The 115,343-nt window shown below is 34.5% G+C and carries 121 protein-coding genes and 1 pseudogene (2 of these 122 running past the window's edge); 83 read left to right on the top strand and 39 right to left on the bottom strand.

What is annotated here, in order from left to right; all coding sequences use genetic code 11:
- Positions 1-1,344, bottom strand: partial view of an ATP-binding protein gene (locus AC07XU_RS01910; RefSeq protein ID WP_494941926.1) — the 5' portion only. The gene continues 864 nt to the left of window position 1, outside the view; 1,344 of the gene's 2,208 nt are visible here — the first part of the coding sequence; it begins with the start codon at positions 1,342-1,344; the stop codon falls past the left edge of the window.
- Between the two features lie 129 nt (positions 1,345-1,473).
- A complete protein-coding gene (locus tag AC07XU_RS01905) occupies positions 1,474-3,504 on the bottom strand; it encodes a PAS domain-containing sensor histidine kinase (protein ID WP_494941925.1) in 2,031 nt (676 codons plus the stop codon).
- Positions 3,505-3,802: 298 nt separating this feature from the next.
- On the opposite strand from AC07XU_RS01905, the gene AC07XU_RS01900 reads away from it, so the two are divergent.
- The 4 genes from AC07XU_RS01900 (at position 3,803) to AC07XU_RS01885 (ending at position 6,660) form a co-directional block, all read left to right on the top strand.
- A complete protein-coding gene (locus AC07XU_RS01900) occupies positions 3,803-4,882 on the top strand; it encodes a PAS domain-containing sensor histidine kinase (protein WP_494941924.1) in 1,080 nt (359 codons plus the stop codon).
- A 5-nt stretch (positions 4,883-4,887) separates the two neighbouring features.
- Positions 4,888-5,538 (top strand): response regulator, encoded by a 651-nt coding sequence (locus AC07XU_RS01895; protein WP_494941923.1) that lies wholly within the window; start codon positions 4,888-4,890, stop codon positions 5,536-5,538.
- A gap of 91 nt (positions 5,539-5,629) precedes the next feature.
- Positions 5,630-6,067, top strand: a complete 438-nt coding sequence (locus AC07XU_RS01890; RefSeq protein ID WP_494941922.1) for a hypothetical protein — start codon at positions 5,630-5,632, stop codon at positions 6,065-6,067.
- Positions 6,064-6,660, top strand: coding sequence for a cupin domain-containing protein (locus AC07XU_RS01885; protein ID WP_494941921.1), 597 nt, complete (start codon positions 6,064-6,066; stop codon positions 6,658-6,660). The genes AC07XU_RS01890 and AC07XU_RS01885 overlap by 4 nt, the downstream gene beginning before the upstream one ends.
- A 65-nt stretch (positions 6,661-6,725) precedes the next feature.
- Here the strand turns inward: AC07XU_RS01885 and AC07XU_RS01880 are convergent, their stop codons facing one another.
- Both AC07XU_RS01880 and AC07XU_RS01875 read right to left on the bottom strand, forming a co-directional pair.
- Positions 6,726-6,914 (bottom strand): hypothetical protein, encoded by a 189-nt coding sequence (locus AC07XU_RS01880; protein ID WP_494941920.1) that lies wholly within the window; start codon positions 6,912-6,914, stop codon positions 6,726-6,728.
- Positions 6,915-7,305: 391 nt separating this feature from the next.
- Positions 7,306-7,893: an RNA polymerase sigma factor gene (locus AC07XU_RS01875; protein ID WP_494941919.1), complete on the bottom strand. Its 588-nt coding sequence runs from the start codon at positions 7,891-7,893 to the stop codon at positions 7,306-7,308.
- Between the two features lie 266 nt (positions 7,894-8,159).
- Between AC07XU_RS01875 and uvrA the strand changes: the two genes are divergently transcribed.
- The gene (uvrA, locus tag AC07XU_RS01870) at positions 8,160-10,961 is read left to right on the top strand and encodes an excinuclease ABC subunit UvrA (RefSeq protein WP_494941918.1); all 2,802 of its coding nucleotides are present in this window, start codon (positions 8,160-8,162) and stop codon (positions 10,959-10,961) included.
- Between the two features lie 134 nt (positions 10,962-11,095).
- Positions 11,096-11,761: a LysE family transporter gene (locus AC07XU_RS01865; protein WP_494941917.1), complete on the top strand. Its 666-nt coding sequence runs from the start codon at positions 11,096-11,098 to the stop codon at positions 11,759-11,761.
- A gap of 222 nt (positions 11,762-11,983) precedes the next feature.
- Here the strand turns inward: AC07XU_RS01865 and AC07XU_RS01860 are convergent, their stop codons facing one another.
- The 8 genes from AC07XU_RS01860 to AC07XU_RS01825 are packed head-to-tail and all read right to left on the bottom strand — an operon-like array spanning position 11,984 to position 19,203.
- On the bottom strand, positions 11,984-14,203 hold the full coding sequence (locus tag AC07XU_RS01860) for a monovalent cation:proton antiporter family protein (protein ID WP_494941916.1): 2,220 nt from the start codon (positions 14,201-14,203) through the stop codon (positions 11,984-11,986).
- A gap of 48 nt (positions 14,204-14,251) precedes the next feature.
- Entirely contained in the window at positions 14,252-14,611 is a 360-nt protein-coding gene (locus AC07XU_RS01855) for a hypothetical protein (RefSeq protein ID WP_494941915.1), read from the bottom strand.
- A gap of 53 nt (positions 14,612-14,664) precedes the next feature.
- Positions 14,665-15,654: a bifunctional riboflavin kinase/FAD synthetase gene (locus AC07XU_RS01850; RefSeq protein WP_494941914.1), complete on the bottom strand. Its 990-nt coding sequence runs from the start codon at positions 15,652-15,654 to the stop codon at positions 14,665-14,667.
- Between the two features lie 11 nt (positions 15,655-15,665).
- On the bottom strand, positions 15,666-16,535 hold the full coding sequence (locus tag AC07XU_RS01845) for a YitT family protein (protein WP_494941913.1): 870 nt from the start codon (positions 16,533-16,535) through the stop codon (positions 15,666-15,668).
- Positions 16,536-16,539: 4 nt separating this feature from the next.
- Positions 16,540-17,265 carry a tRNA pseudouridine(55) synthase TruB gene (gene truB / locus AC07XU_RS01840; protein WP_494941912.1) on the bottom strand — a complete coding sequence of 242 codons (726 nt, stop codon included), beginning with the start codon at positions 17,263-17,265 and terminating at the stop codon, positions 16,540-16,542.
- A gap of 31 nt (positions 17,266-17,296) precedes the next feature.
- On the bottom strand, positions 17,297-18,091 hold the full coding sequence (locus AC07XU_RS01835) for an undecaprenyl-diphosphate phosphatase (RefSeq protein WP_494941911.1): 795 nt from the start codon (positions 18,089-18,091) through the stop codon (positions 17,297-17,299).
- Between the two features lie 6 nt (positions 18,092-18,097).
- Entirely contained in the window at positions 18,098-18,325 is a 228-nt protein-coding gene (locus AC07XU_RS01830; RefSeq protein WP_494941910.1) for a DUF3098 domain-containing protein, read from the bottom strand.
- Positions 18,325-19,203, bottom strand: coding sequence for a cell division protein FtsX (locus AC07XU_RS01825; RefSeq protein WP_494941909.1), 879 nt, complete (start codon positions 19,201-19,203; stop codon positions 18,325-18,327). The genes AC07XU_RS01830 and AC07XU_RS01825 overlap by 1 nt, the downstream gene beginning before the upstream one ends.
- Before the next feature lie 229 nt (positions 19,204-19,432).
- Here AC07XU_RS01825 and AC07XU_RS01820 point away from each other — a divergent pair, with 229 nt between their 5' ends.
- The 5 genes from AC07XU_RS01820 to AC07XU_RS01800 all read left to right on the top strand — a co-directional run bounded on the left by AC07XU_RS01820 (position 19,433) and on the right by AC07XU_RS01800 (position 27,477).
- Positions 19,433-19,849, top strand: coding sequence for a hypothetical protein (locus AC07XU_RS01820; protein WP_494941908.1), 417 nt, complete (start codon positions 19,433-19,435; stop codon positions 19,847-19,849).
- 126 nt (positions 19,850-19,975) lie between these two features.
- The gene (locus AC07XU_RS01815) at positions 19,976-23,242 is read left to right on the top strand and encodes a leucine--tRNA ligase (protein ID WP_494941907.1); all 3,267 of its coding nucleotides are present in this window, start codon (positions 19,976-19,978) and stop codon (positions 23,240-23,242) included.
- A gap of 250 nt (positions 23,243-23,492) precedes the next feature.
- Positions 23,493-24,002, top strand: coding sequence for an RNA polymerase sigma factor (locus AC07XU_RS01810; RefSeq protein WP_494941906.1), 510 nt, complete (start codon positions 23,493-23,495; stop codon positions 24,000-24,002).
- Positions 24,003-24,004: 2 nt separating this feature from the next.
- Positions 24,005-24,652, top strand: coding sequence for a hypothetical protein (locus AC07XU_RS01805; protein WP_494941905.1), 648 nt, complete (start codon positions 24,005-24,007; stop codon positions 24,650-24,652).
- Between the two features lie 410 nt (positions 24,653-25,062).
- Positions 25,063-27,477 (top strand): TonB-dependent receptor, encoded by a 2,415-nt coding sequence (locus AC07XU_RS01800; RefSeq protein ID WP_494941904.1) that lies wholly within the window; start codon positions 25,063-25,065, stop codon positions 27,475-27,477.
- Between the two features lie 113 nt (positions 27,478-27,590).
- Here the strand turns inward: AC07XU_RS01800 and AC07XU_RS01795 are convergent, their stop codons facing one another.
- A complete protein-coding gene (locus AC07XU_RS01795) occupies positions 27,591-29,693 on the bottom strand; it encodes a tetratricopeptide repeat-containing sensor histidine kinase (protein ID WP_494941903.1) in 2,103 nt (700 codons plus the stop codon).
- A 419-nt stretch (positions 29,694-30,112) separates the two neighbouring features.
- Between AC07XU_RS01795 and AC07XU_RS01790 the strand changes: the two genes are divergently transcribed.
- From AC07XU_RS01790 to AC07XU_RS01760, 7 genes and pseudogenes are all read left to right on the top strand, one after another.
- Positions 30,113-30,379, top strand: coding sequence for a phage tail-like protein (locus AC07XU_RS01790; protein ID WP_494941902.1), 267 nt, complete (start codon positions 30,113-30,115; stop codon positions 30,377-30,379).
- Positions 30,331-30,660: pseudogene (locus AC07XU_RS01785) on the top strand (OmpA family protein); the annotation flags it as partial. The gene AC07XU_RS01790 and the pseudogene AC07XU_RS01785, both read left to right, overlap by 49 nt.
- 23 nt (positions 30,661-30,683) lie before the next feature.
- Positions 30,684-31,046, top strand: coding sequence for a response regulator (locus AC07XU_RS01780; protein ID WP_494941901.1), 363 nt, complete (start codon positions 30,684-30,686; stop codon positions 31,044-31,046).
- Between the two features lie 66 nt (positions 31,047-31,112).
- Complete coding sequence (locus tag AC07XU_RS01775; RefSeq protein ID WP_494941900.1) at positions 31,113-31,334, top strand: VF530 family protein; 222 nt, start codon at positions 31,113-31,115, stop codon at positions 31,332-31,334.
- A gap of 55 nt (positions 31,335-31,389) precedes the next feature.
- The gene (locus AC07XU_RS01770) at positions 31,390-32,088 is read left to right on the top strand and encodes a carboxypeptidase-like regulatory domain-containing protein (RefSeq protein WP_494941899.1); all 699 of its coding nucleotides are present in this window, start codon (positions 31,390-31,392) and stop codon (positions 32,086-32,088) included.
- Positions 32,089-32,276: 188 nt separating this feature from the next.
- Positions 32,277-33,011 (top strand): ThuA domain-containing protein, encoded by a 735-nt coding sequence (locus AC07XU_RS01765; protein WP_494941898.1) that lies wholly within the window; start codon positions 32,277-32,279, stop codon positions 33,009-33,011.
- Positions 33,012-33,188: 177 nt separating this feature from the next.
- Complete coding sequence (locus AC07XU_RS01760) at positions 33,189-33,371, top strand: hypothetical protein (RefSeq protein ID WP_494941897.1); 183 nt, start codon at positions 33,189-33,191, stop codon at positions 33,369-33,371.
- 4 nt (positions 33,372-33,375) lie between these two features.
- On the opposite strand, the gene AC07XU_RS01755 is transcribed toward AC07XU_RS01760, so the two are convergent.
- Complete coding sequence (locus AC07XU_RS01755) at positions 33,376-33,969, bottom strand: Pr6Pr family membrane protein (RefSeq protein WP_494941896.1); 594 nt, start codon at positions 33,967-33,969, stop codon at positions 33,376-33,378.
- Positions 33,970-34,559: 590 nt separating this feature from the next.
- On the opposite strand from AC07XU_RS01755, the gene rpsL reads away from it, so the two are divergent.
- From rpsL to rpsJ, 4 genes are all read left to right on the top strand, one after another.
- Complete coding sequence (gene rpsL, locus AC07XU_RS01750; RefSeq protein ID WP_008244597.1) at positions 34,560-34,973, top strand: 30S ribosomal protein S12; 414 nt, start codon at positions 34,560-34,562, stop codon at positions 34,971-34,973.
- A 16-nt stretch (positions 34,974-34,989) separates the two neighbouring features.
- Positions 34,990-35,457: a 30S ribosomal protein S7 gene (rpsG, locus tag AC07XU_RS01745; RefSeq protein WP_494941895.1), complete on the top strand. Its 468-nt coding sequence runs from the start codon at positions 34,990-34,992 to the stop codon at positions 35,455-35,457.
- 93 nt (positions 35,458-35,550) lie between these two features.
- On the top strand, positions 35,551-37,665 hold the full coding sequence (gene fusA / locus AC07XU_RS01740; protein WP_494941894.1) for an elongation factor G: 2,115 nt from the start codon (positions 35,551-35,553) through the stop codon (positions 37,663-37,665).
- A 131-nt stretch (positions 37,666-37,796) separates the two neighbouring features.
- Complete coding sequence (gene rpsJ, locus AC07XU_RS01735) at positions 37,797-38,102, top strand: 30S ribosomal protein S10 (protein WP_008244591.1); 306 nt, start codon at positions 37,797-37,799, stop codon at positions 38,100-38,102.
- A gap of 93 nt (positions 38,103-38,195) precedes the next feature.
- On the opposite strand, the gene AC07XU_RS01730 is transcribed toward rpsJ, so the two are convergent.
- Positions 38,196-38,885 carry a hypothetical protein gene (locus tag AC07XU_RS01730; protein WP_494941893.1) on the bottom strand — a complete coding sequence of 230 codons (690 nt, stop codon included), beginning with the start codon at positions 38,883-38,885 and terminating at the stop codon, positions 38,196-38,198.
- A 222-nt stretch (positions 38,886-39,107) separates the two neighbouring features.
- Here AC07XU_RS01730 and AC07XU_RS01725 point away from each other — a divergent pair, with 222 nt between their 5' ends.
- From AC07XU_RS01725 to rplQ, 38 genes are all read left to right on the top strand, one after another.
- A complete protein-coding gene (locus tag AC07XU_RS01725) occupies positions 39,108-39,830 on the top strand; it encodes an SDR family oxidoreductase (protein WP_494941892.1) in 723 nt (240 codons plus the stop codon).
- Between the two features lie 11 nt (positions 39,831-39,841).
- Positions 39,842-40,393 carry a hypothetical protein gene (locus AC07XU_RS01720; RefSeq protein ID WP_494941891.1) on the top strand — a complete coding sequence of 184 codons (552 nt, stop codon included), beginning with the start codon at positions 39,842-39,844 and terminating at the stop codon, positions 40,391-40,393.
- Positions 40,394-40,654: a phosphopantetheine-binding protein gene (locus tag AC07XU_RS01715; protein ID WP_494941890.1), complete on the top strand. Its 261-nt coding sequence runs from the start codon at positions 40,394-40,396 to the stop codon at positions 40,652-40,654.
- 1 nt (position 40,655) lies between these two features.
- Positions 40,656-42,005 (top strand): beta-ketoacyl-[acyl-carrier-protein] synthase family protein, encoded by a 1,350-nt coding sequence (locus AC07XU_RS01710; RefSeq protein WP_494941889.1) that lies wholly within the window; start codon positions 40,656-40,658, stop codon positions 42,003-42,005.
- Positions 42,006-42,008: 3 nt separating this feature from the next.
- Entirely contained in the window at positions 42,009-42,818 is an 810-nt protein-coding gene (locus tag AC07XU_RS01705; RefSeq protein WP_494941888.1) for an enoyl-ACP reductase FabI, read from the top strand.
- A complete protein-coding gene (locus AC07XU_RS01700) occupies positions 42,811-43,212 on the top strand; it encodes a holo-ACP synthase (RefSeq protein ID WP_494941887.1) in 402 nt (133 codons plus the stop codon). The genes AC07XU_RS01705 and AC07XU_RS01700 overlap by 8 nt, the downstream gene beginning before the upstream one ends.
- A 51-nt stretch (positions 43,213-43,263) precedes the next feature.
- Positions 43,264-43,914 (top strand): lysophospholipid acyltransferase family protein, encoded by a 651-nt coding sequence (locus AC07XU_RS01695; RefSeq protein WP_494941886.1) that lies wholly within the window; start codon positions 43,264-43,266, stop codon positions 43,912-43,914.
- A gap of 90 nt (positions 43,915-44,004) precedes the next feature.
- Positions 44,005-44,838: a sulfite exporter TauE/SafE family protein gene (locus AC07XU_RS01690; RefSeq protein ID WP_494941885.1), complete on the top strand. Its 834-nt coding sequence runs from the start codon at positions 44,005-44,007 to the stop codon at positions 44,836-44,838.
- Positions 44,838-45,233, top strand: coding sequence for a DUF1634 domain-containing protein (locus AC07XU_RS01685; RefSeq protein WP_494941884.1), 396 nt, complete (start codon positions 44,838-44,840; stop codon positions 45,231-45,233). The genes AC07XU_RS01690 and AC07XU_RS01685 overlap by 1 nt, the downstream gene beginning before the upstream one ends.
- 182 nt (positions 45,234-45,415) lie before the next feature.
- Positions 45,416-46,033: a 50S ribosomal protein L3 gene (gene rplC, locus AC07XU_RS01680; protein ID WP_494941883.1), complete on the top strand. Its 618-nt coding sequence runs from the start codon at positions 45,416-45,418 to the stop codon at positions 46,031-46,033.
- Between the two features lie 4 nt (positions 46,034-46,037).
- Complete coding sequence (gene rplD, locus AC07XU_RS01675; RefSeq protein WP_494941882.1) at positions 46,038-46,667, top strand: 50S ribosomal protein L4; 630 nt, start codon at positions 46,038-46,040, stop codon at positions 46,665-46,667.
- Between the two features lies 1 nt (position 46,668).
- Entirely contained in the window at positions 46,669-46,959 is a 291-nt protein-coding gene (gene rplW, locus AC07XU_RS01670) for a 50S ribosomal protein L23 (protein WP_136877784.1), read from the top strand.
- Between the two features lie 23 nt (positions 46,960-46,982).
- The gene (gene rplB / locus AC07XU_RS01665; RefSeq protein ID WP_494941881.1) at positions 46,983-47,807 is read left to right on the top strand and encodes a 50S ribosomal protein L2; all 825 of its coding nucleotides are present in this window, start codon (positions 46,983-46,985) and stop codon (positions 47,805-47,807) included.
- Positions 47,807-48,073: a 30S ribosomal protein S19 gene (gene rpsS, locus AC07XU_RS01660; RefSeq protein ID WP_136843375.1), complete on the top strand. Its 267-nt coding sequence runs from the start codon at positions 47,807-47,809 to the stop codon at positions 48,071-48,073. The genes rplB and rpsS overlap by 1 nt, the downstream gene beginning before the upstream one ends.
- 7 nt (positions 48,074-48,080) lie before the next feature.
- Positions 48,081-48,443, top strand: coding sequence for a 50S ribosomal protein L22 (rplV, locus tag AC07XU_RS01655; RefSeq protein ID WP_494941880.1), 363 nt, complete (start codon positions 48,081-48,083; stop codon positions 48,441-48,443).
- A gap of 5 nt (positions 48,444-48,448) precedes the next feature.
- Positions 48,449-49,270, top strand: a complete 822-nt coding sequence (gene rpsC / locus AC07XU_RS01650) for a 30S ribosomal protein S3 (RefSeq protein WP_494941879.1) — start codon at positions 48,449-48,451, stop codon at positions 49,268-49,270.
- A 35-nt stretch (positions 49,271-49,305) separates the two neighbouring features.
- Positions 49,306-49,728 carry a 50S ribosomal protein L16 gene (gene rplP / locus AC07XU_RS01645; RefSeq protein WP_131555073.1) on the top strand — a complete coding sequence of 141 codons (423 nt, stop codon included), beginning with the start codon at positions 49,306-49,308 and terminating at the stop codon, positions 49,726-49,728.
- Between the two features lie 72 nt (positions 49,729-49,800).
- Positions 49,801-50,013 carry a 50S ribosomal protein L29 gene (gene rpmC / locus AC07XU_RS01640; protein WP_494941878.1) on the top strand — a complete coding sequence of 71 codons (213 nt, stop codon included), beginning with the start codon at positions 49,801-49,803 and terminating at the stop codon, positions 50,011-50,013.
- Positions 50,014-50,026: 13 nt separating this feature from the next.
- A complete protein-coding gene (gene rpsQ, locus AC07XU_RS01635) occupies positions 50,027-50,281 on the top strand; it encodes a 30S ribosomal protein S17 (protein ID WP_055130475.1) in 255 nt (84 codons plus the stop codon).
- Between the two features lies 1 nt (position 50,282).
- On the top strand, positions 50,283-50,651 hold the full coding sequence (gene rplN, locus AC07XU_RS01630; protein WP_041878524.1) for a 50S ribosomal protein L14: 369 nt from the start codon (positions 50,283-50,285) through the stop codon (positions 50,649-50,651).
- A gap of 1 nt (position 50,652) precedes the next feature.
- Positions 50,653-50,991: a 50S ribosomal protein L24 gene (rplX, locus tag AC07XU_RS01625; protein WP_494941877.1), complete on the top strand. Its 339-nt coding sequence runs from the start codon at positions 50,653-50,655 to the stop codon at positions 50,989-50,991.
- Complete coding sequence (rplE, locus tag AC07XU_RS01620) at positions 50,991-51,557, top strand: 50S ribosomal protein L5 (RefSeq protein ID WP_494941876.1); 567 nt, start codon at positions 50,991-50,993, stop codon at positions 51,555-51,557. The genes rplX and rplE overlap by 1 nt, the downstream gene beginning before the upstream one ends.
- Positions 51,557-51,826 carry a 30S ribosomal protein S14 gene (rpsN, locus tag AC07XU_RS01615; protein ID WP_494941875.1) on the top strand — a complete coding sequence of 90 codons (270 nt, stop codon included), beginning with the start codon at positions 51,557-51,559 and terminating at the stop codon, positions 51,824-51,826. The genes rplE and rpsN overlap by 1 nt, the downstream gene beginning before the upstream one ends.
- 161 nt (positions 51,827-51,987) lie before the next feature.
- Entirely contained in the window at positions 51,988-52,386 is a 399-nt protein-coding gene (rpsH, locus tag AC07XU_RS01610) for a 30S ribosomal protein S8 (RefSeq protein ID WP_136877792.1), read from the top strand.
- Positions 52,387-52,404: 18 nt separating this feature from the next.
- Positions 52,405-52,962, top strand: a complete 558-nt coding sequence (gene rplF, locus AC07XU_RS01605) for a 50S ribosomal protein L6 (protein ID WP_494941874.1) — start codon at positions 52,405-52,407, stop codon at positions 52,960-52,962.
- Between the two features lie 5 nt (positions 52,963-52,967).
- The gene (gene rplR / locus AC07XU_RS01600) at positions 52,968-53,321 is read left to right on the top strand and encodes a 50S ribosomal protein L18 (protein ID WP_494941873.1); all 354 of its coding nucleotides are present in this window, start codon (positions 52,968-52,970) and stop codon (positions 53,319-53,321) included.
- Positions 53,322-53,338: 17 nt separating this feature from the next.
- The gene (gene rpsE / locus AC07XU_RS01595) at positions 53,339-53,857 is read left to right on the top strand and encodes a 30S ribosomal protein S5 (RefSeq protein WP_055130468.1); all 519 of its coding nucleotides are present in this window, start codon (positions 53,339-53,341) and stop codon (positions 53,855-53,857) included.
- A gap of 4 nt (positions 53,858-53,861) precedes the next feature.
- Complete coding sequence (gene rpmD / locus AC07XU_RS01590) at positions 53,862-54,041, top strand: 50S ribosomal protein L30 (RefSeq protein ID WP_494941872.1); 180 nt, start codon at positions 53,862-53,864, stop codon at positions 54,039-54,041.
- 139 nt (positions 54,042-54,180) lie between these two features.
- On the top strand, positions 54,181-54,627 hold the full coding sequence (gene rplO / locus AC07XU_RS01585; protein ID WP_494941871.1) for a 50S ribosomal protein L15: 447 nt from the start codon (positions 54,181-54,183) through the stop codon (positions 54,625-54,627).
- A 3-nt stretch (positions 54,628-54,630) separates the two neighbouring features.
- Complete coding sequence (secY, locus tag AC07XU_RS01580; protein ID WP_494941870.1) at positions 54,631-55,971, top strand: preprotein translocase subunit SecY; 1,341 nt, start codon at positions 54,631-54,633, stop codon at positions 55,969-55,971.
- Positions 55,972-56,061: 90 nt separating this feature from the next.
- On the top strand, positions 56,062-56,850 hold the full coding sequence (map, locus tag AC07XU_RS01575; protein ID WP_494941869.1) for a type I methionyl aminopeptidase: 789 nt from the start codon (positions 56,062-56,064) through the stop codon (positions 56,848-56,850).
- A 67-nt stretch (positions 56,851-56,917) separates the two neighbouring features.
- Positions 56,918-57,136 carry a translation initiation factor IF-1 gene (gene infA, locus AC07XU_RS01570; RefSeq protein ID WP_010599888.1) on the top strand — a complete coding sequence of 73 codons (219 nt, stop codon included), beginning with the start codon at positions 56,918-56,920 and terminating at the stop codon, positions 57,134-57,136.
- 1 nt (position 57,137) lies between these two features.
- Positions 57,138-57,254, top strand: coding sequence for a 50S ribosomal protein L36 (gene rpmJ / locus AC07XU_RS01565; protein ID WP_010599887.1), 117 nt, complete (start codon positions 57,138-57,140; stop codon positions 57,252-57,254).
- 71 nt (positions 57,255-57,325) lie between these two features.
- The gene (gene rpsM / locus AC07XU_RS01560) at positions 57,326-57,703 is read left to right on the top strand and encodes a 30S ribosomal protein S13 (RefSeq protein WP_494941868.1); all 378 of its coding nucleotides are present in this window, start codon (positions 57,326-57,328) and stop codon (positions 57,701-57,703) included.
- 132 nt (positions 57,704-57,835) lie between these two features.
- Positions 57,836-58,225: a 30S ribosomal protein S11 gene (gene rpsK, locus AC07XU_RS01555; protein ID WP_494941867.1), complete on the top strand. Its 390-nt coding sequence runs from the start codon at positions 57,836-57,838 to the stop codon at positions 58,223-58,225.
- 70 nt (positions 58,226-58,295) lie between these two features.
- The gene (gene rpsD, locus AC07XU_RS01550) at positions 58,296-58,904 is read left to right on the top strand and encodes a 30S ribosomal protein S4 (protein ID WP_494941866.1); all 609 of its coding nucleotides are present in this window, start codon (positions 58,296-58,298) and stop codon (positions 58,902-58,904) included.
- A gap of 79 nt (positions 58,905-58,983) precedes the next feature.
- Positions 58,984-59,976: a DNA-directed RNA polymerase subunit alpha gene (locus tag AC07XU_RS01545; protein ID WP_090992908.1), complete on the top strand. Its 993-nt coding sequence runs from the start codon at positions 58,984-58,986 to the stop codon at positions 59,974-59,976.
- 134 nt (positions 59,977-60,110) lie between these two features.
- Positions 60,111-60,674, top strand: a complete 564-nt coding sequence (gene rplQ / locus AC07XU_RS01540) for a 50S ribosomal protein L17 (protein ID WP_494941865.1) — start codon at positions 60,111-60,113, stop codon at positions 60,672-60,674.
- 82 nt (positions 60,675-60,756) lie between these two features.
- On the opposite strand, the gene AC07XU_RS01535 is transcribed toward rplQ, so the two are convergent.
- Positions 60,757-61,380 carry a gluconate 2-dehydrogenase subunit 3 family protein gene (locus tag AC07XU_RS01535; RefSeq protein ID WP_494941864.1) on the bottom strand — a complete coding sequence of 208 codons (624 nt, stop codon included), beginning with the start codon at positions 61,378-61,380 and terminating at the stop codon, positions 60,757-60,759.
- A gap of 2 nt (positions 61,381-61,382) precedes the next feature.
- The gene (locus AC07XU_RS01530) at positions 61,383-63,119 is read right to left on the bottom strand and encodes a GMC family oxidoreductase (protein ID WP_494941863.1); all 1,737 of its coding nucleotides are present in this window, start codon (positions 63,117-63,119) and stop codon (positions 61,383-61,385) included.
- Positions 63,120-63,236: 117 nt separating this feature from the next.
- Between AC07XU_RS01530 and AC07XU_RS01525 the strand changes: the two genes are divergently transcribed.
- Both AC07XU_RS01525 and dnaK read left to right on the top strand, forming a co-directional pair.
- Positions 63,237-64,439: a class I SAM-dependent methyltransferase gene (locus AC07XU_RS01525; protein ID WP_494941862.1), complete on the top strand. Its 1,203-nt coding sequence runs from the start codon at positions 63,237-63,239 to the stop codon at positions 64,437-64,439.
- Positions 64,440-64,910: 471 nt separating this feature from the next.
- Positions 64,911-66,812 (top strand): molecular chaperone DnaK, encoded by a 1,902-nt coding sequence (gene dnaK / locus AC07XU_RS01520; RefSeq protein WP_494941861.1) that lies wholly within the window; start codon positions 64,911-64,913, stop codon positions 66,810-66,812.
- Positions 66,813-67,225: 413 nt separating this feature from the next.
- Here the strand turns inward: dnaK and AC07XU_RS01515 are convergent, their stop codons facing one another.
- The 8 genes from AC07XU_RS01515 to AC07XU_RS01480 form a co-directional block, all read right to left on the bottom strand.
- Positions 67,226-68,125: a nucleotidyltransferase family protein gene (locus tag AC07XU_RS01515; protein WP_494941860.1), complete on the bottom strand. Its 900-nt coding sequence runs from the start codon at positions 68,123-68,125 to the stop codon at positions 67,226-67,228.
- Between the two features lie 45 nt (positions 68,126-68,170).
- Positions 68,171-69,742 (bottom strand): helicase HerA-like domain-containing protein, encoded by a 1,572-nt coding sequence (locus AC07XU_RS01510; protein ID WP_494941859.1) that lies wholly within the window; start codon positions 69,740-69,742, stop codon positions 68,171-68,173.
- Between the two features lie 74 nt (positions 69,743-69,816).
- A complete protein-coding gene (locus AC07XU_RS01505; RefSeq protein ID WP_494941858.1) occupies positions 69,817-70,869 on the bottom strand; it encodes a cytochrome-c peroxidase in 1,053 nt (350 codons plus the stop codon).
- A gap of 78 nt (positions 70,870-70,947) precedes the next feature.
- Positions 70,948-71,571, bottom strand: a complete 624-nt coding sequence (locus tag AC07XU_RS01500) for a CatA-like O-acetyltransferase (protein WP_494941857.1) — start codon at positions 71,569-71,571, stop codon at positions 70,948-70,950.
- Positions 71,568-72,260 (bottom strand): HAD family hydrolase, encoded by a 693-nt coding sequence (locus AC07XU_RS01495; RefSeq protein ID WP_494941856.1) that lies wholly within the window; start codon positions 72,258-72,260, stop codon positions 71,568-71,570. The genes AC07XU_RS01500 and AC07XU_RS01495 overlap by 4 nt, the downstream gene beginning before the upstream one ends.
- Before the next feature lie 354 nt (positions 72,261-72,614).
- Entirely contained in the window at positions 72,615-73,754 is a 1,140-nt protein-coding gene (locus tag AC07XU_RS01490) for a M42 family metallopeptidase (RefSeq protein ID WP_494941855.1), read from the bottom strand.
- Positions 73,755-73,821: 67 nt separating this feature from the next.
- Complete coding sequence (locus tag AC07XU_RS01485; RefSeq protein ID WP_494941854.1) at positions 73,822-74,250, bottom strand: GNAT family N-acetyltransferase; 429 nt, start codon at positions 74,248-74,250, stop codon at positions 73,822-73,824.
- 99 nt (positions 74,251-74,349) lie between these two features.
- Complete coding sequence (locus AC07XU_RS01480; protein ID WP_494941853.1) at positions 74,350-75,891, bottom strand: acyl-CoA carboxylase subunit beta; 1,542 nt, start codon at positions 75,889-75,891, stop codon at positions 74,350-74,352.
- Positions 75,892-76,111: 220 nt separating this feature from the next.
- On the opposite strand from AC07XU_RS01480, the gene AC07XU_RS01475 reads away from it, so the two are divergent.
- The 3 genes from AC07XU_RS01475 to AC07XU_RS01465 all read left to right on the top strand — a co-directional run bounded on the left by AC07XU_RS01475 (position 76,112) and on the right by AC07XU_RS01465 (position 78,807).
- Complete coding sequence (locus AC07XU_RS01475; RefSeq protein WP_494941852.1) at positions 76,112-76,450, top strand: hypothetical protein; 339 nt, start codon at positions 76,112-76,114, stop codon at positions 76,448-76,450.
- A gap of 86 nt (positions 76,451-76,536) precedes the next feature.
- Positions 76,537-78,141: a SulP family inorganic anion transporter gene (locus AC07XU_RS01470; protein WP_494941851.1), complete on the top strand. Its 1,605-nt coding sequence runs from the start codon at positions 76,537-76,539 to the stop codon at positions 78,139-78,141.
- A 6-nt stretch (positions 78,142-78,147) separates the two neighbouring features.
- A complete protein-coding gene (locus AC07XU_RS01465) occupies positions 78,148-78,807 on the top strand; it encodes a carbonic anhydrase (protein WP_494941850.1) in 660 nt (219 codons plus the stop codon).
- 415 nt (positions 78,808-79,222) lie between these two features.
- Here the strand turns inward: AC07XU_RS01465 and pruA are convergent, their stop codons facing one another.
- Positions 79,223-80,854, bottom strand: coding sequence for an L-glutamate gamma-semialdehyde dehydrogenase (pruA, locus tag AC07XU_RS01460; protein WP_494941849.1), 1,632 nt, complete (start codon positions 80,852-80,854; stop codon positions 79,223-79,225).
- A gap of 134 nt (positions 80,855-80,988) precedes the next feature.
- On the opposite strand from pruA, the gene lpxK reads away from it, so the two are divergent.
- Genes lpxK through AC07XU_RS01445 form a run of 3 tightly spaced genes read left to right on the top strand, consistent with a single transcriptional unit; the run spans position 80,989 to position 84,819 of the window.
- Positions 80,989-82,041 (top strand): tetraacyldisaccharide 4'-kinase, encoded by a 1,053-nt coding sequence (gene lpxK, locus AC07XU_RS01455; RefSeq protein WP_494941848.1) that lies wholly within the window; start codon positions 80,989-80,991, stop codon positions 82,039-82,041.
- Complete coding sequence (locus AC07XU_RS01450; RefSeq protein ID WP_494941847.1) at positions 82,013-82,828, top strand: purine-nucleoside phosphorylase; 816 nt, start codon at positions 82,013-82,015, stop codon at positions 82,826-82,828. The genes lpxK and AC07XU_RS01450 overlap by 29 nt, the downstream gene beginning before the upstream one ends.
- Complete coding sequence (locus AC07XU_RS01445; protein WP_494941846.1) at positions 82,828-84,819, top strand: putative porin; 1,992 nt, start codon at positions 82,828-82,830, stop codon at positions 84,817-84,819. The genes AC07XU_RS01450 and AC07XU_RS01445 overlap by 1 nt, the downstream gene beginning before the upstream one ends.
- 223 nt (positions 84,820-85,042) lie before the next feature.
- Here AC07XU_RS01445 and AC07XU_RS01440 read toward each other — a convergent pair whose 3' ends face one another.
- Positions 85,043-86,224, bottom strand: coding sequence for an asparagine synthetase B (locus tag AC07XU_RS01440; protein ID WP_494942986.1), 1,182 nt, complete (start codon positions 86,222-86,224; stop codon positions 85,043-85,045).
- 330 nt (positions 86,225-86,554) lie between these two features.
- Here AC07XU_RS01440 and AC07XU_RS01435 point away from each other — a divergent pair, with 330 nt between their 5' ends.
- On the top strand, positions 86,555-87,013 hold the full coding sequence (locus tag AC07XU_RS01435) for a peptidylprolyl isomerase (protein WP_494941845.1): 459 nt from the start codon (positions 86,555-86,557) through the stop codon (positions 87,011-87,013).
- A gap of 81 nt (positions 87,014-87,094) precedes the next feature.
- On the top strand, positions 87,095-87,637 hold the full coding sequence (locus tag AC07XU_RS01430; protein WP_494941844.1) for a DUF5606 family protein: 543 nt from the start codon (positions 87,095-87,097) through the stop codon (positions 87,635-87,637).
- Between the two features lie 283 nt (positions 87,638-87,920).
- Here the strand turns inward: AC07XU_RS01430 and rlmH are convergent, their stop codons facing one another.
- Both rlmH and AC07XU_RS01420 read right to left on the bottom strand, forming a co-directional pair.
- Positions 87,921-88,394, bottom strand: coding sequence for a 23S rRNA (pseudouridine(1915)-N(3))-methyltransferase RlmH (gene rlmH / locus AC07XU_RS01425; protein ID WP_494941843.1), 474 nt, complete (start codon positions 88,392-88,394; stop codon positions 87,921-87,923).
- A 20-nt stretch (positions 88,395-88,414) separates the two neighbouring features.
- Positions 88,415-90,952, bottom strand: coding sequence for a PKD domain-containing protein (locus AC07XU_RS01420; RefSeq protein ID WP_494941842.1), 2,538 nt, complete (start codon positions 90,950-90,952; stop codon positions 88,415-88,417).
- 97 nt (positions 90,953-91,049) lie between these two features.
- On the opposite strand from AC07XU_RS01420, the gene AC07XU_RS01415 reads away from it, so the two are divergent.
- The 3 genes from AC07XU_RS01415 to AC07XU_RS01405 are packed head-to-tail and all read left to right on the top strand — an operon-like array spanning position 91,050 to position 94,477.
- Positions 91,050-92,390, top strand: coding sequence for a GH1 family beta-glucosidase (locus tag AC07XU_RS01415; RefSeq protein WP_494941841.1), 1,341 nt, complete (start codon positions 91,050-91,052; stop codon positions 92,388-92,390).
- A 30-nt stretch (positions 92,391-92,420) separates the two neighbouring features.
- Positions 92,421-94,229 carry a MutS-related protein gene (locus tag AC07XU_RS01410; protein WP_494941840.1) on the top strand — a complete coding sequence of 603 codons (1,809 nt, stop codon included), beginning with the start codon at positions 92,421-92,423 and terminating at the stop codon, positions 94,227-94,229.
- Entirely contained in the window at positions 94,229-94,477 is a 249-nt protein-coding gene (locus tag AC07XU_RS01405) for a putative signal transducing protein (protein WP_494941839.1), read from the top strand. Before AC07XU_RS01410 ends, AC07XU_RS01405 begins: the two co-directional genes overlap by 1 nt.
- A gap of 267 nt (positions 94,478-94,744) precedes the next feature.
- Here AC07XU_RS01405 and AC07XU_RS01400 read toward each other — a convergent pair whose 3' ends face one another.
- Together AC07XU_RS01400 and AC07XU_RS01395 are read right to left on the bottom strand one after the other, a co-directional pair.
- Entirely contained in the window at positions 94,745-97,027 is a 2,283-nt protein-coding gene (locus AC07XU_RS01400; protein WP_494941838.1) for an aconitate hydratase, read from the bottom strand.
- Positions 97,028-97,555: 528 nt separating this feature from the next.
- Positions 97,556-98,212 carry a polysaccharide deacetylase family protein gene (locus tag AC07XU_RS01395; RefSeq protein WP_494941837.1) on the bottom strand — a complete coding sequence of 219 codons (657 nt, stop codon included), beginning with the start codon at positions 98,210-98,212 and terminating at the stop codon, positions 97,556-97,558.
- A gap of 84 nt (positions 98,213-98,296) precedes the next feature.
- Here AC07XU_RS01395 and AC07XU_RS01390 point away from each other — a divergent pair, with 84 nt between their 5' ends.
- The 5 genes from AC07XU_RS01390 to AC07XU_RS01370 all read left to right on the top strand — a co-directional run bounded on the left by AC07XU_RS01390 (position 98,297) and on the right by AC07XU_RS01370 (position 103,856).
- Positions 98,297-99,796, top strand: a complete 1,500-nt coding sequence (locus tag AC07XU_RS01390; RefSeq protein ID WP_494941836.1) for a TolC family protein — start codon at positions 98,297-98,299, stop codon at positions 99,794-99,796.
- A 101-nt stretch (positions 99,797-99,897) separates the two neighbouring features.
- The gene (locus AC07XU_RS01385; RefSeq protein ID WP_494941835.1) at positions 99,898-101,259 is read left to right on the top strand and encodes an efflux RND transporter periplasmic adaptor subunit; all 1,362 of its coding nucleotides are present in this window, start codon (positions 99,898-99,900) and stop codon (positions 101,257-101,259) included.
- Positions 101,260-101,390: 131 nt separating this feature from the next.
- Positions 101,391-102,389 carry an NAD(P)H-dependent glycerol-3-phosphate dehydrogenase gene (locus AC07XU_RS01380; protein WP_494941834.1) on the top strand — a complete coding sequence of 333 codons (999 nt, stop codon included), beginning with the start codon at positions 101,391-101,393 and terminating at the stop codon, positions 102,387-102,389.
- 1 nt (position 102,390) lies between these two features.
- Complete coding sequence (locus AC07XU_RS01375) at positions 102,391-103,215, top strand: alpha/beta fold hydrolase (protein ID WP_494941833.1); 825 nt, start codon at positions 102,391-102,393, stop codon at positions 103,213-103,215.
- Between the two features lie 299 nt (positions 103,216-103,514).
- Positions 103,515-103,856 (top strand): hypothetical protein, encoded by a 342-nt coding sequence (locus AC07XU_RS01370; RefSeq protein WP_494941832.1) that lies wholly within the window; start codon positions 103,515-103,517, stop codon positions 103,854-103,856.
- 102 nt (positions 103,857-103,958) lie between these two features.
- On the opposite strand, the gene AC07XU_RS01365 is transcribed toward AC07XU_RS01370, so the two are convergent.
- From AC07XU_RS01365 to AC07XU_RS01330, 8 genes are all read right to left on the bottom strand, one after another.
- The gene (locus AC07XU_RS01365; RefSeq protein ID WP_494941831.1) at positions 103,959-105,893 is read right to left on the bottom strand and encodes a DEAD/DEAH box helicase; all 1,935 of its coding nucleotides are present in this window, start codon (positions 105,891-105,893) and stop codon (positions 103,959-103,961) included.
- Positions 105,894-106,407: 514 nt separating this feature from the next.
- Positions 106,408-106,860: a DoxX family protein gene (locus AC07XU_RS01360; RefSeq protein WP_494941830.1), complete on the bottom strand. Its 453-nt coding sequence runs from the start codon at positions 106,858-106,860 to the stop codon at positions 106,408-106,410.
- Positions 106,861-106,876: 16 nt separating this feature from the next.
- A complete protein-coding gene (locus AC07XU_RS01355; protein ID WP_494941829.1) occupies positions 106,877-107,242 on the bottom strand; it encodes a DUF2200 domain-containing protein in 366 nt (121 codons plus the stop codon).
- On the bottom strand, positions 107,239-107,631 hold the full coding sequence (locus AC07XU_RS01350) for a DUF1801 domain-containing protein (protein ID WP_494941828.1): 393 nt from the start codon (positions 107,629-107,631) through the stop codon (positions 107,239-107,241). Before AC07XU_RS01350 ends, AC07XU_RS01355 begins: the two co-directional genes overlap by 4 nt.
- A gap of 66 nt (positions 107,632-107,697) precedes the next feature.
- Positions 107,698-108,159 (bottom strand): glycosyl-4,4'-diaponeurosporenoate acyltransferase CrtO family protein, encoded by a 462-nt coding sequence (locus AC07XU_RS01345; protein ID WP_494941827.1) that lies wholly within the window; start codon positions 108,157-108,159, stop codon positions 107,698-107,700.
- A 29-nt stretch (positions 108,160-108,188) separates the two neighbouring features.
- Entirely contained in the window at positions 108,189-108,968 is a 780-nt protein-coding gene (locus AC07XU_RS01340) for a hypothetical protein (protein ID WP_494941826.1), read from the bottom strand.
- Positions 108,969-108,978: 10 nt separating this feature from the next.
- Complete coding sequence (locus AC07XU_RS01335) at positions 108,979-109,536, bottom strand: DUF4256 domain-containing protein (RefSeq protein ID WP_494941825.1); 558 nt, start codon at positions 109,534-109,536, stop codon at positions 108,979-108,981.
- 19 nt (positions 109,537-109,555) lie between these two features.
- Positions 109,556-110,014, bottom strand: a complete 459-nt coding sequence (locus tag AC07XU_RS01330; RefSeq protein ID WP_494941824.1) for a DUF4293 domain-containing protein — start codon at positions 110,012-110,014, stop codon at positions 109,556-109,558.
- 132 nt (positions 110,015-110,146) lie between these two features.
- Between AC07XU_RS01330 and truA the strand changes: the two genes are divergently transcribed.
- The 5 genes from truA to AC07XU_RS01305 form a co-directional block, all read left to right on the top strand.
- Complete coding sequence (truA, locus tag AC07XU_RS01325) at positions 110,147-110,902, top strand: tRNA pseudouridine(38-40) synthase TruA (RefSeq protein ID WP_494941823.1); 756 nt, start codon at positions 110,147-110,149, stop codon at positions 110,900-110,902.
- 128 nt (positions 110,903-111,030) lie between these two features.
- Positions 111,031-112,824 (top strand): ABC transporter ATP-binding protein, encoded by a 1,794-nt coding sequence (locus tag AC07XU_RS01320; RefSeq protein WP_494941822.1) that lies wholly within the window; start codon positions 111,031-111,033, stop codon positions 112,822-112,824.
- Positions 112,825-112,860: 36 nt separating this feature from the next.
- Positions 112,861-113,451, top strand: a complete 591-nt coding sequence (locus AC07XU_RS01315) for an RNA polymerase sigma factor (RefSeq protein ID WP_494941821.1) — start codon at positions 112,861-112,863, stop codon at positions 113,449-113,451.
- Positions 113,452-113,527: 76 nt separating this feature from the next.
- The gene (locus AC07XU_RS01310; protein ID WP_494941820.1) at positions 113,528-114,700 is read left to right on the top strand and encodes a FecR family protein; all 1,173 of its coding nucleotides are present in this window, start codon (positions 113,528-113,530) and stop codon (positions 114,698-114,700) included.
- A gap of 84 nt (positions 114,701-114,784) precedes the next feature.
- Positions 114,785-115,343, top strand: the 5' end (the start) of a protein-coding gene (locus tag AC07XU_RS01305; protein WP_494941819.1) for a TonB-dependent receptor. It continues 2,831 nt past the right edge of the window; only the first 559 of its 3,390 coding nucleotides appear in the window; its start codon is at positions 114,785-114,787; the stop codon falls past the right edge of the window.

The following is a 115,343-nucleotide window of genomic DNA, read 5'->3' as shown; positions in this document are numbered from 1 at the left end:
TTCAACTGGCTTTTCTGGATTACCTGCCCAATTGATAGTAGCAAGTGTTTCTTGTTTAAACCAAATAATCAATTCACCCATGCTTTTAGACAATAAACAGGCTATAATTCCACTCGCTTTATCTGCAAATGATATGGCTGGTTTATAATGTGCAGATAGTTGATGAGTATAGTAAATAGAATCATTCATGGTTAGCTTAAGCCAATTGATGAGCGGTTCTAATTGCTCTATATTTGGGGTTCGACCCAAAGTATATACTTTCTTTTCAAACACAAATGCAACACCCGTGGCACTATTTGCATCGAGTAGCGTAGTTTTATGTTTAGTTAAAGCACTAATAACCTCGGTATCGTTGTCTAATTGATCAGATAGTTGGTCTACCGCCGCTTGGTAGATCTGATCATTCTCATTAATTTGCTCTGATTGCCTAAACTCTAATGCCGATGATAAGATATTACCTATCAACTTACAACCTTCACGAGCTTTAAAATCTATAAATTTAGGGCTATAATTATGGCAAGCAATCAATCCCCAAAGTTCATCATTAACCAGTAGAGATATACTGAAACTGCTAGCTACGCCCATATTTTTTAAATACTGAATATGAATGGGAGAAACCGCTCTTAAGGTAGAATGTGTTAAATCTAACGGAGTTTCATTGTTAAAAGTTGCAATGGCAGAACTTTCTGTATTAACATCGGCAATAATACGCGTCATGTTTAGTTTATAAAGTTCTCTTGCTTGTTTTGGTATATCAGAAGCTGGATAGTGGAGTCCGAAAAAAGAATCTAAATCTTCATTTTTTTCTTCTGCAACAACCTCACCATGCCCATCTTCTTGAAACTTATAAATCATTACTCGATCGTACTCGATTAGCCTTTTAACTTCTGCAGCTGCTTTTTCAAGTAAACTAGTTAATGATCTGTTTAAAAGTATTTCTGCTACAGATTTGCCAATAATGTGTTGTACATCATATTGCAAGGTTGCAATTTCAAATTCTAAAATATAATTCTCTGCAGAGCGATGTATGATTAAGTAATATGGATTATCATTTAAGCTTAATTTAAAAGGATTAATTAAATCAAATCCTTGGCTTTTGCCTAAAGCTAATATAGCTGATAACTCAATTTCTACTCCATGTTTTTCTAAAATTGAAATAAAAATTTGCAAATTTTGATCAAGTAATTCTGTAGCATTTGTATTTAAATGATCAATTATATTTTCGCTAATGTAAGTGATGTTAAAATTACTTTGATTGACCGCCAAAAGGAAGCCGTGTGACTGAATTTTTCCAGGGATATGGATCGGCTCGCGGTCACAATTAGTAAGGTCAATAGATTGCATTCTGTGTTTTAAGGGTAAACTTCACAAAAGTATTATATTTTAAAATTAATTTAACAAATATACAATGTTGACACTTTAAATGTCTACAACAATATAGAATAATGTCTGATTATCAGTAATTTAAAATGATTAATTTCTATGATTAAAATGCATTGGCAATGAGAAAGAAAAGATAGATCCCTCGTTTTCTCTACTTGTTAGCTCCATTTTACTGCCATGAAAGCGCAATACTTCCGACACTAGATATAGTCCTATACCAAAGCCAGAAACTCCTTTTAGTTGTTCGTTACTTGATCTAAAAAAACGCTGAAACAATCTTTGTTGATCTTCTTGTGTAATGCCAATCCCATTATCTTTTACGAAGATTTCTACGTCATTTTCCTGCTTTCTACATCCAATAACAATGTTGCCACCAGACGGGGAATATTTAACTGCGTTACTTAGTAAATTATTTAATACTTGTCCAATCTTATCTCGATCTGCATCTATAAATACTTCTTCACAATCAGCTATTTTAATCTCATGTTTTGTACTTAATATCTTGGCGTCAATTACTACTTCCTCAATTAAAGGATGCAACTCAAATACCGTTTTATTTAGCGTAATTTTACCGTCATCAAGTCTCGCTAAACTTAAAAAATCGTGTATCATTGATACCATTTTTTTGGTTTGTACTTGTGTTCTGGTTAATGCATTTATGCGAAAATCATCACCTTCGGTTTTAGATTTAGCCAATAAAATTTGTACGTATGAGCTAATTGTAGTTAAGGGCGTTTTTAATTCATGACTTACCATAGCTACAAAATCGTTTTTTCTCTGCTCTTCAAGTTTTTGAACGGTGATGTCTCTCGCAATTTTCGATAAACCTATAATGTTTCCATTTTTATCTTTAAGAGGAGAAATTGTTAGAGAAACATGAATCAAATTTCCAGCTTTAGTTAAACGTTGAGTTTCGAAATGTTTAACGTGTTCGCCGTTTTTTAATCGATTTAGTATTTCTGATTCTTCATTGGTTCGATCTGTTGGTATAAGTTTATAAATTTTTTCTCCAATTATTTCATCAGCAGTATAACCAAACATTCGTTGCGCTGCATCATTCCAGCTGGTAATTACACTATCTAAGGTTTTGCTAATTATTGCATCATCAGATGATTCTACTATTGCCGCTAGCTTAATACTTCGCTCTTCAGCCTTTTTAATATCGGTAATATCCAATGCGATAATTAGGCCAGCGGTAACTTCATCTAAATCATTTTTTAAAGGCACAAAATGTACTTTATAAATACCTCCAATCGAGAGTTCCATTTCCTCAGAAAATGTTTCTCCAGATAAAAGTCTATCATAATAGTGCTTGGTAGCCTCATAGCGTTCTTTAGGTGCAACATCATTTGGGTGTAGGCCTGTGTAATTTCTGTCGCTATAACCTAATTTTACCATTAGATCTCCTTCTATGGTAATAAAGCGATGATTTTTATCAATTACAATAATTAATGATTTTGGAATATTTAATGCAATTGACTTAAAAAGCTTTTCGCTTCTTTGCAATTCTTGCTGCATAACAAACATTTCTTCATTAGCTGCAGATAATTCTTCGTTGGTAGTTGCGTACTCTTCAATAGCTTCGGCAAGCTCTTCACTCAAAGTCGCAAAGTCTTGTTGGGTAATAATTGATTTAACTTTTTCTGTGGTTTCTTTACAAACTAAAAAAGCGCCACAAACATCTGACGAAGAATTTCTAATCGGACTTATGTTAAAATCAAAAAAGCAATCTTCGGCGTAATTTTTACGATTTAAAATAACGCTTAAATTTTTTACTGTTCCTGATATGCCGTTGTAAGCATTGTGTAGGTGTGGTTGCAAAAAAGAAAAATTTTCCTTGAAAATTTTTTCGCTGATAGGTTTCCCAAAAACCTCGTTATGATTTAAAATGCCAAATATTTTATTAAACGCATCATTATAAAAAGTAAAATAGCTATTGCCCCAAACAATTAACATAGGGCAGGGATTGCTTAAGATTAAACTTAGTGTTTGTGTTAGCAATTGATCCCATGTATCATGGCTCCCTAGCGGATGATCGCTCCAATCTATACTTTTAATTAAAATCGCTGCTTCACCACTATGAAACAAAAAATCTTCCTTATTTGCTAAATTGTGTGCCATAACTATTGTAGATGATAATGGATAGGATATAAAATTATAAAAAATAAGATATCAACATATACTTGGGCATCATAAAAGTATATACCGTAATTATTAATGTATAAATACTCAATTATTCCTAAATAAAGTAAAGTAATTAAAATTGGCGCTAAATTCACAACGTTTTAATTAAAAGTTAACCTAATACACTAAAATATAAGTTTTGTATATATAAATTATTCCTATAGGTTTTGAAATTTAAAACTTTAAGTGCTAATAATTTGTTTTGAATATGTACGTAATTTATAACTAAGAGTTTATGAAAATATCTAAAGATGATTTGTTTTATAAAATTGGAGAGCAATCTGATGATGGGTATTTTATTTTCAATTTAAATGATCAACGCTTTATTTATCATAACAATGGGTTTGATAATATTTTACAGATATCCACAGAAAAGCTTAATTGCAATGTAGAAAAGCTAATTGAGTTGGTACATCCGGAAGATAGGAAGTATGCAATTAATTGTTTTGCAAATTGTAAGAAACACTCATTTGAAAAGAAAAATGAAATTAGGCTACTTATTGATGGTAGAGAAAAATTTTTAAAAATTTCGTTGTATCCATTGATCAGTGATGAGCTACATATTATAGGTGGTATTGTACAGGATACAACTATAGAAAGAAATAATAAAATTCATATTGAACAAATAAATGCCCGAAAGAATATTATGCTGGAAGTTCTTTCCCATGATTTGAAAGAGCCGCTCGGCATGATTAGATTAGCAGCAAGCGCTATAGAAAATGAGCTAGCATACAATGGCACCACTGAAATGATGAGCTCGTTGGCTTTTATTAAGGAAATGTGTGAACGAAATATAAAATTGGTAAGAAGTTTAATTAACAAAGAGTTTTTAAAATCAAGTTTAATTGAAATTAAAAAAGATCGGGTAGATTTAGTTTGGGAGTTAGAAGACCTCATCCGTTTTTACCGAAGATCACATTTGCGAGATATTAAAGATTTTCGCTTTAAAACTTCTTATGAAAAAATATACTTAATGCTTGATAAGATGAAATTTATGCAAGTTATTAATAATTTAATATCGAATGCTATAAAATTTACATCTATTAATGGCATAATAGACTTATCTGTATTTGATAAAGATAATGCTGTATTGGTTACAGTAGCCGACAATGGCTTAGGAATAGCAGATGAGCTAAAGCCAAATTTATTTAAAAGAGATACACAAAATTTAAAACTTGGGTTACAAGGAGAAAACTCAGGTGGTTTAGGAATGAACATTATTAAAACAATTGTAGAATTACACAATGGCGAAATTTGGTTTGAAAGCGAAAGAGGTAAAGGGACTATATTTTATATCGAATTACCAAAGAACTGATAATCATGATTAAAATAGTAATTGTAGAAAATCAGCAGATCATGCTTTCTTCGCTTTCAGCTTTGCTAGGCAAGTATGATCATATGAAAGTAATAGCAGAGGTAACTTGCGCTAGCGAATTGTTTTCGTTGTTAGCTAACAAACCGAAGGTTGATTTAATTATTACAGATATCATGATGCCTGATACCGATGGTATTACGATGATTGCCCAGCTGCGAGAAAAAAATATAGATATACCAGTAATTGTGTTGTCTATGTTAGAAGAAGAAAAACACAGTGCCTCGGCATTTAAAGCTGGTGCAAATGCTTATCTCTCTAAAAACATTGATGTAGATGAAGTACTTTTTGCGATTAATACAGTGATGAAAGGTAATCGATACTTCGCATCAGAATTAGCAATTCAAGTTTTAGAGCGTTATTACAAACAGATTGGATTAAATGAAGATGATCAAGTTAAGATCGTATTTTCTGACCGAGAAGTAAGTGTTATGGATTTGATGGCTGAAGGTTTAACAAACCAGCAAATTGCTGATTTATTGTTTTTGAGTAAAAGAACAGTTGAAGGAATTAGGCAATCTATATTGGAAAAAACTGGAGCTAAAAATTCTGCGGCATTGATTAAGTATGCAATTTTACATGGTTATATTGGCTTGTAGTTAATTATTTTATCAATACATAAACAATATTCAATTTCAACTGTTCAATTCCTAATTGGAATCTTCTGTTCAGTAAGTTTGTTTTGTTTGTATGTTAAAAGGTTATAAAGACCATCACATCATTGAGTTGATAAAAAATAATCATCAATCTGGTTGTAAAGAACTAATTGCAAATTATGGCTCTGCTATTTACGGCATAATTTTTAGAATTGTTAATGATGAAGCAGTGGCAAACCAATTATTAAAAGATTCGGTTTACAAACTTTGTAATGATGTAAAATGCAATAAATTAAACATGCTTTGCTTATTTACACACCTCATGCAAATTGCTAGAAACCTTGCAAAAGCCAAACAACAAAATCAACAAACAATACCTTTAAAACCTATTCATTTAAATACTATCTTAGACCTTATTGTAAATAAAGGCTTAAGTTTAATTGAAACTGCCAAAATCATGAATTTATCATTAGCAGAAGTTTCTTCTGGTTTAAGGGTTGAACTAAAACGCAAACAAAATAGTATATCTTGAATTTACAGCCATACATAGCAAGCGGAATTTTAGAACTTTATGTTTTAGACTTGCTTTCTCAAGATGAGAAATTAGGGGTAGAACGTATGCTTAAGGTATATCCTATACTTAAAGAAGAAGTTTTAGCAATAGAAAATGCGTTAGAAAATTACGCACATGCTAATGCTATAGAGCCAAGCAAAAAATTAGAAAAAGAGATTACAGAAATTGTTAATAATTTAGCAATTGAACAAGATATTAGTTTTGAACAACTGCCCATAATTAACGAGTATTCTAATCACCATAATTGGTTACGACTCATTAATCAAATTAAGCCTCATAAAATTGAAGGTGGTATTTTTACCCAAGTGCTAAAATATAATGATGTAATTAGCCAAGTTTTGGTGGTTTCAGAGATAAACATACCTGAAGAAGTACATGATAATGAGCTTGAAAGTTTTTTAATTTTAGAAGGAAACTGCGAGTGTATTGTGAGTGGAAAATCTCGCTTTATGGGACCAGGAGATTTTATGGCCATTCCTTTATATGAGCCTCATGATGTAATTGTAAAAAGCAAACAGGTTACCGCTATATTGCAAAGAATTAAGGTTTAATATTTTGTATTTTTTGCTTTCAAAATAAAATAAAAAAGCTTTCCATTTGCGGAAAGCTTTTTTGTTTACTTGTTTTTTGAATAAGCTAAAATCTTGCTAATGGTTTCATCAGATGGATTTTTTACAAGCTGATCAAGTTGTGGCTTAATGCTGTTATAAAACAGTTCATCTTGTTGTTCTGCCTCAACAGCTCTTTCTAAAGGCTGGGTGTTGGGTGAACTGACAAGGTTAGTTGGAGTAGAGGTTTTTGTCATACGCAAAAAAATATATTTAGTTTTTAGAGATTTAACGCTGGTTGATATCCCTTTATTTTATGGCTCCTTTAAATTAATAGTTTTTTGTTGATTATTAAACTGACAGCTAACAACTTATGGCCATAAATCGTTTTAAAAGGTGCTTAGATGATGATAGGCCGCGAAAATTGTAATGTCACTTTTTGTTGCTGATGTTTAAGCGTTTGGTTTTGTGTTGCCAAAGGCTTTTTGCTTTGTAATATAAACCCGACAAACGCGGAACCCGATTTTCTCGGGAGGAGCATTGGCGGGGCCGCATAAGCCAAAAGCTACTGACATTCTTTTTCAAATGTTTAGAAATCGAATAGTAGCCTTTTTTGATGTAAACGTCACATTTTTTTAAATTAACAAATTAAGAATTTCGGGTGCTAACTTCTTTAACGTTCATCATTTTACGCAAATTGCTTAAAGCATAGCGCATCCGGCCTAATGCAGTATTTATGCTTACATCGGTTAAATCTGCAATGTCTTTAAAGCTTAAATCGGCATAATGACGCATTATGAGCACTTCTTTTTGCTCATCGGGCAAAAGATGTATCATGGCTCGCAAATCTACATGAGTTTGTTCACGTAACATTCTATCCTCAGCGCTTTCCTCGTGAATTTGAATGAGATTTAGTACGTCAGTTCCATCTGCACTGGTAATTACAGGCGCCCTTTTCTCTCTGCGGAAATAATCGATAACCAAGTTATGCGCAATACGCATTACCCAAGGTAAAAACTTGCCTTCTTCGTTATAACGGCCGCTACGAAGCGTATTAATTACTTTGATAAAGGCATCTTGAAAAATGTCTTCGGCAAGATATTGGTCTTTTACTAATAAATAAATTGAGGTATAAATTTTTGATTTGTGCCTGCGGAGTAATTCTTCTAATACTGATTCTTCTCCGTCAAGATATAACTTCACCAAATCCTGATCACTATACTGTTGTAATTTCATAGGAGTGCGTATAAAAAACTCTTCTTTTTTTATTAAATAATAAATTAAGTAGCTGTTTTAATCTATAGCTTTTCTCCTTTGTTTTTAAGATGTTGGTTTCTAACTTGTGTGAGTTATAAATTCAAATGACGGATTTTTTTTTGACAATACAATAATAAATATGTTAAAAAATGTAAAATTTTGTAAATCACATATAATATAGAGCTTGGTTGAAACCATTTTCGTAAATTTGAGGTTGTTAAAATATAATAGCTACAAGGCGGTTCATGAGCAAGGAAATAGAGAAAGATCCACACAAACATATCATCATTAAAGGGGCAAGAGTACACAATTTAAAAAATATTGATGTTGCTATTCCTAAAAATAAATTAGTTGTTATTACCGGTATGTCTGGCTCTGGAAAATCATCCTTAGCCTTTGATACCTTGTATGCCGAAGGTCAGCGCCGTTATGTAGAAAGCTTATCATCATACGCCCGCCAATTTATGGGCCGCATGAATAAGCCTGATGTAGATTACATTAAAGGTATAGCTCCGGCAATTGCTATTGAACAAAAAGTAATTACTTCTAATCCACGTTCTACAGTTGGCACAAGTACCGAAATTTACGATTACCTAAAATTGCTTTTTAGCAGGATAGGGATTACCTATTCTCCAGTTTCTGGTGAGGTTGTAAAAAAAGACAGTGTTACAACTGTTGTAGATTTTATTATTGGTTTGGGTAATGATGCTGTGGTAACCGTGTTTTGTCCGCTGCATCCGCACAATAACCGCTCGGTTAAAGAAGAATTAGCAGTTTTATTACAGAAAGGATTTTTAAGGGTTTATTTTAAAGGTAAAATCGCTAAGATAGAAGATTTGCTAGAAGATGAAGCCATTAAAGACGTTGAGCTAACTGATACCGAAACGATTAGGATTTTAATAGATCGCATTGTTGTAAACGAAGAAGAAGAAACATTAAGTCGCATTGCTGATTCTGTACAAACAGCATTTTTTGAAGGTAAAGGCGACTGCTTTGTAGAACATGAAGGTACACAAACCTTTTTCTGCGATCGTTTTGAATTAGATGGTGTTAAGTTTGAAGAGCCAACTCCAAATTTCTTTAGTTTTAATAACCCTTATGGCGCATGTAAGCGTTGCGAAGGTTATGGTAATGTAATTGGAATTGATGAAGATTTGGTAATACCTGACAAGAGCAAAAGTTTATATGATAATGCTATTGCACCATGGCGTGGCGAAAAAATGGGTGAGTGGTTAAAGCAATTCATTAAAAACGCTGATAAATTCGACTTTCCGATACATCGTTCTTATAGTGAGCTTACCGAAAAACAACAACGCCTAATTTGGACAGGCAATAAATATTTTGCTGGCTTGGATGCTTTTTTTAAAGAGTTGGAAGAGCAAACTTATAAAATCCAATATCGGGTTATGCTTTCGCGTTACCGCGGAAAAACAGTTTGCCCAGATTGTAAGGGCACACGTTTAAGAAAAGATGCGAGTTATGTTAAAATAGGCGGAAAATCTATCTTAGATATGGTATTAATGCCTTTATCTACTATTTTGCCATTCTTCGAAAAATTAGAACTTTCAGAAACTGATGTTAAAATATCAAAACGAATATTGGCAGAGGTTACAAGCCGTATTTTATATTTAAACAATGTTGGTTTAGGTTATTTAACCTTAAACCGATTGTCGAACACATTATCTGGCGGCGAAAGTCAGCGAATTAACTTAGCTACATCTTTAGGGAGTAGTTTGGTTGGGTCTGTTTATGTGTTAGATGAGCCTAGTATTGGGCTGCACCCAAGAGACACCCATAAGCTGATTGAAGTTTTAACTGCTTTACGAAATGTAGGTAATACTGTATTGGTAGTAGAGCATGAAGAAGAGATGATGAGAGCTGCGGATCATATCATAGATATTGGTCCGGAGGCAGGTACACATGGTGGAAATTTAGTTTTCAGCGGTACTTATGATGAAATTATTAAAGACGATAAATCTTTAACAGGTAGATATTTAGCAGGTAAAGAAGAGATTGCTATTCCTGCCAAGAGAAGAAACTGGAAAGATCATATTTTAATTAAAGGAGCTAGAGAAAATAACCTTAAAAATATTGATGTTAAATTCCCGCTAGGAGTTTTCACGTGTGTAAGTGGTGTTTCTGGTTCTGGTAAAACAAGTTTAGTTAAAAAGATTTTATATCCTGCTTTGCAGAAAGCAATTGGCAATTACGCTGGCGAGCAAACCGGTAGCTACGATGGGATATTTGGCAATATCGATTTGGTAAGTCAGGTTGAGATGGTAGATCAAAATCCAATTGGTCGTTCTTCTCGCTCTAATCCGGTAACTTATGTTAAAGCTTGGGATGACATTAGAGCCTTGTTTTCGGCTTTGCCAGCTGCAAAAGCAGGTGGTTTAAAACCAGCAGCATTTTCTTTTAACGTAGAAGGTGGGCGTTGCGATACTTGCCAAGGTGAGGGTGAGGTTAAAATAGAAATGCAATTTATGGCAGATATTTATTTGCCATGCGAAACTTGCGGTGGAAGAAGATTTAAACAACAAGTTTTAGATATTACCTATCAGGATAAAAACGTTGCTGATATTTTAGATTTAACAATTGAAGAAGCGGTAGAATTCTTTAAAAATGAGCCCAAAATATTGCAAAAGTTAAATCCATTATTAGATGTTGGTTTGGGTTATGTTCACTTAGGGCAATCATCAAATACTTTATCTGGTGGTGAGGCGCAAAGAATTAAATTGGCTTCGTTTTTAATTAAAGGTAATAATGCGCAAAAAACCATGTTCATTTTTGATGAGCCTACTACTGGTTTGCATTTTCATGATATTAAAAAACTATTAAAAGCACTAAATACGCTGATTGAGCAAGGCAATACCATTTTGGTAATTGAGCATAATATGGATATGATTAAATGTGCCGATTGGGTAATTGATATTGGTCCAGAAGGTGGTGATAAGGGTGGAAACATAGTTTTTGAAGGCAAACCAGAAGACTTGGTGTCGGCAAAAGGTTCGTATACGGGTAAGTTTTTAAAAGCTCATTTAAAATAATTAATCAATCTTAATTAGGTATTTGTAACAATTAAAAACCTACTTTATCTTATACACCTAAATTGTTTAATTATAATTTAAATTGAAAAGCTATCCTAAACAAGGTATAATTTAAATAACTATCTTCGCAAACTATGCTCTTGCTAACCTTAATTATCGGCATCTTACTAAATGCTATGGGTTATATTCCGCCAGGTAATATTAACCTTACTGTGGCCCAGCTTACCATAAATAAGGGCATGCGTCAAGCGCTGTATTTTATACTTTCTTTTTCTATAGTAGAGGTATTTTTTACGTTTGGTATGATGCGTTTTGCTCGTTGGATAGTGAGCGATGTGAGTTTAGATGCAAGCGTAAGTGAGGTAAGGCTAGGTACATACGTAGATGTATTTATGATTATGCTTTTTATTGTGATGGGCACAGTAACTTGGATAAATCGTAAAAAAGTGCCAAAAACCAGGGCAGAAGACAATAGAAGCAAAAAAGGTAGTGTATTCTACGGCATGTTGTTGGGCGTTCTAAATCCCGTACAAATACCATTTTGGCTATTTTTTGGCAATTACATTATTTTACATGATTGGATAGAAACCGACTATCTGTCTTTAGTAGTTTTCAGTTTAGGCTCTGGCATGGGGTCGGCACTGGCCTTATATGGGTATGCGCATTTCGCTAAATACATTCAAGAAAAGTTTGCCTTAAGCAGTCATCTTATTAACCGCTCAATAGCTTTGTTTTTATACGCTTTAGCGCTGTACTTAATTATAAAGCAATTAGGTATTCAGTTTCATTGGTGGGGGTAAAATTATTACGCCTTTAACAATATAAAACAAGTTATTTATTAGAAAAGCAGATCTGGTAGCAGTTTATTAATGTAAGCCGGGCTAACCGTTTCAATTTTTTGCCATCATACTACCAACCTCGGCAGGCACTCGCTATCGATGTCAAAAAGATTTACACTAATATCCCGTTTATAGCATTTAAACCTGTACTTCTATTTGGGGTTGTAATTCGTCTACATTTAACTATTTCAACAACTCTGGTATTTTCTTGTTATTACCCACAATCCATACAATATCATCATTTTCAAACACCAAATTCGAATCTGGATTTAAAATACGAACCCCATTTCTTTCAATACCAACAACCAACCCTTGTGTTCGTTCTCTAATTCCCGAATCTCTAATCGTTTGTCCAAATACAGGCGATTTGCTATTGATAATGATTTTCTGAAGCGACATATCTTGCTTAGGGAATGATGTAGCATTTTCGTCAGCCACGCCTTCAAATAAAGGCTTTACCGATGCAAGCTGGTCATCAGTACCAATAACTAATACTTTATCATTAGGGTAAAGTCTTTCAGTTCTTGCTGGTGTTGGGATCATAATTTTACCACGCTCAATTAAGGCGATATTGATGCCGTATTTCTCACGTACAGCTAAATCTACTAATGTTTGTCCAACTAAGGTAGACTCAGGCGCCACAATCAATTCTAAAAGGTGACTATCCCAAGGTAAAATTTCTGGTTGCTTATTGGCCTGTTCTCTAGCATTTAGGTTGTTTAAGAACCTAAACTCCATTCGCTCATAAAAAGTCTGTAGTTTTCTAGAAAATACCACCATGCCGATTACAATTAAACCTAATGCTATGCTTACGGCAACAATGGTATTGTAAAACTGATAAATTAAAAAACCTACAAAAAACACTGCTAAGGCAATTCTAAGTAACTCAATTGCTATTAATGGCCCACGAGTATATTTTTTGTTTAACCAAAGGTGAGAATAAGCTTTTCTTTCTATTCTTCTAATAGCCAAAGCCCATAAAAACGGAACCATAAATCCCAAAGCTATAATCAAACTTACAATAGTTCCATTATCACCATTAAAAATATGTTTGCTTACAAAAGGCTGTAAATATCTTGAAGAAAGCAACACGATGCCAATTAATACTGTGCCATGGATAATTGTATTAAAAGTATAAGCCTTTAAAAGCGTTTTCCAATCGCTAAAAGTAGTTATTCCTTGAGTACTAGAGCTATATCTGGTAATTGCGTTGAGCCATTTTTCGGGTAAAATTCTAGTTAAAAAGTTGTAAAATGGTTCTGATACTTTAATTAAATAAGGCGTAGTAAAAGTAGTAATAGCCGATGCTGCAACGGCAATTGGATACAAAAAGTCGCTAGTTACTTTAAGTGTTAAACCTAATGTTGCTATAATAAATGAGAACTCACCTATTTGCGCTAAGCTCATTCCAGCCTGTACCGATGTTTTTAATGGCTGCCCAGAAAGCAAAGCTCCCAACGTAGAACTAATTAACTTACCTAACACGGTTGCTAAAGTTACCGCAAGTATTGGTAAAGCATATTCTAATAAAATACTTGGATCAATCAACATACCAACAGACACAAAAAAGATCGCTGCAAATAGATCTTTAACTGATTTGGTAAGGTGTTCTATTTTTTCTGCTTGTGTGGTTTCTGCTAGGATAGAACCCATAATGAAAGCTCCAAGTGCTGGTGAAAAACCTACTTTAACTGCAAGTAAAACCATAACTAAACATAACGCTAAAGAGACTATGAGCATGGTTTCATCATTCATTAGCTTTTTAGTTGCTTTTAAAAAAGTTGGGATTAAAAATATCCCACCTAAAAACCAAATAACTAAAAAGAAAGCAAGCTTGAGTATAGAAATTAACATCTCTGTACCCGCAAATTGTTGACTAACGGCTAGTGTAGAAAGTAAAACCAATAACAATATGGCAACTAAATCTTCTACAATAAGCACCCCAAAAACTAAGCCTGCAAATTTTTTATGTTTTACGCCTAATTCTTCAAAAGCTCTAATGATAATTGTGGTTGAGGAAACTGATAAAATTCCACCTAAAAATATGCTATCCATTGTACTCCAACCCAGCATTTTTCCTGCCCCAAAACCAATGAGAAGCATAAAAACAACCTCAACTATAGCGGTTATAGATGCAGAACCTCCAACCTTAACTAGTTTTTTAAAACTAAATTCTAAACCCAAACTAAACAAGAGGAAAATTACGCCAATCTCGGCCCAAATGGTAATGCTTTTATGGTCGGTAACAGTGGGAGTAAAATTTAAATATGGGCCAACAATAACACCGGCTAAAATATAGCCTAATACTAATGGTTGTTTTATTTTTTTAAATAGGAGTGTTGTAACTCCTGCAGCGGCAAGAATAAGGCCTAAATCGGCTATGAGAACAGGTAAGTGGATCATAAGGATATTTTTTGATAGTAAATTTATTGCGATTAATATTGCAATAAATTACCAAAAAGTATGCTTCGGATACAGGCATCTAAATATAAAATCGTAGCTATGATTTTGATTTTCAAAAACGTTGGTAATTTTACTTAAACGCTTTGTAAAAACTATATTATCCTTTTTAAAAAAATTGATGAAAACAGATAATTGCTTGATAATTTGATGATTAGAAATATCTGTTAGTTGAGTAGTTGCTTGAACAACATGTTGGTTTATGGGTTGTTTGGCTGTAATTTTGGCCAGTTTGGTTTGATGTGAGTTTAGATTAAAATCTTGAGCAAAAGTGATGGATCCATCTTCTACGGTGCAAACCACAAAAGATTGAAAACAAAACAATAGCAAACAAGTAATAAAAAATCTCATTGCCTTAAATATAGCAAATAAATGCTTGTTAAAAGACCGCGAAAGGTAATTTTTTAATCTAGTTGGCTAAAAAAGGCTAAGGTATTCTCTTTGTCTTTTTGAAGTTGTAAGGTTAAAGCTTCGAGGCCTGTGAATTTAACATCATGACGTAAAAACTTTAAGAAATTCATTTTTATAGTCTGCCCATAAATTTCTCTATTGAAATCGAAAATATTTACTTCAATATTTCTAGTCATGCCATTAATTGTTGGGCGCTGCCCAATGTAGGCCATGCCCTGATAAGTTTTAAGTTGCGAGTTTAGATTAGATTGCTGTAACTCCAAACCCTCGTCTGTACTCTCCAAACTCATCTCTATCGTTACCGCATAAATCCCATCTCCAGGAATTAACTTGTATGTTTCTTCGACAAAGATATTTGCAGTAGGGAAACCAATTGTTCGGCCAATTTTATCGCCTTTAATTACTGGCCCGCTTATCGAAAAATCGTAGCCTAAATATGTTGCAGCTAAAGAAACATCACCTTCTAAAAGCGCAGTTCTGATTTTTGTAGAGCTTACTGCAACATCATTAATATCTTGCTCTGGTATTTCTTCGATGGTATAGTTGTATATTTTTGATTGCTCAATCAACTCATTCATCCCGCCTTTGCGGTCTTTACCAAAACGATGATCATAACCAACTATAATTTGTTTTGTGCCAATTGTATCTATCAAAATATCTTTAATATAACTTGCAGGCTCTAGGTTAGAAAAATCTCTGGTAAAAGGAGTTATTATTAAATGATCTACACCAAGTTTTGCTAAAATTTCAGCTTTTTCATTAATGGTATTGATCATTTTTAAATCTTGATTTTCAGGATCAATAATCATCCGCGGGTGCGGAAAAAAAGTTAAGATAACACTCTCGCCGCCTGTAGATTTTGCTAATTCTATTAGGCGTTTAATAATTTTCTGATGACCATAATGTACACCATCGAATGTGCCAATGGTTACTACGGCTTTTTCAAGTTTTTTAAAATCAGATAGTTGATGATATATTTTCAAGAGATAATTGTTTAGTGAAAGGCTTGGCGTTTAACAACACCACCTTTAATGTCGGCAATTTGTTGTTGTACAACAAAAGCATCGGGATCAATTTGTCTAATTTCAGTTTGTAGTTTACTCATTTCTAGCTTAGTAACCACAGTATAAATAATGTCTATATCTTTCTTTTCTAAATAGCCGCCTTCGCCTTTGTAAATGGTAACACCACGTTTCATATTAGTGATGATAAAATGTTTAATTTCCTCATTTTTTTCAGAAATAATGGTAACTCCTGTATAAGCTTCTAAACCATTTACGATAAAATCAACTGTGTTGGATGCCGACAGATAGGTTAAAATAGCATATAATGCAGTTTCAATGTTTAAAAAGTAGGCTGCAAATGCGAAAATAATGATGTTTAAAATTAAAATGATGTTACCAACTGTAAACATGCTGTTTCTACTAATATACAATGCAAGAACTTCTGTTCCGTCAATTACGCAACCACCACGCATTGCAAGTCCAATTCCACCGCCTAAAAAGAAACCGCCAAAAAAAGCTATTAACAATTTATCATGTGTGATGGGTTGAAAAGGGATAAAAATAAGTGCTAATGACAGAAATGTAATGGCAACTGCGGTTTTAATGGCAAATCTTTTTCCCAGTTGTTTATAGCCCATTATAATAAATGGAATATTAATAATTACAATAAGATACGATAAGTTCCATCCTGTTAAGGCTCTTACCAAAAGCGATATACCTGTTACGCCACCATCGATAAAATGACTAGGCAACAAAAAGCTTTTAAGTCCGAAACAAGCTGCAATAACTCCACAAGTTATTAGTGCAATTTCTTTAAATAAGTGGTTGTATTTTTTAGTATTGATCCTGTGGTCTTGCATGGCTTTAATCTTTTAGGGCGATTTCATTTCTCTTATCACGAAGATACTGAACCAAATCTGCTACTTCAAATGCATTTTCCAATAAAAAGTTTCCGCTGCGGGTTCTCGTTAGTTTAGCTAAATAAGCAGCATTGTCTAACTGTTTCCCGAAATCAGATACCAGCGATCTAATGTAGGTTCCCTTACTACAAACAATCCTGAAATCAACTTCTGGTAATGCGATTCGGGTAATTTCAAAGGCACCAACTGTAACGTGTCTTTGGCGCAATTCAACTTCTTCGCCTAAACGTGCTTTTACATACAAGCGCTCGCCATTTACTTTAACTGCAGAGTGTGCTGGCGGATATTGAGTAATTTCTCCTATAAATGGGGCAGTAGCCTTATAAATATCTTCCTCAGTTATTTTGTCAATTTCAAAGGTAGCATCAATTGCAGTCTCCATGTCAAATGATGGGGTACTAGCACCTAAAACCATGGTGCCAGTATATTCCTTTTCTTCTGCCTGAAAAGTATCAATTTGTTTGGTCAATTTCCCGGTGCAGATAATTAGTAAACCAGTGGCAAGCGGGTCTAAAGTACCTGCATGGCCAACTTTTAATTTCTGTGGTTTTAAGGAATTCCTTATTTTTCCAACCACATCAAAAGAAGTCCACTTATATGGTTTGTTGATTAACAAAAGTTCGCCAGCGGCAAAATCAAAATCAGAGAAGACAGGAGTTTTATTGCTCAAAATACTATTTAATTTTTCGCAAAGGTAAGGATTATATGATTGATAATTCGTGGCCCGAAAGTAATAGTGCTAAGATAGCTAAACCTACAATAATACGGTACCAGCCAAAAGCTTTAAAGCCGTGTTTTGTTAAGATGTTGATGAAAGTTTTTATTGCAATAATAGCAACGATAAAACCAACAACGTTGCCAACAATTAGCAAATTGATTTCATCTCCAGAGAAAGTATGACCTTCTTTTAAAAATTTGTATAATTTCACCACTGATGCGCCCAACATCATAGGTATTGCCAAGAAAAAAGAAAATTCGGCAGCAGCTTTACGTGTTAGATTTTGTGTCATAGCACCCACAATTGTGCTGGCAGAACGAGAAGTGCCAGGGATTAATGCCAAGCATTGATAAAGCCCAATAATAAAAGATTGTTTGTAGGTAATCTCATCTGAGTTGTCTGTGGTTGGTTTGTTAAACCATTTATCAACAAAAAGTAAGATCACGCCTCCAATAACTAGCATTACGGCTACCATTAATGGGCTTTCGAGCAATGAATCTATAAAATCATTTAAAACTAAGCCTAAAATTGAAGCTGGAATAGCTGCAACAACAAGTTTATAATAGAAATCAAGTGATCTGAAAAAGCGTTTGAAATAAAGTACTAACACAGATAAAATTGTTCCTAGTTGAATAACTATTGTAAAAAGTTTTACAAAAGGAGTTGGCTGCATGTTCATTAGCGCTGTGCCAATAATCATGTGACCTGTTGATGAAACAGGTAAAAATTCAGTTAATCCTTCAATTATTGCAAGGATTAATGCTTGTAGAAACGTCATTAAGCTTTATTTTTTTAAGATGGCGTAAATGCCGAAGCCAAAACCAAATAACACTACCATTGGCGCTACTAAAGTTCTTCGAGTGTCGTAAATATCGCCTGTGGTACCGATCATTAAAATAAATCCTAATACAACAATAGCTATACTAATTAATAATAATTGGTAATTTTTTTTAGTAAAAACCATTTCTGATTTTTCATCCTGAGTTGCAGGAGCTGATTTTTTTTCTGCCATTATCTATAAAGATCGTAAATTTTTAAACGTAAATATCTGCTAACCGCAAATAGTGTACTTATTGAGGTAATGAAGATTCCAATAATAACCATCCCTAAAAATACTATTCCAAATTCTGTATAATTTCTTAAAATTAAGATCTCTGGAATTTCTTTTTGTGCATAATATAAGAAACCTAATAAAATGATGATTGCTATAAATGAGGCAATTAGGCCGTGTAGAGCTGCAACTAAAATAAAAGGTTTTCTAATGAAGTTTTTTGTTGCGCCAACCAATTGCATACTCTTAATCAAAAAGCGTTGCGAAAATATTGCCAAACGGATAGTGTTGTTTATCAAAGCAATAGCAATAACTAATAAAATAACCGCAAAGCCAAGCACAATTAAACTTATTGTACTGATGTTTTTGTTCACCATATCAATTAATGAACTTTGGTAAACTACTTCTTTAACAATAGGATTAGTTCCGATTTTCTTTTTCAGCGCATCAATATTAGCATTGTTTGCATAATCTGCTTTTAGGTAAACATCTATCGTAGAAAGTAATGGATTATAGCCTAAAAAGTTTACAAAATCTTCGCCTAAATCTTTGGTTAAATTATGCTGAGCAACTTCTTTGTTTACATATTGGGTTTGTTTTACAGCCACATTGCTTTCTAACTCTTTTTTAAAGGCCAAAATATCGGTTTCTTTAGCGCCTTCATCAACAATAATGTTTAAAACAATGTTCTCTTTTACATAATTTGATAGGTTTTTTGCATGAACTAGTATTAAACCTAACATACCTAACATTAGCAAAACTAAGGCAATGCTAAATATGGTTGATATGTATATCGTTTTAGTCTTTTTAGACGCCTCGCTTACTTCAAATTCTTCCATATTATGTTTTTAATGTTCGCGAAAATAAAGAAAGATAAGCAAAAACTTAAATTAAATGCCTCTTTTTGTTTTGTTAACACCACATATTTTGTACTGCAAAATAACTAAAGGACTTTAAATTACGGCTCAACTTAACATTTTTTAACTTTTACAAGCATATTATACTTTGCACATGCTTTGTGCCGTTTAGGTTATAAGTTTAAACATTAATCACCCATTAATTATAACAATGAAAAAACAATTATTATTTGCAGTTACAATTTTATTTTTGGTAATAGGTTTTTCTGCCTGTAAAAAACAAGACGAAGCAACTAAGCCTTTAAGATCAAAAATGATTGGGAAATGGCGAGTAAATAAAATAGATGTTACTACAGTTGGATCGGTAACAGTGTCAACTGCTTATACTGTAGATGATTACATGGACTTTAAAGATAGCCCAAATGATGATGTTGAATTAGGTTTAGGTTCAAATAGGTCTTTAGGTACTTTCGGTTCAACAATTGATGATAGTAAGTTTTATTTAGATTTTTCTTCAAAAGATTTAGACTGTAAGGTAAATATTATAACTGCAAACCAATTCGAATTTACTGGTACAGTTGTGGGTTCAAGTCCAACAAGAACAGAAACCTACTTTTTAACTCGATAGTTAAAACAGAGTTATTTTTAAAAGCGCTATCACCAAATTGGGGTTAGCGCTTTTTTATATCATCAACACTTCAAAAACAGGCTTAATTTCTGTATTTTCGCAAACTATTTAAGAAAGAGCAATTTAATGGATTATCAATTTAAACAGATAGAGCAAAAGTGGCAAAAATTTTGGGCAGAAAATCAGACTTTTAAAGCCGAAGAAAATTCAGATAAACCAAAATATTATGTTTTGGATATGTTTCCTTATCCATCTGGAGCAGGGTTACATGTTGGTCATCCACTAGGCTACATCGCATCAGATATTTTTGCAAGATACAAGAGGTTAAAAGGTTACAATGTTTTGCATCCAATGGGATATGATTCTTTTGGTTTACCTGCAGAACAATATGCTATACAAACTGGGCAACACCCAGCAATTACTACAGAAGCAAATATTGCTACCTATCGTCGTCAGTTAGATCAAATTGGTTTTTCGTTTGATTGGAGTAGGGAAGTACGCACTAGCGAACCTGGTTATTACAAATGGACACAGTGGATTTTTATGCAATTGTTTAACTCTTGGTATAACCTAGAGACTGATAAAGCAGAAGATATTTCTACTTTGATAGAGAAGTTTAATGCAGCAGGCAGTGCCGATGTAAGAGCTGTGTGTGATGAAGATGTAAGGGTTTTTATGCCGAGTGATTGGGCAACTTTCTCTGACGAAGATAAACAAGTTGAGCTGTTAAAATATCGACTAACTTACTTAAAAGAAAGTACCGTGAATTGGTGCCCAGCTTTAGGTACAGTTTTAGCTAATGATGAGGTTAAGGATGGTTTTTCTGAACGCGGCGGTCACCCTGTAGAACAGAAAAAAATGATGCAATGGAGCATGCGTATTTCTGCCTACGCAGAGCGTTTATTGCAAGGTTTAGATGCCATAGATTGGCCAGAACCAGTTAAAGAAATGCAACGTAACTGGATTGGTAAAAGTGTGGGAGCCTCAGTAAGATTTAAGATTGACGATTTACGATTTACGAATGAGGGGCAAATCGTAAATCGTCAATCTGAAATCGTAAATTATATTGAGGTTTTCACCACCCGTGTTGATACCATTTTCGGTGTTTCTTTTATCGTTTTAGCTCCAGAGCATGAATTAGTACAAAGTTTAACTACTGATTCTCAAAAAGCTGATATCGAAAATTATATTGCACAAACTAAAAAAAAATCAGAGTTAGACCGCATGGCGGATACAAAAACGGTTTCTGGAGCATTTACTGGTAGTTATGTCATCAACCCTGTTAATAATGAATTGGTGCCAATTTGGATTGCCGATTACGTTTTAGCGGGTTACGGTACAGGTGCGGTAATGGGTGTGCCAAGTGGCGATCAACGCGATTGGTTGTTTGCAAAACATTTCAACTTACCAATTATCCAAATATTAGATGGACAGAAAAACATTGATGTTGAAGCTGATCCAACTAAAGAGGGAAAATACATTAACTCTGATTTTATTGATAATTTGGGTTACAAAGAAGCTACTTCTTACTTAAACCATTGGTTAGAAAGAGAAGGAGTTGGTAAGGCTAAAGTTAATTACCGCATGCGTGATGCTATCTTCGGTCGCCAGCGTTATTGGGGAGAACCAATTCCTGTTTATTTTAAAGATGGTTTACCTTATTTGATTAGGGAAGAAGAACTGCCTCTATTATTGCCAGAAATTGATAAGTATTTACCAACTGAAAGCGGTGAGCCACCGTTAGGCAGGGCGGCTGATTGGAAATATAAAGCCCCACCCCAACCCTCCCCAGAAGGGAGGGGGCAGAATGATGCCTACCGAGCAAAGTCCGATCCTGCGTTATATAAACATTTAAAAGAAAACGCTTTAGCGCATAGAGCTGAACCAACAGAAGCTGAAAAAATTCTTTGGCAGTTTTTAAGAGATAACAAAACGGGGTTCAAGTTTAGAAGACAGCATCCAGTTGATCAATTTATTGTTGATTTTATTTGTTTAGCAAAAAACCTCGTGGTGGAAGTTGACGGTGGTTATCATCAGCAAATAAAAGAAGAAGACCAACAAAGAACTGAAATGTTGGCTCGTTATGGATATGAAGTTATTAGGTTTTCTAATGATGAAGTGATTGGCGACACTGATTTGGTTGTGCGCAAAATTGAGCAGAAACTTGCTTCATTGCAGGACTCAAAAGTCCTCCCTTCTGGGGAGGATTTAGGTGGGGCTGAATATGAATTGAGCACCATGCCGGGTTGGGCCGGAAGTAGCTGGTATTGGTACCGCTACATGGATGCACAAAATAACTGCGATTTTGCCTCAAAAGAAGCCATTGCATATTGGAAAGACGTTGATTTGTACATTGGTGGTTCTGAACATGCAACTGGGCATTTGTTGTACAGCCGTTTCTGGAACAAATTTTTGAAAGATTTAGGTTATGTAAATGAAGAAGAGCCTTTTAAAAAGCTGATTAACCAAGGGATGATACAGGGTAGAAGTAACTTTGTTTATCGTGTGGTTGATGAACAAGGAAAAGGTACAAATACTTTGGTTTCTTATGGTTTAAGGAAGGATTACAAGACTTCTGCTCTACACGTTGATGTAAATATTGTTGAGAATGAAATCTTAAATATCAACAAATTTAAAGAGTTTAGACCAGAGTTTGCCAATGCAGAATTTATCCTTGAAAATGGCAAATACATTTGTGGTGTTGAAGTAGAAAAAATGTCTAAATCAAAATTTAATGTGGTTAATCCAGATGTTTTGATTGAGAACTATGGTGCAGATACCTTGCGTATGTACGAGATGTTTTTAGGCCCGTTAGAGCAAAGTAAACCATGGAACACCAACGGAATTGAAGGGGTATTTAAATTCTTGCGTAAGTTTTGGCGCCTTTTCCACAATGACCAATGGGTTTTCCATGTAGAAGATTCTATTCCAGAAAAGGCAGAGTTGAAGGCATTGCATAAAATCATTAAAAAAGTGCAAGATGATGTTGAGCGCTTCTCGTTCAATACATCAGTTTCTAGCTTTATGATTGCGGTTAATGAATTAACTGATTTAAAATGTAAAAATCGCCAAGTTTTAGAAGATTTAATAGTTGTGCTTTCGCCTTACGCACCACATATTTGCGAAGAGTTATGGTCGTTATTAGGCAATAAAGATTTATCAACTACACCTTACCCTAAATTTAATCCTGCCTATTTAGAAGAAGCAGAGTTTGCTTATCCAGTTTCTGTAAACGGTAAAATGAAGATGAATTTAAACCTAAGTTTAAGCTTAGAGCAAGATGAAGCCATCTCAACCGTATTGGCAAATGAACAAGTTCAAGGTTATTTAAACGGGGCTACTCCTAAAAAAATCATCTTTGTAAAAGGCAAGATTGTGAATATTGTGATATAGATATGAGTGGTGAGATGTGCGATATGAGATATGTTGCACAAATACCTCCAACTACAGCCACAGATTTAATCATAAATCTGTGGCTTTTTGTTTTAATAGCTGTTCTCAGTGAATTTATCCTTTCTGATTTAATAACTTTGTGTTCTTAGTGTCTTTGTGGCTAAAAATAAATCATCACGAAAATATTTTTTACATTCCCTGTGATATTTCTGACCTTGTTGCGAATAATAAGGGAAAGACGATTTAATTAATGCAAGCTACAACCCAAACTTCTCCAGAATTTTTAAACTTAATTGAGGCTAATAAGCGCATCATATTTAAAATATGTAACGCTTACTGTCGCAATGCGGATGACAGAGAAGATTTAGCACAAGAAATCATCTATCAATTATGGAAATCGTGGAATAGCTTTAATCCGGAATATAAGCTTTCTACTTGGATGTATCGTATAGCCTTAAATGTAGCCATCTCATTCTATCGAAAAGTGTCAAAATCAGCATCAACAATTACATTGGGTGATCATCTAATTGAAATAGCTGATGAAAATTTAGATGAGGGTTTAGAAAGTAATTTGAGCGCTTTGCAACAATTTATTAACGAATTAAATTCATTGGATAGAGCATTGATGATCCTTTATTTAGAGGAAAAAACCCACAAAGAAATGGCCGAAATTATTGGGATTACCACAACAAATGTGGCCACCAAAATTGGAAGAATTAAAGAGCAATTGAAACAGAAATTTTCACAAAAAGAACTTTAGAAATGGAAGATATAGAAATTATTAATTTATGGAAACAGTACGACGAAAAGTTGGAGAAAACGATATCTATTAACCATAAGTTAATTACAGAATTACAGCAGCAAAAAGCTAAAAATGCATTAAGGCCAGCAAGAAATTATAAGGTGATAGCCATTTTAATTGGTTTAGTTTATGCAGCTTTAATTATTTATTTTTTGTATCATCTACATCCTATTGCAACGATTTTTATAAATATTTCGGTTGCTATTCATTTGATAGTTACGTTGCTAGCAGTTGCAATGTATGTTCATCAAATTGTATTGATTAACCAAATTGATTGTACAGAGAATATAGTGGATATGCAGTATAAAATGGCCAAACTAAAAAGCGCTACCTTAAAAGTTATTGGGGTGTGTTTTTTACAATTTCCGGTATTTGCAACTTGGAATATTAATTTAGAGTTAATAAATGAAAGGCCACTTGCTTTCTGGTTTATACAGGTTCCAATCGTTTTAATTTTCACATTTATTGGCATTTGGTTCTATAGAAATATAAACATTAACAACATCGATAAACGTTGGTTTAGAATGATGTTTTGGGGGTCAGAATGGCAATCTATTTTAAAAGCGGGTAAGTTTTTAAAAGAGATAGAGAATTTTGAGAAAAACTAGTCAGTTAACGGTTAACAGTTTTCGGTTGAAACTCTCAGTTTCCTATCGAATCACAACTTACGGTTTGAAGCTATGCAACCTTAAATAGTTGTATTAACTGCTGTTTAATAAACCGGATTGAAATGAAAATCCTTTTGGTCTGTCATCCTGAGCGTAGTCGAAGGAAAAGACAAAAAGATTGAAATGGAAAGCCGGACTGACTTTAATTTGTGTAGCAAATTGCTTTTCTAATTGATAAAAATAGCTCCCATCTTATCTCTTCCTTATTACACCTATTCCATTCGCCGATTGATTTTTACCATTCGCGGCTAGATTAATTCAAGTGGTCTAAAATTTATATACATCGATTGTAACAAAAACTACATTTGTTATACTAATTAACAAACAAAACAAAACAAACAAATCATACAATGAAAAAAGTTCTACTACTACTGTGTTTAGGTTTAATTTTCACGATAGGTGCCAAAGCCCAATTTCCGGGTATGGGTGGTGCACAAAAGCCATCAGTAACTGGTCGTATCACAGCAACAATTATCGATTCGCTAACCAAACAACCAGTTGATTATGCTACGATTTCTTTAGCAAAAACAAAAGATGGCAAGACCGTTAATGGAGGTGTAACAGATGAAAAAGGTAAGCTAGTATTGCAAAACGTGGCTGCTGATGAATATAAACTATCGATCGGTTTTATAGGTTATAAATCTAAAACCATTATAGTAAAAACAACTTTGGCTAAGCCAGATATGAATTTAGGAACGGTTGTACTTGTGCCAACTGCTAACGTGTTAAATGAAGTTACGGTGCAGGGTACAAAAGCCATTATTGAAAATAAGATTGATAGAATGGTTTATAACGCAGAGGCTGATGCTACAAATGCTGGTGGCGATGCTACAGATGTGATGCGTAAAGTGCCAATGCTTTCGGTAGATGTGAATGGTAATGTACAATTACGTGGTGGTGCAGTTAGGGTTTTGATTAACGGTAAACCATCTGGTACTATGGCAAATAGCGTAGCTGATGCATTAAAAATGTTGCCTGCTGAGCAAATTAAAAGTGTAGAAGTAATTACTAGTCCTTCGGCTAAATATGATGCAGAGGGTTCTGGTGGTATTATCAATATCATTACCAAAAAATCTAATGCACAGGGCGTTAGTGGTAGTGTAAATACTTCAGTTGGTACTCGCCAAAATAATGGATCTTTTAACTTAACTGCTAAAACAAATCGTTTAAGTGTAAACGCTGCTTTAGGAGGTAGTTATGCCTATCCGCAAAATAGCAGAGTGTCCTTTTTAAATGAAACTGCTGGTACTACCACTTTTCAAGATGGTTTTTCTAAATGGGCTCGACCAGGTTACAACGGTAGTTTTGGTGTAGATTATGATATCAATGCTTATAACAATATCAGTTCTACAATAAAATACAATCACTTTAACAATGGTGGTCCGGGTGAAGCGAACATTAACATTAACGGATTGGCTTTGCAGAATATTTCTGACATGGATATGGGCTTTAACAACATGGATTGGAATGTTGATTACAAGCGTACATCTAAAAGAGCAGGGGAGGAGTTTAGTGTTTCAGGACAATTATCTCAAGGTAGAAATACAACCGAATTTAGTAATATTTTAAGAACAGCCGGAATACCAGATATTATAACTGCGAATGATAACGTGGGTAAAAACAATGAATATACTTTGCAAACAGATTATATTTTGCCTATTACTAAAAAAACTACATTAGAAACAGGCTTAAAAGGAATTGCTCGTAACATTGCCAGTGATTATACACAGGCGGCACAAGATTTTGATTATAACCAAAATGTTGGTTCTGCTTATGGTGTTATTGGTTTCGATTTAACCCAAAAAATTAAGTTTAAAGGCGGTTTAAGAGCTGAGTATACTGATATTAGTGGTGTGTTTGCAAATAGCTTACCAATTAAAAATGATTATTTTAACTTGTTTCCAAGTGCTGTAGTTTCGCAAACCTTAAAGGATAATAAAACAACCTTAAAGTTAAGCTACAACCGTAGGGTACAACGTCCGAGTTTGTTTTATTTGAACCCTTTCCGTAACGAGTCTAATCAGTTTAGTGTATCTGAAGGTAATCCAAATTTGGATCCAGAAATTAGCGATAACTACGAGTTTGGCTATTCAACATTCATTAAAGGATCTATTATTAACGCTTCGGTATTTTACCGTAGAACTGGAGATGTGATTGAAAGTGCGATACAGCCAATTACCGAAAATGGTGTTGATAAAGTATTAACAACATTTATTAACGTTGGTACTTCAGAAACTGTAGGTCTAAATGTTTTTGGTTCTTACAATCCGATGCCAAAATGGACATTAATGACAAATATTGGTTTAAATACTTACCAAGTAAAAAATAATTTTACAGGTGTAAATACACCAACTTTCTTAAATTATAACTGGTTTTTAAGATCTGCAACAACATTTAATAAAGGCTTAAGTATCGAATTTTTTGGCGTGCTAAATTCACCACGTAGAACTTTCCAAGGTAAAACCGATGCGATGGTATTTTATGGCGGAGCAATCAAAAAAGAGATAATGAAGAAAAAAGGATCAATCGGTTTAAATACTTTAAATCCTTTTAATAGAGATTTACATATCAAAACAGTAAACACTACTGGAAATACGTTCCAAAGTACAAACATTTACTATCCGTTACGTTCATTCGGGGTTAACTTTAGCTATTCATTCGGTAAGCTAAAATTCACAGAAAAGAAAAAAGTTAAAAACGATGATGTTAAGCAAGGAGAGCAACAAGGCGGTGGACAAATGGGTGGAATGGGAAATGGTAAATAATCTTAAGCGATTAAATTAGAGTAATCAATAATTTTAAAATGCCCTCAGGAAGTTAAATACTTTAGGAGGGCATTTTTTGTTGAACTGATTTATTATGTTTTATTGCTCGGCAATTAACCTTCATTTAACGCTTCTAAATTATCGTTTGGAAATATGATAAAGAATGAGGTGCCAACATTTTCTATGCTTTCGAAAGTTAATTGTCCACCATGTGCCTCAATAATTTGTTTAGATATTGAAAGGCCGAGGCCATAAGATTGTTCACCGCTTGTCCCTTCTCTCTTGATATCTTCGCTAGCTGTAAAAATTCTATCTTTTAAGTGATCTGGTATTCCAACGCCATTATCTTTCACAGTAATAATTACTTTTTCTACATTGGTTTGCAAAGAAACATTAATTATACTATCTGGTAAACTGAACTTAATAGCATTATTAATCAGATTACTCATCACTCTCCAAATCTGCTCTCTGTTAAGGGCTAAGGTAATTGGCGAGCCATCAAATACTATTGATTGATTTTTATCTTTTGCTTTATATTGTAACTGCGTTGTGCAGTAAGTTAATAATTCATCTAAATCAACTGGTTCAGTTTTTAACCCTGTAGAATCAGATTCTTTTTTCAGGATATCATTAATGAATTTCAAAGAGTCGGAACCAGAAGTGTTAATAAGTGAAATTACTTCCATATCCTCTTCAGATAAATTATGCTCAGCAATCATAAAACCAGAAAGTCCAACAATAGCAGCCATCGGACTTCGCAAATCATGAGTAATTATTTGCATTACCCTTGTATTTTCTTCATGACTATCTTCTAAAGATTTTAGTGTTTTGTGCAGATATTCATTTTGCTGAAACATTTTTTTGTTAACATCATTTAAAATTACATTCGTTTTTCTTGATGATTTAATATTTCTGTATAAAAACACAATGAATAATAGGCAAAGAAGAGCGACGCTAGAAGTAAAAATGAGGTATACATTGCTTAAAGTTTTATCTTTTTGTAATAAGCTAAGTTCATACTCTCTCTGAAGCGCATAAAATTCTTGCTCTGCATTTGTAAGGATCAAATTTGCTTCTTGCTTATTCCTTTTTTCTTCGAGATTTAAATAGTTGATGAGATGAGTTTCAGCTTCTTTTTTTAGATTATTGATTTCTGAAAAATTGTACATCAATAACTGCCATTCTTCTTCGGCTTTAGTATTTGGTAAAGTATCTAAACCAATTCTTATTTGCGCTAAAATCTTTCTGCTTTTGTCCCAGTTTCCTAAATCAAAATTTGCCCTTGCTAATTGTATCTTTGTAGTTTGTGCATGACGTTGCTCTTTTCCAAATGTTTCATTAAGTTTAACAGATTTCTCAAAATAAGCAGCAGCTTTAGCTTTCTTACCACTAAGCATATTTAACTCGCCCAAATTATAGTAGAAAACACCCTTGGCATCTAAAATGTCTCTTTTTTCATTCGGTGATATGCCATTATAAGTATCAAGTAAGGCAAGTCCTTTTTGGTAGCAATTTTGCGCACTGTCTAATTTGTTTATTTGTGCATAACTCATTCCTGCATTACTTAATGCCCCTTGTAAAATCATGAAATTAGTAAACGAAAAGCTACAGGTACTGTAATCTTGGTAAGCTTTCATAAATAAGGAGGCAGCTGCAGCAAAACTTTTTTGTTTGTAGTTGAGTAGGGCAAACCTATTTTGAAAAACGCCTTGATCGCATTTGCTTAATTGATCATCTGCTAATAATTTGCCTTTGTAGTAGAACTTATAAGCCTCATGGTAATTTTTTAATTCGAAGAGGATATCACCCTTGGTAAAATAAGACATACATAGTTCATATGCATATTTATTTGCTCGCTCATGCTTTTCCACAAGTAAAATGGCACTATCAATAAAAACATTAGCTTTTTTTAAACGGGAGGAATCATAATTCAGCCTAGCTATATTGTAGTTTGCCTGGCTAATAAAATTGAAGCGTTTCCATTTATCGCCAGTATTAGGACTGGTAATTTGGTAAAATGAGGAGTCAATAAATCTTATAGCTTTTTCAGGCTTTCGTATATCTATTGTTTTTTGAGCCTCTTTAATTTGAAGATCAAATTCATTAGAAAATTTTTCTGATTCTGGATCAGAAAAATTGCAGGAGATAAAAGATAAAAAACCTAAAATAAAGAGAGATTTGCCAATTGCAAGCAAATATTTGGAGCGGATGATCATTAATTCACGAATATACTCATTTACTTATGTTTCAGCAAATTAATTAGATTTTATGCTCCGAACTTCGTTGTAAAATATCCGGTTTCAATCTTAATTAATTCTTTCGTCACTAGTATATAGTTGATTATGAGCAATCGGTTGCATTCTTACGATATAAATTAATTTTAATATTTATGTTTTTCTAAATTGAAAACTTAAAAACGAGTATAGTTTAATGTTTTAAATATTGATTTTTTCTGATATCAATAATTGCGACCGATTTATTTCCCCTATTGGGGAATTTTAACCCTATTATTAATGTGAGACATCTACTAAAAATACCAAGAAATAGCTATAAATACCCTATTTATGATATGGTACATGCTTTGATTAGTTCATGAAAATATTATTTCAATTTAAGAAATCATTAAAAGTAGAATATGACCATTTATACAAAAAAAATTGCACTACTATTTATAATTGCAGCATTTGCCCAATTTGCAAATGCTCAGGTTAAGGTGGGTGATAATCCAACTTTAATTAATAAGGGATCATTACTTGAATTAGAAAGTAGCAATAAGGGCTTATTGTTTCCAAGAGTAAATCTTACTAATACCACAACTTGGAGTTTAGCAACATCAAGCACCCCTGTTGCAGGTATGATTTTGATAAATCTAATATTAGACCAGATGCTGCAAAAGAACTAGATAAATTGGTTAAAATACTAAAGGAAAATCCAACTATATGGATAGAATTAGGTTCACATACAGATAGCAGAGGTAAAGATCAATATAATCAATGGTTGTCTCAAAATAGGGCCAATTCTGCTGTTCAATACATTATAGACCAAGGCATTGATAAAAGTCGTATTACTGCAAAAGGATATGGAGAAAGTGTTTCAGTAAACGAATGTACAAATGGGGTTAAATGTTCAGAAGAAGATCATCAATTAAATAGAAGAACCGAATTTAAAATTGTTAAGCAATAATTTTAATCCTACTTATCAATTTGATGAACATCCTTATTGCTGATGAAAGTAGATTAAATCGAGTGCAGTTAAAATCTTATATCCATCACATTTGGCCCTATGCCATTGTTTATGAGGAGAGTAATTTAGATGCGGTTATTGTTGATGTGTTTGATCAGAATTATGATTTATTGATCATAGACATTGGTATTCCAGGAAATGAGTATATAAAAGATTTCCTTAAACAAGCCGTTAAATATACTAAGGTTATCTTATTTTCAGATACTGACAATGATGAGGTTAAAATTGGATGGCTAAACGATACAGCCGTTGATGCTTTTTTAAGGAAATCTTCAAGCAAAGAAAATATCATAAGCACTTTAATGTTTGTGTTAAGTGATGTATAAAAATTGTGTACTATAGTTATAAATTGTAACTCTTTGTACTTTGCAGTAATCGGTTTAACTTTGTGAATGGAATTGAAAGAGCAAAAAAATAATCCCTTACATGGTTTAACCTTGGAGTTTATTTTAAAACAGCTTTTTTTTCATTATGGCTGGGAGGAGTTAGGCAACTTGGTTAAAATAGCTTGTTTTAGAAATGATCCATCTATGAAATCTAGCTTAAAATTTCTTCGAAAAACCGAATGGGCTAGAAAAAAAGTAGAAAAATTATATTTAAATACCTTTCATTAAAACATTGAAGGTTTAAAAAAAGTTACTTAAGTATATTTAGTTTAGCCCTAAAATTATGAAAGTAGCCATTAACATCTTCTTGCTGTTTGTTTTAGTTCAGTATAGTTTAAAAGCCCAAGAAACTATAAAAGGACAGGTTTTTGATCAAGTATCCAAAAAAGGTTTAGAGAAAGTCTCCATATTAAATAAAAATACAAGACTATCAACAGAAACTGATGCCAATGGTAACTTCACGATTTCGGCAAAAATTGGTGATGTAATTATCTATCAATTATTAGGCTATCAAACCGATACAGCCTTACTTGTAAATTCAAAAAAAGTAGAAAGATTTCTTAGGTCTACTTCAAATACGCTAAATACGGTCAATATATCTGGCGAAGTAGATTTAAAAACTCAGTATGCGGATGTTTATAACAAAGCAAATCCAATACTGCTTACACCCGGAAGAGGACTAAGATTTTATCCCTCAAGTTTTTTTGGTAAAGAAGGTAAAAATGCCCGCAGGTTAAAGAAAATTATTGAAAATGATGAGGTTGAGAAAGAAATTGATAAAAGATTTAATGCGGTTACCGTATCAGCTCTTTTGCCATTAAAACAACCAGAACTCGATGCCTTTTTGGTCTTATACCGTCCTGATATTAAATTTGCGGTTAATGCAGATGCAGATGATTTTAGGTTTTATTTGCTAGAGGCTTACGAAAAATTTAAAGCCTTACCAACAGAACAAAAAACTTTGCCTAAGCTTCAGAATTAAATCGCTTCAGTTTGATTGAATATTCTCCAAACAATCAATATAGTTTGTAATAATAAAATTTTTCGTCATAAAAAATATTGCTTCTAAATTGCTAATTAGCTGTATTTAAGATATTTTTAAATTTAGCTAACAATTTTTAGCGCAAACCTAAAATACATTTCATAAATTAGTCATTCAAATATGAATGTATGAAAAAAGGTTTGTTTTTAACTTTGATGCTTATAGTGTCACATTTCTGCTTTGCAGCTGCGGCATATGATTTACCTAAAAAAGATCAATCTGTACTGGTTTTTTCGTTAACAAAAGGTTTTCATCATGCTTCAATTAACGAGGGTATAATTGCCTTGTTTAAGTTAGGTGAGCAAAATAATTTAAAAATAGACACTACAACAAACGTTTTATCATTCAATACCCAAAACCTAAAACAATATAAGCTTATTATTTTTCTAAATCCAACAGGAACTAATGTATTTAACGATGCTCAAAAAGAAGCTTTCAAAACTTTTATAAACTCTGGTGGCGGTTTTGTTGGCATACATGCAGCTACAGATTTTAGTTATGAGTGGGATTGGTATGGAAAATTAATCGGAGGTTATTTTGAAAGTCACCCTAAAATACAGGAAGCAAAATTAGAGATTGTAATGCCAAAAAATAAGCTTGTTAAGGGTTTGCCTAGTCCTTGGTTGCATAAAGATGAGTGGTATAATTTTAAAAACTTAAACACTGGGGTTAAAGTGCTAATTAAAGCTGATGAAAATTCATATACTGGTGGTAAAATGAAAAATGACCATCCCGTTAGTTGGTATCATTTGTACGATGGAGGAAGAGTTTTTTACACCGCCTTGGGTCATACAAAAGAGTGCTATTCAGATCCGGTTTTTCTTAAACATTTATTGGCAGGTATTAAATGGGCAATTAATTAATTGTTTTTGGGCGTTTCCCAATACCGATGAAAAATCGGTGAAGGGTCGGGCTTTGCAGGGCTTCGCTTCGCTACGGTACCGATGAAAAATCGGTACGAACCCCTTTAATCCCTAACGCAAACCAAAGCGTTTAGGTTTTGTTGTATAACTTAGAAGGATTAATAAAAATATTTGATCATGATAAGGATAAATGAGCAAACTGAAAACGAAGTTTTGCAAGATTTAAAGGTTGGCGATTTAGTAACCGATGGATTTAGTAAAACTGGTTTAATAGAAAGTGTTGAAACTACAGATGATGGATTATATAAAATTTTCGAAATCTATTTAACAACTGGTAGGGTAATTACCACCAAACGATAAAGTATCATAATTTTTTAGTGCCTAATTTATTAAACCATACCATTATTGTTGCAAAACCCAAAAATGCCAATACAACAAAAAAAGCATTGATAAAAACTTGTTGATATCCAAATTGAGCAACATCTAGAAATGGGTAAGGGTACCAATTTACATAATGCCCTCTAATTAATGAGTAGAACAGGTAATGAAAAGGAAATATCGTCCACGCTAGAATATTTTTGTAATTCAATGTGTTTTTGCTTGTAAAAATGATCCAGTAAATTAAATACAGTATAGGTACAATAACATGGAGTAAGTTATCTGCAATTAATTGCCATCCTTTTGGCTCCCAAATACCTCTAAGTATTAAATTATAAACTAAGCCTACTATTAAAATGTATAATGCAATGGCCGATTTGGTTTTTGGTGATGAAAATACCTTCCCTAAATTTGTTTTTGCTGCGAATAATGCTACTATTAAACTTAAGGCCACTAACAAATTACTTAAAATTGTGAAATAACTAAAATAGTTAAATACGCTATCTTTTAGTATAATGAATTGTAGTGTTAAAGCAAACCATGCTGTGATCATGATTACGATTTCTAAGTACTTTTTCATTGCCACATTATTAATAACATAAATATAGGTTAATATTTTTTTGTAAAGGTATGATTAGAAGCTATTCCCGTGGTATGTTGCACACAGAGCACTTATGTTAAACTTTCACAAACTCTTTCATTTCTTCTAAAAGCTTGTCAAAGTAGGCGATTTGCAACTAGTGTTTCTTAAACAGGTTTTTGTTCTCTAAACCCGATATACGTGGAAAGCGAGTGTGATTCTGAGCGCTTGCCTGCCGCGGCAGGCAGTCGAAGACATCACGAGCTTGCAACATTAGCGGGGCTGAAGTAGCCAATTGGTACTGTCATTCTTTTTCAAAACCTTACTGTATTAATTTGTTAATGGTTTTATAACTAAAGTATAATATAGTTTTGTGATTGGTTTGATTGCTTCAGCTGCATAGTAAACGATGAAAAGTAAATATTTGTCTTAGTGTTTATCGCTTAGTCTTTTAGCTTCAAAAAAAATCTCTCCCAAACACTTGATTATCACAAATTAAGTTCATACTTTTGCAGTCCCTTAATGTGGCCGTGTTATAGGCTGGCGATTAAGGAGTTTTTAAATAAAATAGCAAAAACAAAAAGCAAGAAATGCCAACCATTCAACAATTAGTTAGAAAAGGTAGAGTAGCACTGGAGTTCAAGAGTAAGTCTCCGGCGTTGGACAGCTGTCCACAGCGAAGAGGTGTATGTACACGTGTATATACTACTACCCCTAAAAAACCAAACTCAGCAATGCGTAAAGTTGCCCGTGTACGTTTAACCAATGGAAAAGAGGTGAATGCCTATATCCCTGGAGAAGGTCACAATTTACAAGAGCACTCAATCGTGTTGATTCGTGGTGGTCGTGTTAAAGATTTACCAGGTGTACGTTACCACATTATCCGTGGTGCATTAGATACATCAGGTGTAGCTGGTCGTAACCAACGTCGTAGTAAATATGGTACTAAGCGTCCTAAACCAGGGCAAGTAGCTGCAGCACCAACAAAAGGAAAGAAAAAATAATTAGGAGGAAACAGAAATGAGAAAATCAAAACCAAAAAAGAGAATTATTCTTCCTGATCCTAAATTTAACGATGTTCAGGTTACAAGATTTGTAAATAATATGATGTACGATGGAAAAAAATCTATCGCTTACTCTATCTTTTATGATGCAGTAGAAATTGCAGAACAAAAAGCTGGCGAAAGTGGATTAGAAGTTTTCAAACGTGCTTTAGTAAATATCAGCCCTGCTGTAGAGGTTAAATCTCGTAGAGTTGGTGGTGCAAACTTTCAGGTACCTACAGAGGTAAGACCAGACCGTAAAATTGCTTTAGGCATGAAATGGTTAATTACTTACGCTCGTAAACGTGGTGAAAAAACGATGAAAGAGAAATTAGCAGGCGAAATCGTATCGGCAGCTAAAGGTGAAGGTGCAGCAGTTAAGAAAAAAGAAGATACGCATAAAATGGCTGAGGCTAACAAAGCGTTCTCTCACTTCAGATTCTAAGATAAAATGATTGAATGAGTGAATTTTGAATGATTGAATTGGTTAATTCCTATTCAATCATTTCTCATTTACATCATTCGTTAATTCAAAAATATGTCAAGAGATTTAAAATTTACAAGAAATATAGGTATTGCTGCTCACATTGATGCGGGTAAAACTACAACAACAGAGCGTATTCTATATTATGCAGGTGTTAGTCATAAAATTGGTGAGGTGCACGAAGGTGCTGCAACAATGGACTGGATGGCACAAGAGCAAGAGCGTGGTATTACCATTACTTCTGCTGCAACAACAGTTAACTGGAACTACAGAGGTAGCAAATACCATATCAACATTATCGATACACCAGGACACGTGGATTTTACCGTAGAGGTAAACCGTTCGTTACGTGTATTAGATGGTTTGGTATTCTTGTTCTCTGCAGTTGATGGTGTTGAGCCTCAATCTGAAACTAACTGGCGTTTAGCTAACAACTACAATGTTGCTCGTATTGGTTTCGTTAACAAAATGGACCGTTCTGGAGCTGATTTCTTAAAAGTTGTTAAGCAAGTTAAAGATATGTTAGGTTCTAATGCAGTTCCATTGCAATTACCTATCGGTGCTGAAGATTCATTTAAAGGTGTGGTTGATTTAATTAACAACCGTGGTATTGTTTGGAATGAGCATGATAAAGGTATGACCTTTACTGAAGTGCCAATTCCGGAAGATATGTTAGATGAGGTTGCAGAGTGGAGAGAAAAATTATTAGAATCAGTAGCTGATTATGATGAGACTTTGATGGAGAAATTCTTTGAGGATCCTAATTCAATTACTGAGCGTGAAATTTTAGATGCTTTACGTGCAGCTGTATTAGATGCTAAAATTGTACCAATGGTTTGTGGTTCATCTTTCAAAAACAAAGGTGTACAAACTATGCTTGATTATGTGATGGAATTATTGCCATCGCCTATGGATAGCGAAGGTGTTGTTGGAACTCATCCTGATACTGGCGAAGAAATTTTGCGTAAACCATCAGAAAAAGAGCCTTTTGCAGCTTTAGCATTTAAAATTGCAACAGATCCTTTTGTTGGTCGTTTATGTTTTATTCGTGTTTATTCTGGTAACCTTGAAGCTGGATCTTACGTATACAATGCTCGTTCTGAAAACAAAGAACGTATTTCTCGTATTTTCCAAATGCATGCAAACAAGCAAAACCCAATTCCGAATGTAGGTGCTGGAGATATTGCGGCTGTTGTAGGTTTTAAAGATATTAAAACAGGTGATACACTTTGTGAAGAGAAAAATCCAATCATTCTTGAATCAATGAACTTCCCTGAGCCAGTAATTGGTTTAGCAATTGAGCCTAAAACTCAGGCTGATGTTGATAAATTAGGTATGGCTTTAGGTAAATTAGCTGAAGAAGATCCTACATTTAGAGTTCAAACTGACGAAGAAACTGGTCAAACAGTAATTTCTGGTATGGGTGAGCTTCACTTAGATATTTTAATTGACCGTTTAAAACGCGAATTTAAAGTAGAAGTTAACCAAGGTGCGCCACAAGTAGCTTACAAAGAAGCAATTTTTGGTACAGCTGAACACCGTGAGGTTTATAAAAAACAATCAGGTGGTCGTGGTAAATTTGCTGATATTAAAGTAGTAATTTCTCCAATTGATTCTGATTTCGAAAAAGGTGGTTTACAATTCATAAACGAAATTACAGGTGGTTCAATTCCACGTGAATTTATTCCTTCGGTAGAGAAAGGTTTTGCATCAGCAATGACAAATGGAGTATTAGCTGGTTATCCACTTCCTGATATGAAAGTACGTTTGATTGATGGATCATTCCACGCAGTCGATTCAGATGCTTTATCATTCGAGCTTGCTGCTCGTATGGCATATCGTGAGGCTTTACCTAAATGTAAGCCAACTTTGATGGAGCCAATCATGAAAATCGAAATCTTAACTCCTGAAGAAAACATGGGTGACGTTATTGGTGACATGAACCGTCGTCGTGGTCAGCTTTTAGGTATGGATACTCGTAATGGAGCTCAAGTAATTAAAGCTACTGTGCCTCTATCAGAAATGTTTGGTTATGTAACTCAGTTACGTACAATTACTTCTGGTCGTGCAACTTCTACAATGGAGTTTGATCACTACGAAGCAGCGCCTAAAAACGTACAAGACGAAGTGATTGCAAAATCAAAAGGTAAAGTAAAATCTGAAGATTAGTATCGAGATATAAGTATCAAGTAGCAAGATTGTAATGGTCTTGATACTTGATACTCAATACTTGCTACTTAAAAATAAACCGATCCCTTGTTATTAATAGCTCTAACAGGTGGTCATAATTAAAATAGAAAATGAGCCAAAGAATCAGAATTAAATTAAAATCTTACGATTACAACTTAGTAGATAAATCTGCTGAGAAAATCGTGAAAACTGTTAAACCTACAGGTGCAGTAGTTAGCGGACCAATTCCGTTGCCAACAGAAAAGAAAATCTTCACTGTTTTGCGTTCACCACACGTAAACAAAAAAGCACGTGAGCAGTTTCAATTGTGTGCTTATAAACGTCTTTTAGATATTTATAGCTCTAACTCTAAAACTGTTGATGCATTGATGAAACTTGAATTACCTAGCGGCGTTGAAGTAGAAATCAAAGTTTAATGATTTTATAATCTACAAAAAAAAGTCCTTGAAATTTTCAAGGACTTTTTTTTGTGAATGAATTTTTTATAATAAAATACCTTTAAATTAGAATTATTTACCTCTAGTTCTTAGCTCTTCCATAGCATTTCGCTCATCTTGCAACTCTCTTGCTAACTTACGTTGCTGTTCATTAGATTTTGTTTTGTAGGCCTGATATTCTGCAGATATCTCATCATAAAGCTGAGTTCTGTGTTTTGCTTCCAAAATACTTTTTGTAGATCTGGCAATTACCACAAATAATGCAATCGCCAAAATTCCAATTATAGACCAAACTAAAGCATTATAAGTTCCCTTTGTAAAAGAAATACCTAAAAAGCTAATTTCGTCTGCTTTGGCATTAGTTTCATTTAGCGAGTTTTCTTTACCACTAACTTCAGTTTTTAAATTTGCAATTTCCTTTTCTTGTTCAGTTACTTTAGTGCTAGCACTTTTTAAGGCGGCCCTTTCTTTCCGTAAAGTATCATTTACGCTTTTCCATAAAGCATCTAACCTAACGGGATTGATAAGTTTAGATCCGTAGGATGACCTCGATCTAGAAAGTAAAAATCTGTATTGCCCTTGTAGGCTGAAGTCTGTATTTTTTACGGTATCAACAACACGCTTTTGATAAGTTGTAGCTTTACCAGGTACTTGTTGTGTTCTTACAGGTAAATTGGTTCTACTTGAAGTTTGAGCAACAAGATTAAGACAGGGTAAACCTATCATAAAAAGAGTAGTTAGAGCAAGTAGTTTTTGTTTCATACTATAATACTTTTTAATAAAACAATGATAATCAAAAATTATTGTGTATTGGAGGAAACCGCTTCCTTTTATTTAAATTAATGCTTAAAAATGTTTTGATGTAATTTTAAAGTTCAGCTTTTAAATAAATTTAAGATTTGATAGGGGAGCGCAAAGAGGTAACATTACTTGCAATATGCTGTAAAAATGTTACCTTTATCCACAAAAAATAAGAACGCTTCTATGAGTCTTAAAAAAGTGCTGATAACTGGCGCAAGCAGAGGAATTGGTTTGGCAATAGCAGAAAAATTAGCAGGGCATTACCACTTAATTATGCATTCTACATCCGCTAAAAGCTTTATGCCTATTATCCCAAATAGTGAAATAATCCATGCTGATTTTTCTGATCCTGATCAATTAAATACTTTTTGCAAAAAAATAAAAAAAGATCATGGAAATGAACTTTATGCGGTAATTAATAACGCAGGAATTACCAAAGATAACGCTATACTTTTTCAACCAGAGAAGGATATTGATATGGTTATTCAAGTTAACTTAAAAGCTCCGGTTCTTATTTCAAAAATGGCATTAAAAATTTTCAGTCCGAAAAAAGCTGGTGTTATTATTAATGTGAGTTCAATAGTGGGCCAAACGGGCAATGCTTTTCAAGCTGTTTATGCGGCCACAAAAGCAGGTATTGTTGCATTTTCAAAATCATTAGCGCAAGAAGTGGGTCAACTTAATGAAGAACACAACATTAGAGTATTGTCTGTTTCACCAGGTTTCATAGCAACAGAAATGACTTCGGTTTTGCCGCAAGCCGAAAAGGATAAATATTTCAATAGAATACCTGCTAGAAGATTTGGCAGTCCTTCAGATGTAGCTAATCTTGTTGCTTTTCTTTTAAGCGATGGAGGAAGTTACATTAATGGCACAGACATTCACGTAAACGGAGGCCTATTATAATTTTTTTATAGATGAAAAATCTTGTAGGAGTATCTCCTAATTATTTACTACTTCACGGACCAACAAAAAACCTTGTTAATGCATTTCATTGGCATGAGCCAAAAATTGGAGTTATTGCAAGTTATACACCCACAGCTAGAGACGTTGAAGATCATTTTGGTGTTTTTAGAGGGGTAGATATGATTGAAGCATTTTCTTTAGGTACAATGGGTGCTTGCAGTACTTTCTTAGAGTGTGAAAAGTTAAAATGCGATCCACCATACTTACATCAAAATTTTATTCCTTTATTTATAAGTATTGGAAACGTTAACTTTAGAAATTATTTACAAGAAGGAGAGGTTTTTATAAGTATCGGCCACATTAAATCCTATAAGTTTAGGCAAATGATTGGTGAAGGAAGAATTTATAAAGTGCCAAAAGATTTAGATTTAGATGATTATTTTAGTAATTATACAACAGAACAATTTTTAAATTATGAATTAAGTGACGATTTTACGCTCGTTGCCGAATTATTTGAAATTACAGGAAAATCTATCAAAAGAAATAAACAAAAAAATAATTAAATGGAAAGACAAGAAATTGTAGAAGGCTTAGTAGAGATTTTAAAAACTGTTAGAGCTATTGATCAAACTAAATTAACCAATATTACAGAAGAGACTGATTTTATTGCCGATTTAAAAACTCCATCAACCGAAATGATTAATATTGCTGCAAAAGCTGAGCAGAAATTTAATGTAGAATTTGATGATGATGATATCGATGACTTAGGTTCTAGCGTTAAAGATTTTGTTGATTTAGTTATTAAGACAAAAGAAAACGCATAAAATGCTTTTGGGAGGTAGAAAAGTAGCGATAGTAGGTATGGGAGGTGCATTTCCGAATTGCACCGATTTAAACGATTTTAAACAAAAACTTTTTAAGGGTGAAAGTTTAATTCGTGAGTGGAGCGAGGCAACGGCTTATGGCAAAAATATCCGTTCATCTGTTTCTGGCTACATTACTGAGGCAGAAATGGGTTTACAACCTATTTATTCTGAAATTATAAATGGATATCCAGAAACTTATATTGATTTACTAGAACGTATACCAGATATCAATTTAGCAACTGCAGATTTAGGTAGCATTTGGGCTATGTTGGCAACACAACAAGCCATCGAAATGTCTGGTTGGTCAACAAAAGAAGTTCAATCAGAACAAACAGGAGTTATTGTTGGATCTGGGTCTGCTGGCAATACAATTCTACGTACAGCATGGCAAAGCTTTTTTGAGTTTAAGAAAAAAACACGTTTAGCCGGGTCTCATTGCGTAGATAGAGCTATGGTATATAGAGAAGCTGCAAATGTTTCTTGCCTAATTAAAAACAAAGGTGTTTGTGAAGCTATTGGGTCAGCCTGTGCTACCGGCTTAGGTAATATTGGCTATGCTTACAGATTGATACAATTTGGCCTACAAGATAGGGTAATTACTGGCGGAGTTGAAGGTACTGCGTTAGAAACTTTTATTGGATTTGATGCGATGCAGGTATTAAGTAAAGGCTTTTCCCCTGCAGAAAGCTCTAGACCTTTTGATGTAGATAGAAATGGTTTTGTATGTTCTTTTGGTTGTGGAATGGTGGCTTTAGAAGAATACGATATGGCAAAAGCTAGAGGAGCAAATATCTTAGCTGTAATTGATAGCTATTTTAATAACTCTGATGGAGATGGTAACATGTTTTATCCGTCTTTCGAAGGCCAACAACGTTTATGGCGGGGTTTAATGAATGGTCATGAAATTAAACCTGAGGTAGTTAAAGTTCATGGAACTTCTACACCAGTAGGTGATGCAGTTGAGTTGTTAAGTGTGGTTGATGTGATGGGTGAGGATGGATATCATATTTCTGCACCAAAATCACAATTCGGGCATATGTTAGGTGCCGCAGGTTCTGTTGAGCTTATTACTGCTATTATGATGTTAGATAAACAAGAAGTATTACCTTGCTTAAATGCAAATAAGTTTAATGAACAGCTAGAAGGATTTCAAAAAGCTGAAAATTGGACTGGACCTGATAAGCCAATTGATAGTTACAAAAATCTGATCAATCCAAAAGTAACTCAAAAAGAAATTAACCAAATCGTATGTTTAAATTATGGATTTGGAGGTACAAATAGTGCAATGGCTATTTCTAAGGATTATTAAGAAATGATAGATAATAAAGATAAAGTAGCTGTTGTATTCGGTGTAAGGAATGATCAATCTATTGCATATAGCATTGCAAAAAAAATGCATGAAACTGGCTGTAAATTAGCTTTCAGTTATTTACCAGATACAAAAGAAGATGTCTTATATCTGATCGAACAACTTGGCATTAAAACACCTTGTGCTGCATTGGTTGATGTGAGAGAGGAAACTCAAATCTCAGAATTTTTGCAAAAGGTGCACTCAGAGTTAGGGCCTATCAATTATATTTTGCATGGTGTAGCTTTCGGCAGTCAATCTGTTATCTGTAACGTTATGGTTGGTAGCAATGATGTTGCTCCATCTTATATCAATATTCCTTTTGATGAATTGATGGATTCATTCAACATCAGTGCTTACTCTTTATTGCGAATTGCAAGAGTTGCAGAGCCGCTTTTGGCTCTTAATGCTTCAATATTAACACTTACTTACAATGCATCGCAGCGTGTTATTCCGGGTTATGCAGGGATGTCAATCAATAAAGCTGCGCTTGAAAACATGGTTTTTTATCTTGCGGATTATTTTCGAGGTAAAAAAGTTAGAGTAAATGCGCTTTCTCCAGGCTTGGTCATGACAACGTCTGCAGGTGGAATTAATGGAGTTAGAAAAATAAGAAAAATTGGTAAGCTCACAGCTCCATTAGGGAACATTGATGCAGCTGATGTTGCAAATGCGGCCTTGTATTATTTCTCAGAATTATCAACCAAAGTAACAGGTAATATTCACTTTGTTGATGGTGGTTTTAATATAATGGGAGTTTCTACCGATGAATAAAACTTTTCTAAAAACTATTGAACTCCCAAAATCTGATAGAAAATTTGCAGTAGGCAATGATTTAGTGAAGATATCAGAGTTTGAAAATTCGTTCAATGATTTATTTAGGGAAAAGGTTTTTACAGCAAATGAAATTGCATACTGCAATTTATTTAGTGATCCACTGTTAAGATATGCCGCAACATGGGCTGCGAAGGAAGCGGTTTACAAAGCACTAAAACAGGTAGATCCAGCATTGCTGAGTTTTAAAAAGATTGAAATATTGAGAAATAAAATAGCTGGTATGCCTCATGTAAAATTGTATAGCGCAGCAAATTTAGCTCGCCATATTAGTCTATCCATTTCACACGATGGTGATTATGCTTGGGCTATAGCTATTGTAGAAATTGATTGAAAGATCAGCCTATTTTTGATAGTATCTAATTAAATAATAAAGAGTATAAGTATGATTATTAAAGGCAAACCGTTAAATGCTTTTCTTTTTAAGTGCTGTACAGCTTTAATAGGGTTTGTTTTAAGAATTAAATTGAACAAAATCGTAATTGATCAAATTGAAATTAAGCCAAATCATTCTTATCTTTTAATGTGCAATCATTTTAGCTTTGCTGATGGTTTTCTCGCATTTTATTTATGTAGAAAAATATTGTTTGGCAAAAATAAGATGAAGAGATTACACATCATGTCGCTTAAGAAACAAATGCTAAAAAATTCATGGCTAAAATATATAGGTTCGTTCTCAATAGATCCTAAAAGAAGATCAATGAAAGAAAGTTTTGATTACGCAGCTCAAATACTTTCTGAACCTGGAAATGTGTTGCTTTTTTATCCTCAGGGTAATTTAGAAAGCAATCATGTTAGGCAAATTAATTTCGAATATGGAATTAATGAAATCGTTCCAAATGTTAAAGGGAATTGTCAGATCATATGGAGTAGCAATATTATGGAGTATTTCGAAAGCATAAAACCATCATTATATTATGATATGTTAGATTGTGGCACAAATCTAGATTACAATTTCGACCATTTGGTTAATAAAGTAAATGATCATCATCGCAAATCAATTGTTAAAAATTTCAGATTTACTCAAGAAAGCTAACCAATCTGTATAATTTCCACTTCGTCTATAGACATTATTTTATTGATTTATCTTGCATTAAGCAAAAATAAGTAATCTATATTTGCAGCAATGACGGTTTTAGTATTTACCATTATTGTATTGATAGGTGCTTTTTTGGCAGGCTTGTTAGGTTCGTTAACAGGTTTAGGCGGAGGGGTAATCATCATTCCCCTGTTAACTCTTGGTTTAGGAGTTGATATTCATTATGCCATCGGTGCATCAATTATTTCTGTTATTGCAACATCTTCTGGCTCAGCAGCTGCTTATGTTAAAGAAGGCATTACCAACGTTCGTATCGGTATGTTTTTAGAAATAGCAACAACGCTAAGCGCCATTGTTGGGGTTGTTATTGCATCCTATATTAAGGCGGATTATATAATTATAATTTTTGGATTGATTTTGCTTTTCTCAGCGTTTATGATGTTGAAGAAAAAAATTGATCATTCTAATAATGAAAAAACAAGTGTTTTGGCTAACTATTTTAAATTGAATGGAAGCTATCCGACAGAAGAAGGTATGAGACCTTATGCTGTGCACCATGTAGTTGGTGGTTTCGCAATGATGTTTGTTGCAGGCACATTGTCTGGGCTGTTGGGTATTGGTTCTGGAGCACTTAAAGTAATTGGAATGGATAATATCATGAAAATACCTTTCAAAGTTTCTACCACAACAAGCAATTTTATGATAGGCGTTACCGCTGCTGCAAGTGCATTAGTTTATCTACATAAAGGACAAATTGACCCCGCAATAGCAATGCCGGTAACTATAGGAGTTATCGCAGGGGCAACTATCGGGGCAAAAATTTTAATAAAAACAAAAACAGATAAATTAAAAGTTGTATTTGCTGTAGTTGTTACAATTTTAGCGCTGCAAATGATTTATAAAGGCTTAACAGGAAATTAATGAGTAAGCAAATCAAACATTATTTGGGAGATAAAGATGTACAAATTATACTAGGCACATTGTTACGTGTTGGTGTAGTTGCATCAACAGTTGTTGTTGTTATCGGAGGTATAATTTTTTTGACTACTCAGGCTAATCATCAAATATCATTTTCGGAATTTAAACCCGAGCAAACTAAATTTGCATCAGTCGCAGAAATTTTAAAAGGATTAAAAAGCTTTGATGGGCTGGCAATTATTCAATTTGGTGTACTTCTATTAATTTTCACTCCTATTGCACGCGTGGTGTTTTCAATTTTTAGTTTTTTAGTGGAGAAGGACTATATGTATGTGCTTATCGGAATTATTGTTTTGTGCGTGATTATCACCAGTTTATATCTTGCTATAGCTCATTAGAGCATATTTCAAGCATAACCTCTAATCTTCTTAAAAATAATTGCAATTATTTATGAAAAATAATTAGCTAACTATTTGAAAATTAATAATTCTTGCCTATCTTTGCCGTCCCTTAGCGGGGATGTATATCCACCTTGAACGAAGCCCTACTGCTTCGATGGGTGTTAAATTTAAAATAGAAAATGTCAGGTATTATTGGAAAAAAAGTAGGAATGACCAGCATTTTTGACGCCGAAGGAAGAAATATTCCTTGTACGGTGATCGAAGCTGGACCTTGTGTTGTAACACAAGTTAAGACCGAAGAAAAAGATGGTTACGTTTCAGTTCAACTGGGATATGATGAAGCCAAAGAAAAAAACACTACCCAACCTTTAAAAGGTCACTTTGCGAAAGCAAACACAACTCCAAAACGTAAATTGGTAGAATTTGAGCAGTTTGAAGATTCAGTTAGCTTAGGCGATACTGTTACTGTTACAATTTTTAACGAAGGCGATTTTGTTGATGTTGTTGGTACTTCAAAAGGTAAAGGTTTTCAAGGTGTGGTAAAACGTCATGGTTTTGGTGGTGTGGGTGGTCAAACTCACGGTCAGCACAACAGATTGCGTGCGCCAGGTTCATTGGGTGCTGCATCTTATCCAGCTCGTGTATTCAAAGGAATGCGCATGGCAGGTAGAACTGGTGGAGACAGAGTAAAAGTTCAAAACTTACAAGTATTGAAAGTTTATGCTGAGCAAAACCTAGTAGTAGTTAGTGGTTCCGTTCCAGGAGCTAAAGGTTCTTACGTAATCTTAGATAAGTAAGCAGATGGAAGTTAAAGTAGTAAACATTTCAGGAAAAGAGACAGGTGCCAAGGTGCAGCTTCCTGAGTCGGTATTTGGTGTAACGCCAAGCGACCACGCGATTTATTTAGATGTAAAACAGTATTTGGCTAACCAACGTCAAGGAACTCACAAATCTAAACAACGTAATGAAATTGCAGGTTCTACCCGTAAATTATACAAACAAAAAGGTACGGGCGGTGCACGTGCAGGAAGCATTAAATCTCCATTGTTCAATGGTGGTGGTCGTGTTTTTGGCCCACAGCCGAGAGACTACAGTTTTAAATTGAATAAAAAATTAAAATCATTAGCACGTAAATCTGCTTTAGCTTATAAAGCTCAAGATAACAACGTGGTAGTATTAGAAGATTTTACTTTTGATAGCATTAAAACTAAAAACTATATCAATTTGGTTAATGCATTAAATTTAGCCGGAGAGAAAACATTATTAGTTTTACCTGCACAAAATAATAATATCTATTTATCAAGCAGAAACATTCAGAAAGCTAAAGTTATTACTGCAGCAGATTTAAATACATATGATGTATTAAATGCAGGCAAACTTTTGTTAACTGCAGATTCGCTTAAAACATTGGAGGAGGCATTTGCCAAGTAATATGGAAATTTTACAAAAACCAATATTAACTGAAAAAGCTTCTGCATTAACTGAAAAAGCTAACCGTTTTACTTTCAGAGTAGATCATAGAGCTAACAAGTTGCAGATTAAATCAGCCATCGAAAAAATGTATGGAGTGAACATCGTTGCCTTAAACACTATGGTGGTTGTAGGTAAGTTGAAATCAAGAAATACTAAAGGTGGATTAGTAACGGGTCGTACCCCGAAATACAAAAAAGCTATTGTAACATTGAAAGATGGCGAAACAATAGATTATTACGCGAATATTTAATAAGAATTGAATAATTTATAACTATGGGCTTAAGAAAATTTAAACCAGTCACTCCGGGAACCCGTTTTAGGGTAGGCGCAAGCTTTTCGGAGATTACAGCAACCAAGCCCGAAAAATCATTGGTTGTATCTTCTAAAAAATCGGGAGGTCGTAACAATACAGGAAAGATGACAATGCGCTACATGGGCGGTGGTCACAAAAAATCTTACCGTTTAATTGATTTTAAACGCGATAAGTTTAACATTCCTGCAACAGTAGCAACTGTTGAGTACGATCCAAACCGTACCGCTCGTATTGCTTTATTGCACTACGCAGATGGAGAGAAGCGCTACATTATTGCACCAGAAGGGTTGCAAGTAGGACAAACTGTGCTTTCGGGTGATAACGCTACTCCAGAAGTAGGTAACACATTAACGTTGGCAAATATCCCTTTGGGATCTATTATCCACAATTTAGAAATTCAACCAGGTAGAGGTGCTCAATTGGCACGTAGTGCAGGTGCTTATGCACAACTTGCAGCTAGAGATGGTAGATATGCAACTATTAAAATGCCATCAGGCGAAGTAAGATCTATCTTAGTTACCTGTTTAGCAACAATTGGTGCTGTTTCAAATTCAGATCATGCTAATGAAGTACTAGGTAAAGCAGGCCGTAGCCGTTGGTTAGGTCGTCGTCCTCGTACTCGTCCAGTAGCGATGAACCCTGTGGATCACCCAATGGGTGGTGGTGAAGGTCGCTCTTCAGGAGGTCAACCTCGTTCAAGAAACGGAGTTTACTCTAAAGGCTTCAAAACCCGCTCACTTAAAAAATACTCAAATCGTTTCATCATAGAGAAAAGGAAGAAATAATGGCTCGTTCGATAAAAAAAGGACCTTATATTGACCATAACGTAGAGAAAAAAGTAGTCTCTATGAATGATTCAGGCAAGAAGTCTGTGATCAAAACTTGGTCTCGTAGATCAATGATATCACCAGATTTTGTTGGTCATACATTTGCAGTACATAACGGAAATAAATTTATTCCGGTATACGTAACAGAAAACATGGTTGGTCACAAGCTGGGAGAGTTTGCTCCAACCAGAACATTTAGGGGTCACTCTGAAAAAAGAAAATAATTAAGAGATGGAAGCATTAGCGAAATTAAACAATTGTCCAACCTCACCACGTAAAATGCGTTTGGTTGTAGATCTTATCAGAGGTGAGCGTGTTGAGAAAGCATTAAGCATTTTAAAATTCACAAATAAAGAAGCTGCAATTAGAGTTGAAAAACTTTTATTATCAGCAATCAAAAATTGGGAATCAAAAAATGAAGGTTCTCGCCCTGAAGAAAACCAGTTATACGTGAAAACGATAATGGTAGGCGGTGGTCGTCAATTAAAAAGATTAAGACCAGCTCCTCAAGGTCGTGGTTACAGAATACGTAAGCGTTCTAACCATGTTACTTTGGTAGTAGATAGTAAAAACGTTGAAACTAAAACTAATTAACAGAAATGGGACAAAAAGCAAATCCAATAGGCGCCAGATTAGGGATCATCAGAGGATGGGATTCTAATTGGTTCGGAGGCAACAACTATGCTGATAAATTAGTTGAAGACGAAAAAATAAGAAAATACCTTTCGGCTCGTATTGCAAAAGGTGGTGTTGCTAAAGTTGTAATTGAACGTACTTTAAAGCGTATTACAGTTACTATTCACACAGCTCGCCCAGGTATTGTAATTGGTAAAGCTGGTCAAGAGGTTGATAAAATCAAAGAAGAGTTAAAAAAATTGACCAAAAAGGAAATTCAAATTAACATCTTTGAAATTAAACGCCCAGAACTTGACGCACAATTAGTTGCAGAAGGTGTTGCAAAACAACTTGAGGCTAGAATCTCATTCCGTAGAGCAATGAAATCTACTATCGCATCAACAATGCGTATGGGTGCAGAAGGTATCAAAATAATGACATCAGGTCGTTTAGGTGGTGCTGAGATGGCTCGTAGCGAACAGTATAAAGAAGGAAGAATTCCTTTGCATACTTTCCGTGCAGATATTGATTATGCATTAGCAGAAGCTTTAACTACTTATGGTAAAATAGGTGTAAAAGTTTGGATCTGTAAAGGTGAGGTTTACGGTAAACGTGATCTTTCTCCAAACATCGGTGCTGCGAGCAATGCTCCAGGCAAAGGTGGCGACAGACCTCAAGGTGCATTCGGTGGTCGTGATGGTGGTAGAGATAATAGAGGCGGTGGAGACAGAAGAAACGACAAACGTGGTGGCCAAGGCGGAAGAGATAATAAAGGTGGTGGTGCTAACAGAGGCCCACGCAAATAGTTAACAAGATCGTTTAACGATAATATTAAAATAAAATGTTACAGCCAAAAAGAACGAAGTTCAGAAAGATGCAAAAAGGCAGAATGAAAGGTTTAGCAACTCGTGGTGCTGAATTGTCATTCGGATCTTTCGGGATTAAATCTTTAGAGGCAACTTGGATTACAAGTCGCCAGATAGAAGCAGCCCGTATTGCGGTAACTCGTTTCATGAAACGTGAAGGTCAAGTTTGGATTAGAATATTCCCGGACAAACCGGTAACTAAAAAACCAGCTGAGGTACGTATGGGTAAAGGTAAAGGTGCTCCAGAATATTGGGTAGCTGTTGTTAGACCCGGACGTATAATTTTTGAAGCAGAAGGCGTTCCAATGGAAGTTGCCAAAGAAGCATTAAGACTTGCAGCTCAAAAATTACCAATTCAAACCAAATTTGTAGTACGTAGAGATTACGTAGAAGCATAAAAAAGTTTTGGGATCAATGTTATAAATAACTTGTTGTTATAACCGCTAGACCCTAACATAAAAATTAATAAAATGAAGAACTCAGAAATCATAGGGCTTTCAAAAGAAGAACTAGTAGCTAAGATTGCAGAAGAAAAAGAAAACTTGGTAAAGTTAAAATTTGCACACACAATTTCGGCTATAGAAAATCCTACCCGCATTACTAAGGTAAGAAAAGACATCGCCCGATTAACTACTGAATTGACTAAGCTGAAAAACGCTGAGTCTGCAACTGAAACTAAATAACTTTAGAGTCGAAATGGAAAGACAATTAAGAAAAACAAGAACCGGGTTGGTGGTAAGCAACAAAATGGATAAATCTGTTGTTGTAGCGGTTGAGCGTAAAGTGAAACACCCGATCTATGGTAAGTTTGTTAAGAAAACTACCAAATTTATGGCTCATGACGAAAAGAACGAATGTGGTATCGGAGATACTGTATTAATTCAAGAAACTCGTCCGCTGAGTAAAAACAAGAACTGGAGATTGGTACAAATTTTAGAAAGAGCTAAATAAGATGGTACAACAGGAATCACGATTAAACGTAGCCGACAATAGCGGCGCAAAACAAGTATTGGTTATCCGTGTACTTGGTGGAACAGGTAAAAGATATGCTTCTATAGGTGACAAAATTGTTGTTACTGTAAAAAGCGCTTTGCCTTCTGGTAACATTAAAAAAGGAACAGTTTCTAAAGCAGTTGTAGTAAGAACTAAAAAAGAAATCAGACGTAAGGATGGTTCTTATATTCGTTTTGATGATAATGCAGCAGTGTTGTTAAATGCACAAGACGAGCCACGTGGTACACGTATTTTTGGCCCGGTAGCGAGAGAACTGCGTGAAAAACAATTCATGAAAATTGTATCATTAGCACCGGAGGTATTATAATATGAAAAATAAAGTAACACAAGCCAAAGTAAAAATCCGTAAAGGAGATTTAGTTAAGGTTATAGCTGGCGATTCAAAAGGCCAACAAGGTAAAGTTCAAGAAGTATTGGTTGCTAAAAATAGAGTTGTAGTAGAAGGTGTTAACCTTGTATCTAAACATACTAAACCAAATGCTGCAACACCTAACGGTGGTATAATTAAAAAAGAAGCTGCTCTTCATATTTCTAACGTACAATTAGTTGATCCAAAATCTGGTAAAACTACTCGTGTTGGTCGTAAATTAAACGCTGACGGAAAATTAGTTAGAGTTGCTAAAATTTCAGGGGAGGAAATCAAATAATGGCATACGTACCAAGATTAAAAAGCAAATATAAAGAGGAAATTGTAACTGCTCTTAAAGATAAGTTCAATTACAAAAGCATCATGCAAGTTCCTAAATTAGAGAAAATTGCCATCAACCAAGGTGTTGGCCGTTACTCTGTAACTGATAAAAAAGTTATGGATAGCTCTATCTTAGAAATGACAACTATTGCTGGTCAGCAAGCTGTTGGTGCAAAATCTAAAAAAGATATCTCAAACTTTAAATTACGTAAAGGTATGCCAGTTGGTGTAAGAGTAACTTTACGTGACAATAACATGTATGAGTTTTTAGATAGATTAATTTCTGTAGCTTTACCGCGTATTAGAGATTTCAAAGGTATCAATGATAAAGGATTTGATGGAAAAGGTAACTATACTTTAGGTATCACCGAGCAAATCATTTTTCCAGAGATCAACATCGATAAAATCAACAAAATTTTAGGTATGGATATTACTTTTGTAACTTCTGCTACCACTGATGTTGAAGCATTGGAACTTTTAAAACAATTTGGATTACCGTTTAAAAATCAAAAAACTGAGCAATAATGGCAAAAGAAGGTGTAAAAGCTCGCGAAATTAAGCGCCAAAAATTGGTTGCTAAATATGCAGAGAAACGTGCGGCATTAAAAGCTGCAGGTGATTACGAAGGATTAGATAAGTTACCTAAAAACTCTTCGGCAGTGCGTTTGCACAACCGTTGTAAGTTAACTGGTCGTCCTCGTGGATATATGCGTACTTTTGGTATATCAAGGGTTACTTTCCGCGAAATGGCTTTAGATGGTAAAATACCAGGCGTTAGAAAAGCTAGCTGGTAATTACTGAGTTATAAATTTTGAGTTATAAGTTGTAAGTTGTATTTTTGCAGCCCTTACAACTTATAGCTCATTGTATATATAGCTAAAAATAGAATTTTAACCGATAGCAGGTCTAAATGCCGTGGTGGCAAAGAGGATACCACTATCACAAATAAATAATAATGAATACAGATCCAATCGCAGATTATCTGACACGAGTGAGAAATGCTATCAAAGCTAATCACAGAATTGTAGAAATTCCTGCATCAAACCTTAAAAAGGAAATTACAAAAGTACTTTTTGACAAAGGTTACATCGCAAACTACAAGTTTGAAGACACTAATGCTCAAGGCATTATTAAGATTGCATTGAAATATAATGCAATCACTAAAATCTCGGCTATCCGTACGTTAACACGTATCAGCAAACCAGGTTTAAGACAATACGCTGGTGTAGATAATATGCCAAGAGTATTAAATGGTTTAGGTATCGCAATCTTATCTACTTCTAAAGGTGTAATGACTGATAAAGAAGCAGCCAAATTAAACATTGGCGGTGAGGTATTGTGTCACGTTTATTAATTAAAGGAGGATAGCACAATGTCAAGAATAGGAAAAAATCCAATTAATGTACCTGCTGGAGTTACTATAACGGTTTCGAAAGATAACGTTGTTACAGTTAAAGGTCCAAAAGGTGAATTAACTCAAGCAGTAGATGCTGATATCATTTTAACTCAAGAGGATGGTGTATTTACAGTAAGCCGCCCAACTGAGCAAAAAAGACATAAAGCCTTACATGGTTTATATCGCTCTTTAATTAATAACATGGTTGTTGGTGTTACAGATGGTTTTAAAATTGAACAAGAATTAGTAGGTGTGGGTTACCGTGCTACTAACCAAGGTAATACTTTGGATCTTGTTTTAGGTTACTCTCACCATTATGTATTTCAGTTACCAGAAGAAATTAAAGTAACTACTACATCAGAAAAAGGTCAAACTCCTAAAATCATTTTAGAGAGTATCGATAAACAATTGATAGGTCAAGTAGCAGCAAAAATTCGTTCATTACGTACTCCAGAGCCTTATAAAGGTAAAGGTATCAAGTTTGTTGGTGAAGTGTTAAGAAGAAAAGCAGGTAAATCAGCTTCTAAAAAATAATCAAAATGGCAGGAAAAAAATTATCTCGTAGAGATCGTATCAAAAAAGGTATCAGAAAAAGACTTACTGGTTCTGAGAGCCGTCCACGTTTATCAGTTTATAGAAGCAATAAAGGTATTTATGCTCAAATCATTAACGATGTAACTGGTAATACAATAGTTTCAGCATCATCTTTATCTAAAGATTTTACTGGCACAGGAAACAAATCTGATCAGTCTATCGCTGTAGGCAAATTAATTGCAGAAAAAGCAATCGCTGCTGGTGTTAAAGAAGTTGTTTTCGACAGAAATGGTTACTTATACCATGGTCGTGTTAAATCGTTGGCAGATGGTGCTCGCGAGGCTGGTTTAGTATTTTAATCTAAGAAAAGGATAAGATGTCAACTATCAATATAAAAAGAGTTAAAACTAGCGAAATCGAATTGAAAGATCGTTTAGTTAGTATACAACGTGTTGCCAAAGTAACCAAAGGTGGTCGTACTTTCAGCTTCTCGGCCATTGTGGTTGTAGGAGATGAGCAAGGTGTTGTAGGTTATGGATTAGGTAAAGCCAAAGAGGTTACTGAAGCAATTGCTAAAGGAATTGACGATGCTAAAAAGAACTTAGTTAAAGTTCCAATTTTACATGGTACTGTTCCTCATGAGCAAATCGGTAAATTCTCTGGAGGTTTTGTTTTAATTAAACCAGCTGCAGTTGGTACCGGTGTTATCGCTGGTGGTGCAATGCGTGCAGTTTTAGAAAGTGCTGGTATTCATAACGTATTAGCAAAATCAAAAGGTTCATCAAACCCACACAACGTGGTAAAAGCAACAGTAGATGCTTTAACTAAAATGCGTGATGCTTACACAGTAGCACAGCACCGTGGTGTGGATTTAAACAAAGTTTTTAACGGATAATATCATGGCTAAAATTAAAATTACCCAAGTAAAAAGCATTATCGATAGAAGCGAGCGCCAAAAAAGAACAATGAAAGCATTAGGTTTAACTAAAATGAACCAAAGTGTAGAAGTTGAGGCTAACGCTGCCATTATTGGGATGGTAAGAAAAGTTAATCACTTAGTAGCTATAGAGACTGTTTAAATGAATTGTTGGATGATTGAATGAGCGGATGTTTTGACATTCAATCGTTCAATCATTTATTCATTTGAAAATTCAATCAAATTTATTTATCGTTGTTCCTGATTAGTGAAAGCGAAGGGCAACACAACAAGTTTAAAAAATGAACTTAAGTAATTTAAAACCTGCATCAGGTTCTGTAAAAAAAGTTAAAAGAATTGGCCGTGGTCAAGGTTCTGGTCGTGGTGGTACATCTACTCGTGGTCATAAAGGAGCTGGTTCACGTTCTGGTCACAAAACTAAAATCGGTTTTGAAGGTGGTCAAATGCCTCTACAACGTCGTGTGCCTAAAGTTGGTTTCAAGCCAATTAATCGTACCGAATACGTTGGCGTTAACTTAGACGTTCTTCAAGGCTTAGCTGAGAGATTCAATTTGACTACAATTGATTTTGCAGCAATCCAAGAGCATGGTTTAGCTTCAAAAAATGACTTAGTTAAAATCTTAGGTCGTGGTGAAGTTAAAGCTAAATTAGAAGTTACAGCTCATGCTTTTTCTGCAACCGCACAAAAAGCCATTGAAGCTGCTGGAGGCTCAATCGTAAAATTGTAATTAATGAAGAAGCTATTTACTACTTTAAGTAATATCTGGAAAATAGAAGAATTAAAAACACGTATTTTATTTACGTTGATGATTCTTGTAATTTACAGGGTCGTTTGTCAAGTGGTTCTACCTGGTGTAGATCCAGCTCAGTTAGTAAATACTCAAAAAACTGGAATTTTAGGTTTGTTGGACATGTTTGCAGGTGGTGCTTTTTCTAAGGTATCAATTGTTGCTTTGGGTGTAATGCCTTACATTTCTGCATCTATTGTTGTACAGTTATTAGGTATTGCTGTCCCTTCTTTCCAAAAAATGCAAAAAGAAGGTGAGAGTGGCAGAAAAAAACTTACACAGTATACACGTTACCTAACAGTTTTTATTACTGCGATACAAGCTATCGGATATGTGAAAACTCAGATCAAACCAGAAGCAATTCTTATTGATTTAACTACTTTTTACGTGTTATCTGGCTTTGTATTAACAGCAGGTACATTGTTTGTGATGTGGTTAGGTGAAAAAATCACTGATAAAGGTATTGGTAACGGTACATCATTAATCATTATGGTTGGTATTATTGCTCGTTTGCCGGTTGCATTACAGCAAGAAATATCATCTAAATTTTCTGGTAACGACGGTGGTTTAATCATGATCGTTTTAGAAATTGTTGCATTACTAGCAGTAGTTATGTTTACGATTTTAATTGTACAAGGTGTTCGTAAAGTGCCTGTACAATATGCAAAAAGAATTGTAGGTAACAGGCAAGTTGGTGGGGTTAGACAGTACATTCCTTTAAAGGTTAATGCAGCTGGTGTAATGCCTATCATTTTTGCTCAAGCTTTAATGTTTATCCCAAATGCATTGATCGGATTTTTCCCAGAAAGATTAACAGACAGCTGGTTACATCAATATACTGATATTACATCATTAACGTATAGTTTAACATTTGCATTTTTAATTATTGCATTTACATTTTTCTATACAGCAATAACTGTAAATCCCACTCAAATGTCTGATGACATGAAAAAGAATGGTGGTTTTATTCCTGGTGTAAAACCTGGTTTAGCAACGTCTTCTTATATTGATGATGTGATTTCTAAAATAACTTTTCCAGGATCGTTGTTTTTAGCAATCATTGCTATTCTTCCATCATTCGCTGTAAAATTGGGTATTCAACAAGAGTTCGCTCAGTTCTTCGGTGGTACATCATTATTGATTCTAGTTGGTGTTGTATTAGATACATTGCAACAAATTGAAAGTTATTTGTTAATGCGTCATTATGATGGCTTAATGAAAACTGGAAGAGTAACTGGCAGAACAGGCATTCCTGCTGCTGGAACCACTAGCTCACCAATTTAAAAATTGATGAAGTGATCATATTTAAAATGATTGATTTTCTCTTTTGGAAATCAATCATTTTTTTATTTAAATCCTTCAAAAACATACGAGATGTCAAAAATCTATTATAAATCTCCGGAGGAGGTAGAATTAATAAGAGAAAGTTCTTTACTTGTTTCTAAAACCTTGGCTGAGGTTGCTAAGGTGATAGCACCTGGAATTACAACCTTGGCATTAGATAAGCTAGCACACGAATTTATACAAGATCATGGAGCAATTCCTGCTTTTTTAAATTATGGTGGATTTCCTAAGTCTTTGTGTATTTCGCCAAATGAGCAAGTAGTTCATGGTATACCGAATGACTACATAATAAAAGATGGAGACCTAATTTCTGTTGATTGTGGTGTGATAAAGAACAACTTTTTTGGTGATTCTGCGTATACTTTCTCTATTGGGGAAATTGATTCTGAAAAACAGAAGCTCGTTAAAGTTACTCAAGAGTGTTTAAATTTAGCTATTGATAAAGCTGTTGTTGGGATGAGGATTGGGGATATCGCTTTTGCTGTTCAAAATCATGCAGAAAATAATGGATTTGGCGTTGTGAGAGAGCTCGTTGGCCATGGTGTTGGTGTTAAGCTACACGAAAAACCAGAGGTTCCTAACTATGGAAAAAGAGGCAGTGGGGTTAAATTAGAAGAAGGAATGGTAATTGCCATTGAGCCAATGATTAATGCAGGTGTTGCATCAATCAAATTTTGGGCTGATGGTTGGACAGTAACTACTAAAGACAATAAACCATCGGCACATTTCGAACATACAGTTGCAGTAAAAAGAGGGAAAGCAGATATATTATCAACTTTTTCGCTTATTGAAAAAGTTTTAGAAGAAAAAAGTAAATAATTAAAAATTTTTATTTAATTTTGCAACCCTGTTTAATAGCAGCTAATTAAGTAAAAATCAGTATAATATGGCTAAACAAGCCTCGATTGAACAAGACGGAGTAATAAGGGAAGCATTATCTAATGCGATGTTTCGAGTTGAACTTGAAAATGGACATGAGATTATTGCTCATATTTCAGGTAAGATGAGGATGCATTACATCAAAATTCTTCCTGGTGACAAAGTAAAATTAGAGATGTCTCCTTATGATTTAACAAAAGGTCGCATCACTTATAGATATAAATAAAATGAAAGTTAGATCGTCAATTAAAAAACGTAGCGCAGATTGTAAGATTATTCGCCGTAAAGGGAAACTTTACGTGATTAACAAGAAAAATCCTAAATACAAGCAACGTCAGGGGTAATTAGAAAAAATTGTAATGTACCGCACAACGGTGGCCCGCCGTTCGGAATTACTTAAAAAGATAGAATAAATATGGCAAGGATTTCAGGTATTGATTTACCAAGAAACAAAAGAGGTGAGATCGGACTAACTTATATCTACGGTATAGGTAAAGCAACTGCACAACGTATTTTAAATACTGCAGGTATCGATGTTAACAAAAAAGTACAGGATTGGTCTGATGATGAGTTATCAGCAATTCGTACCATGATTAATGATGAGGTTAAAGTAGAAGGTGCTTTACGCTCTGAAGTTCAATTGAACATTAAACGTTTAATGGATATTGGTTGTTACCGTGGTTTACGTCACAGAAAAGGTTTACCTGTTCGTGGTCAACGTACTAAAAACAACTCTCGTACTCGTAAAGGAAAGAGAAAAACAGTTGCTAACAAGAAAAAAGCTACTAAATAATAATTGATAACTGTGTAGTGAGCAATTCGTGATTACTACATGGTTGGAATAAAAAGATAAAAATTAGGTACTGAGTGCCGGGGTAGAGCAAGTCTCAAATCTCATTTCTCATATCTCAAATCTAAAAGAAAAATGGCTAAAACTAAAAAAGTTACCAAAAAACGTATTGTTGTTATCGAGCCTGTAGGTCAAGCTCACATTAACGCTACGTTCAACAATATTATCGTTACTTTAACAAATAACAACGGTCAGACTATTTCATGGTCATCAGCAGGTAAAATGGGATTTAAAGGTTCTAAAAAGAACACTCCATATGCTGCTGGTCAAGCTGCAGCTGATTGTGGTAAAGTGGCTTTCGATTTAGGTTTACGTAAAGTTGAAGTATTTGTTAAAGGTCCAGGTTCAGGCCGTGAGTCTGCAATCAGAACTTTGCAAGTAGCAGGTATTGAAGTAACATCTATTAAAGATATTACTCCGCTTCCTCACAACGGATGTCGTCCTCCTAAGAAAAGAAGAGTTTAATTAATTATTTTTTAAAGCTAAGAGTCTCCCGATTAAAGTTGGGAAGATACTTTAAAATCAAAAACAACAAATGGCAAGATATACCGGACCAAAGTCCAAAATCGCCCGTAAGTTCAGAGAACCAATTTTTGGTCCTGACAAAGTATTAGACAGAAAAAATTATCCTCCAGGCCAACATGGCGCTTCTAAAAGAAGAGGTAAACAATCTGAATACGCAGTTCAGTTAATGGAAAAACAAAAAGTAAAATATACTTATGGTGTATTAGAAAAACAATTCCGTAACTTATTTACAAAAGCTTCTTCTCGTGAAGGTATCACTGGTGATAACTTATTGCAATTATTAGAAGCTCGTTTAGACAATACTGTTTATAGATTAGGTATTGCTCCAACTCGTTCGGGTGCACGTCAATTGGTTAGCCACAAACATGTAACTGTAAACGGTGAAGTAGTAAATATTCCATCATATCAATTAAGAGCTGGTGATGTTGTTGCTGTACGTGACAAATCTAAATCTCTTGAGGCAATCACAAATTCAGTAGCAGGAAGAATGATCAATAAATTTAATTGGTTAGATTGGAACGCTAGTGAGTTATCAGGTAAGTTTTTAGCTTATCCTCAACGTGATGAGATCCCAGAAAACATTAAAGAGAACCTTATAGTAGAGTTATACTCTAAGTAATCATTAGATTAGTTAAAGCCCTCAAGGCTTTAACTTTTTTACGTTACACATTATTAATAACGAACTAAAAACATTATAAATGGCAATTTTAGCATTTCAGAAACCAGATAAGGTAATCATGCAGAAATCAACAGATTTCGATGGTCAATTTGAATTTCGTCCTTTAGAACCCGGTTTCGGTGTAACAATTGGCAATGCCCTAAGAAGAATTTTATTATCTTCATTAGAAGGTTTCGCAATTACAAGTATTCGTTTTTCTGGCGTTTCTCATGAGTTTTCTACCATGAAAGGTGTTGTAGAAGATTTAACTGAAATTATCTTAAATTTAAAACAAGTTCGTTTTAAAAAAGTAGGTGATTCTGGAGATTCAGAAAAAGTTTTCATCATTGTTAATGGTCAAGACCAATTTTTAGCTGGTGATATTACTAAATTCTCAAACAATTTCGAGGTTTTAAACCCTGATTTCGTAATCTGTAACATGGAAAAATCTGTTACTTTAGAGGTAGAATTAACTATCAATAAAGGACGTGGTTATGTGCCTGCAGAAGAGAATAAAATTACTGATACTGTTGTTGGTGTAATCGCAATCGATTCGATTTTTACCCCAATGAAAAATGTAAAATATACGATTGAAAACTATCGTGTTGAGCAAAAAACAGATTATGAGAAATTAATTTTAGATATTTCTACTGATGGATCTATCCACCCAGAAGAAGCTTTGAAAGAGGCGGCTAAGATTTTAATCCAACACTTTATGTTATTCTCTGATGAGAATTTAGTGTTAGAATCTCAAGCTAAAGAAGAAACTAAAGAAGTTGATGAGGAAATTTTACATATGCGTAAAATCCTTAAAACTGAATTAGTTGATTTAGATTTATCTGTACGTGCATTAAACTGCTTAAAAGCAGCTGATATCCGTACTTTAGCTGATCTAGTTTCTTACGATGTTGCTGATATGTTAAAATTCAGAAACTTCGGTAAAAAATCATTAACTGAAATTCAAGAATTGGTAAAATCTAAACAATTATCGTTTGGAATGAACCTTTCTAAATTTAAGTTAGACGAAGAGTAAAAAGTTTTCAGTTTTGAGTTTTCAGTTGTGAAATTGTGCTCAAGGCTTGGAATATAATATTAATTAAATATTCACTGTGTATAATTCCCTCAGATTAAGTTCAAAGAGACGGTATACACTTTACAAAACAAACAATGAGACACGGTAAAAAAAATAACCATTTAGGCAGAACAACTTCGCACAGAAAAGCGATGTTAGCTAACATGGCTTCTTCATTAATTAAGCACAAGAGAATTTCAACTACATTAGCTAAAGCGAAAGTTTTACGTGGTTATGTTGAGCCTTTAATTACAAAATCTAAAACTGATACTACACACTCTCGTCGTATCGTTTTCTCTTACTTACAAGATAAAGAAGTTGTAACTGAATTGTTCCGCGATGTAGCAGCTAAAGTTGCTAACCGTCCAGGTGGTTATACTCGTATCATCAAATTAAACAATCGTTTGGGTGATAATGCAGAGATGGCTTTAATCGAACTAGTTGATTACAACGAAGTTTATGGAAAAGATACAGCTGCTGAAGAAAAGAAAACTACGCGTAGAGGTAGAAGCAAAACTAAAAAAGCTGATGCTCCTGCTGATAAAGCTCCAAAAGCTGAAGGTGCTGTAGTTGAAGAAACAGAAGTTGTAGAAGAAACTCCAGCAACTGAGGAAGCTAAACCAGAAGCTAGCGCTGAAGAAGAAGCTCCAAAAGCATAAACCCCTAAATCTCCGCCCAGGCGGAGACTTAAATAAAAACCGCTAAGATTTATTTCTTAGCGGTTTTTTTTATGTTTATTGTTTAAACCTTTACACCTTCCAAGCCATACTGTTTCAATACATCGGATGGCACACCATCCCATTGATTAGGCGTATTACCAACATATCCAATATCTTTAACACCTATTTCTGTAGTGTAAAAACCAGAGGCTGTTAAATCTCTCATTCTATTGAAAAATGCAACACCTGCAGACATTCCTGGCTTTGCTTTATTTGGATAGGCAATTTCATCGATGATACTAATTTGCTGCTGAGCAGATGCTTCAATAAAGGGTTTTTCAAATATATTGAAACATTGAATGTCTAACCATTTTAAACCACCTCTCAATGGCGTCTGATGATAGGGCATGTCTTTTACAATAAACTCGATGAACTCTGGTACTTTTGCATCCGTAGCACTGCCAGATACATTATCTTTTGGAATGATGATATCTACCAAAACAGTTATTGTTGCCATTTCGTGTTTGGTAAAAAAGGTTTCGCTTTTTAGTTTTTCATCTCTTTCTGTTTCCCAAGGTTCTCTTCCTGCTTGTGGCTCAACTGTGGCTATAGTTTCTTTTTTTACATCAGAATTGCAAGCTCCAACTAATACGGTGGTACTTAATGCGGTTAAGCCTAAAGCTTTTAATGAATCTCTTCTATTCATAATTATAAGTTTTGTCTTTTCTTTTCAGCTAAAATGTATTCTGCAGTGCGCATAGACAAAGCTAAAATTGTCCATGTTGCATTTTTATCTCCTTGTTGTACAAATGGACCAGCATCTACCACAAATAAATTTTTGCAGTCATGAGCCTGGCAATATTTGTTTAAAGCTGATTTTTTTGGATCATCACCCATGCGAATTGTACCAACTTCATGTATAATTTTTCCAGGAGCTTCTAAACCATAATTTGTTTCTGGTCCATGAATTTTTGAAGTAACCACGCCGCCCATTTCTTTCATAATCGATAAAAAAGTTTCTTGCATGTGTTTAGCCTGCAAAATTTCTTCTTTGGCCCATTTGTAGTGAAATCTTAAAACAGGAATACCAAATTTATCAACCACATTAGGATCAATTTCGCAATAATTGTCTTCCCTTGCAATTGCGGTACCACGGCCGGCCATACCAACTCCCGTTCCATAAAAGCGGCGATAATCTTCTTTTAATGAAGCACCATAACCGCCAGCTTCTTTCATTTCGCCATTTTTATCTGGCACCATTCCATTCATTGATGCTACGCCACCACCAAATCCGTATGAAGGCATGCCCATACCACCACCATATTCAATGTGGTAACCGCGAGGAAAATCTAATTTTCTATTGTCTAGCCACCAAGGAGAATAGATATGAATACTACCTAAACCATCTTCATTGTAACGCTTTCTATCCATTAACTGAGGTAGAAAACCATACACCCCAGCGCCAGTAGAGTCATGCAAATATTTACCTACAACGCCACTATTGTTTGCAAGCCCGTTGGGATGTTGAGATGATTTTGAGTTCAGTAAAATTCTTGCAGATTCGCAGGCGCTAGCTCCTAGAATAACCAATTTTCCAGTAACTTGATATTCTTGTAAATCTTTTCTGTTTACATAAGACACACCTTTTGCCGTACCATCTTTATCGGTAATCACCTCTCTAACCATAGCATCAGTAATTACGGTTAAATTACCAGTGCTTTGTGCAGGCATCACTAAGCAAGAAGATGCAGAAAAGTCTCCATAAACTTTACAACCTCTACCACATTGTCCGCAATAAAAACAAGGAGCTCGATCATTATTGCCTTTTATAGCCTCGGTCATTACAGCGCCTCTACCAGTAATTACTTTAACGCCAGCTTTTTCTGCACCTTTTTTGATAAAGAGTTCATTTAAACGCGGCTTTGGAGGTTTCATAAAAATACCATCAGGTTCATTTTTGATGCCTTCAACTGTACCATAAATACCAATCATCCTATCAACCTTATCATAAAAAGGCTTAACATCATCATAAATAATTGGCCAATCATCAGTAAGTCCATCGGTCGGTTTAAAGTCTTCAGGGCCCATTCTGAGTGAAATTCTGCCCCAGTGATTTGTTCTTCCACCGAGCATTCGAGATCTAAACCACTCAAATTCGGTTTTGTCTTTTTTAGTATAAGGTTCGCCATCTAATTGCCAACCTCCGTAAGAGGCATCAAAATCTCCAAAAGGTCTGGTTGTACCAGCACCACGCCTAGGAGATTCCCATGGCCACTTCATTTGGTGTGAATCTATTCTAGGATCAAAGTTTTGTCCCGCTTCAAGCATTAAAACTTTTTGGCCTGCATGTGCCAAAACATAGGCTGCCATTCCGCCACCTGCTCCAGAGCCAACTACGATGGCATCATAAACTGTAGATGATTTTTTTATTTGAAAATCGCTCATTATAAATGGTTAGATATTTAACGATATCCTAAATTAAAGTTTAATTTTGTGAAAGTGAAACTTAAAGGGGCTATTTTTTTATTGTATCCTAAATGTTAACTAAATCGATTTAGACATATGGTAAACGCAGAATTTATTAGTGAATTTAATAGTGTTTTAAGTGAAAGTATTGCAGCTTCTACAATGGTTAAATTATCATTAGGAAACTACAATGGCAATGAAAAAGAGCTTAAAAATATTTACATCAAAAAGGTAAAAATTAAAAGAGCTGATATGCTTTCTTTTAATTACAGATATAAAACAAGAGACATTTTTAAAAATCATCCAATTGAAGAAGGGTTAAAATTAATTGGAAATTTATTAAGTAATGATTTTAGGATTGGGACTCTATTTACCACTGATGAAGAAATTATCATTGAGCACGACAAAAAAAGTGCAATTAAACTAAGAAGGAGAGCATTAGGAAAAAAGCTAGAGGTTAGCCTAGCTCATAACAAAGAGAAGAAACGGATTATTAAGCCAAGTAATAATCCATACTTGCATGCCTTAAAAATTACTGATGCTGAGGGCAATGTTTTTAAAAATGCACAAGATAAATACAAACAGATTAATCAGTACATAGAAATTTTAAGCTCGCTTATAAAAGAGTTGCCCGAAGGAATCATAAAAAATGTTGTAGATATGGGCTCTGGTAAGGGATATTTAACTTTTGCACTATATGATTATCTGCATCAACAATTGAATTTGAAAGCTAAGGTTACTGGGGTTGAGTTTCGGGAAGATCTAGTGACTTTATGTAATGACATTGCAAAGCAATCTAATTTCGAACATCTTCATTTTGTAGAAGGAACAATACAAGATTACAAAATAGATGAAATTAATTTGTTAATTGCTTTACATGCTTGTGATACCGCAACCGACGACGCCATATTTAAAGGGATAAAAGCTGGTGCAGAATTAATTGTTGTAGCACCTTGTTGCCACAAGCAAATTAGAAGGGAAATAGAAAAGCATAAGGTGAAAAATGATGTTTCTTTTTTAACTAAATATGGGATTTTTTTAGAGCGCCAAGCAGAAATGGTTACTGACGGCATAAGAGCTTTGATTTTAGAGTATTTCGGTTATAAAACCAAAGTATTCGAATTTATTTCTGATGCACATACACCGAAAAATGTTTTGGTGGTGGGAGTGAAACCCGTAAATCCCCTAAAGGGAACTTCTAAAGTGAAGTGTAAAGATGAGATTTTGCAAAAGATAAAAGATACTAAGGCTTATTTTGGCATTGATTACCATCATTTGGAGAGATTGTTGGGTTTGTAATGCGGCTAAAGCCATTATGCTTTGCCTCGAACCCATTGGCTTAAGCCAACGGCAATGAAATATAAGTTCAAAAATGTTTTAGAGTTTAAACATTGCCGTCGGTTTTAACCGACGGTTTTTATGATTTAGGCATTGGCTTTAGCCACATTTTGAATTATAGCACAAACTTTTGTTCTATAAACCCGACTTAGCGGAAATACTTTTTTGAAAACTTATAAGGTTTGTAAAACCTTATAAGTTTGATATAAAAAGATTGTAGCGAGGGCGGGACTGATGTAACCGATGCTCATCTGCAATTGCTTTTCAAATACTTGTCACAATTCTCTTAATTCTGCCAACGTGTCAGCAGTATTTCTAGGTATTTTTTACATTTTAACAGTCTTTTGAACTATATTTCTGCCAAAACTCAATTGGCACATTGCTTGTTATTATGCTTGTAAACATTAAAATTTACAAGAAATACAAAATAAAATGGGAAAAATAATTGGTATAGACTTAGGAACAACAAACTCTTGCGTTTCTGTAATGGAAGGTAACGAACCTGTAGTTATAGCCAACAGTGAGGGTAAACGTACAACGCCATCTATTGTTGCTTTTGCAGAAAACGGCGAGCGTAAAGTGGGTGAACCTGCTAAACGTCAGGCGATAACGAACCCTACAAAAACAATTTATTCTATTAAACGCTTTATGGGTTCTAGCTTTGCTGAGGTTTCGAAAGAAGTTGGTAGAGTACCTTATAATGTTGTAAAAGGTGATAATAACACTCCTCGTGTTGAGATTGACGATCGTAAATATACTCCACAAGAGATATCGGCGATGATTTTGCAGAAAATGAAAAAAACTGCTGAAGATTTCTTGGGTCAAGAAGTTACTGAAGCGGTTATTACTGTACCTGCATACTTTAACGATGCGCAACGCCAAGCAACTAAAGAGGCTGGTGAAATTGCTGGTTTAACGGTTAAACGTATTATTAACGAGCCAACTGCAGCTGCTTTAGCTTATGGTTTAGACAAAACAAACAAAGACATGAAAATTGTTGTGTTTGATTGCGGTGGTGGTACACATGATGTTTCTGTGTTAGAGTTAGGTGACGGCGTTTTCGAAGTTAAATCTACTGATGGTGATACACACTTAGGTGGTGACGATTTTGACCACATTATTATCGATTGGTTAGCTGCTGAATTTAAGAACGAAAACGGAATGGATTTAAGTCAAGATCCGATGGCGTTACAACGTTTAAAAGAAGCTGCTGAGAAAGCAAAAATTGAATTATCTAGCACAACTTCTACAGAAATTAACTTACCATACATTACTGCTGATGCTAGTGGGCCTAAACACTTAGTGCGTACTTTAAGTCGTGCTAAATTTGAGCAATTAGCTGGCGATTTAATTAAACGTACCATTGAGCCTTGTAAATCTGCATTAAAGAATGCTGGTTTAAAAGTTGGTGATATCGATGAAATTATCTTAGTTGGTGGTTCAACTCGTATTCCAGCAATTCAGGATGCGGTTAAAGCTTTCTTTGGTAAAGAGCCAAGTAAAGGTGTAAACCCTGATGAGGTTGTGGCAATTGGTGCTGCTATTCAAGGTGGTGTTTTAACTGGTGAGGTTAAAGATGTATTGTTATTAGATGTTACTCCACTTTCTTTAGGTATTGAAACTATGGGTGGTGTAATGACGAAATTGATTGAAGCTAACACTACAATTCCATCTAAAAAAGCAGAAACTTTCTCTACAGCTGCTGATAATCAACCTTCGGTAGAAATCCATATTTTACAAGGTGAGCGCCCAATGGCTGCTCAAAACCGTACAATTGGTCGTTTCATGTTAGATGGTATTCCTCCAGCGCCACGTGGTGTGCCTCAAATTGAAGTATCTTTTGATATTGATGCGAATGGTATTTTACACGTAAGTGCTAAAGATAAAGCTACTGGTAAAGAGCAAAAAATCCGCATCGAGGCATCTTCTGGTTTAACTGATGAAGAGATCAAAAAAATGAAAGAAGAAGCTGAAGCTAACGCAGAGGCAGATGCTAAACAAAAGGAAGAAGCTGATAAAATTAACGGTGCTGATGCCTTAATTTTCTCTACAGAAAAACAGTTAAAAGAATTTGGTGATAAATTATCTGATGATAAAAAGGCGCCAATTGAAGCTGGATTAGAGAAATTAAAAGCAGCTCATTTGTCTCGTAACTTTGCAGATATTGATGCAGCTCAAGAAGAATTGCAAAATGCATGGAACGTAGCTTCTGAAGAAATGTACAAAGCTGGTGAGCAACCACAAGGTGAAGCTACACAAGCTGATGCACAACAAGGTGGCGATACTGTTACTGATGTTGAGTTTGAAGAAGTGAAAGACGACGACAAGAAATAGTTTTTTGTCCGAAAGTCTGGAGACCGAAAGTCCGAAGATTTATCATAGAAAAAGCGTTACTGATAAATTTCAGTGACGCTTTTTTAGTTTTGCTAGAAATGGATTAATTTTTAATCCTATAAAAAAATGCGCTTATATATACCTTATATGATTAAAGTTTTGAAAACGAATGTCAGTATTTTTTGGCAAATTCAGCCCCGCCATTCGCTACAATTCCCGATGAAAAATCGGGATATTTCCGCTTTTGTCGGGTTTAAATAACAAAACAAAAAGCTTTTGGGTTAGTTTTTAATTCAAGCGTTATAAAAATGAGGATTTAACTTTATGAAGCTATTGGAAACAAGAAGGTTCGAATGTTTAAATCCGAACCTTCCTTATTTAATAATTAAAATTAATTATCGTTTCTAGAAGCTTTAATCCCAAAGTTTTTCTGGATAAGCACCATCTGTTACCAATTGATCAATACTTGCTTGTACAAAAGGTTTATCTTCTTTATAAGTAACACCAAACCATTGGTTAGATGTTGGTACAACTTTAAATGTTGCAGCGTTTGTTTTCACTAAATTTTCTCCAATTAAAGGAATAAAGAATTCTGCTTTTGGCTTGTCTTTGTTAGCCATTGCAAATTCTCTAAATAAATCTTCAGTAATTTTAAAAACAGCAGGTGTAAAACCCCAGAAATTCATAGAAACAGGCGTTTCGAAATCTAAAGGATATTTTTTATCGTCTTCTTCATAAACGATAGCTTCGCCATCTTTATAAACCTTGGTGCGCTCTACAATTTCGCTTAAGTTGCCAGCCTCATCAACTTTACAAACACCGCGAGAAACTGCTCCAAAATCTGATAAGGTTTTGCCTATTTGGTAACCGATAATTGAATAATTACTATCAGTAGCTTCATCAGTTAAAAAATCTACCATTTTTTTATAAGCATCATAGCCATAAAAATCATCTGCATTTATTACACAAAATGGTTCTTTTACTACATTTCTACCAGCTAAAATTGCATGTGCTGTACCCCAAGGTTTTTCTCTGTAGATTTCTTCTTCAATACCAAATTGTTTCAAATCGAAATTTTGAAAAACATAGTCAACCTCTATTTTACCTTTTAACTTAGGATCGAAGATGCTTTTAAAGTTTTCTACAAATTCTTCTTTTATGATGAAAACAACTTTGCCAAATCCGGCTTTAATTGCATCATATATTGAGTAATCGATAATGGTTTCGCCATTTGGGCCAAATCCATCAATTTGTTTCATGCTTCCGTAACGGCTTGCCATACCAGCAGCCAAAATAAGTAAAGTAGGCTTCATTAATATTATAGTTTATTAAAGGAGTGATTGGTACAAATGTAAGTTTTAAAAACCAAAAAAACCACCGCTTTTAGCTCTTGGTTTTTTACCAGTTAACATGCCAAATAAACCTCTAACAATTTCTCGTCCAATTTGTCTGGTAATGGTAGCTCCCATCACTTTCTCAACAATACTTTTTTCTCCAGGTTTAGGCTTGCTTTCTATTTCAACTCTTTTTTGTTCCTCAATAATGGCTTTAGCTTCATTTTCTTCTGCCATTTTTTGATTAATCTTATCCGTTAACATTTCAAACGCACTAATTGGGTCAATTGTTTTTTGATATTTGGCAAATAAAGGACTAGTCTGCATTAATTTTTCGCAATCTATAGCAGCCATTTGGCCCATAACTGCTTTTGGCGGAGTTAACATTGTAGCAGCTACCTCTGTTGGTATTCCTTTTTCATTAAGCACTGTAACTAATGCCTGACCTGTTCCCAATGCGGTTAACAATTTATCAATTTCGTAAAAATCTGATTTCGGATAAGTATTCACAGTCTTTTTTAAAGCATCAACATCATTTGGTGTAAACGCTCTCAGCGCATGTTGTACTCTATTACCTAATTGGGCTAAAACAGTTTCGGGAATATCCATTGGCGATTGTGTACAGAAGAAAACGCCAATTCCTTTTGATCTAATTAACCTAATGATAGTGTTAACCTGTTCCAAAAATGCTTTTGGGGCATCGTTAAATAAGAGATGAGCTTCGTCAAAAAAGAAAACTAGTTTTGGTTTATCCAAATCACCAGCTTCTGGCATAGCTTGATAAATTTCTGCCAAAAGACTTAATAGAAATGTAGAGTATAGTACCGGTTGGTTTTGTACATCCGCAATGTTTAAGAGAGAAATTACCCCTTTTCCATCCACACGACTAAACAAATCTTCAATATCAAAAGAAGTTTCGCCAAACATGCCACCCAAACCTTGTTGCTCAATTGCTACAATTTTACGCAGTATTGTGCTGGAGGTTGCTGAAGAGATTGAACCATAACTGCTTTTAATCTCTGCCGCTCCAGCTCCTTCAGATAAATAACCTAATATCTTTTTAAGATCATTTAAATCTACAATCGGCATTTTATTGTCGTCAGCATATTTAAAAATTACCGCTAAAACACCAGTTTGGGTATCGTTAAGTTCTAAAATTTTGGCTAACAAAACTGGGCCAAACTCTGTTACCGTAGCACGCATTTGTGCGCCAAGTTTGCCACTTAGCGAATACAATTCAATAGGAAATGCAGTTGGAGTAAAAGGTTTATTTAACTGTTTAGCTCTATCTTCAATTTTAGGATTACTCGTGCCAGCTTGATTTAAGCCAGAAAGATCACCTTTCACATCAAGCATAAATACTGGTACGCCTGCATCGGAAAGTTGTTCGGCTAACAATTGTAACGTTCTGGTTTTACCAGTTCCTGTAGCCCCAGCAATTAATCCGTGGCGGTTCATCATACGTAGCGGCAAATTTACCTCTGCCTCAGCTAACACTTCGCCATCCAAAATACCTGCGCCTAAATATATTGATGCACCTAAAGGAGCATAAGATGTTTTAATTTTTTCTGTAAATAAAGCCTTTTTATCACTCATAGTTTTAGTGTTTTCGGCATTAAATTAAGAAAGAAATATGGTAAAAAGGAAATAGATAATAAATTCTGCTCTCTTTATTTTATGAAGGGATTGGAAAATTTCGTTTCAGTTAAAATTGTATTATCCGTTAATGTATTTAAAAATGCAATTATATTTTGCACATCTTGTGGTGCAACAGCATGTTGAGCTATGGGCGCAGTGTTAGTGCTAGGCGCACCTGAAGTTAACATTGCTTGTACATTTTCTACACTGCCGTTGTGAAATAGTTTGATGCGGTTACTAATATTTCTTAATGTGCCAGATTTAAATCTACGTTGGCCATTGATTCCAGTATCATTAGCATCATTTAAACCAAAACCTTGTACAGGATTACTAGTTATAAACATTGGTGGTGCATGACAGCCTGCGCAAGTAACATTGCCAGCATTTAAAAATAACTGCTCTCCTTGTGCCTCAGCAGCGGTAAAATCATCAACCCCTTGTTTAACTCTGTCGTATTTAGATTGATAACTAACTATACTTCTGCTAAATTGAGCTAATGCTTTAGCAATTTTTACAGAGTCAATAGCGGTGCTACCAAATGCCTTTTGAAAAAGTGTAGAATAATAATCTAAAGCTTTAACTTTGCTTTCAAGTTCTGTTAAAGTTAAATTCATTTCTACGTGATTTTGTATAGGTTGCAATACTTGTTTTTCTAAAGTTGCTGATCTTTCATCCCAAAACATTTTGCCGTTTTTGTAAAAACGTAAGTTTAAAATGGCCATAGAATTTCTTGTAGTTAGGCCATTGTCAAAACCTTTGCTTAAGGCTACATTATCGTCAAAAGAAAATTGTTGTTGATGACAGCTAGCACAGCTAACCGTATTGTTTTTGCTTAAATGCTTATCGTAAAAAAGAACTCTTCCCAAAGTTGCTCCATCATTTGTAATTGCGTTATCTGAAGGAGTATTGTCGTTTGTAACTAAGGCAGCTTGAATATGTGCCGGAAAATTGATCAGATAGTTATAAGAAGTAGCAGGCAAAATTGGTGTTTCAGAAAGCTCAACAACAGTTTCGGTTTTTTTACTGCAATATTGAAATAAGACAGATGCACCTAAAAGCGCAGCAATAACAAAAAGTTTTTTCATACAAGTAAATTTATCTTTAGACGTATGAACTTTTTAAATCCTTCGTGAGGTTTTACTTCTTATGCTGTAATTTTTATTTTAAGCATTCATTCTTTTCTGAAACTCATCTACAAACAAACCCACATGATAGCCATCTGCCAAAGCATGATTAACATGAACCGAAATTGGCATAGATTTTTTACCATTATCATCGGTCATTTTGCCAAATGAAAACTTTGGGCAGCTATCTTTAAATGAAAAACTGCGAGCATGTGAGAGTGATTTAAATTTTAAAAATGGCATTGCGGAAATGTGAATGACGTTAGCATTGTTTCCTTTTAGGTTAAGGCCTATTGCATTTCTAACACTTTCTATTTCAATTTTGGCAGCAACTTCAAACTCCTTAAATTCTTTAAAATAATTGATGTATGAAAAGCCAAATGAGTTATCAGCTCTATTGATCACTGCCGAAGCATTTACTTGATCATAAAGATAGATTTGACTTTCTTCAATTCTGAGCTTAAAGTTTTCTATAGCATTTGCAGCCGCTAAAGATTGGTGTAGGTAATACAAGAAAAAGCCAATGCCTTCTTTTTTGCATTTGTGGTAAGCTATTGTACAATCTACATCTACCGTCACACCAAAAAAAGGTTCATCAAACTGATTAAAAAAGTTAAAATGATCTTTTCTGCTCCAATTTTCTAAATCAAATAGCTTTTTCATTTTTTAAGGAAAGTTAAAATCTCTGTAATTGTTTCTGCCGATTTAAAATTATCATGCTCTACATTGTGCTCAACAACCTCATGAGCCCAAGTGGTATGAAACGGAACATGTATGGCATTGCCGCCAATTGCCAAAACTGGTAGCACATCAGACTTTAAGGAGTTGCCAATCATTAAAAAATTTTCTGGCTTGCAATCTAAATGTTTTAACAATTTGAGATAATCTCTTTCATGTTTTTCGCTCATAATTTCTATATGATGAAAATAATTCTCTAAACCAGATTTTTGCAATTTTCGTTCTTGATCTAACAAATCGCCTTTGGTGGCTACTAATAAACGATATTCATCTTTTAAAGCGGTTAGAACTTGTTCAACTCCTTCTAATAATTCGATGGGTTTATTGAGCTGTTCTTTACCAAAATCGATGGCTTTTGCAATCATTTCTAAACTTGCCGTGCCTTGGGTTACTTCTAAAATGGTTTCAATCATCGAAAGCATAAAACCTTTAATACCATAACCATAAAGAGGTAAATTTGCAATTTCGGTTTTAAATAAAGCATTTGCAGTACTATGCAATGGGAGATAATCTTCTAGCAGGGCACAAAATTTATCTTCAGCTTCGCGAAAATAGGGCTCGTTTACCCATAGCGTATCGTCGGCATCAAATGCGATGACTTTGATGTTGGTCATTTTAGGTTGATTTTATTTTAGTAAAAATAGGATTTTAACCTGAAGGATGAAATTAGTTATTGGTAAGAGACACATTAGGAAATGAAAGTGATTGATTTTAAAATCTTAAGTTTAGGCATCCAATTCTTTATTTCTTGCATTATCTTAAGTTTTATAAACCCAACATTCGTGAATGCCGTTTTTCACGGCAGCAACATTGGCGGGGCTGAATTTGTATTGTTGCAGTGTTTTTGCTTTTCAAAAAAATTTGATGAATGAGATTTCCACGTCGTTCCTCCTCGCAATGACGACTTTTTTAAAGCAAAAAGGTCGAAGGAAAACCCTCAACCTTTTTCCTTTAAACCTTCTCTTTTTTTAAGAAAACTCTCTAAAATCGTGATCTGCTTTAATGTTTAATAAACTCTGATAAATTAAACTAATTACATTGTCAACATCTTCTATATGAACCATTTCTACCGTGGTGTGCATGTAGCGTAAAGGCAATGAAATTAATGCCGATGGCACACCGCCATTTGAGTAGGCAAAAGCATCGGTATCTGTACCTGTAGAACGAGACGATGCCTGGCGTTGGAACGGGATATTATTTTTCTCAGCGGTTTTAATTAATAACTTATTTAAGTTGGTTTGTACTGCTGGTGCATAAGAAACTACAGGGCCTTTTCCGCAAGATAAATCGCCTTGGGTAATTTTATTGATCATAGGCGTAGTGGTGTCATGCGTTACGTCTGTAATGATGGCTACGTTAGGTTTAATGCGTTGCGCAATCATTTCGGCTCCGCGTAAACCAATTTCTTCTTGTACTGAGTTAACAATGTACAAACCGAATGGTAGTTTTTGCTTGTTTTCTTTTAATAAACGAGCAACTTCGGCGATCATAAAACCACCAACACGGTTGTCTAAAGCTCTACCAACATAGTAGCGATCGTTTAAAATCATAAACTCATCTTCATAAGTAATTACACAACCCACGTGGATGCCTAATTTTTCCACTTCTTCTTTGCTTGTGCAACCACAATCTAAAAAGATATTTTTTAACTCTGGCGCTTGTTCTTTATCGCCATGGCGAGTGTGAATAGCTGGCCAGCCGAAAACTGCTTTAACCAAACCTTTTTCGGTATGGATATTTACGCGTTTTGATGGAGCAATTTGATGATCTGAACCGCCGTTGCGAATTACGTAAATTAAACCATCACTTGTAATGTAATTTACATACCAAGAGATTTCATCGGCATGCGCCTCAATTACCACTTTAAAAGCAGCTTTTGGATTAATTACACCAACTGCAGTGCCATAATTATCAATAAATTGCTCGTCGATATATGGTTTTAAATAATCTAACCATAATTTCTGTCCTTCCCACTCGTAACCAGTAGGAGCAGGGTTGTTGATGTATTTTTCAAGAAATTGAACCGATTTTTTGGTTACAACTGCAGTATGTTTTTTCTTGTTTTCCTGCGTTTTGGACAGGTTAGCTTCTTCTTTCTTCTTTGCCATAATTTTTTATTTAGTATCGTCATCCTGAACTTGTTTCAGGATCATTTATACAGATGCAGAAATAAATTCAGCATGACGTAATCTTTAAAATTTCTAATTCCATTATTACAAAATCAATACCGCTTGATGAATAGGTTTGATCTGTTTCGGTAAAGCCAAATTTAGCATAAAATTCTTTGGCATTTACCCTTGCATTGCACCACAATTTCGTCAATTTTTGCACTTTGCAAAAGTCAATTAAATAGTTGAGCAATTGAGTTCCTAAACCTTGATGTTGGGCTTCGGGTAAAATTGCCATTTTTCTAAACTGGCCTACATCATCACCTTGTGTAAAAAGAGAAACTACGCCAGTTAGCTCATAGTTCTCATAAATGCCAAAATGGATGCCATCAAAATCGTCTTCCAATTTTACATATTCATAAGGCTGATCAGGGTACATCGCTAAATGCCTGATACGCCATGTTAATGCTGGAAATATTTGTTCTACAACTGCCATTTTAAAAAGGTAAAGTTTAAGAGGTAAAATGGAAAATTTAGGTTATTGTGAAATTAACAGCTTATTAATTCATTCCTTTTACATTTTCCATCTTCCATTTTAAAGTGGGATGTTACCGTGTTTTTTACGAGGATTATTAACCACTTTATTCTCTAACATTTTAAATGCCTTAATTAATTTACTGCGAGTTTGAGATGGCTCGATAACTTCATCTACAAAACCACGTTCGGCAGCACGATAAGGATTAGCAAAAATATCTGAATATAATTTTTCTTTCTCTAACCATTTTTCTTGGGGGTTTTCTGCCGATGAGATTTCTTTCTTAAAGATAATTTCTGCAGCTCCTTTGGCACCCATAACCGCAATTTCTGCAGTTGGCCAAGCGTAGTTCATATCAGCGCCAATATGTTTGCTATTCATTACATCATATGCTCCGCCATAAGCTTTACGTGTAATTACTGTAATTCTTGGTACGGTTGCCTCGCTAAAAGCATACAATAATTTTGCACCATTGGTGATAATTCCATTCCATTCTTGGTCGGTGCCCGGTAAAAACCCTGGCACATCTTCCAATACTAAGAGCGGAATGTTAAAACAATCGCAAAAGCGAACAAAACGAGCAGCTTTTGTAGATGAATTGCTATCTAACACACCAGCTAAGTAAGCAGGTTGATTGGCAATAATTCCAATGCTTCTTCCTGCTAAGCGAGCAAAACCCACTACAATGTTTTCTGCAAAGTCTTTGTGTACTTCAAAAAAGCTCTCAGTGTCTGCAATTTCTGTAATTACATCACGTATATCATAAGGTTGACTAGCAATTTCAGGTAAAAGTGTATCTAAACTTAAACGAGTTTCATCTCCACTTTCATAAGGTAGGTTAGCAGGAGTTTCTTCGCAATTTTGTGGTACGTAGCTTAATAATTTTTTAAGGTAATTGATAGCCTCAATTTCGTTTGCACAAGCAAAATGAGTTACACCAGATTTGGTAGCATGTGTAGTTGCACCACCTAATTCTTCAGAACTTACTTCTTCATGCGTAACTGTTTTAACCACATTTGGTCCGGTAACAAACATGTATGAAGTATTTTCGACCATTAAAATGAAATCTGTTATAGCAGGTGAGTAAACAGCGCCGCCAGCACAAGGACCCATTATTGCCGAAAGTTGCGGTATTACTCCAGAAGCTTGTACATTTCGATAAAATATATCAGCATAACCGCCTAAAGAAACAACACCTTCTTGAATACGAGCGCCGCCACTATCATTTAAGCCAATTAAAGGTGCGCCATTTTTCATTGCCATATCCATAATTTTACAGATTTTTTCGGCATGAGTTTCAGATAATGATCCACCAAAAACAGTAAAATCTTGTGAAAAAACATAGGTTAAACGACCATTGATAGTGCCATAACCAGTAACCACTCCATCTCCTAAATATTTTTCTCGCTCCATACCAAAATCGGTACTTCGGTGGGTAACTAACATTCCAATTTCTTCAAAACTACCTTCATCCATTAAAAAATGAATACGTTCTCTAGCAGTAAGTTTACCTTTTTTATGCTGGCTCTCTATTCGAGCTTCCCCACCACCTAATTTAGCCTGTTCTACTTTATGTTTTAAGCTATTAATCTTGTTTTTCATCTTCAAAAGTGAATTTTTTTAAAAGTAATCAATACCATTGATTTTACAAATTGGAAGCTATAGTATGTTTAAAAAACGAAAATTCTAATGTGGTTTTAATCTGCTCATTTAGAGCATATTTGTAAAATTCTACTTTTATATTGCATTTTTATTACTAATATCTTTTATATTTCAGCGTTTAAAAGCTATTTTTAGAACATTGAACTACGGAAAATTAAATATGTTGCTAAGAAAATACCGTTTATTGATTGCAATTGCCTTTATGGGTGTATTCGCTACAAAAATGGTTATTTCTGGAGCGCCAGTAATTTTTACCCATCTCGATAAAAGCTTAATGAACGCTGTTATTATGCAGCTAGAAGTAGAAAACAATGGCGATGATACACAAAAAACAAGCTTAAAGTTTGTAGAGTATAAGCAGCTGTTTCCTCGTTTCGATTTATCTTATGTTCCGCTTGAAATAGATTACGGTGTAACCAATAGTTTCATAGAACATTCTCGGAGATACGTAGATCCCTATCATCCATCAGTACCCACACCGCCACCAAACTTTTCTTAGTTCATCTCGCTTCGCCTTTTTATGTATAATAATTTTATGCAGGGCGATTTAGGTTTTAAGATTTTATAGGTTATTAGGTAATTGTTATGGGAAATGAAAATTCGAACTCAACTCAGTTCGGTTTTAAAAAATATTTATTAAAAAAGAATTTAAAGAAAGACATACCTGCTAGTATTGTAGTGTTTTTAGTGGCATTACCTTTATGTTTAGGTATTGCTTTAGCATCTGGAGCACCACTATTTGCAGGTTTAATTGCAGGTGTGGTTGGCGGTATAGTTGTAGCATCTATTAGTGGCTCGCAACTTAGCGTTAGTGGGCCAGCTGCCGGTTTAACCGTTATTGTACTTAATTCGATAACAGAATTAGGTGGTTTTCAAATTTTTTTAGTCGCGGTTATTGTAGCTGGTGTAATGCAAGTTATTTTGGGTATTATAAAAGCAGGTACCATTGGTAACTATTTTCCTTCAAGTGTAATAGAAGGGATGTTGGCGGCAATTGGTTTAACATTAATTTTAAAACAATTGCCACATGCTTTAGGTGTAGATACTGATTTTTTTGGCGATGAAGGTTTCTTTCAGCAAGATCACGAAAACACATTTTCGGCAATTGGGGCTGCAGTAAATCACTTAAGCGTTGCTGCATTAACAATAAGCGTTTTGTCTATTGCTGTTTTAATTATCTGGCCAAAATTTAGAAAATTAAGCGTAGTGCCAGCACCGTTAATTGTTGTTATAATAGGGGTTTTTGGTGCACTCTTATTTAACGGCGGTGCTGAAGCATTGCGTACTGATCAATTAGTAGCTATTCCGGTTGTAAGTAGTCCATCTGAGTTTTTTGGACTTTTTAAACTGCCAGATTTTAGCGCATTGGCTAATCCTAAAGTATACATGGTAGCCGTAACCATTGCGGTTGTAGCCAGTTTAGAAACGTTGTTAAGTATCGAAGCAGTTGATAAAATTGACCCGATTAAACGTGTGTCGCCAACTAATAGAGAGCTTATTGCTCAAGGAACTGGTAATATAGTTAGTGGTATGCTAGGTGGTTTACCAATGACATCGGTAATTGTACGTAGTTCTGCAAATGTTAACTCTGGTGGTAGAACAAAAATGTCAGCTATTTTTCATGGTACATTGCTATTGTTATCGGTATTGTTCATTCCGAAAATTATCAATTTAATACCTTATGCCTGTTTAGCAGCCATATTATTGGTAACTGGTTATAAATTAACTCGTATAGCTTTGTTTAAACACATGTACCATAAAGGTTGGGACCAATTTGTGCCTTTTGTAGTTACCATTATTGCTGTGTTGCTAACAGATTTATTAAAAGGTGTTGGTATAGGTATGGCAGTTTCAATTTTCTACTTGTTGCGTACAAATATGCGTAATCCGTTTTTTTACCGTGTACAAGAAGAGGGCAATAAAAAGAACATTAGAATTAAATTGGCTGAAGAAGTATCATTTTTAAACAAAGCTAGTATACAAGTATTGCTAACCAACATACCCAAAGAAACCAATGTAATTATCGACGGGTCTAACTCAAGATACATAGATCCGGATGTATTGGAAACCATTTTTAATTATAAACACAATGCCTTTACCAAAGGTATTATTGTAACTTTAGAAAACATAAAAAGCCATTATGTTGTGCCAAAGTTAAATGCAAAAATTGCAGAAGAAATTAACAAGTAAAAAATTATGTGCGCAAAAACAATAGAAACTCAAGATATATCATACGCTTCTTTATTACAAGGTAATTTAGATTGGGTAGATGATATGAATTCAACAGATCCAGAATATTTTAATAAATTATCTGAAGGGCAAAACCCACCAGTTTTATGGATAGGTTGCTCTGATAGCCGTGTACCGGCAAACCAAATTACTAACACCATGCCTGGTGATATTTTTGTACACAGAAATATTGCCAATGTAGTTGTACATACAGATATGAATATGCTGAGTGTGTTAGATTATTCGGTAAATGTGTTAAAAGTAAAACACGTTATAGTGTGTGGTCATTATGGCTGCGGGGGTGTAAATGCTGCTTTGGGCAATAAACAGGTTGGTATTATCGATAATTGGTTAAGAAACATTCGCGATGTTTATCGCATGCACGAGCGTGAAATGGCAACTATTAAAGACCCAGAGCAAAAATCTAACCGATTGGTAGAGCTAAACGCCATAGAAGGTGCTGCAAATGTTATGAATACCTCAATTGTACAAAATGCTTGGGCAAACGGACAAGAACTTTCTATACATGCGTGGGTTTATAGTTTAAAAACAGGAATTATTAAAGACTTAAAAGTAAGTAGCCATGGCTTAGAAGATGTTTCTCCCGCTTTTAAAGTAAGTATTTAGATTATACTCAATTCATATAAATCCCAAGCTTAGGTTTGGGATTTTTTTTTGAAAACGAATGTCAGTTTTTTATAGGTGCTGTTGCCCCACTTTTCGCTTTACTCTCCGCCGAGGCGGCTCATGCTCGCTACAATTGGGTTTATATCACAACGTTTGGTGTTTCAAATAGCAAAACGCATAAAAAAGTGGCTGTATCAGAATTAAAAATTCAAAAATTTAAAAAGAATTAAATTTGCTAGTTTCGTCATGCTCAGCTTGACTGGGCATCGTAATGCGCTTGATGGTGGGATGATAATTACCCTCTTATAGCATTACGATTCCCGTTTTCACGGGAATGACGACCGCACAAAATATTATTCTGCCTTTCTATCTTTAAAATCAATTCTGATACAGCCTCTTAATATTTTTAGCAAAATTATTCAGCTAAAAAAGGATAACGGTAATCTTTTGGCGGATCAAATGTTTCTTTAATGGTACGAGGAGAAACCCAACGTAATAAATTAATCATCGAACCTGCTTTATCGTTTGTACCACTACCTCTTGCGCCACCAAATGGCTGCTGACCAACAACTGCTCCAGTACATTTATCATTAATGTAAAAGTTACCAGCTGCATTGCGTAATTTGTGTGTAGCTTTTTCTAAAGCATATCTATCTTGGCCAATTACTGCACCAGTTAATGCATAAATCGAAGTGCTATCAATAATGTCTAAAGTTTGATCAAAATCTTCATCATCATACACAAAAATAGTTAACACAGGGCCAAATAATTCTTCGCACATGGTGGTGTATTTAGGATCATCAACCACTAAAACTGTAGGCTCAATAAAATAGCCTTTGCTGTTATCGTAATTTCCACCTGCAATAATTTCTACACCTTTATCTTTTTTGGCAGCATCAATGTATTTTGCTAAGCTGTTAAAAGATTTTTCATCAATAACGGCATTAATAAAGTTGCTAAAGTCTTCTGTTCCGCCCATTTTAAATGTAGCCAAATCACGAAGCATTAGTTTTTTAATTTCTGGCCAAACGCTTTTTGCAATATATACTCTACTTGCAGCAGAACATTTTTGACCTTGATATTCGAAAGCACCACGAATAATTGCTGTGCTAGAAACCTCTGGGTTTGCAGAACCGTGTATTAATATAAAATCTTTACCGCCAGTTTCACCTACAATACGCGGGTAGGTTTTGTATTTATGAATATTATTGCCAATCGTTTTCCAGATATCCTGAAATACACCAGTTGAACCTGTAAAGTGGATCCCTGCAAAATCTGGGTGAGAGAAAATTACATCACCAGCATCTGGTCCAGATACATAAACCAAATTTATAACACCATCAGGTAATCCCGCTTCGCGAAAAATTTGCATTAATACATTGGCAGCATAAATTTGTGTGTTTGCTGGTTTCCAAACAACAACATTACCCATCATAGCAGCCGATGTTGGCAAATTACCAGCAATAGCAGTAAAGTTAAACGGAGTTAATGCAAAAACAAAACCTTCTAACGGACGTTGCTCAACTCTGTTCCAGCTACCTCTTGGAGAAACTGGCGGTTGTTGTTTGTAAATTTCTGTCATGTAACTTACGTTAAAACGCAAGAAATCTATCAATTCACATGCGGCATCTATTTCTGCTTGGTAAGCATTTTTACTTTGCCCAAGCATAGTTGCAGCGTTCAATTTATAACGGTAAGGACCCGCAATTAAATCTGCAGCTTTTAAGAAAATTGCTGCTCTGTGTTCCCATGCTAAATTTTCCCAATCGGCTTTTGCAGCTAAGGCAGCATCAATAGCCATTGTAACATGGTTTTTATTCCCTTTGCTGTAATTGGCTAATAAATGTTGATGATCATGTGGAGGAGTAACTTTTCCTTTATCTTCGGTAAAAACTTCTTCGCCACCAATATACATTGGAATATCAATCACTTTAGAGCGACCATCAGCCAATGCTTCTTTTAATAATTCTCGTTCTTTGCTGCCTGGTGCGTAACCTAAAATAGTTTCGTTAACAGGTGCTGGTACGTTAAAAAATCCTTTAAGCATAAATTAAATTCTTGTTTGCACAAATATAAGTTTTTAATTTATGGGCACAGTAAATTGCCGGTAATAATGGTGTTATTTTATTTGCTATACTCAAATTGCCATATTAACTATTATCCTTATTTTTGGAAGCCAACATGATTAAGTTTTTACGCCTTTTATTGTTTCCGATAGCTTTTGTTTATGGTTTAATTATCCTGCTAAGGAATAAACTATATGATTGGCAAATTTTTAAATCGACTAAGTTTGATTTACCTGTTATTTGCATTGGTAATTTGGTTGTTGGTGGTGCAGGTAAAACGCCCACTACAGAATACCTAGTGCGCCTGCTTAGCGATTATAAAATAGCTATTTTGAGTAGAGGATACGGGCGTAAAACGAAAGGTTTTTTATTGGCTGATGAAAATGCTACTGCAGAAAGTATTGGAGATGAGCCGATGCAGTATTACCGAAAGTTTAACAATGTAACTGTAGCCGTTTGCGAAGATCGGGTTTTTGGTATCAATCAATTAAAATCAAATCATGATGTGATTTTGTTAGATGATGCTTACCAACATAGGGCTGTTAAAGCCGGGTTTAATTTACTATTGTTTGATTATGCGAGCGTAAAAAAAGCACAGTTTCTATTGCCAATGGGTAATTTAAGAGAACCTTGGAGAAATTACAATAGGGCAGAAGCGGTATTGGTTACCAAAGCACCCTTGCCTTTAAATATGGTTGATCAAATTGAAGTCCGAAAAAAAATTGATACAAGAATTGATCAAAGAATATCTTTCTCAGGCATTAAATATGGTAATTTAACACACCTTATTAATCATGATATAAAGGTAGAGCTAGCTGCAGATGCCATATTTATGTTTACTGGTATTGCTAACCCAAAGCCTTTATTTACTTATTTAAGTAAGTATTCTAACACTATAGAGCAGTTTGAATATCCAGATCATCATAATTTTAGTAGTGAAGATATAAATAAGTTAATTAATGCGTTTAACAATCATCCTGCTAAGAAAAAGATAATTGTAACAACGGAAAAAGACAGCCAGCGTTTATTAGGCAACAAGTTAATAGATTTACTGTTAAATTTGCCGATATACTATTTGCCAATAGAAATAGAGTTGGCGCCAAAAGATAAATTTACCTTTGATAAAAATATATTAGACTATGTTGCAAGTACTAAAAGAATCAGTTGAATATTTAAAGAAAAAAATAGGCTCATTTGAGCCTGAAGTTGGTATTGTTTTAGGAACTGGACTTGGCGGATTGGTTAAGGAAATAGAAATTGAGCATAGCATTATGTACTCAAGCATTCCAAATTTTCCAATATCAACATTAGAATTTCATTCGGGCAAATTAATTTTTGGCACTTTAAAAGGTAAAAGAGTAGTGGCTATGCAAGGTCGTTTGCATTATTACGAGGGATACTCGATGCAACAAATTACTTTTCCGGTTAGAGTTTTAAAAGCTTTAGGCATTAAAAATTTATTTGTTTCTAATGCTGCGGGTTCATTAAATCCTGATTTTAAAAAAGGCGATTTAATGATAATTGGAGATCATATCAACTTACAACCAGAAAGCCCGCTTCGTGGCCTAAATGATTCTGAGTTAGGTCCTCGTTTTCCAGACATGAGCCAACCTTATCAAAAAAGCTTAATTGCTGAAGGATTAAAAATAGCTAAAGCAGAAAATATAACTTGCCATCAGGGAGTTTATGTGGCGGTAACTGGGCCAAACCTTGAAACAAAAGCAGAATATAAATACTTGCGCATTATTGGTGGCGATGCAGTTGGTATGAGCACCGTTCCGGAAGTTATTGTAGCAAACCACGCTGGTTTGCCAGTGTTTGCAATCTCGGTATTAACAGATGAAGGTTTTCCGGAAGATTTACAACCTTTTAACTTAGATGAGATTTTAGAAACCGCTGCCATTGCAGAACCAAAAATGACAAAAATTTTAAGTCAGCTTATATCAAGTTTATAATGCCAAAAGTAATTGTATTTCTTCTTTCTTGTTGTTTGTTTTTTGTTGTTAATAATGCCTTAGCGCAAGATTTAAAAACGGAAGTTACTAAAAATGCTGAATTAGATTCGTTGAGGAAAAAAGAAGAGTCGGGCAGAGATTCTGTAGTTTTCAACTCTAAATTTGTTCGTTACACTACCCATAAATTAACAAAAGATAGCATACAAACTTTACCAATTGATACTGGTTTAACTGGGATACAAAATTTTAGTGTTATCGCACAACCGCGTACCCCCACAGCTGGTACTGGTGTTTTGGGTTTGGCAGCAAGGCCTCTGCTTTTCGAGCCTGTAAAAACCATAGGTTTTAATGCGGGTTTTCATGCATTAGATTATTATGTGCTTAACCACGAGGATGTTAAATTCTACAGAGCTCGTTCTCCATATACAAATTTGTATTACGTAAATGCAGGCGATAAGGAGCAAATTCTAAAATTAACCCATTCACAAAACATCACAAAAAATTGGAATGTTGGAGCCAATTTTAATAGAATTGGAGCGAATGGAGCTTATACGCATCAACGTGGCGATGATTTAAATGCGGCAGTTTTCACTTGGTATCAATCGCCAAATAAACGTTATACCTTGTGGTTAGATGGTGTGTTTAACACCATGAAGGCCGAAGAAAATGGTTCGCCAGTAAATGATAGTATATTTAATGCTAATGGCAGTTTACTGGTAGATAAGCTTGCTGAACCTGTTCGTCTAAACAATGCCCGCCAGCTTTGGCGTAAAAACTCATGGATGCTAAAACAAAGCTATTTTGTTGGTCGTATAGATAGTACAGGTTTAACATCACAACAAAGTATTTTGCCTACTAATAAAATAACTTACACCTTATCTTATACCCGTAACGACTACTCATTTAAAAAAGACGAGCCAGATCCTTTTAATGTTTTACCAAGAGGAATTGCAGATACTGTTTTTACAAACGATTCTACGAACGTAAAACACGTAATGAATGAATTTATTTATAGCTTTTTTCTGAGGGCTAAAGGCAATTCAATTATTAAAAACGAACTAAAAATAGATGCAGGTATAAGGCACGATTTTTACAAGTTTGGCCAATTCGGTATTTTAAGAGATACAACCAATTTTTATTCTTACGAAACCTCTTTTCAAAACATTACCCTTTTAGGGAATTTGGGATACAGATTTAGCAACAAAGTTGACTTCAATTTAGATTTACAGCAAATTTTTCAGGGAGAAAACACCGGCGATTTTTTATATGAGGCTAAAAGTAATTTACTGTTAAGCAAAAGTGTGGGCAGAATTGTTTTAGGAGCATACTTGCAAAACAAATCTCCTGAGCAACTTTTTAGCCGTTATTTTGGCAACCATTACAATTGGGATAACAGATTTGAAAGGACAAAAACAGCCAATTTATCTTTCAGCTTTTTAAACGATAAGTACAATTTCGATGCAACTGCTAATTATTATCTAATTAGTAATCACTTGTATTTTGTTGGCAATGGTACCAACGGTATTTTGCCAACACAAGAAACAGGAGATATTAGTTTGTTGAAAATAAGCGTTGGTAAAAAATTCAATTTTGGCTCTTGGCATATTGATGCTTTTGCGGTATATCAAAAAACAGATAATACCAATGTGTTGCGCATACCAGAGGTTTACACATTTAACAGTTTTTATAAAGACCAAACATTTTTTAAAACCCTAAAAACACAAATTGGCTTCGATTTTAGGTACAATACGCCTTATTTGGCAACTGCATATTCTCCAGCAGCTAGTCAGTTTTACAATATTAACGAAAAGTTAGATGCCAAACCCGTGGTAGATGTTTGGGTAAAAGCAGGCTTGCGTAGAGCTAATCTATTTGTAAAATATGAGTACTTAAATCAAGGTTTGTTGCAAAATGGTTATTATACAGTAAAGCAATACCCTATGCCAGATCGTTTAATGCGTGTGGGTTTAAGTTGGAGTTTTTACGATTAGTTTGCTAACTATTGGAAAAGCTAATTTCTGCAAAAATTAAAGCTACTCGGGCTTTTCATTACAATCTTTTTTGTTATCACAGCGTGGGTATTCGATTGGTCACAGCACAAAAAAGTATTTTCATTTCAATCCCGTTTATTTAATAAAAGCTTGTGCAGCTATTAAGGGCATCATGCATAAAATAGCCAAATAATAGCAGTACGGCTAAAGATTTGAACTTTTACTAAGTTTTCTGAGTTTTCTTTTTGGCTGCAGGAAAAAGCACATTATTTAGTATCAATCGGTAGCCAGGTGAGTTTGGATGCAGACTTAAATCTGTTGGTGGATCATTTACTTGGTGTTGGTAGTCTTCTGGATCATGGCCTCCGTAAAAAGTGAATTGTCCTTTGCCAATTTCTCCGTGCAAATACCTAACTTCTGCACCTCCTTTATTTTCTCCCATAACGGTAATGCTTGGTTTTACTAAATTCTTTCTAAAAGCGGTAGTTTGCCCCATAAAACCTTTAATAACTTTGTCGTGGTTTTGTGTAAGCATCGTAGGTACCAAATCCCATTTTGCAGAAAAATCAAACAACGTAAAATAATCATTTGACTGTATAAAATTTCTGGTTTGGGTAACATCTATATCAGAAAATTCATAGTTATTGGGGTTCATGTCTATTCTAAAATCCTTAAAAGCTACAGCCTTTTCATAATCAATTTTAGCTTGTGCACTGGCATCAGTACCATCGCCATCAAACATATTTTCAGCTATGTCAACACCTTCTGCAGCAAGGGCAATATCAAAACTATCAGTTCCAGAGCACATGGCGAATAGAAATCCTCCACCAGCACAAAACTCTTTTATTCGCTTGGCTACAGCCAACTTCATTTCACTTACCTTTTTAAAACCATTTCGCTTTGCAGCATCTTCTTGATATTTTACATCTTCACGGTACCAAGTCGCGTTTCTAAACGATGCCCAAAACCTACCATATTGACCAGTAAAATCTTCATGGTGCAAGTGTAACCAGTCATATTTGCTAAGTTTATCTTTTAAAACATCATCATCGTATATCAGTTCGTAAGGTATTTCGGCATAGGTTAGAACTAAAGTCACCGCATCATCCCAAGGTAATTTACTTTTTGGAGAATAAACTGCAATTTTTGGTGTTTTCTCTAGTTTCACCATTTCCATATTTACTGATGGATCGTTGATTTCATTAAGAATACCAGTTACTTTTCCATCAGCAATCACTTCATAAGAAACGCCTCGAATTTTGCACTCATCTTCAACCTGTTTATTGTATCTAATTAAAAAACTGCCGCCTCGGTAATTTAAAAGCCAATCTACCTCAGCTTGTTTGGCAATACTCCAATATGCAATGCCATAAGCCTTCAAATGATTTTTCTGCCCTTCATCCATATAAATTAAAATGGATGATGCTTTTGCAAAAGCAAAAAGAAAGAAAAACACGAAAAGCAATAGCAGTTTTTTAGAAATCATAATTGATAGCTCTACACGAATGTATATTTTTTGATGACCAATAAGAAATTTATTATGAATAATAAACGGTTAAAAATTGCTTTTTATATGGCTAAGTTATTAAGTTTTATAAGGTATTATTACGGCTAGTTGTTAGATTTTATTAAATTTGCCATTTATAAAGTATTTTAAGTTACTTTGGCTTGGCTTACAGCTTAAATACTTCTGATATAATAAATAACAGATCAAAATTTATAACGAAATAATACAATGAGTAAAGCAATAATAAAGACCGAAAAAGGCGATATGACTGTAGAGTTCTATGAAAAAGATGCTCCTAAAGCAGTTGCCAATTTTAAAAAATTAGCTAGCGAAGGCTTCTATGATGGGATTAGATTTCACCGTGTGATTCCTAATTTCATGGTTCAAGGCGGTTGCCCAAATTCTAAAGATGGTGCAAGTGGTATGCCAGGTACTGGTGGTCCGGGTTATAAAATTGATTGTGAGTTAGATGGAGAAAACCAATATCATGATCGTGGCGTTTTATCTATGGCACATGCAGGTAGAAATACAGGCGGTTCACAGTTTTTTATCTGCCATAGCAGAACAAATACTGCCCATTTAGATCGTAACCACACTTGTTTTGGTAAGGTGATAGAAAATGTAGATCTTGTTGATGACATTAGACAAGGTGATCAAATTTTATCAGTTGAAGTTTTAGAAGATTAAATAGACACTAGATTTGAGACAGTAGATTTGAGAAGTAATATCTCACATCTCATATCTCATATCTCACATCTCAAAAAATATATGAATTTAAGAGGAATTGTTGCCGTATCTGGCAGACCAGGGTTATTTAAATTAGTAGGACAGAACAAATCTGGTTATGTACTTGAAAGTTTAGATGAACAAAAATTAAAAATTGTTGCCAACATTGCCAATACAAAATTAGCTTCTTTAGAAGATATTACAGTATATGGAGAAGATGAGGAATTGAAATTAATTGATGTTTTAGCAAATATTGACGCTAAAAAAGCAACTGCTCCAGATGCAAAAGCTGATGGAACAACTTTAAAGAATTTCTTTTTAGAGGTAGCTCCAGGTCATGATCAAGAAAAAGTTTACACTTCTGATATGAAGAAAATTTTGACTTGGTATCATATTTTAAAAGATATGCCTTTGTTTAAAGAAGCTGCTCCTGGTACAGAAGCGGAAGGTGCAAAAGTAGAAGATAAGGCAGATTTGAAAGCTAAAACTACTGCTCCAAAAGCAAAACCAACTAATGCAAAGGCACCTACAGCTAAATCAGCACCTGCTAAAAAAGCAAGTATGACTAGTAAAAAAGGTGTTTAATTAAGTTTTTTAAACTTTGTTATAAAAGCACTAATCGTGAGATTGGTGCTTTTTTTTTAACTAGTAGAAGAAAATATACAACAGAATTACAATAATAATACAGGCAATTATTGCGATGTTAAAATATTTTTTCTCCTGTGTGGTATCAGTTCTAAACTTGTATTTTCTTTTATAATCTCCTGGTAACATAATTTCTCCTTTTATTTAATGATGTTGGAAAGTACAAATTTCCACAATGTTATTATTTTAACACTTAATTTACGATTTCTGTTTTAAATGAGATTTATGCATGATGATAAGGTTCATTTTTTAAAATTGTGAATGCCCTATATAATTGCTCTACAAAAAATAGCCTTACCATCTGATGAGAAAATGTCATGTCTGATAATGAAACGCTGGTGTTAGAGCGATTGTAAATTGTTTCATCAAATCCGTAAGGGCCGCCAATTATAAAAACTAGATTTTGTACGCTTCCAATCATTTGTTTATTTAAATAGGCAGAAAATGAAACGGAACTATGTTTTTTCCCTTTTTCATCAAGTAATACTATCACATCTGTGGGATTAATTTGCTTACTTATTAATTCTGCTTCTTTAGTTTTTTGTTGCGCCTCAGAAAGACTTTTTGTGTTTTTTAGATCAGGAATTATGACAATGCTAAAATTGATATAATGTTTTAATCTCGAAAGATATTTTTCAATTCCTTCAATTAAATATTTGTCTTCGGTTTTACCTACAGCTATTAATGTTATTCTCAAAATTTTGATATCTGTTTAAATTATCTAATTAAGGTTAATGAACCTGTATATTTTACATCTTGGTTGTAAATGTTTTTCCCAAAAATAACATAATAATACGTTCCAACGGGTACATCTTGACTTTTGTGTTTACCATTCCAGTTGTTAAAAATATTCGAGGTTTGATAAACATTTTCTCCCAAACGATTATAAATGAATAATTCGTATTTTTTTAAATTTAGCACGGTTACTACAAATTCGTCATTTACGCCGTCTTGGTTAGGCGAAAAGCTATTTGGTATAAAAAGAGCTGCATCCAAAATGATTAGATCTCCAACCTCCATGCTATTTGAGCAACCTTCGTCAGCAAATGCAGTTAGTGTTACTTTATATCTTCCTGTTGTAGTATAAATATGTGTTGGATTAATCTCAGTTGAAGTATTTCCATCACCAAAATCCCATAGATAAGTGTCTGCATCTTTTGAATTATTTTTAAAAATAATGGGTAATGGTTGCGTAAATTTAGAGTTAAATAGCGGGTCGGTACCAAAAGCTGCAACAGGAATTTTTGCTATCGGTGGAATAATAATTTCAGCTATATCACTTACACAGGCTCCAATTTTAAGCAAAACTTGATATTTGCCTGCGGGAGTAAAATCACTAACCAGAATTTCAATTGTTGGTGTATTGGCTTTAAAGTTATTGGGCCCTATCCATTCATATGTTACGCCTTCAACTTCTTCTACAGCAAATTTAATCGTATCAGCCAAACAAAACTTGGTTTGATTAGCCTTTATAACTGGCGTAGCTGGTTTTAATTGTACATTAATTTTTTCGGAAAATGTTGATGTACATCCGTTTGGTGAATTTACAGTCAGTGTAATTGTTTTTAATCCTGTTGTTGCAAACGTAACTCGTTTATCTCCATTTGGATCTGTAGTTTCTACTCCTTCGTCAAAATCCCAAACAAAACTGCTGTAGTTTAAAGATTTATTGACAAATACATAGTTCTGGTTAGCCAAACATTGGTTGTAAACGCTAAAAATGAAAGAGGCTTCAGGTCTTGTATCAATTAATGGGATATTTAAAGTTGTTGGTTCGCTTACACAATCGCCTACTTTGATATATAAAGTATAATCACCAGAATTTTCAGGTCCTGTAATTGTAATTTCTGGGTTTTGGTCTGAAGAAATAAATCCATTCGGGCCAGTCCAAAAATAGCTTGCCAAATTAACAGTAGGCGTACTTAACTTTAAAATATCATCATAACATAATTTAATTGAAGAAGCTGATATGCTTGGTTTATTTGGTTTTGTGGCCACAAAAAAGCTTTGCGTACTTACTAAATTACACCCTTTGGTTCCGGTGGCTCCTAGTACAACCGTTTTGTCTCCGGGTGTAGAATAAGTGATGGTATATGGTCCAGCTCCCGTTGCAGTGGCGATGTTGGCACCTTCTCCGAAAGTCCATTTTAGAGAAGTTGCATTGGTAGATAGACTAGTAAAAGTATAACTCTGCGTGGGTGCGCAAGCATTATTTCTATCAACTTTTATTTTAGAAGTTGGTCCAACAAACTCGGTGTCTCCTCCAAATTCTAAACTAAAACCATTGTTTCCCCCTGTGAAATTGTCTACTAACAATGCATAGGTATGACCAGCAACCATATCAACATATCTCACTAAACCATTTTGTGGTATTCCTGGGGGGCAACCAGATTGTTCTACTAAGTCTGTCTCTGTCATACTTAAGCCGGTAACATAATAAGATGGGGAACAAGTTATTCCATGTCCAACTGCACATCTAATTGCATTTGCAGGCGTGATTTGAGTACACGTTCCACCAGGTCCTAAATCATACAAAACCCAATCTATATCATTGGTAGTTACAGTTGGTGTAATTAAGAATGTAAAAGCTCCGCTCTTGGCTGCGGTCCACATGTACCAAGCAGAGTTATTTTTAGTTTCTAAACAGGTTCCTGCGGTTTCTCTATTATTTGTGCCTGCACCAGTAACATTTAGTTGTGTAAATTTATCCATTCCGCATAAAATAGAAACCGTGCCACAGTCCTGTCCGGGTTGCAATGGTGGGAAATAATTATCAATACAAAGTTTAAAAGTCCCTTCATTATTATTACTAGCGCTTACTCTAATATAGTAAACCTGACCAACCGTTAAGCCTCCTTTGTTAATGCTAGTAACGTTATCAGATGTCACCATGGTGTTAAATAATTCACCTAGCAATCCCGTGGTAGGGTCTATAGTATAGATAGAAACCAGTGGGTTAATCAATGTATTTAAACTTGTCGTATTAACTCTTCCATTTACCGTTACAGCAACATCAAATTTTGTAGCTGTAAATTTAAACCAAACATCTTTTCCAATAGTTCCATTCCAATTTGCGGGAGTGCCGTTATTGCTAGGAGAGGCTTCAATATTACTGTATGCTTGGTCTGCCGAACAAGTACCATCTGTATTTGTAATGTTTATGGCATTTATTAACTCATCGTTTATTGGTGGAAGTCTATTCGCATTTGCGTAAAACGCAACTAATAAAAACAAGAGAGTTAATGAGCGTTTCATGTAATAAAAGTATAAAAATTCGCTTATGCTTACTTAATTCTATTAATTAATGTTAAGTTAATGGTAATTTATAATCTTTACTAAATTTATTTTTTAAATGCTTAATGCTAAAGATTTTGGAGATAATTTTTTATGGGGTATAGCTGTTGCTGCTACTCAAATAGAAGGTGCTGCAAACAGTTATGGCAAAGGATTGTCTATTTGGGATACATTTTCTAAAAGAAGCGGAAAAATTAAAAAGGGTCAAAGCCCGGAAGTTGCATGCGACTTTTACCATAATTACCAATCAGATATTGCATTAGTTAAAACACTTGGGTTTAAAATATTTAGATTTTCCGTTTCATGGTCTAGAATTTTGCCTTATGGAAAAGGAGAAGTTAATCAAGACGGAATAAATTTTTATCATCTTGTGATAGATGAATGTTTGAAACAAGGGCTAGTCCCTTATATTACGCTTTACCATTGGGATTTGCCTGAACAATTGTCAAAAAATGGGGGATGGAAATCTTACAGTATCAATACAGATTTTAATGAATTTGTATCGCTTTGCGCCAAAACTTATGGAGATAGGGTAAAAAATTGGATTGTAATTAATGAGCCATTTGGGTTTACCTCTTTAGGTTACATGTTAGGCATTCATGCACCTGGCGAAACAGGATTGTCTAATTTTTTCGATGCAGCCTTACACACCGCAATTGCGCAAGCAGATGGCGGCAGAATTTTAAGAGCAGAAGTACAAGGTGCTAAAATTGGAACCACTTTTTCATGCTCAGAAATTATTCCTTTTACACAAAGTGATGTTGATTTGTTGGCTGCAAAAAGAGTAGACTGTTTAATGAATAGATTTTTTATAGAACCAACACTTGGCATGGGTTTTCCTACTGCAGATTGGGATTTGTTGGAGAAATTCGCCATTAGTCATTCTACTTGGCGTTATGCAGAGCGAATGACTTTCGACTTTGATTACATTGGCTTACAGAATTATTTTCCGCTTACTGTAAAGTTCAATGCTTTTATACCGGTAATACAAGCTTGGGAAGTAAAAGCCAAAAGCCGTAAAAAGCCACACACTAAAATGGGATGGGAAATAAATGCAGATAGTTTTTACAATATTATTAAACAATTTGCAGCTTACCCAAATATTCATGAAATCATGATTACAGAAAATGGCGCTGCTTTTAATGATAAATTAATTGATGGAAAAGTTAATGACGATGAGCGTATTACTTATTTCGAAATGTATTTATCAGCTATGCTAAGCGCAAAAAATGAAGGTATAAATATTACAGGTTACATGGCTTGGACATTGATGGATAATTTCGAATGGGCAGAAGGTTACGAAGCTAGGTTCGGATTGGTTTATAACGATTTTAAAACTCAGCAAAGAACAATAAAGGAATCTGGTTATTGGTGGCAAAAGTTTTTAAAAGAAATTTAATGGGTAGCTTTGTTTTCCTAAAAATTAAAAATGCAAGCTCAAGTAATAGAAAAATATACATTCAAAATAACAGAAACCTCTCAAAAAATTGCGGCACTTAAAACCAAAATAGACAGATTTTCTTTTTTGCGAGTAGCTTTATTGCTCCTAGAAATCTTATTTTTTGTGCTTTTTGTAAGTTCAGAAAATGAAAGTTTAATATGGGTTTTTGGTGTTTTAATGTTAGTTCCAATTGTTGTTTTTGTTATCGTTGTTAAAAAACAAAGTCGTTTAAGCAAAGCTGAAGATTATTTTAAAAACCTTCTGTGGGTATATCAAAACGAAGTAAACGTAATTAATTTGCAGCAAAATGGATATGATAACGGTACCGTCTTTGAAGATGAAAACCATCCTTATCTTTCAGATTTAGATATTTTTGGGAAGTCATCATTGTACGAATTAATTAATAGATGTAGCACCATAAAAGGAATTCGTTTATTAGCTGATCAGCTTGCTTCAACTAATGAAAAAATAGAAATAGAGCAAAGGCAAAAAGCCATAAAAGAGTTAGCCAATAAAATTGATGATACATACGGCTTTAGAGCGATTTTAAAGAGCAGTAATGTTGAAGGGATTGATGAGCTTAAGCAAAAACTTAAGAATAAGCTTTCAGAACAATTGATCTTTATCAGGAAACCTATCCTAAAACTTTACGTTAAAATTCTACCTTTTATCATGCCTGTATTAATTACATCGGGCTTAATAGTAGGAGGGAAGTTGTGGAGTATTTTAATTCTGGTTTTACTGATCCACGCCGGTTTAACTTTTTTCTTGATGAAACACATTAATGAGGTTTATTACGGATTTGGTGGTAGTGCAACTTTATTGGCAAATTATGCCGAAGCCATTAAGTGGACGGAAGATCAGAACTGGGAAAGTGATTACATTAAAAATTTATGCTCATCAAAAGAGAAAGTAAGTGCAGATATTAGAAAACTCTCAAAAATTATTCAAGCTTTTGATGCGAGATTGAATTTGTTAGTGGGAGGCTTACTAAATTTTACGCTTTTATGGGATTTGAAATGTTGCGCAAAGTTAGATGAGTGGTATCAAAATTCATCGGCAAATGTTGCTGATGGATTAGAAAGAATTAGTTATTTTGAGGAATTGATATCTATAGCAACGCTTAGCCATAACAATCCAGCTTGGGTTTTTCCAATTATATCAAATGATTTTTGTATAGCAGCTGATAATCTAGGGCATCCCTTAATTCCTAGCAAAAAAAGGGTGTCAAATAATTTTACTTTTGATGATAAACCTACGGTTGATATTGTAACAGGTTCAAATATGGCGGGTAAAAGTACTTTTTTACGCACTTTAGGTATTAATATGGTGATGGCTTATGCAGGAGCACCTGTTTGTGCGAAGTCACTAAAATTATCCATTTTTAACCTGCTAACCTACATGCGAATTAAAGATTCACTTAACGAAAGTACTTCAACTTTTAAGGCAGAATTAAATAGGTTGAAAATGATTTTGGAGAAAGTGCAACTTAATCAACATCCTCTGGTGTTAATTGATGAAATGCTAAGAGGTACAAATAGCAAGGATAAGTTTTTAGGATCGAAGGTTTTTATTGAAAAATTGATTAGTGTGAAAACACCAACTTTATTTGCTACACATGATTTGCAATTGTCTGAATTGCAGGGTTTGCATCCAGCAGCTGTTCGTAATTATCATTTTGATATTCAGATTAATAACGGAGAAATGGAATTTGATTATAAAATTAAGAATGGTCCTTGCGATAAATTTAATGCTGCAATTTTACTGAAACAGATTGGTTTAACTATAGATAATTAATGCAACTTTGTAATATGGATGATAAAATAGTAGTTTATAAAACTTTCGAAAACCCGATGGAAGCCAATGTGGTAATGTTGAGGTTAAAAGATGCTGGTTTCAATTGCTTTTTAACTGGCGAAAATACGGCTTTGGTTTATCCAGTTTTTGATACATCAATTAGCGGTATACAACTTCATGTTTTTGAGAATGAAGTGGCGGATATTGATAAGCTTTTAGCTGAAGAACCTTTGTTAGGGGAAGAATAGGTTTATGCCATATAGATTTCCTTTCATTTTTAAATCTGATAGCAGCAAAAATCCCTTTTTGTCACACTGACGTGTTCCGATTTTATATCGGAAGCGAAGTCGAAGGAAATCAAAAAGATTGTAGCGGATAGCAGGGCTTTCATTGCCGAAGAACTAATGCTATTATTTTTCAAAATAAAAAAAATCCCGTTCTGATATTACTCAAAACGGGATTTATATCTAAAATCAAATCTTTCGGACTTTCGGTCTAAAAACTTGCTGAATTTATTACAATCCAGCTGCTTTTAAAGCCGCTTCTTTTCTAATGATATTTAATGCACCACCAGCTTTAAACCACTCAATTTGCTGAGCATTATAGCTGTGGTTTACTTCAATTACATCCTTAGTTCCATCAGCGTGGTGTAAATCCAATTGCAAAGGAACATCAGGTGCAAAAGTTTTTAAGCCATGGATATCAATTGTGTCATCCTCTTGGATTTTATCGTAATCACTCTTATCAGCGAATGTTAAAGCCAACATACCTTGTTTCTTCAAGTTAGTTTCGTGAATACGAGCAAAAGATTTTACCAATACCGCACGTACACCTAAATGGCGAGGCTCCATAGCTGCGTGTTCACGAGAAGAACCTTCACCATAGTTTTCATCACCAACTACAATAGATCCTAAGCCTTCAGCTTTATAATCACGTTGTGTTGCTGGTACCGGACCATATTCGCCTGTTAAAGCATTTTTAACATTATCAGTTTTGTCGTTAAAATAATTTACTGCACCAATTAACATGTTGTTAGAAATATTATCTAAGTGACCACGGAACTTTAACCACGGACCAGCCATAGAAATATGATCGGTTGTACATTTACCCTTAGCTTTAATTAATAATTTCAAGCCTTTTAAGTCGGTACCTTCCCAAGCTGCAAAAGGATCTAACAATTGCAAACGGTGAGATGTTGGCGATACCAAAACCTCAACACCAGTTCCATCTTCTGCTGGCGCTTGGTAACCTGCATCTTCTACAGCATAACCATTAACTGGTAATTCATCACCAACAGGTGCATCTAATTTTACTTGTTCACCTTTATCGTTAGTTAAAGTATCTGTTAAAGGATTAAAACCTAAATCGCCTGCAATTGCAATCGCAGCTACAATTTCTGGCGATGTTACGAACGCATAAGTATTCGGGTTACCATCGGCACGCTTAGCAAAGTTTCTGTTAAACGAGTGTACGATTGTATTTTTCTCCGCTTTTTCTGCACCTGTTCTATCCCACATACCAATACATGGTCCGCAAGCGTTGGTAAAAATAGTAGCATTTAAATCTTCAAAAGTGCCTAATAAACCATCTCTATCTGCTGTGTAACGTACTTGCTCAGAACCTGGGTTAATACCAAACTCTGCTTTTGTAGTTAAGCCTTTATCAATTGCCTGTTTAGCAATAGAAGCCGCACGAGATAAATCTTCGTAAGATGAGTTGGTACAAGAACCGATTAAACCCCATTCTACTTTCATTGGCCAACCATTTGCAGCAGCAACCTCTTTCATTTGCGAAATCGGAGTAGCCAAATCTGGTGTAAAAGGACCATTCAAATATGGTTCTAATTCATCTAAATTAATTTCAATTAATTGATCAAAATATTGCTCAGGATTTGCGTAAACTTCAGCATCACCAGTTAAATGTCCTTTTATTGCGTTTGCTGCGTCAGCAACATCAGCACGGTTTGTAGCACGTAAATAACGCTCCATGCTCTCATCATAACCAAAGGTTGATGTTGTAGCGCCAATTTCTGCACCCATATTACAGATGGTACCTTTACCAGTGCAGCTTAAGTTAATCGCACCATCTCCAAAATATTCAACAATTGCACCAGTACCACCTTTTACAGTTAAAATACCAGCAACTTTTAAAATCACATCTTTTGCCGATGTCCAACCGTTTAATTTACCAGTTAATTTTACACCAATTAACTTAGGGAATTTAAGTTCCCAAGGTAAACCAGCCATCACATCACAAGCATCGGCACCGCCAACACCAATTGCAACCATACCTAAACCACCTGCATTTACAGTGTGGCTGTCGGTACCAATCATCATCCCGCCAGGAAATGCATAATTTTCTAAAACAACTTGGTGAATAATACCTGCACCTGGTTTCCAAAAACCGATACCATATTTATTAGATACAGAAGCTAAAAAGTCAAAAACTTCTTTACTCTCGGTATTTGCATGTGGTAAATCTATTTCTGCGCCAAGTTTGGCTGTGATTAAGTGATCGCAATGTACAGTAGAAGGTACTGCAACTTGTGGGCGACCAGCCTGCATAAATTGTAAAAGTGCCATTTGAGCTGTTGCATCCTGCATTGCAACTCTATCTGGTGCAAAATCTACGTAGTCTGTTCCGCGTTTAAATGCAGTTTTTGCATTTCCGTCCCAAAGGTGAGTATATAATATTTTCTCTGAAAGTGTTAAAGGTCTGCCAACTACTTTGCGTGCCGCATCTACACGGGTGCTAAAGTTTTCGTAAACCTTTTTAATCATTTCTATATCAAAAGCCATTGATGATATTGGTTTAAAAGGTAATCTATTCGTCTAATTGGTAGCGAATTTACAAAAAAAATAGGCTTATCGCTATCATCTCTATTTCATAATATTATTTAGGATAATTCTAAATAAGTAAAGTGATAGAGATAAAATCTTACGATGTTCATTTAACTATAAGAAAAGCACTTTCAGCAATAAAAATTAACGCAAGCCGGGCTTTTGCTGCAATCTTTTTGGCTTTTTTAAAACTTACGAAGTCTCTGGTAATTTGGCTAAAAGACTTCATAAGTTTTAAGCCAAAAAGTATTTACGCGTCAATCCCGTTTAGGTAACAAAAACTTGTGCTACTATTTAAGGTTGCAAAACGTAAAGCCAATGAGCTAAAGATAAATTACACCAGTTATCTTATTTAGTAGATGTTCAATAACGCACATAATTGTTCATAATTGAACATTTAAAAACCAATTATTTTATTTATTGGGTTGTTATTTAGAGTTTTAGATAAGTTTAAATGCTTGGCATTAAGTTAGTAATAAACCTTTTTTAAAGTGTGCCAAATTGGTAGCCCTTTTCTCTTAAATACCGGATGGTTTTAGGTAATGCGTATTGTAAACGATCAAATGCTTTTAAGCTGTCGTGAAATACGATGATAGAACCATTTTCAGTGTTCTTTATCACATTTTCATAACACTTTTCTAAACTCAAGTTTTCATCAAAATCGCCACTCAAAACATCCCACATTACAATTTGCAGTTGTGAGTTTTCAGCTTGCGAATTGTAAACCGAAAATTGAGAACTGAAAACTGAGTTCAGTTTCCTGATCTGGCTTTTTTTTATCCTCCCGTAAGGTGGGCGAAATAGGGTGCTTTGTGTAAGTTCTTGGCACTTTAACATGTTGGCTATATAAGTTTCATCATCCGTTTTCCATCCTTTTAGGTGGTTAAATGTATGATTTCCTATGGCATGGCCTTCACTCTTTAAACGTTCAAAAATATTTGGATATTTAATGATGTTATCGCCAATGCAGAAAAAAGTTGCCTTAATTTCGAAGCTTTTTAAAGTATTTAAAACAAAATCTGTAACATTGGGTATGGGTCCATCGTCAAAGGTTAAATAAACAATTTTTTCGTTGCGAGGCTTATTCCAAATTAAGTTAGAATAATACCATTTAAGAAAAAGGGGAGATTTAGCCAAGTACATTACCAAAAGTAATATTTAGGTTGCACTTACAAAATTTAAAAAATCAATTAATTGTTTATTTATATTATTGCGAAACAAATTATTATGAACCGTAAGCTAAGCCTAACTATTAGAAAAAACAACTACATACAAATGAAACATGTTACCCTAAATAGCTTTTTAACCAAGCTTTCTATAGTATTTACCTTAACAATTGTTGCTTTTTCGGTGCAAAATGCTGCTGCTCAAGAAGTAATTACGATACAACAAGCTGTAGAAAATACTTTAAAAAACAACTTGCAAATTAAGCAAGCTCAATTTAGTGCAGCCATAAGCGATGAGAACTTAAATCAATCTAAAAATGCTTTGTTGCCTACTTTAAATGGAAACGCAAATGTTAACAAGAACTTTGGTAGAAGTATTGATCCATCAACAAATACGTTTATTAGTCAGCAATTTACTGGTGCAAGTGGTAGCTTAAGTGCTGGTGTAGATTTGTTTCAAGGGTTTCAGAAAATGAACCAAATTAAACAAAACAGAATATTATTAGATGCTGATAAAACTAATGTAGAAAAAATCAAAAACGATTTAATTCTTCAGGTAGTAACTGCTTACATGCAAATACTTTTTAATAGAGATTTGTTAAAAGCATCTAAACAACAATTAGAAGTAGCAAAACAAACTTTAAACAGAGAGCAATCTTTATTAGATGCGGGAACTAAAACAATCGCAGATGTATCTCAAGCAAAATCACAAGTAGCAACATCTGAGTTAGATGTAACAAACGCACAGAACAATTTATCTATTTCATACTTAACCTTAAACCAATTGATGGAGATGCCTCCACAATATTCATTTGAAGTGCAAGCCCCCTTAGTTACTGAAACTTCGAACATTGGCGATAATTACGATATCGCTCAAGTTTATAATAATGCATTAAATACCTTTCCTGATGTGAAATTAGCTGCATTAAGAACAGCGGCCGCAGAAAAAGAAATAGCTATAGCAAAAGGTGCATATTCTCCAAGATTATCATTGAATGGTGGTTTAGGTTCTAATTACTCGAGTGGAAGACAAGAACTGGTATCAACTACTCCAAATGGTACAAGAGAAATAGGTAGAACTGCAACAACAAATGAATCAGTAGTTGTTCCAAACTTCACAACTATTTTTGCTAATCAAAAATTCGTTGAGCAAATTCAGGAGAACTTTAACCAATCTATTGGTATCAATTTATCTATCCCAATTTTTAATGGATATGCTGTTAGATCAAATGTTAGAAGAGCAAAATTGCAATATCAAAATACACAAGTTCAAGAGCAATTAACAAAGAACAACTTAAATAGGGTAATTTCACAAGCCGTTGTAGATTTAAAAGCAGCACAAGGAAGATATCAATCTACCACTAATGTTTTTAATGCACAAAAAGATGCTTTTTACGCGGTTGAGCAGCGTTATGAGCAGGGTTTGGTTAATTCACTAGATTTTAGCACTTCGCAAACCAATAGAAATAGAGCTGAAATTGATATGATCCAGGCTAAATATGATTTGATTTTTAGAGCGAAAGTAATCGATTATTATTTAGGCAAACAGATTACTTTTTAAGGTAGAAAGGTTGAGGGCGGAAGGCTTGAGTTTCCAAAACATTTCAACTTTACAACATTTTAACATTACAACATTTATACAAAACAACACTATAATATATTATGAAACTTAAACACATTTTAATTGGCGTAGGCGTACTAATAGTTCTTCTGGTTGGTGCAAAATTTGCCGGACTTATAGGTGGAGAAAAAACTGAAAAAGTTACGATTGAAAAAGCCGGCGATAAAAAAGTTGTAGAAACGGTAACTGCGAGTGGAAAAATACAGCCAGAAACTGAAGTAAAATTAAGTTCAGAAGTATCTGGTGAGGTTACAGAACTTTTAGTTAAAGAGGGCGATGTTGTTAAAAAAGGTCAATTGCTTTGTAAGGTTCGTCCAGATATTTTGCAATCTGGTTACGAAAGAGCAGTTGCTTCTTATAACTCTCAAAAAGCAACTGTTGCTGCATCTCAACAACAATTAATACAAAACCAAGCTAACTTTGCAAACTCAGAAGCTACTTATAAACGTAATGTAGAGCTTTACAATAAGAAGGTGATTTCTGCATCAGAATTTGATGCCGCAAAAGCTGCATATTTAACAGCAAAAGCAAATTTGGCTAGTGCAAAAGAAAATGTAACAGGTGCAAAATTTGGATTAGAGCAATCTGGTGCAAACGTAAAAGAAGCTGGTGCAAACTTAGCTCGTACCACAATTTATTCACCTGTTGATGGTGTAGTTTCTAAATTATCTATCGAATTAGGTGATCGTATTTTAGGTACATCTCAAATGGCAGGTACAGAAATTATGCGTATTTCTAATCTTACCTCAATGGAAGTTAACGTAGATGTAAATGAAAATGATATCAATAGAGTAAATGTTGGTGATAGTGCTACTATTGAGGTAGATGCCTTTGCTGATAAGAAATTTAAAGGTGTAGTTACGGAAATCGCAAGTTCATCTACAAGTGTGGGTACAGCAACAAATTCAGTAGATCAGGTAACTAATTTTTCTGTTAAAGTTCGCATTTTGGCAGATTCGTATAGCTCGGTTAAGGGTGGTGCTAAAGATTTACCCTCTCCTTTTAGACCAGGGTTATCTGCAACTGTAGATATAGAAAGCGAATCTCAAACTTCTTTATCTGTTCCTATTCAAGCTGTTTTTACAGGAGATGGAGAGAAATCTACAGATCCTATGGCTAATGCTGGTAATGACCAAAACCAAGACAAACAAAAAGCAAAACTGAATGACAAAAAAGTAAAACAATATGTTTATTTATTTGATGATAAAGCATTTACTGTTAAAAAAGTTGAGGTAACAACAGGTATTCAAGATGATCAATATATCATCGTAAAATCTGGTTTAAAAGCTGGTCAGAAAATAGTAAGCGGGCCTTACTCTGCAATTCAGAACAAGTTAAAAGACGGTATGAAGGTAGAAGAAACCACTAAAGAAAATCTATTTAGTGCCGATAAGAAAAAGTAATTTCCCAAAACTCGATAATTAAATTTTTTTAATGCAATTTTGAAAGGTTTAAAGTAAAGCTAAAATGGCTTTATTTTAAACCTTTTGATTTTATAGATAGTTTTATTTAAAACTATCATTAACTAAAATTTATGATACCAAAAATTGCAATGATTGGTGGCGGTAGTTGGGCCACTGCAATTATAAAAATGTTAGCAGATAATTTAGCCGAAAAAGAAATTTTTTGGTGGATGAGGAATGAGGAGGCAATTGATCATATCAAATCTTTTAAGCATAACCCTAATTATTTAAGTTCTGTAGAAATAAAAGTTCCTGCTAAGCATATCTCTTCAAATATTAAAGAAATAGTTAGACAAGCAAATTTTATCATATTAAATGTACCTGCTGCTTTTTTAAAAGATACCTTAAAAGACATTGATGCTGATGATTTTAAAGGGAAGAAAATTATCTCAGCCATTAAAGGAATTGTGCCCGAAGAAAATTTAATTATTGGTGAATATATTAATCAGAAATTTAACATTCCGCTGAGCGATATTTTAGTAATAAGTGGTCCTTGCCATGCAGAAGAAGTTGCTTTAGAAAAGCTATCTTATTTAACTATAGCTTGTATGGATGTAAGTTTGGCTACAAATTTTGCCAGCTTTTTAGCTACAAGATATATCAAAACAAATGTTTCTGATGATATTTTCGGTACTGAATATGCTGCAGTTTTAAAAAATATTTATGCGGTTGCAAGCGGCATTTGTCACGGTGTGGGCTATGGCGATAATTTTCAGGCGGTGCTAATTTCTAATGCCATTAGGGAGATTAAAAACTTTGTAGATGCTGTACACCCAATTGATAGAGACATTAATGAATCGGCTTATTTAGGCGATTTAATGGTTACCGCTTATTCTCAATTTAGTCGTAACCGAACTTTTGGTAATATGATAGGTAAGGGTTATACTGTAAAATCTGCTCAGTTGGAGATGAACATGATTGCAGAAGGTTATTTCGCGGTAAATTGCATGAATTTCATTAATCAGAAATACAATGTAGACATGCCTATTAGTAAAGCTGTTTATAATATTTTATACAAAGGTGCTTCTCCAATTTCAGAAATGAAGATGCTAACAGAAAAGTTGAATTAGAATGCCCGTTTTTACCACAGAAACAAATAGTCTACATTATTACGAATATGGAACTGGGTCACAGCTATTGTTAGCCTTTCATGGCTTCGGAATGCGTGGTACGCAGTTTAAAATTTTTGAGCAATCTTTAGGCGAAAAGTATAAAATCATAAGTTTTGATTTGTTTTTTCACGGCGAAACAAAGTTGATTGATGATAGCGTATTAAACGTACGAAAAGGACTTCAATCTAAAATTTTTGCTCAACAGATTAATGATTTTCTAAATTCCAATTATCCAAAAGTAGATAAAGTTTCTTTACTCTCTTATAGTATTGGAACAAGAATGGCGCTTTGTTTAATAGAAAACATTCCACACAGAATAGAAAATGCTTATTTAATTGCTCCTGATGGCATTGAGCCAAACAAGTTGCTAAAATTAGGTGGAACTAATGTAATAGTAAATAGGTTATTTCATAAATTAGTTTATAGCCCTAAAACAGTTCATTTTTTACTTAATACTTTATTGAAACTAAAATATATTGATGAATCTTTACATCGTATTTTAAAAGCAGAATTTGGTACGGTTGAAACAAGGTTAGCTTGTTACAACACCATTACTTATTATGCCCAGCTGTATTTCGACAAGAAAAAGATTGCTGACTATATTAATGAGCATCAATTGAACATCCATTTTTATTTTGGTAAAAAAGATAAGTTGTTTCCAAGTTCGATAGGGGAGCGCTTTGGTAAGCTTTTAAAGCAGCCCAACTTGCATGTTTTTGATGAAGGCCATGAGTTAGTTAATGCTGAAATGAGTACATATTTGGCCAAACAGCTTCGTCATTAAAATAGCTGAATATTAGGCTATTGTTATTAAAAATTGCCATCATTTACTGCAATTGCCTCCTAAACCCGACTGAAACGAAAATACTTTTTGTGCTGTCTTGCTGAGCTTGTCGAAGCATTTTTGCCACTAATTATCCTTCGACAGGCTCAGGATGACAGGAGTGTACAATGCTTGCCTACCACAAAAAGATTGCAGTGAAAGGCGGGACTGTATAGACTAATTGATTACTGTAATTGCTTTTCTATCAGATTTTAAAACAATATTTTAAGCGTATTTGTTGTTAATAAAAATCTAATATTATGAAAACGAAGAAAATTTTAATAGGCGGTTTAGCTGCCATGGCAATGGTTGCCTCAGTATCATTTACTGCTGCCGCTCAAGAGAAAAAAACTGAAGCAGGTAAAGTAATTCAGAAAACTGGAAAAACAGTAGAAAAAGGAGCAAAAAGCGTTGGCAACAAAACCGCTGAAGTTGCGGTAAAAGGTGGAGCAAAAGTAGCAGACCAAACTTTTAAAGGCAAAATGGCTCCAGATGGCTCAAACGTTTATATTGATGGTAAAAACAATAAATATTACGTAAACAGCAAAGGCGCAAAAGTTTATTTAAAAGCTAGCCAAATTAGAACTAGACCAAATAACTAGTTTTCAGTTTGCAGTTGATCATGCTGAACTGTAAAGCGATATAAAATAGGAAAGTCCCATAGTGATATGGGACTTTCCTATTTTATAATTGAGAACGGCTAACTAAGAACGACGTCTTCTTTCGCCACTTCCGCCATCGCGTCTACCGCTTCCGCCAGTGTTGCCTCCTTTATCATCACGTGTGCGACCAGAGAAATCTCTGAAACCACCACCGCTGTTTCCGCTGCCGCTACCTTCACGTCTGCCGCTACCGCCACCGCTGCTTCTTCTATCTCCACCACCACTTCTTCTCTCGCCACCGCCGTAACCACCGCCTCCGCTTCTTCTTTCGCCGCCAAAGCCACCACGTCTTTCTCCACCGCCTCTGCGTTCGCCACCATCACCACGGCCACCAACTGGTGCATCACCGCTTTTTTCAATTCTTACGTCTCTGCCGTTAAATTTAACATCTTTAAAGTTGGTAAATAAAGCATCAACAGTATCGTTTTCTACTTCAATAAAAGAGAAAACACCTTTTAGATCTATTTTACCAACAGATTTACCGCTAATTTTGCCGTTATTACAAACAAAACCTAATAAATCACCTCTGGTAAATTCATCAACCGAACCTACGTTAATAAATAAACGAGTGTAATTGCTGTTGTCAAAGTTTCTAGCACCACGTTCTCCACGTTCGCCACGTTCACCTCTTTCACTGCGATCGTCAGCACTTACGTTTAAATCTGGTGCTTTAGAATAGTAATCTAAGAAACGGTTAAACTCTAATGAAGCAAACTTTTTAATAATATCTTCTTTGCTTAATTCAGCAAACTCATCCATAATACGTGGTATGTACTGATCAATTTGATCGTTATTTACCTCTACATTGTGAACTTTATGAATTAATGAGAACAATTGTTTTTCGCAAACATCAAAACCTGTAGGTAATTCTGCTTTTGTAAATTGTTTACCAATAATTCTTTCAATTTGGCGGATTTTGCCAGTTTCTTTAGCATTGATGATACAGATAGATATACCAGTTTTACCAGCTCTACCAGTACGGCCAGAACGGTGGGTATAACTTTCAATTTCATCAGGTAAAGAATAATTAATTACGTGAGTTACATTGTTTACATCGATACCACGAGCAGCAACATCTGTAGCAATTAACAATTGCATGTTACGATCGCGGAAACGTTGCATTACCTTATCACGTTGTTGTTGAGATAAATCTCCGTGTAATGAATCTGCGTTGTAACCATCTTTAATTAAATGCTCAGCAACGTCTTGTGTATCCATTTTGGTTTTACAGAAAACTACTGCAAAAATCTCAGGATTAAAATCTACAATACGTTTTAAGGCAGCATATTTATCACGAGCTTTAACAATATAATATTCGTGCTCAATGTTTACGTTACCTGTATTTTTTGTGCCCATGGTTAATTCTACAGGATTTTCCATGTAGTTTTTAGCAATGCGACGAACCTCTGGAGGCATAGTTGCAGAGAATAACCAGGTTTTTTTATCGTCTGGGGTAGTCGATAAAATGTCGTTAATGTCTTCTTGGAAGCCCATGTTTAACATTTCATCTGCCTCATCCAATACTACATATTTAACGCTAGAAAAATCGATGGCTTTACGGCCAATAATATCTAACATACGGCCGGGCGTGGCCACTACAATTTGTACGCCATTGCGTATTTCGCGTAGTTGTTGCATAATGTTAGCGCCACCGTAAACGGCAACCACGTGTGCATTCTGCGTGTTTTTAGAGAAATTCTTGATGTCGTTTGTAATCTGTAGACAAAGCTCACGCGTAGGGCACAAAATTAGTGCTTGCGGTTTATTGCTTTTAAAGTCTATTAATTCTAACAGCGGCAAACCAAATGCGGCTGTTTTTCCTGTTCCTGTTTGGGCCAAACCAACAAAGTCGTTACTACCTTCTAACAGTACAGGAATAGATTGCTCCTGAATAGGCGTAGGATTTTCAAATCCTAGCTCTTTTACGGCATTAACAACGTCATCACTTATCCCCAATTTACTAAATGGGTTTATCATTATAACATTTTTTAATTAAGCCGCAAAGGTACTGTTAATAATCGGTATTTCACAGTGTGATATTTAAATTGTTGAGGGCTTAATAAATTGGAAATTAACTAATTAGCTGTCGGTTTGTTGTTTCTTTAGGTTGTAATTGCTTTTTGAAGCGCAATTTCTCTGCATCTAGCCTCCGAAAGTCCCGCTTTCGCTTCAATCTTTTTGTTTTCTTTTTCCGCCATTTCTGAGGCATGTGAGAAATTTGTAGTGTAGTAGCTTTTAACTTTCAGATTTCTCAGTCGTTCCTCCTTCGAAAAGACGCTACAAAAAGTATTTTCGCTCAATCGGGGCTAATCAACAAAGGTTCTCTACCATTTTGTTGCTTTGCTTAGCAGGGTTCAGTAATTTGGCTTTAAACTCTGTCAATCTTACTGGTATGATTTTCATTAAGATTGACAATTAGAACAGGTTGATTTATAAAAAATAATGGTGAAGTTAAAAGCAAATTGTGATTGAGGTAGGCAAAGTGGGAATTTTAAGGATAAATGATAAAAAAGTAAACCCACGCAATTAAAAAAACTTGCATTGGCAACCTAAACCACAAATATTTGGGACCGGGGCCTTCGTTATTGGCTTTTTGATAATCTATATGTTCTATAGCTGCTTTAATATTTCCGTGGCTCATGATAATTAAAAAGAAAATTAATAACAAAGCAGTTAATTGTATGCAGGCAGGAATAAGTAAGCCAATTGCGAATACAATTTCTAATACACCTGTGAGGTAAACTACAGTTTTCTTAAACGGAACAAAGTTAGGTACCATCATGGTCATACCTTTGGTGTAAACAAAATGGCCAATTGCTGTAAACAAAAGCATAACTGCCATGGCAATTCGTCCGGATAAGAAGTGTAAATAATCACCATGCACCAATCGAGTTGCAAATAAACTGATGATAAAAACGGTAATTAATACGAACAGTGGTTTCATCTTTTAAAATTAATAGCTATACACCCCTCAAAATCTTTTCCATCTTTTTCCCTTTGGCCAATTCATCAACTAATTTGTCCAAATACCTTACTTTCTTAGTTAGTGGATATTCAATTTCTTCAATTCGGTAACCACAAATTAAACCTGTAATTAAATTTGCATTTGGGTGTAAATCGGCTTGCTCAAAGAAGTCCTTAAAAGTTATTTTTTCGTTAATGAATTTTGCCAATTGCTCTTCGCTAAAGCCAGTTAACCATTTAATGACTTCGTGCAACTCTTCAACAGTTCTTCCTTTTTTTTCTACTTTGGCAACGTAATGAGGATACACAGAAGTAAAAGTCATTTTGGCTATTTTTTCATTGTGTTCTGGTGTTACATTCATAAAATTCTCTCTAATTTTCCTTTTCTTTTTACGATGTTTTTATAGTCCCATTGTATGGTTTTTGATTTTAGTAGCCAGCGTTTTACTGCTTTTAAATCTAATTCAGCTATTTCATTATAAAAAATCGAAGCATCTTTAAATTTTGCTCCCTTAACATTTAAACCATCTTCTTCAAAATCAGCACCGCTCCAAAACATTAATCTTATTCCTTTTTTCTCCTTACTGTAGCCAACAATTGGGTTGCCATTTAAAAACCAAACCGGATGCGAATGCCAGATTTTACTTTCGACTTTGGTTAATTCCGTATCTATTGTACTGGCCAACAAGTCACAAATAGCTTTATCTTCTTGTGTTTGTTTGTTGTTGTAGGATTGGATTTCATCAATCATATTTTGCAGATTTTAAAATTATTAAAACCATAATTTAAAATTTCGTACAGTCTGAAAGTTAACGTGCTAAAACTTATTTAAAAATTGATTTATTCGTCTTTTGTTCTCCTGTTGTAACAATGAAGGATATAAATTCATAAGTACATTTACTAGCATCATCATGCTGCCCGAAATAAATTTAAGGTTATAAAATGAAACTATGGCAAAACAAGTTACAAAAATAAATGCTACCAAATGATCAATTTCGGATCTAGTCATCTCCTCTCTTAGTTCAACTAAATCTGCCTTTTCAATTCTCCTTTCAATTTTAAGTTTTTGATTAAAAAATTTAAAGAAGGTATTTTTAACAATCCATTTAAACAGACCTAAGCCAATAAATTTATTGAGCTTTTCATTTTTAATAAAATTAAGATTGTTTAATTTATTATCATAAAATTCTGTTTTTCGTAAAAATGCATTCACTAGCATCCCTACAATCCAGGATATAAATGCGATTGAAATGGCGAATGAAAGGTGTTTAAAAATCATTTCTTTAAATTATAATATTGCTTAAACTCTTAACCCAAACCTACCAACATATGCGTTAAAATCGGTTCGCACTTTTCTTTACAGCAATCGTAAAATTCTTTGTGTTTCCAGGTTACAGATTTTGGCGACAAGCCCCACCAGAATTCAGATAGAGCTAAAGGTTTAAGTTGATGAAGAAAAGCGTATTGCAATAATTTTGGTCCTGCGCACTCACCTGCACCAGCCGGGGGGTTTTTGTAACCAGCTTTCTTAAAAAGTTCAATTAAACTCTTCTGCTCGCCAGCTTGATTTAAAAAATGGTATTGATCAAATATTTTGTTTTGTAGAAAGATAGAATGATTTTTTCGTTTGGTTTTTAAAGCTGAGATTTTTTGTTGATTTGCTTTCTCGTCTTCTTTAATCAGGTCATCAATTTCAGTATTCATTACAGTTAATTCTCGCATACCAACGTTGAGAAAACTATTTGCAGTTAACAAATCAAATATTGGCGGTACAAATTTATCATGCTGGTTGCTACCTGCTAGTTTACCAGAAAATGCAGCTAAGTACCCGATTTCATTTGCTTTATTCTGCACTACCAATACACCAAACATTTTGCCAATAATTGTTCCTTCACCTAAACCCTTTAAACCAAAATTATGTTGCCATTCTTTTTGGGTTAAAATATGATTTTGCAATTCTTCGGCAGCCAAAACACAAAGTGGGTGTGGGTTATTGTTTTTTGTTAGTGAAAATTGATTAGGAAGTTGTTTTAAATCAATGTCTTGATCAAATTTCGTAAAATGTGAGGATATAGCTTTTAAATTCAAAATGTATAAATTAAACCCTCAAACAACCTCTAAATGCTCTACCTCCATAGTATGATTCTGCACCGTTATGATAGGTAAACACTTTGCCGAAACGGTAATCGCAAAACAATGCACCGCCTAATTTTCTAACTTCATCAGGTGTTTTTATCCAACTTGATGTTTTAGTATCGAAATGATCCAATTGTTGCAAACGCCTATATTGCTCTTCATCTAGCAACTCAATACCCATTTCTGAAGCCATATTGACCACACTATTTTTAGGTTTATGCTCTTTTCTAGCAGCTAAAGCTTCATGATCATAACATAAACTTCTACGCCCTTTCGGACTTTCTATAGCACAATCAGCAAAAATAAATGTTCCATTTTGTTCCTCAAAATCAATTACATCAGGCTCTCCTCCAGTTTCTTCCATCGTATCAATTATCCAAAGCTTTTCTGGATTTGCAACTAATTTAGCTTGGATATCTTCCCAAACTAGGCCAACATGCCGGTTCATATTTTTTTCGAAACGAGCTTTTAATGTTGCCAACAATTGTTCACTTTGATCTGGAGAAAGCATATTTTTCATATGTGGAAAGTAATTTTTTTTACCTCAATCTATCAGCAGAACGGATGAGTTTTTCGTCATGATTAATGCCTCTTAAAGCTAATATGCAGAAGAAAATAGCAATTGCAGGAGCAAACATGCCGACATTATAATTGGCTACTTCTAAGCCGCCAGGTATTTTTTTAGCATAAATACTGCACCAAAATGATAAACCAATAATTAACGCTACGTTAGCCATAATCACTCTTTTTTGAGCGGTTCGATTTTTAAAATTGAAAATATTAGCAAAACTCATCAACGCTACTGCTATTGTGGCAATCATTAATGGTAAATATGCTTCAAGTTGTTTAAAATCGTTACCAGCTTTTTGGTATAAACCTGTTGCCAAAACTTGATATTCTTCACTTCCCACAGTTGTGGTAACCATTGGAAAAATTAATAAGCTGCTTACCGTAATTGCGGCTAATAAAAGCCATATTGTTTGTATTCTTTGTATCATAACTAAATATTTTAAGCAAACTTAATAAAAGATTTAAGGAGTTGTAAAATTGGACGATCGAAATTTGAAATGTTACATCAATCTCATACTTAAACTTGTCAACATTCAAACATTCTAAGTAGTTTTGTAAAATTGAAGAAGCAGAGATATTTTATAGAACTTAGTTATAACGGCACCAATTTTCATGGCTGGCAAACACAGCCTAACGGGATAACCGTGCAGGAGTGTTTAGATAAAGCTTTAACTACTTATTTTAGGCAAGATATTATTACACTTGGCTGTGGCAGAACAGATGCAGGTGTGCATGCTACGCAGTTTTTTGCACACTTTGATGTTTTGATTTTGCCAGTAGAAGACGTTGTAAATGCTTTAACTGGTATTAACTCTTTGTTGCCTTATGAAATAGCTGTTAAAAGAATTTTTACTGTAAAAGAAGATGCTCATGCCCGTTTTGATGCAACTTCTCGTGCCTACAATTACCATATTCATTTTGCAAAAGATCCTTTTAAGTTAGATCGATCTTGGTTGTATAAAGGTAATTTGGATGTGAGAAAGATGAATGAAGCAGCTCAAATTTTACTGGGTTTTACAGATTTTTCTTGTTTCAGTAAATCTAAAACACAAACTTTTACCAATAATTGTAATATAACCGAAGCAAGGTTTGATGAAATTGATGGAGCTTTGATTTTTACCATTAAAGCTGATCGTTTTTTGCGCAACATGGTAAGAGCAATTGTTGGCACCATGGTTTTGGTGGGTAAAGGAGATTTGGAGATAGCTGATGTAGCTCAAATTATAGAAAGTAAAAACAGAAGTAAAGCAGGTCAATCTGTTCCGGCTTGTGGTTTGTATTTGGTAGGTGTAGAGTATCCTTATTTTAATGACTGAAGGATAAAATGATTGAAGGATTGAATGAAAAGATTAAATGAATGAATTTGAAAGACTGGAGGGAGTGTTTTTTTACATTGCAAAATATTCAATCATTCAAAATTTATTAATTCAAAATTAAAATATACATGTCTAAAATAACTGGTGATGCATTTAACGTTGGTTTACTCAAAAGGGTTTTTGAGTACGTAAAACCATACCGTAAAATTTTTGCATGGTCGGTGGTTTTAACTTTACTATTGGCCATTATTGCACCAGTTAGACCATTTTTAATTGGCTATACATTAGATGAGTTTATCTTAAAAGGTGATTATAGCGGTTTGGTAAAAATGACGATCCTAATGGTGTTATTGCTGGTGTTACAAACACTTTTTCAATACAGCCATACCCTGTTAACCAATATTTTAGGGCAAAGTGCCATTAAAGATTTACGCGTTAATGTTTTTAACCATATTACTAAACTAAGGTTAAAATATTTCGATCAAACCCCTATCGGTCAATTAATTACCAGAACAGTATCTGATTTAGAAACCATTGCCGATATATTTTCTGAAGGTTTAATAGCTATGATTGGCGATTTGCTGCAAGTAATTGTGATTATTGCATTTATGCTTTACGTAGATGTAGAACTTACCATTGTTGTTTTACTTCCCATACCACTTTTAATCGTAGCAACAAGAATTTTTCAAAAGGCAATCAAAAAAGCCTTTCAAGAGATTAGAACAGAAGTATCTAACCTTAACACTTACCTGCAAGAACACATTAGCGGCATTTCTATCATCCAATATTTTGCCAGAGAGGATCAAGAGTACAAAAAATTTATTAAAATTAATTCACGCTATCGCGATGCCAACATCCGCTCAAATTGGTATTATTCTATCTTTTTCCCAGTTGTAGAGATGATTTCGGCAACTTCATTAGGTTTGTTGATTTGGTATGGTGCCAATAGTATTTTAAAAAATCCGCTAGAAGTTAAGCCAGGCGTAATTACTACCTTCATTATGTGTATTAACATGTTATTTAGGCCAATTAGAGAGCTGGCGGATAAGTTTAATACCTTACAAATGGGCATGGTAGGTGCCGAACGTGTGTTTAAAGTATTAGATACAAAGGAGACTACAACGAATAATGGCACATACGCACCTCAGCAAATGCAAGGCGCAATAATTTTTGATAAAGTTTGGTTTAGCTATAACCAAGATGAAATTATTGAAGATGAGAATTATGTGTTAAAAGATATTTCTTTTGAAGTTAAAGCCGGACAAACCATTGCTTTGGTTGGCGCTACCGGTGCCGGAAAATCCTCTACCATCAATATTTTAAATCGTTTTTACGAAATACAAAAAGGAAATATAAAAGTTGATGGTGTTGATATTAAGGAGTATGAATTGAGCTGTTTGCGAAGTAATATTGCAACTGTGCTACAAGATGTTTTCCTATTTTCTGACACGATTTTTAATAACATTACCCTAAATAATCCCAAAATTGGTTTCGATGAAGTGGTTGATGCTGCCAAAAAAGTTGGCGCTCATGATTTTATCGAACGCTTGCCAGGCGGCTATCATTATAACGTAATGGAACGTGGTGCTACGCTTTCAGCTGGTCAGGCGCAATTAATTTCTTTTATCAGAGCTTTGGTTTATCAGCCTTCTATTTTGGTGTTGGATGAGGCTACTTCATCGGTTGATACCGAAACGGAGATGTTGATACAAACTGCCATCGATAAATTAATGCAGGGCAGAACTTCAATTGTAATTGCCCACCGTTTATCAACCATCCAAAAGGCAGATTTAATCATTGTATTAGATAAAGGTGAAATTAAAGAGAAGGGAACTCATCAAGCTCTGCTTAAGTTAAATGGCTATTATAAAAAATTGTACGATTTGCAATTTTCATCTGTCGGGATAGCTAAAAATTCATAATAATTACTATGTTTGGTTAATCAACCAAACCATTTCTTGAAAAACCATGTAAACATTGAAGATGAAAGTGTTCTTTTTGCCCTATTAAAGCAAGGAGATGAAACTGCATTCGAAAAAATTTACAAGCGCTATTGGGCAGAATTATATAATGCTGCTTACAAAAGATTGCCAGAAAAAGAGAGGTGTCAGGATATTATCCAAAACGTGTTTACGGATTTGTGGACGAGAAGAAACGAGACGGATATTGAAAATCCGTCAGCTTATTTACATACTGCGGTTCGATTTCAGGTTCTTAAACACATTAGCAGGGGTTCTAAAAATAGTTTTATCGCCACAAATTTCGAAACAGAGTTGATTTCGCCTTTGGCAAGTGATGATTGCATTTTAGAAAAAGAGGCAAAAACATTAATTGAACTTTATATTTCGGCTTTGCCAGAAAAACGCAGAAATATTTTTGTAATGCATTATTACGAAGGACTAAGCACGGCGAATATTGCTGTAAAACTAAACGTATCAAAAAAAACTGTTCAGAACCAATTAACAACCGCTTCGCATGGCTTAAGGTTTAAGCTTACACACATGTTTCTGTATGTAGTAATCCTTCTTTCTCTAATCTTTAGCTCCTAGCTTAACAAATCAATTTTTTTAACTTCCTTTTGGGATTTCTTTTAGCTTTTGGTACATGTATTAAAAGGCAAAAGAAATGAGTTCCTATAAAAGTAAAAAAGACCTTCATCAAATTATCGAAAACTATGTTTCTGGTAAGGCAACTGCCGAAGAAATAAAGTTTATAGAAACTTATTATCAACAATTAGATAAAGAGAATGAAGTTTTAGCTGATTTAAGTGAAGTTGATCTAAAAAGTTTTGCTGAAGAAAATTTCATCGCCATTAAACAACAAATTAGTGCCGATAAAGCCGTTAAGAAAAAGTTTCCAATTTACCGCTTTGCAGCAGCTGCAATTCTTTTATTGGCATTTGGCTTGGGTATATTCTTATCAACAAATGAAAAACGGCCAGCTATTTTACAATCGAAAGTAAAAAATAAAATCGATGTTTTGCCAGGTGTAGATAAAGCTATTTTAACCTTGGCTGATGGTTCTAAAATTATATTAGATCAACTTGATAAAGGCGAAATTAGTAAAAGCAATGGGGTAACAATTTCTAAAACTTCAGACGGACAAATCATATATACTGTAAACCCTTCATTATCAAATACTTCTAAAGCACTATCCTACAACAAAATAGAAACGCCAAAAGGCGGGCAATATCAAGTGATTTTACCAGATGGAACAAAAGTTTGGTTAAACGCAGCTTCTTCTCTAAAATATCCTTCTCTCTTTGCAGCCAACGAGCGGAAAGTTGAATTAACAGGTGAAGCTTATTTCGAAGTTGCAAAACAAAAAAGCCATCCTTTTAGGGTTATTAGTAAAAACCAAACTGTAGAAGTTTTAGGAACACATTTTAATATCAATGCTTATGGAGATGATAAAGCAATTAAAACTACTTTATTAGAGGGAAGTGTTAAGGTTAGCAATCCGCTTTTTTCAAAAACACTCAGGCCAAATGAACAAGCTTATATCAATAATTATGGTTTAGGTGCTATAGCTATTTTACCAGCAGATGCTGATGATGAAACTGCTTGGAAAAACGGCGAATTTAGATTTAACAACGCTAGTTTGAAAGCTGTTTTGTACCAGTTAGATAGATGGTACGATCTTAAAATTGATTACAATAATATTCCTGCAAAGCGATATAATGGAATAGTATCTCGTAAAGCTAAACTTTCTGAGGTTTTAAACATGCTCGAATTAACAGGAAATATCTCTTTCGAAATAATGGAAGGAAGACATTTAAAAGTTTACAATAAAAATTAAATACTTATGAAGAACAATTATTAACCAAACCCTGCCTTTTGGCAAAACTCACAAATCAATCATTACCTAAACAAACAAAAATGTATGAAATTTTACATTAAGCCTAGTGAAACACAGACTTGCCAGTCTGCAGGTTTTACTACAAATCCAATTACCAAAAAATTAACAAAAGCTATGAAACTTGTTGTGATTTTTTTAACAGCTTTTTGCTTGCAAGTGAGTGCTGCTGCATTTTCGCAAAAAGTGAGCATTAGCAAAAAGAATATGCCACTTGAGCAAGTTCTAAAAGAAATTAAACGCCAAACTGGCTACTTTTTCTTGTACGATTTAGATTTAATTCAGCAAAAATCTAAGCCTGTATCTATTAACGTAAAAAATGCGGATGTTAAAGAGGTGCTGGCAACCGTTTTAAAATCGCAACCTTTTAGCTACGAGATTAAGGAAAACACCATTTTAATAATGCCTACAAAAGATGTTGCTGTTTTAGCAATTGATGTGAGAGGTAAAGTTGTTGATGAAGGTGGGGTTCCACTTCCGGGTGCTTCTGTAAGAGTAAAAGGACAAACTGCTGCCGTTATTACTGATACTGATGGTAATTTTGTTTTGCCTAATGTAAGTGAAAACGCTATGATTGTAATTTCTT

This window comes from Pedobacter sp. GW456-11-11-14-TSB4, from assembly GCF_059424425.1.
The sequence above is the reverse complement of the archived record's forward strand: the minus strand, read 5'-3'. Positions and strand labels throughout refer to the sequence as shown.

Coding starts and splice junctions, on each gene's coding strand:
- AC07XU_RS01685 (WP_494941884.1), top strand. CDS start 44,838: ATGAGTAAGCAAATCAAACATTATTTGGGAGATAAAGATGTACAAATT.
- AC07XU_RS01320 (WP_494941822.1), top strand. CDS start 111,031: ATGTCTAAAATAACTGGTGATGCATTTAACGTTGGTTTACTCAAAAGG.
- rplE (WP_494941876.1), top strand. CDS start 50,991: ATGGCATACGTACCAAGATTAAAAAGCAAATATAAAGAGGAAATTGTA.
- rplX (WP_494941877.1), top strand. CDS start 50,653: ATGAAAAATAAAGTAACACAAGCCAAAGTAAAAATCCGTAAAGGAGAT.
- AC07XU_RS01720 (WP_494941891.1), top strand. CDS start 39,842: ATGAAAAATCTTGTAGGAGTATCTCCTAATTATTTACTACTTCACGGA.
- AC07XU_RS01895 (WP_494941923.1), top strand. CDS start 4,888: ATGATTAAAATAGTAATTGTAGAAAATCAGCAGATCATGCTTTCTTCG.
- rpsE (WP_055130468.1), top strand. CDS start 53,339: ATGTCAACTATCAATATAAAAAGAGTTAAAACTAGCGAAATCGAATTG.
- rpmC (WP_494941878.1), top strand. CDS start 49,801: ATGAAGAACTCAGAAATCATAGGGCTTTCAAAAGAAGAACTAGTAGCT.
- AC07XU_RS01410 (WP_494941840.1), top strand. CDS start 92,421: ATGCAAGCTCAAGTAATAGAAAAATATACATTCAAAATAACAGAAACC.
- AC07XU_RS01415 (WP_494941841.1), top strand. CDS start 91,050: ATGCTTAATGCTAAAGATTTTGGAGATAATTTTTTATGGGGTATAGCT.
- AC07XU_RS01815 (WP_494941907.1), top strand. CDS start 19,976: ATGGATTATCAATTTAAACAGATAGAGCAAAAGTGGCAAAAATTTTGG.
- AC07XU_RS01905 (WP_494941925.1), bottom strand. CDS start 3,504: ATGGCACACAATTTAGCAAATAAGGAAGATTTTTTGTTTCATAGTGGT.
- AC07XU_RS01535 (WP_494941864.1), bottom strand. CDS start 61,380: ATGAATAGAAGAGATTCATTAAAAGCTTTAGGCTTAACCGCATTAAGT.
- dnaK (WP_494941861.1), top strand. CDS start 64,911: ATGGGAAAAATAATTGGTATAGACTTAGGAACAACAAACTCTTGCGTT.
- AC07XU_RS01335 (WP_494941825.1), bottom strand. CDS start 109,536: ATGAAAAATATGCTTTCTCCAGATCAAAGTGAACAATTGTTGGCAACA.
- rpsN (WP_494941875.1), top strand. CDS start 51,557: ATGGCAAAAGAAGGTGTAAAAGCTCGCGAAATTAAGCGCCAAAAATTG.
- AC07XU_RS01485 (WP_494941854.1), bottom strand. CDS start 74,250: ATGGCAGTTGTAGAACAAATATTTCCAGCATTAACATGGCGTATCAGG.
- AC07XU_RS01830 (WP_494941910.1), bottom strand. CDS start 18,325: ATGGCAGAAAAAAAATCAGCTCCTGCAACTCAGGATGAAAAATCAGAA.
- AC07XU_RS01835 (WP_494941911.1), bottom strand. CDS start 18,091: ATGACGTTTCTACAAGCATTAATCCTTGCAATAATTGAAGGATTAACT.
- secY (WP_494941870.1), top strand. CDS start 54,631: ATGAAGAAGCTATTTACTACTTTAAGTAATATCTGGAAAATAGAAGAA.
- rplN (WP_041878524.1), top strand. CDS start 50,283: ATGGTACAACAGGAATCACGATTAAACGTAGCCGACAATAGCGGCGCA.
- AC07XU_RS01380 (WP_494941834.1), top strand. CDS start 101,391: ATGATACCAAAAATTGCAATGATTGGTGGCGGTAGTTGGGCCACTGCA.
- AC07XU_RS01880 (WP_494941920.1), bottom strand. CDS start 6,914: ATGACAAAAACCTCTACTCCAACTAACCTTGTCAGTTCACCCAACACC.
- AC07XU_RS01795 (WP_494941903.1), bottom strand. CDS start 29,693: ATGATCATCCGCTCCAAATATTTGCTTGCAATTGGCAAATCTCTCTTT.
- AC07XU_RS01345 (WP_494941827.1), bottom strand. CDS start 108,159: ATGATTTTTAAACACCTTTCATTCGCCATTTCAATCGCATTTATATCC.
- AC07XU_RS01390 (WP_494941836.1), top strand. CDS start 98,297: ATGAACCGTAAGCTAAGCCTAACTATTAGAAAAAACAACTACATACAA.
- rpsH (WP_136877792.1), top strand. CDS start 51,988: ATGAATACAGATCCAATCGCAGATTATCTGACACGAGTGAGAAATGCT.
- AC07XU_RS01395 (WP_494941837.1), bottom strand. CDS start 98,212: ATGTACTTGGCTAAATCTCCCCTTTTTCTTAAATGGTATTATTCTAAC.
- AC07XU_RS01545 (WP_090992908.1), top strand. CDS start 58,984: ATGGCAATTTTAGCATTTCAGAAACCAGATAAGGTAATCATGCAGAAA.
- AC07XU_RS01530 (WP_494941863.1), bottom strand. CDS start 63,119: ATGAGCGATTTTCAAATAAAAAAATCATCTACAGTTTATGATGCCATC.
- AC07XU_RS01310 (WP_494941820.1), top strand. CDS start 113,528: ATGAGTTCCTATAAAAGTAAAAAAGACCTTCATCAAATTATCGAAAAC.
- rplF (WP_494941874.1), top strand. CDS start 52,405: ATGTCAAGAATAGGAAAAAATCCAATTAATGTACCTGCTGGAGTTACT.
- lpxK (WP_494941848.1), top strand. CDS start 80,989: ATGATTAAGTTTTTACGCCTTTTATTGTTTCCGATAGCTTTTGTTTAT.
- AC07XU_RS01420 (WP_494941842.1), bottom strand. CDS start 90,952: ATGAAACGCTCATTAACTCTCTTGTTTTTATTAGTTGCGTTTTACGCA.
- AC07XU_RS01715 (WP_494941890.1), top strand. CDS start 40,394: ATGGAAAGACAAGAAATTGTAGAAGGCTTAGTAGAGATTTTAAAAACT.
- infA (WP_010599888.1), top strand. CDS start 56,918: ATGGCTAAACAAGCCTCGATTGAACAAGACGGAGTAATAAGGGAAGCA.
- AC07XU_RS01355 (WP_494941829.1), bottom strand. CDS start 107,242: ATGAATGTAACACCAGAACACAATGAAAAAATAGCCAAAATGACTTTT.
- rpsD (WP_494941866.1), top strand. CDS start 58,296: ATGGCAAGATATACCGGACCAAAGTCCAAAATCGCCCGTAAGTTCAGA.
- uvrA (WP_494941918.1), top strand. CDS start 8,160: ATGAGCAAGGAAATAGAGAAAGATCCACACAAACATATCATCATTAAA.
- AC07XU_RS01825 (WP_494941909.1), bottom strand. CDS start 19,203: ATGGAAGAATTTGAAGTAAGCGAGGCGTCTAAAAAGACTAAAACGATA.
- AC07XU_RS01430 (WP_494941844.1), top strand. CDS start 87,095: ATGAATTTAAGAGGAATTGTTGCCGTATCTGGCAGACCAGGGTTATTT.
- AC07XU_RS01490 (WP_494941855.1), bottom strand. CDS start 73,754: ATGGCAAAGAAGAAAGAAGAAGCTAACCTGTCCAAAACGCAGGAAAAC.
- AC07XU_RS01435 (WP_494941845.1), top strand. CDS start 86,555: ATGAGTAAAGCAATAATAAAGACCGAAAAAGGCGATATGACTGTAGAG.
- AC07XU_RS01350 (WP_494941828.1), bottom strand. CDS start 107,631: ATGATTGATGAAATCCAATCCTACAACAACAAACAAACACAAGAAGAT.
- rplP (WP_131555073.1), top strand. CDS start 49,306: ATGTTACAGCCAAAAAGAACGAAGTTCAGAAAGATGCAAAAAGGCAGA.
- AC07XU_RS01370 (WP_494941832.1), top strand. CDS start 103,515: ATGAAAACGAAGAAAATTTTAATAGGCGGTTTAGCTGCCATGGCAATG.
- AC07XU_RS01330 (WP_494941824.1), bottom strand. CDS start 110,014: ATGATACAAAGAATACAAACAATATGGCTTTTATTAGCCGCAATTACG.
- AC07XU_RS01700 (WP_494941887.1), top strand. CDS start 42,811: ATGAATAAAACTTTTCTAAAAACTATTGAACTCCCAAAATCTGATAGA.
- AC07XU_RS01465 (WP_494941850.1), top strand. CDS start 78,148: ATGTGCGCAAAAACAATAGAAACTCAAGATATATCATACGCTTCTTTA.
- rpmJ (WP_010599887.1), top strand. CDS start 57,138: ATGAAAGTTAGATCGTCAATTAAAAAACGTAGCGCAGATTGTAAGATT.
- AC07XU_RS01500 (WP_494941857.1), bottom strand. CDS start 71,571: ATGAAAAAGCTATTTGATTTAGAAAATTGGAGCAGAAAAGATCATTTT.
- AC07XU_RS01375 (WP_494941833.1), top strand. CDS start 102,391: ATGCCCGTTTTTACCACAGAAACAAATAGTCTACATTATTACGAATAT.
- AC07XU_RS01710 (WP_494941889.1), top strand. CDS start 40,656: ATGCTTTTGGGAGGTAGAAAAGTAGCGATAGTAGGTATGGGAGGTGCA.
- AC07XU_RS01480 (WP_494941853.1), bottom strand. CDS start 75,891: ATGAAAAACAAGATTAATAGCTTAAAACATAAAGTAGAACAGGCTAAA.
- AC07XU_RS01450 (WP_494941847.1), top strand. CDS start 82,013: ATGTTGCAAGTACTAAAAGAATCAGTTGAATATTTAAAGAAAAAAATA.
- AC07XU_RS01510 (WP_494941859.1), bottom strand. CDS start 69,742: ATGAGTGATAAAAAGGCTTTATTTACAGAAAAAATTAAAACATCTTAT.
- AC07XU_RS01820 (WP_494941908.1), top strand. CDS start 19,433: ATGAAAAAACAATTATTATTTGCAGTTACAATTTTATTTTTGGTAATA.
- AC07XU_RS01845 (WP_494941913.1), bottom strand. CDS start 16,535: ATGCAAGACCACAGGATCAATACTAAAAAATACAACCACTTATTTAAA.
- AC07XU_RS01705 (WP_494941888.1), top strand. CDS start 42,009: ATGATAGATAATAAAGATAAAGTAGCTGTTGTATTCGGTGTAAGGAAT.
- AC07XU_RS01695 (WP_494941886.1), top strand. CDS start 43,264: ATGATTATTAAAGGCAAACCGTTAAATGCTTTTCTTTTTAAGTGCTGT.
- AC07XU_RS01865 (WP_494941917.1), top strand. CDS start 11,096: ATGCTCTTGCTAACCTTAATTATCGGCATCTTACTAAATGCTATGGGT.
- AC07XU_RS01690 (WP_494941885.1), top strand. CDS start 44,005: ATGACGGTTTTAGTATTTACCATTATTGTATTGATAGGTGCTTTTTTG.
- AC07XU_RS01780 (WP_494941901.1), top strand. CDS start 30,684: ATGAACATCCTTATTGCTGATGAAAGTAGATTAAATCGAGTGCAGTTA.
- AC07XU_RS01810 (WP_494941906.1), top strand. CDS start 23,493: ATGCAAGCTACAACCCAAACTTCTCCAGAATTTTTAAACTTAATTGAG.
- rpsS (WP_136843375.1), top strand. CDS start 47,807: ATGGCTCGTTCGATAAAAAAAGGACCTTATATTGACCATAACGTAGAG.
- rpsQ (WP_055130475.1), top strand. CDS start 50,027: ATGGAAAGACAATTAAGAAAAACAAGAACCGGGTTGGTGGTAAGCAAC.
- AC07XU_RS01860 (WP_494941916.1), bottom strand. CDS start 14,203: ATGATCCACTTACCTGTTCTCATAGCCGATTTAGGCCTTATTCTTGCC.
- AC07XU_RS01765 (WP_494941898.1), top strand. CDS start 32,277: ATGAAAAAAGGTTTGTTTTTAACTTTGATGCTTATAGTGTCACATTTC.
- AC07XU_RS01890 (WP_494941922.1), top strand. CDS start 5,630: ATGTTAAAAGGTTATAAAGACCATCACATCATTGAGTTGATAAAAAAT.
- AC07XU_RS01770 (WP_494941899.1), top strand. CDS start 31,390: ATGAAAGTAGCCATTAACATCTTCTTGCTGTTTGTTTTAGTTCAGTAT.
- rpmD (WP_494941872.1), top strand. CDS start 53,862: ATGGCTAAAATTAAAATTACCCAAGTAAAAAGCATTATCGATAGAAGC.
- rpsC (WP_494941879.1), top strand. CDS start 48,449: ATGGGACAAAAAGCAAATCCAATAGGCGCCAGATTAGGGATCATCAGA.
- AC07XU_RS01725 (WP_494941892.1), top strand. CDS start 39,108: ATGAGTCTTAAAAAAGTGCTGATAACTGGCGCAAGCAGAGGAATTGGT.
- AC07XU_RS01525 (WP_494941862.1), top strand. CDS start 63,237: ATGGTAAACGCAGAATTTATTAGTGAATTTAATAGTGTTTTAAGTGAA.
- AC07XU_RS01760 (WP_494941897.1), top strand. CDS start 33,189: ATGATAAGGATAAATGAGCAAACTGAAAACGAAGTTTTGCAAGATTTA.
- AC07XU_RS01440 (WP_494942986.1), bottom strand. CDS start 86,224: ATGGATGAAGGGCAGAAAAATCATTTGAAGGCTTATGGCATTGCATAT.
- AC07XU_RS01790 (WP_494941902.1), top strand. CDS start 30,113: ATGACCATTTATACAAAAAAAATTGCACTACTATTTATAATTGCAGCA.
- rplD (WP_494941882.1), top strand. CDS start 46,038: ATGGAAGTTAAAGTAGTAAACATTTCAGGAAAAGAGACAGGTGCCAAG.
- AC07XU_RS01475 (WP_494941852.1), top strand. CDS start 76,112: ATGTTGCTAAGAAAATACCGTTTATTGATTGCAATTGCCTTTATGGGT.
- AC07XU_RS01470 (WP_494941851.1), top strand. CDS start 76,537: ATGGGAAATGAAAATTCGAACTCAACTCAGTTCGGTTTTAAAAAATAT.
- AC07XU_RS01400 (WP_494941838.1), bottom strand. CDS start 97,027: ATGGCTTTTGATATAGAAATGATTAAAAAGGTTTACGAAAACTTTAGC.
- map (WP_494941869.1), top strand. CDS start 56,062: ATGTCAAAAATCTATTATAAATCTCCGGAGGAGGTAGAATTAATAAGA.
- fusA (WP_494941894.1), top strand. CDS start 35,551: ATGTCAAGAGATTTAAAATTTACAAGAAATATAGGTATTGCTGCTCAC.
- rplO (WP_494941871.1), top strand. CDS start 54,181: ATGAACTTAAGTAATTTAAAACCTGCATCAGGTTCTGTAAAAAAAGTT.
- AC07XU_RS01775 (WP_494941900.1), top strand. CDS start 31,113: ATGGAATTGAAAGAGCAAAAAAATAATCCCTTACATGGTTTAACCTTG.
- rpsK (WP_494941867.1), top strand. CDS start 57,836: ATGGCTAAAACTAAAAAAGTTACCAAAAAACGTATTGTTGTTATCGAG.
- AC07XU_RS01385 (WP_494941835.1), top strand. CDS start 99,898: ATGAAACTTAAACACATTTTAATTGGCGTAGGCGTACTAATAGTTCTT.
- rpsG (WP_494941895.1), top strand. CDS start 34,990: ATGAGAAAATCAAAACCAAAAAAGAGAATTATTCTTCCTGATCCTAAA.
- AC07XU_RS01365 (WP_494941831.1), bottom strand. CDS start 105,893: ATGATAAACCCATTTAGTAAATTGGGGATAAGTGATGACGTTGTTAAT.
- rplV (WP_494941880.1), top strand. CDS start 48,081: ATGGAAGCATTAGCGAAATTAAACAATTGTCCAACCTCACCACGTAAA.
- AC07XU_RS01875 (WP_494941919.1), bottom strand. CDS start 7,893: ATGAAATTACAACAGTATAGTGATCAGGATTTGGTGAAGTTATATCTT.
- rplC (WP_494941883.1), top strand. CDS start 45,416: ATGTCAGGTATTATTGGAAAAAAAGTAGGAATGACCAGCATTTTTGAC.
- AC07XU_RS01855 (WP_494941915.1), bottom strand. CDS start 14,611: ATGAGATTTTTTATTACTTGTTTGCTATTGTTTTGTTTTCAATCTTTT.
- rpsL (WP_008244597.1), top strand. CDS start 34,560: ATGCCAACCATTCAACAATTAGTTAGAAAAGGTAGAGTAGCACTGGAG.
- rplB (WP_494941881.1), top strand. CDS start 46,983: ATGGGCTTAAGAAAATTTAAACCAGTCACTCCGGGAACCCGTTTTAGG.
- AC07XU_RS01755 (WP_494941896.1), bottom strand. CDS start 33,969: ATGAAAAAGTACTTAGAAATCGTAATCATGATCACAGCATGGTTTGCT.
- AC07XU_RS01800 (WP_494941904.1), top strand. CDS start 25,063: ATGAAAAAAGTTCTACTACTACTGTGTTTAGGTTTAATTTTCACGATA.
- rpsJ (WP_008244591.1), top strand. CDS start 37,797: ATGAGCCAAAGAATCAGAATTAAATTAAAATCTTACGATTACAACTTA.
- AC07XU_RS01805 (WP_494941905.1), top strand. CDS start 24,005: ATGGAAGATATAGAAATTATTAATTTATGGAAACAGTACGACGAAAAG.
- pruA (WP_494941849.1), bottom strand. CDS start 80,854: ATGCTTAAAGGATTTTTTAACGTACCAGCACCTGTTAACGAAACTATT.
- AC07XU_RS01515 (WP_494941860.1), bottom strand. CDS start 68,125: ATGAAGCCTACTTTACTTATTTTGGCTGCTGGTATGGCAAGCCGTTAC.
- rplW (WP_136877784.1), top strand. CDS start 46,669: ATGGAAATTTTACAAAAACCAATATTAACTGAAAAAGCTTCTGCATTA.
- AC07XU_RS01405 (WP_494941839.1), top strand. CDS start 94,229: ATGCAACTTTGTAATATGGATGATAAAATAGTAGTTTATAAAACTTTC.
- AC07XU_RS01505 (WP_494941858.1), bottom strand. CDS start 70,869: ATGAAAAAACTTTTTGTTATTGCTGCGCTTTTAGGTGCATCTGTCTTA.
- rpsM (WP_494941868.1), top strand. CDS start 57,326: ATGGCAAGGATTTCAGGTATTGATTTACCAAGAAACAAAAGAGGTGAG.
- rplQ (WP_494941865.1), top strand. CDS start 60,111: ATGAGACACGGTAAAAAAAATAACCATTTAGGCAGAACAACTTCGCAC.
- rplR (WP_494941873.1), top strand. CDS start 52,968: ATGGCAGGAAAAAAATTATCTCGTAGAGATCGTATCAAAAAAGGTATC.
- AC07XU_RS01360 (WP_494941830.1), bottom strand. CDS start 106,860: ATGAAACCACTGTTCGTATTAATTACCGTTTTTATCATCAGTTTATTT.
- AC07XU_RS01900 (WP_494941924.1), top strand. CDS start 3,803: ATGAAAATATCTAAAGATGATTTGTTTTATAAAATTGGAGAGCAATCT.
- AC07XU_RS01730 (WP_494941893.1), bottom strand. CDS start 38,885: ATGAAACAAAAACTACTTGCTCTAACTACTCTTTTTATGATAGGTTTA.
- AC07XU_RS01495 (WP_494941856.1), bottom strand. CDS start 72,260: ATGACCAACATCAAAGTCATCGCATTTGATGCCGACGATACGCTATGG.
- AC07XU_RS01445 (WP_494941846.1), top strand. CDS start 82,828: ATGCCAAAAGTAATTGTATTTCTTCTTTCTTGTTGTTTGTTTTTTGTT.